We start from the raw sequence: 115,343 nt of genomic DNA, 5'->3' as shown, positions 1-115,343 counted from the left end.
CTTGTGTCGGCAGGACATATTGCTTCTTGGAGGCCCATTACGGAAACGGTCCAGAAACATGGAGCTTTAATGATTGCCCAGCTTATGCATGCCGGGGGGCAATCACAGGGAAACCGCTATACAAATGAAACGGCAGCTCCTTCCGCCATCCCACCGCGTGGAGAGCAGCTCGAATTTTACGGGGGCAAAGGCCCTTATCCGACGCCTAGGGAAATGAGCGATCATGACATCACAAATGTGAAGAGAGGATTTGCAGCAGCTGCAATGAATGCCCGTCAGGCTGGCTTTAACGGAGTTGAAATCCATGGAGCCAACGGCTATTTATTGGATCAGTTTTTAACCCCCGAATTAAATGCGAGAGAAGACTCATACGGGGAGTCCTTGCAAAACCGCTTGCGATTCCTGCTTGAAATCATCTATGACGTTCAGCAGGCAGCAGGCAACGATATGATCATCGGCATTCGGATTTCACAGGCAAAGGTCTCGGATCCCCGCTACAAATGGAAGAACGGTGAAGAAGATGCGGAAGCCATTTTTTCAACTCTCGGAAAAGCACCGCTGGACTATATTCATGTAACGGATGCAGACGGAACCGCCTCATCCTTCGGTGATGGAACAAAATCACTCGCCGCGGCTGCTAAAGCATTCAGCGGATTGCCTGTGATCGCAAATGGACAGCTTCAGGATCCGAGGAAGGCTTCTTCCTTACTTTGTTCGGGGGATGCTGATTTTGTAAGCCTCGGCACTGGTGCATTGGCCAATCCGGATGCTCCCAGGAAGATAGAAAAAGGGAAAGAGCTTGCTCCGTTTCACCCAGAAGAAATCCTGATGCCGCTTGCACATATTAAAGATTCAGAGCTTTAAGCGAAGCAGAACCGCCATCCTTTGATGGCGGTTTCGTATGTCCGCGCCAGATAAATGATATAATATAAGTATTACATAAGAAGGAGGTGAATATGGGTGCTAATGGATCTGGATTTTTTGAATGATGTCAGCCACTTTATTATGCTCATCAGTCTTATTGTTTCAGCCGGCGGAGCATTGGCTCTTACTTTTGCAGCCGGCAAAAACGTTCATGCAGGACTGCCGTTTAAAGACGGCTTTACACCAGCGGTTTCCGATCGAAAACCGCCGCGGTTATTTACCGGCGGACAAGACAAGGTTCACGCGTGGATCATAAACGTGATGAAAATGGCTGCCGCTCCGGATGATGATGGCGACCGCCGCCCCTTCTCGTATATCCCAGTTTATCCAACCATACGAGGAGGGCACACATGCCAAACCAATCACCCATATTCACGTTCCTTAAACGGTCTAGCTTTTTCCTGATCATCATCCTGCTTTTAAGCGGCTGTCAGGCGGATCATACACCGATCAGCAGCGAAACGGCAGGAATCTTTAATCATTTTGTTGTATTCCCTTTGTCCGCATTGATTACCTATACCGCTTCCCTGTTCAGCGGCAGCTATGGAATAGCGATCATCCTTGTCACCTTTTTTGTCCGCCTGCTTTTGATGCCATTTATGATGAAGCAATATAAAAATCAGCAGGAAATGAAAAAGAAGATGGCGGGGCTGCAGCCTGAAATGAAAAAACTTCAGGAAAAATACAAGGATAAGAAAAAAGATGCGGATGCTCAGCGGCTCATGCAGCAGGAAACTTTGCAGCTCTATCAAAAGCACGGGTACAATCCGCTCGCAGCCGGCTGCCTGCCCATTCTTATACAAACTCCGATTCTTTTTGGTTTTTATTTTGCGATTCAAAGGACTCCGGAAATTGCCGCCCATTCTTTTTTATGGTTTGATTTGGGAAGTCCGGACCCAATTATGCCAATCATTGCTGCTGCTGTTTACTTCCTGCAGGCTAAGGTCTCCCAGATGGATCAGCCTGCCGAACAGCAAAAGCAAATGGCGGTCTTTACTTATATCATGCCCATTATGATGGGGGCTGCTTCTTTTGGAGCAGCAGCGTTCCTCCCTCTATATTGGGCCATCGGCGGATTATTCGTTATCCTGCAAACGCTGCTTGCCAGGCAGATCTATAAGGACAAGAACCTGCCCTCTGTCCCGAAGACATTGGAATATTAAATCCCGGAAGCGTCCCCAGGCTGCGGGGACGCTTTTCATTATGGGATTCGACTTCAGGCACAATTACCATTTGGATCATATTCGACAGCATCTGGATCGCATTCGGCAAAATCCCGCTCATATTCGACAGCATCCGGATCGCATTCGGCAAAATCCCGCTCGTATCCGACAGCATCCGGATCACAGCCATCCACATTATCTTGCCCTGACGGCTAAAAAGCAAAAAAACGTGCCCAGAGCATTATGCTCTGGGCACGTTTTTCATGCCTACCTTTTATAGCTTTGGTAATCGTTGCTTTCAAGCAAGTCGATCAATTTGATATCCTTGTTGTTGTCCCGGAAATACCGGTACGTAAAGTCATTTTCAAATAGAACCGCATACTGTCCATAACGGTCTTTGACAAGCAGACTGCGGTTATCAAATTTTTTGCGGTCGACTTTTTCGTCTTCAATCCAGCGGGCGATCCGGTCGCCGAGTGAACTGAGTTCAATTTCCACATTGTACTCAGAGCGCATCCGTTCCTCAAACACTTCAAACTGAAGCTGTCCGACTGCGCCGAGGATAATATCATCGTTCAGCTCCTGGCGGAAAAACTGGATGGCTCCTTCCTGTACGAGCTGATCGATTCCTTTCTTGAATTGCTTCGATTTCATCACGTTTTTCGCACGGACCTTTTTGAACATTTCAGGCGGAAATTGCGGCAATTCCTCGTATTCAAACCGGTCTTTCCCGGCGACGAGTGTATCGCCGATTTGATAGGCGTTTGGATCATAGATGCCGATAATATCCCCTGGATAAGCTGTATCCACTGTCTCCCGGTCTCCTGCCATAAAGGACTGTGACTGGGACAGCTTAATCACTTTATTCGTTCTGCTCAGCGTCACGTTCATTCCGCGTTCGAATGTGCCGGAGCAAATCCGCAGAAATGCGATCCGGTCTCTGTGCTTCGTGTTCATATTGGCTTGTATTTTAAATACGTAGCCCGAAAATTCTTCTTTCTCAGGCTCCACAAAGCCCTCGTTAGTTCTGCGGGGCTGCGGAGAGGCAGCAAACTGAAGGAATGTGTCAAAGAAGGTTTGAACGCCGAAATTAGAAAGGGCGCTTCCAAAGAAAACAGGCGTCAGCTCGCCATTTTTCACACGCTCTGCATCAAATTCGTTGCCCGCCTCATTTAAAAGCTCAAGCTCCCCAAGCGTATCCTGATAAGTCGGATTCTCGTAAACATCCTCCGCTTTTTCTTCCATCTCCCCTGCTTTGTATACCGTTTCTTCTTCGTTTCCGTTAAAGCGGACGAAAGAATCGGAATAGCGGTCATAAATACCGAGGAACCGTTTTCCCATTCCTACCGGCCAGTTCATCGGATAAGATTCAATTCCAAGAACTTCTTCAATCTCCTCCAGCAGTTCAAGCGGATCCCGGCCTTCGCGGTCCAGCTTGTTCATAAATGTAAAAATTGGAATTCCACGCATCCGGCACACTTTAAACAGCTTAATCGTCTGAGGCTCGACCCCTTTAGTCGAGTCAATAATCATGACTACACTGTCTACAGCAGTCAATGTGCGGTACGTATCTTCACTGAAGTCTTCATGTCCGGGGGTATCGAGAATGTTGACGTGAAAATCATGATAAGGGAAGCTCATGACGCTGGAAGTAACGGAAATTCCCCGCTTTTTCTCGATTTCCATCCAGTCGGATGCTGCAAACTTGCCTGATTTTTTTCCTTTAACCGTTCCTGCTGACCGGATCACATTTCCAAAAAGAAGCAATTTTTCTGTGAGCGTTGTTTTCCCGGCATCCGGGTGGGAAATAATCGCAAAGGTTTTGCGTTTATTAATTTCCTGTTTTAAGTTCATGTATATACCTCGTTCTATATCAATTTATTCAGCTCTGACCTGCAGAGCGGCTCTCAAGTTAGATGCACTTCAAAAAATATACCATAAGTGAAGGACAAAAAGCTATTGGCTCCAATGCCCAATTATCTTATTCATTCCATCTGAATTGGTTTCAATCCCCGACTTCTCTTTTGCAGCTTCCTTCTGTGATTGCGGCAGCTCACGGGTCATAGGTCTGCAGCCGGGCACCAAAGCATCTTAAAGACAGGATTTACGAGGAATTTAAAGGATTTCAGCTAAAAATGTCTAAGTTTTCATTATGGAATGGGGGAGTTGTACATGACAGCGTCTTTGAAAGAAGGATTAAGCGTCCGATATCCGATTATCCAGGCTCCTATGGCAGGAGGCATAACCGGGTCGGAGTTAGTTTGTGCGGTGTCACGGGCCGGCTGTCTTGGCTCGATTGGAGCAGGGTATATGAACGCGGAGGATCTTGCTGATTTAATTTCTGACATTAAAAGCAGCATGGAAAGGCCTTTTTCTGTCAACTTGTTCGTTCCTGAACAGACGGATACTTCCGCAAGCGAGATTCAAAATGCATATGAAGCTCTTCGCCCTATCCGCAAAGATTTAGCCGTTCAGGAAAGCCCTCCTGCAAAGCTTGGAGGAAAAGGGCATTATGAGGAGCAGCTGGAAACGGTTTTGAGAGAGAAGGTTTCAGTCTGCTCTTTTACATTTGGGATGCCGGCTAAAGAAGATGTGGCCGAGCTTCAAAAAAACGGTACGTTTGTCATTGGAACGGCCACATCCGTGATGGAAGCCATTCTGCTGGAAGAGCAGGGGGTGGATGCCATTACTGCCCAAGGCAGTGAAGCGGGAGGACACCGGGGTACGTTCTCCGGTCCGCCCGGGCAGCATATGCTTGGGCTGATGTCCCTTGTTCCGCAAATCTGCGATATCGTCAAAGTACCTGTAATCGCTGCAGGCGGCATCATGGATGCAAGGGGTTTTCGGGCGGCATTATGCTTGGGGGCTCAAGGAGTCCAGATGGGAACAGCCTTCCTGACTACCTTTGAAAGCCAGGCCCATCCCCTTTATAAAGAAGCCGTTTTAAACGCAAGGGAGGATCAGATTGTTTTAACCAAAGCTTTTTCCGGCAAAGAAGCACGGGGGATAAAAAACCAGTTTATTTATGATATGGAACAGGAAACAAGAATCCTGCCGTATCCGATGCAGAATGAGTTAACGAAACCACTGCGCAAAGCGGCGTTTGATCAGGACAATCCGGAATATATGTCATTATGGTGCGGACAAAGCCCCCGCTTAAGCCGCAGTCAATCCGCTGAGGAACTCATTCATTCCATTGCAGCCTTTGCGGAAGAAATAACGAAATGATCATTATCGCCGCTCTTTAACAAACCACTCAGTAAATAAAGGGATATATATAATAGTAGAAAACAGGCTCACCTATCCTTGCCAACGGCTCTTTCGGTAATAATGCTGGCGTATAGACTCCTTTTTTCAGACTAGTTAAGTGAGGGCAGTAATACCGGCACCCCATTGCAAAGATTTAATAATCGAGACTATGGAAAAGGCGAGGTGAAACACTTGAAAAGGGACCTCCTGGCAGTCAGCTGCCAGGACAAATATCCAGTACAGAAGGGCATTGTGAAGGGAGTGCAACCGATTTGGCATTTTTCAGCGCTGTCCAAAGGACCATCTATATGAACAGCAAAAAAAGAGATAAAAACCCCGTTTCTCCCAGCAGAGAAATGAGGCGACGGTCTATCAGATTTCCAGGTGCTTTGTACAGTTGTATAAGCCGCAGGACCATTTTTCCTTATCTGCAGTCAAGTGGGTAATGGACGTGTTCTTAAGTGCTTCCTGCTTTTCACCCGACGGCACGAGCTCCTGAAGTACATGCCGCAGAAAGGAGCCGTGGGATACGACTAGGATCTGTTTGTCAGGGTGCTTTTGCACCACATCTTCAATAAAGTGCAAACCTCTCTCTATCACTTGCCTGGAAGTTTCCCGGTCCAGATCAAGCTCTCTCCATCCGCTGCCCCATTTCTCCAGCCGTTCTGCCTCCGTGGTTCCTTCAATCTGCCCGCCGCCCGTTTCACGAAGCCGTTCATCTATTGCCACTTCTATACCGCCAAGCTCTGCACTGATGATGTCTGCAGTTTGCTTTGCTCTTTTAAGCGGGCTCGAATATAGCAAATCCCACCGCTCTTCCCCTATCCTTTGGGCAAGCCTTTTTGCCTCCAATATCCCTTGTTCATGCAAAGGGATATCAGAACTTCCCTGAGCCCTGCCCTCCATATTCCATTCTGTAATTCCATGCCGGATCATCCCAAGCGTCGTCATCGCTTTCACTCTCCTTCAGTATCCTATTTTTCCAGTTTATCATTTCCTGGCAAAACTGCCTTCTTCCATTCTGAATAATGTCTCATTGACAGTTCCTGTCATCCATGCTAATGTGTTTAAAACCAAGTATTCTTATATGATTTAAATAATATTGCACCATCGTTTTCAGCATATATGATAACAGGCAAGGAGGCAGAATGATATGCAAGAATTAAAGCCGGTCCTGGCAGGAGCCCATTCCTTTTCCATACAAAAAAGCACGGAGGAAGTGATTCTTTTATGCCATGGATTCAACGGGACTCCGCAAAGCATGGAATCTCTCGGAGAAAAATTCGCTGAATTTGGATATTCGATCCATGCCCCCCGACTTGCCGGCCATGGCACTAGCCCGTCTGATATGAAGGCTTGCACCGCGCAGGATTGGTATCACTCATTGGAAACAGCTTATCTCCAGCTAAAAAACCGCTACACAAATGTGTATGTGATCGGGCAATCAATGGGCGGAAGCCTGACAATCAAGCTCGCCGGCAAATTCCCGGATATGGATGGAATCGGCTTAATCAATGCCGCTCTTGAAGCTCCCTGCTATGATGCAATCAAAGAACCGACAGGATATGTAAAAGAAGGAAGACCCGATATCAAAAATCAGGCAGCGAAGGAAATTGCTTATGATCAAGTACCTGCTGCAGCTGTTTACGAACTGAAGAAGACAATGGCCGAAGCAGCCGGAATGCTTGAGCAAGTCTCGTGCCCCGCCGCTGTTTTTTATTCTCCTGAAGATCATGTAGTTCCTGCAGCCTGTTCTCAAAACATTATTGCAGCCATTTCTTCCAGCAGGAAAAAGCTAATCCCGCTGCCCAATTCCTATCATGTTGCTTCTATGGACTATGACCAGGATGTAATCGTACAAAATGCCGGCTTATTTTTTTCATATAAAACAAATAATGAGTTCTGCCAAGGCCGCAGCGTCCTGCCGCTCTCCTGAACTGACCCGCGCGCTGCGGGACTCGCATGTTGAGGGACTTAAAGCCTCGAAGGACTAAGCGCTGGAGCCGGGTGAAGATCCTTTTATCATAAAGTCTCATTACATCGTGATCTAAACAGCAAAAAAGCCCATTCAGGAATGAGCTTTGAAGATTAAGCAGCTTCCGCCTTATGTTCAAGCAGTTTTGCCAGCACAAGCCGCTTTCTTACAGCAATTCCAATCCAGCTTGCAAGAAAGGCTTTAATGAGCCCTACAACGATAAACGGTGCAGTACCAGCTGCGAGTGCCTGGTCCCATGAGAATGCCATGACAATTTTAAGCCAGACGGTTCCAAAAAGTAGCGTGACCGCCATACCGATGATATTCGCAGCCAGTGCAAATCCAAATGTAAATTTCGTTTTTTCCAGGAATAGCCCTGTGAGAAAAGCTGCGGCAACGAAACCTGCAATATAGCCGCCGGTTGGTCCCGCCAGGATATGAAGCCCGCCTTTTGCCTCCGCAAAAACAGGAAGCCCAGCCGCTCCAAGCCCCGCATAAACAAGCATAGCCATCGCCCCGTAACGGCTCCCGAGGATGGTTGCCGCAATACCTACAGCCAACGTTTGTCCACTGATCGGAACAAGCGGCAACGGAATTTCAATCTGCGCAAACACCGCGGTAATCGCGGCAAACATTCCGCATAAAATCAGCATGCGGAGTTTCTTTCTTTCATTCTCCACCCTTTTTCCCCCTCTATATGTTAACCTTTGTGTTTATAATGTTAACATATAGAGGCTGTTTAGAAAATATAGTCTCAGACAAAATATGTCCCCCCGAGCCATTTCTTTTCACGGAGCTCTTTCGTTTTTCTTTCACTAAAAGAAACGGCATACATTCCAGGCTGAACGTGCTTTTCCCTTTGCTGAAAAAGCAGGTTTTGATCCCCAAGGCGGAGCTTCGCTTGGCCGCTTTCCGCGGACTGCTTCTCCAGGCCAAACCATTCAGACCATCTGGAGGCAAGTTCTAAAGGATTTTCTGTAAAAAACAGAACCTCTTTAATCGCTTTTATTCCATTAGGATGAGGAGCAAGTGCACCTGTCCGGATCAAGTCTTCCTTCCTGACTTGATCCGGAGTCCCCCATTCAATGAAAAACGGCAGGGAACAGTCCGATTCAGGATGGCCGGCAAACAGCATCCTCCAGGAAATAACGCTCCCATCCTCCCGCTTGCGGCTCCCAGGGAACGGACCTGATACAGTCAAACCCTGATGTAGCAGAAGGTCCGCCAGCTCTTCCATTTCCTCCGTTCGAATCCCCACTTGGCACAGCCCCTGCTCTTTTAAAGAGGCACACATGCTGATAAGCGGATTATCGGACGCTGCTGCTTTTTCCTGGTTTTCTATGGACAGCAGTTCAATGTATTCCAGGCCAAAATAACTTAAGCTATTGGCTGTCCCCCAATCCTCATGGCGTCCCCCTGGAACCGTATGAAACCCAAGCAGCTGAAATTCAGCTCCTGCCTGTCCGGCAGGCTTTTGCACATAATGAACAATATGATCAAGCTTCATCCCTCTTCATCCCCCCTGCTTTTGCTTTAATAGTAGAGTGGATTTATTGAAAAACAAGGAAGACCTAATTTGCGTCTTCTCTTTCCTCCTCTCTTTCTATTAAGAGCTCCCATGCGCTTAAACCGCGCCAGCCCGGTTTCCACCAGGACTTAAGAATCGATACCGTCGCACAGATAAAAAGAAAAGCCGATAACACAAACAAAAATGGAAGCATACGCATCCCCCCTTGTACAAGTTTATGGGGAAAAAGCGCAGCTATAACCCAGAACCAAATGCATATTCATTCATTAAGTGATTATCCTTCTATCAAAACATACAGAAATAATTAAAATTTTATTATCTGACAATACATATTTATAAAATTATATGTATATAAAACTTCTTTTCCTTTCCAGATTGTGTTAATCTTTTTATACGCTTTACCTTTTTGGAAGATTACGAGAAAGGAAGGGGAAACATGTATAAAAAAAGTGTAACGCTGCTGTTTGCTTTTATGCTGTTTATCTCAATGGCGATGCCGCCCGCTCAGGAAGCAAGCGCTGTACCTGAATCCGCCGCCTCACTGAAGGTCGACCAGCCTCTCATTTCAATGACCGAAGCACGGGAGATTGAAGCAACAATGGATCTCGGGTACACCGTGGATCTAAACAAATTGGAATGGACATTTGGCGGAAAACCGCTGAATGAATGGAAGCAATGGGATGCGAAGGCAAAGAGTTACTCAGGCGCCCCATACATCACTTTTTCAGAGAAGCCCTCCTACATAGAAGGAACCACAAAAGTAAAAGCCAAACTGAAATTCAGTCTTCTTTACGGGACTGAAGACGTCTCCCCGAGAAGTCTGCGCACGCTTTACCCTGCTCTGATCGGCAACTATGAATTAGCAGCAGCGGATACCGAAAAAGAGCAAACCGCAAGCGTTCCCCTTAAGCTGAATGTTTATGATGAATATTTAAAATGGGAGGAAATCAAGCCTGCCATTGATCAAATCAGCAAAGAAGCCATTAATGGACGCTTCGTCTCCTATCAAAACCTCGGAAATTCGGTCGAGGGCAGACCGATGCATTTTATGGTCCTGGCTAAGGACAAAGCCTCTGTAGACCAGTATTTGAATGAGATTGCCAGCCAAAAACTTGAAGATCCCATGGACTTAAAAGAACAAATTGAAAAAGGAAAGCTGAAGGATTACAAAGTCCCGATTTGGATTAACAATATTCATCCGGACGAATCTCCGGGTGTAGACGCGATCATCGAGCTGTACCGGATTTTTGCCACTAAAGAGAACAGAGCCTTTAAAACGACCGGAAGCAGCGGGGAAGAAAAAGAAGTCCGCCTCGATATCGATGAGGTTCTCGATAACGCCATTTTCCTTTTCAACTTCACCCAAAATCCGGATGGCCGTGTCCACAACACCCGTCAAAACGCGAACGGATTTGACCTGAATCGGGATAATACGTACCAGACACAAATTGAAACACAGCATCTATCAAAGGCCATGGCTAAATGGTCACCTATATCCATGCTGGACTTTCATGGTTTTTATGACGAATTTGTCATCGAGCCATGTACCCCTCCCCACAATCCAAACTATGAGTATGATTTGCTGATGGATGGAATGCTTGAACAAGCCGAGGAAATGGGAAAAGCAGGGATCGCGAATACGAAATATGACAGCTACCTCATCCCGCTGAATGACTGGCCGAGCGGCTTTGATGATGCGACCCCTTCCTATACGTCGACCTATTCCATGTTTCACGGAGCAATGGGCCATACAGTGGAAATCCCGGACATTAATTCTGAGTCCTATGACGCTCTGGTAAACGCCGGCCTGGGTGCTGCCAAATATGTCTCCGACAACAAGGAGAAACTGTTCAGCAGCCAGCTGGATGTATACGCCCGGGGTGTACAGGGTATTGATGACCGCGCAGTGGATAAGTGGTTTGTCAATCCTGAAGGAGAAGCGATCGGCCGTGACCGCAGGAACAACGAGAGCTTTTTCCCTGATTATTACGTTATTCCCGTGGACCGGAAGCTTCAAAAGAATGTGATGGAAGCGCACAACATGGCCGAGTATTTGATTCGCAACGGCATTGAAGTGAGCCAGTCTGTCAAAAAAATCAAAGTCGGCAAGCAATCGTATCCTGAAGGCTCCTATGTCATTGATATGAAGCAGGCGAAGCGGGGCTTCGTCAATGCCGTCCTTTATGATGGCGAAGATTTATCTGAATGGGACGAAATGTATGCAGAAGTGATCAATAACTTCCACGACCTCCGCGGCTTCACACGGATGGAGGTTAGATCCGAAGATGCCTTCAGCAGCAAACTGAAGCCAGTGAAAAAGGTAAAAGCTCCAAAAACAGAATTAAAGGGCAATACCGAGTATTTTGTTATCAAAAACGTGAACAATGAAGCTGTGAAAGCAGTAAATGAACTGCTGAAAAACAAGAAACCGGTCCAGCAGATACTAGAACCGGAAAAAGGATATGAAACGGGTGACTTTCTCGTTCTCACTAAAGATCTGGATGCAATCAGGAAAAAATATTATTTGGAAACCACTCCTTATACTGGAACAGGCAGCAAAAAACCGCTTAAGCAGCCGAAAGTATTCGCCGCCGGTTCAGCGGCATCCAAATACGTCCTTAGGCAATTAGGTTTTGAGTCTGCAGCAAGCGAAGCGGAAGCGGACGTGATCGTAGACGATGCAGGGCTCGGAAATAAAACACTCATTCAAAATGGAAAACCGTATATCGGAATCGGAAGCAGCTCCTTAAATTTTGTTGAAAAAGAGAACCTTTTACCAGGCTTCGATTATTCAACGACCACCGGGTCCCGCGCTTATCATGAAGGACTGCTCTGGACAGATGTCGCAGCAGGACAGCTGCTCACAAGCGGATACAGCAACAAGGAAAAATTGTACATTGCAAGCGGCTCTTATATGAAAGCTGTACCGGAAGATGCATCCGTGCTTGCCCGGGTTTCAAAACAGGACGACTTTTTCGTAAGCGGCTGGTGGCCGAATCACCACTCGTTAAAGGGGCAGGCTATAGCGATCTCAAAAGACAGCATCACTCTCTTTTCAACGGACCTGACGAACAAAGCACATCCGCAGTATAGCTACCGGCTGCTGGCGAACTCCATTTACGCCGCCGGGAAATAAGCGGCATAACGGACCGGAGTGGTCTCTATCCTCACTCTGATAAAGTGCTAAAGCTCCGGCACTATGCTCCCCCTCAATTGAGGGGTCTGGCCCTCACTCTGATAAAGTGCTAAAGCTCCGGCACTATGCTCCCCCTCCCTTGTGCCGCAAGGCTTTGGGAGCATAGGTCTCCGTCCCGCTATGCGTTAAAGCGGGGCGGGTCTGGCACGGGGCCTGTCCCGCTGTCCACTGCCGTACTAAAGCTCCGGCACCTGATCCTCTAGCCCTTGCTGCATAAGGCTCGAGCGGGGCATGTCTCTGTCCCCCGACCCTTTAGAGCAATAAAGCTCCGGCACCGATGGCTATCTTCATCCTAGAAACTAGGAACATACTAAAAGAACCCTCTGCGAAGGGGGTTCTTTGTATAGATTAAAAGAACAAGTCATAGATCAGGTACATAATCGCTGCGAGCAATGCAGAAATCGGAAGAGTGATGATCCAAGTGATCAGCATCATGCGCGCGGTTCCCCATTTTACCCCTTTAACCCGATGTGCAGATCCTACTCCAAGAATCGATGAGGATATAACATGGGTAGTACTGACCGGGAGGTGAAGGTATGTAGCTCCAAAGATGATGGCCGCTGAGGTTAAATCGGCTGCAACTCCATTCACCGGACGGATTTTCATAATTTTCCCGCCAACTGTTTTGACGATTTTCCAGCCTCCTGCGGAAGTACCGATCCCCATTGCGACCGCGCAGGAGAATTGCACCCATAGCGGGATGGTACCCGGACGGGTATGAAATCCATTGGCAATAAGGGCAAGCGTGATAATCCCCATCGCCTTTTGGGCATCGTTCGTGCCATGCGAATAGGCTTGAAGAGCTGCTGTTGCAATTTGAATGCGGCGGAAGCGGCTGTTGGTTTTGGTCAGCTGATGATTTTTCCTAAAGACGGCCTTGAAGATGCTGTAAACGACAAATCCGATTCCGAAAGCCAATAGCGGTGAGATAATCAGCGCCTGGATAATTTTAATAAAACCTGCCCAGTTTAATGCGCCCAGCCCCGCCGCTGCTATTACAGCGCCGGCGATCGAGCCGATCAGAGCATGGGAAGAACTGCTTGGTATTCCGTAATACCAGGTAATTAAATTCCAGGCTATAGCGGCTGTCAAGGCAGCAAGGATGACGATGGATCCATTTTGAAGCGTGAATGGGTCCACAATATCCTTTGTAATCGTTTTGGCCACTCCCGTAAAAGTCATTGCCCCGATAAAGTTCATGACCGCCGCCAGAATAATTGCGTGGTGGGGTTTTAGAGCTTTTGTGGAAACCGATGTGGCAATGGCGTTTGCTGTGTCATGAAACCCGTTAATAAAATCGAATACCAAGGCTCCGATTACGATAAGGATGGTAATGACTAAGGCCATTTCCAAAGGATCAGCCCGCCCTTACGCGTTTTTTATGATGATGGTTTCAAGTGCGTTGGCAACTTCCTGACAGGTGTCAGCGATTTCCTCCATCGTTTCCAATATCTCTTTATGCTGGATGAGTTTAATCGGATTTTCCCTTTCCACAGCAAATAGATTCTTCACTGAAGTGCGAAGAAGGTTATCACAATTCGACTCTATTTCTTTTATGCGGATGGAGCGCGCGCGTACAAGCTCCAGCTTGCGTTCGGAAAGCAAGTTGATGGCTTTTGAAATTTCTATAACGGCTTCATTCAGCAGGGCGGCAAATTTTCTCATATGATCTGTAGGCTGAGTCACAGAATACATTTCGAATAAAGCTGCGGCCTGCTCAAATCCGTCGATTACATCATCCAGAATCAAAGCCAGCTGGAGGATGTCTTCACGTTCAATCGGTGTTATGAAGGCTTGGTTTAACTCTTTATTGAGGGTATGAACCAGGGTATCCCCTTTAGTTTCATAATCCTTCACAGTTTTAAAAAACTCTTTTAAATCATGGGCATTTGAGATTTTATATGTGACGAAGTATTCAGAAGCTGTTTTCATGTTTTCCGAAATATCAATCAGCATATCTGAAAACTTGTCCTTCTTTTTTGAGAAAACCATTTCTCGATCCCTCCACGGAGCCAGTTATTTATATCTATTAATTTTGCATCCTTAGGCAATAAATAAATTTGCCGAATCACGAAACAGATCCCTTTAACTTTTTTAAACTCGTAATATTAACAATCGTTGGTTTGAATATTTATTTTCTCTAAACGATGTTTCCTCTTTTCTCAGGATTAGCAACCCGATAACTTATTATATTTAACCCCTGTCTAATCTATTCTGGTACCGCTGAAATGCGTTCTTATTCCCTGTTCATGACAAAAACCCCGGACTGCGCTCGGCGATCCGGGGTTTCGATTTTAATCTCTATTCTTTCACAGATCCGGATGTGAGTCCTGAAACAATTCTCCGCTGGAAAAGCAGCACGAGAATGACAAGCGGAATCGTTACAATCACTGTTGCAGCGGAGATCTCACCCCATGGAATCGAGAACTGCCCCTGGAACAATGCAATCCCGACGGGGACGGTTTTGTACGCCTGATCGGTGTTGATGGTCAGAGCGAACAGGAACTCGTTCCAGGCTGCGATAAATACGAGAATGGCCGTCGTAAACAAGCCTGGTGCAGCCAGAGGGAAAATGACTCTCCAAAACGTCTGCATAATGGTTGCTCCATCCATTTTTGCTGCTTCTTCCAGTTCAAAAGGAATTTTTCTAAAGAAGGTAACAAGCAGCCAGATGGAAAGCGGTAAAGCAATCGTTGTGTAAGGGATGATCAATCCAAGGTAGGAGTTGGTCAGCCCTAAATTTTTCAAAATGATATAGATCGGTGATATCGTTGCAATCTGGGGAAACATGGTAACGGATAACACGAGTCCGAGAATGACTGTTTTCCCTTTGAACTTCAGCCTTGCGATCGCATAGGCGGCAAAGGAAGCGACAAAAACGGTGTAAATTGTTGTGCTGATGGCCACCACAAAGCTATTCCACAAATACTTTAAAAACGGAAAATCCACGAATACGGAAACATAGTTTCTAAAGGTTGGATTGTCTGTAAAAGGAGTAAAGGCTTTCTCGCCGAACAATTCCGTTGCCGGTTTTACGGATGCGAGCAGGATCCATAGAAACGGGAACATGACCACAAATACAAACACCGCCAAAAACACGTAGAAAAGGATACCTGGTTTTTTATTCATCTGTTTTTCCCTCCTACTTCCCTGGTCCGTCGTTTAATAAATCTCTTCCGAGGAAACGAATGAATATCATTGAAATAATCGCGACACAGATAAATACTATGACGGAAATCGCGGAGCCTTCTCCAAAGTTCTGCTGGTTAAACATATACTTGTAGGCAAGCAATGAAATTGTTTCAGTGGAGTTCGCCGGTCCTCCCCCGGTCAGAACGAAAATCAAGTCGAATACCCGGAATGCATCCAGCGTACGGAACAGCAGGGCAACGAGAAGACTTGATTTAAGCAAAGGGAGCGTGATGCTCGTAAACTGCTTCCATTTAGATGCTCCGTCAATCGATGCTGCTTCATACAGCGAGCCTGGAATCGTCTGCAATCCTGCGAGGAGCAGCAATGCCATGTAAGGTGTCGTTTTCCACACGTCCGTAAAAATGACCGAAAACATGGCGCCTGTATTCGTTGTAAGCAGGTAGGCCATTTTATCCACTAATCCGACTTCTTCAAAGATTTTCGCGATGATCCCGTTTTGACCATCGTACAGGAATTTCCACATCAGGGCTGATACAGCGGTTGGGATCGCCCACGGAATTAAAATCGTTGCCCGGATGAGTCCTCTTCCGAAGAAGGCTTTGTTGATTAAAAGAGCAATCGCAAGACCGATGACCAGCTCAAACCCGACAGAGACGATGGTAAATACCATTGTATTGCTAAGGGCTTTCCACATTCTTGCATCGGTTAGATTATCGGCGTAATGCTGAAACCCGATAAAATTCGGCTGCCGGATTGGATCCTTCAGTCCATTCGCAAGTCCAGTAATCGTTTTTTCATCTTCCAGTTCAAGGTTTTTCAGCGTTTCTTCCGCTTCCTTGGACTCTTTGAGAATGTCCTTGGCTAGCGCTTCATCTATCTTAACAACTGCTGTATCTTCCTCTACTTTTTCAAAGTTCATCAATTTGTCGTTCACAAGGTCATAGTTCTTTTTAATATCCGGATTATCCTGCAGCCGCTTGTCCAGCGCAGTCAAATCCTCCTTGACAGCCGTCAGCTCTTCCTGGGGATTCGCCCCGATTTCCTTATCGATCCCGCTGATCAGAAAAGGATACGTATCCAAATATCTTGAGAGATCGATTTCATAGCTTAAGTGAGTTTCGGATTTAGCCGGATCACTGAGCTTTAAGTCAAACATACTGTAATAGAATGATTGCAATACAGGCCAGATGGCAATGGCCAGAATGAGAATCAGCGATGGCGCGATCAGCGTATACGCTACAAGCCGTTCGGGATTTTTTTTCTTCCTGTGCTTCGGTTTTTTAGGTGCATGGGCAGAAGTCGATGTTTTCGTTTCCATTCTCTCACTCCCTTATGGTAGATCCGGCGGCCGTACAGCCATAATGTCAATCAGCAGTGCTGCTCTCGATCTGCTGTCTTAGATAAAAAGCGCCATTGCCCTTCATACAGGGCAAAGGCGCGCCTCAAATCCATTAAACGTTATTTTACTTGACCTTTCATATCTGTTTCCATTTTTTGGGCAGCTTCCTCCACCGTCATGTCGCCTGCGATTGCCTTGGAAACGTTGATCTGAATGATTTCAGAGATTTCCTGGTAGTTAGCTGCAACCGGACGCGGTACTGCCGCCATTAAGCCTTCTTGGAAATTTTTATCTCCAAATGTAGGATTTGCTTCAAGCACTTCTTTATCTTCAAAAAGCTTGTTGATGGTTGGAGCGTGTCCGCCATGGATGGCATCGATTTTTTGTCCTTCTTCTCCTGCCATAAACTTAAGGAATTCCCAAGCTTCTTTCGGATGCTCAGAGTTTTTGTTGATTCCTGCCTGCCAGCCGCCAAGTGCTGCTGCAGAGCCTTTATCCCCTGACGGAAGCGGAGCAATTGCTACTTTACCGGCGATTTTTGACTTTTCCTCATCGTTGGCACTTGCGTACTCATATGGCCAGTTGCGCAGGAACGCGGTTTGGCCTTCAATGAACGCCTGGTCGGATTCAATCTCTGTAAATGTAGTCAGGTTCTCCGGTACAAAGTCAGATTTCGCAACTTCTACTAGTTTGGAAAGACCTTTAATGGTTTCAGGGCTGTTAACGACGACTTCGTTCTTTTCGTTAATAAATTCTCCCCCGTAAGCTGCCACGAATTCGATTGCGTTACAAACAAGTCCTTCATATTGCTTCGCCTGCATCACATAACCGAATTTCGTTCCGCCCTCGCCCTTTTTAGCGGCTGCCTGCTCGATCAGCTCATCCCATGTTTCAGGAACTTCTTCTTCACTCACAAGATCCGTGCGGTAAAACAAGAGTCCTGCATCAACGAATTTAGGAAGCGCCCACTGCTTGCCGTTGAATTGAGAGGCAGCAAGTGCTCCTTCGTTGTACTCGCTCAAGTCAATTCCATCCTGCTGGATGTAGCGGTCCAGCGGAAGAACGTAATCGGCTTGTGCAAACTCAGCCGGCCAGACTACATCCATATCAAACACGTCAATTTCAGAGGAGTTTGCATTGAATGCGGTTACATAAGCATCATGCTGGGCTCCTGAATCAGCTGGCATTTCACGGAATTCAACATCAATATTTGGATGTTTCTTTTCAAATGCTTCAACCATCTTCGTGGTACCTTGTGTAACATCCTTACCCCGGGCATACGTAATGGTTACTTTTTCGCCTTTGCTGCCTTCTTTTTCTTTTGAATCCGATTCACCTGAAGATTGATTAGAGGCACAGCCTGTTAATGCCAGTGAAAGAGTAAGGGCTGCAGCAGCAGCAAAACGTGTCTTTTTCATTTTCATCTTCATTACCCCTTTTAATTTTTTTAATAGGATCTTCTTTCGCCGATTCCCCCGTAAGTGTTATTGAGGGGATGAAAACAGATAGTTTGTAAGCCCTTTCATTAATGCGCGCTAGGTAGAAGCTCTTTCCACAATTTCAAGCTGGAGAGGATTTTCCGGAAGATCAGGGGCCTCTTCAGGGGGCAGCAGGAGATTCAGCATCAGCTTCATAGCCCTTTCCCCTATTTCATGAGAGGGCTGGCGGATGGTTGTGAGCTGCGGAAGCGTCATTTCTGCGATCGGCTGGTCATCAAAACCGATAACCGCCAAATCCTCCGGAACTCTGAATCCCAGCTGTTTGGCCTCGTAAACAATCCCGGCCGCGACCTGATCACTCCCTGTGAAAATTGCGCTTGGACGATCTGCCATCGCCGCGATTCTTCTCATCACTTCTTTGCCGTCATGGTAATCCGCCGCTATCCTGAACGCCCATTCATCATGAGCCGGAAGATGGAACTCCTCCATGGCAAGCCTGTATCCTGCTTCCCTTGCTTTTGAGATAAAGCTGTGGAAGCTCCCTTGGCAAAACGCAATTTTTTTGTGGCCTTTTTCAACCAGATGCCTTGTCCCTATATAGCCTCCGTAAACTTGATCAAGACGGACGTTTGGAGTTTTTGATGCATGGTCATACTCGTTGCACATGACAACCGGTCCGTATGACGTATAATCCTGAATAGACTCCCAGGGGTTTTCAAGAGAAGTAAGAATAATTCCATCCACTTGCTTAGACTTTACTAGATTAAAAAACTTCATCTCTGTCTTTCGGTCATATCTGGTCTGGCATACCAGCAGCCGGAACCCGTTCTCAGTTGCCACTGTATCAATACCCTCGAGCAAATACGAAAAAAATGGATTCGTGAGCATTGGAATAAATACAGCAACGGTATCCGTCTTTTGGCTTCTCAGATTTTGAGCAGAAGAGTTTGGATAGTAATTCAGCTTCTTCATCGCTTCCTCTACTAATCTCTTCTTCTCATCCGACACATAGGGATAATTATTCATAACCCTTGATACGGTTGACCGTGATAATCCTGCAAGATTTGCAACATCCGTAATAGTTGCCAATCGAGATCCCCCTTATCCATTCCCCCCTTGTTTCTGAAATCGATCTTTGAAATCGTTTTCAAAAAAATTGTATATGAAACTTCAGAAAATTACAATACAAAATTCGGGAATTTCCCAAGAATTTTATCAAGATTAGCACAAAAGCTGGATGGGTCGGCACCATCCTGCTTTGAAACTTGAAATCGGCGGGGTCTGACCCCACTTTCACTACAGGATGAAAGCTCCGGCACTCTTCCCTTGAACCTCTGGCGGACAGCGGATGGCGGAGTCATGTCTCTGTCCCCCGCTGCGGTGAAGCAGCAGGGGACAGGCACCGTGCCTGGCCCCAATTTCGCTAATGTGTGAAAGCTCCGGCACCTCATTCGCAGCGCCTTGTTACACAAGGCCTTGCCAATCGCTGCCTCTGTCCCTCACCCCTTTACAGCACGAAAGCTCCGGCACCACCTCCTGAACCCCTTTATCAAAAACATCCGACAAAAAAAGACTGGCTCCTATAGAGGAAGCACTTTCCTCATGGGCCAGTCTCTAAACTTTATTCTCCGCCGCCGTTCAGTCCTTCTTCAATAAGAGGCTGAACTTTGCTGCTGTATAGAAAACCGAAGTGATCAATCCCGCTGATTTGGATGTTTTTTGCTCCATCCAGCTTGGATAGTCGGTTGTTTACGATAAAATCTGTTTTGCTGTAGATGGAGGTGTACGAAACCTGTTCCGGGGCTTCACTCGCTGCAAGGCGATTAGGGGCGCCGAGTGTGACGATGTCTTCCACGTTTTCAGCGCCGTCAAGGTTTGCTGCGTAGTGCAGAGCGTTCATGCCGCCTGCACTGTGGCCAACAATGTCCACTTTGCTTTTCCCGGTCTCCTGCTTCACTTTTTCAACAAACTCAGCCAGCTGTTTGCCATTCGTTCGATTGTTTCCTGTTTTATCCTTCATTTCAATGGCATAGAGCTCGTCCCGGTCCCAGCCGTTTTTCACCAGTCTGTTTTCGATTATTGTGAAGCTATGACCGATCCCGCCTGCTCCATGAATAAAAATGACCGGATCGCGTTCCGATGCAGCAGCCTTTGAAGGGGCAGGATTAAGGGCACTTAGAGACAGAATACATGCAGATGTGATGCCGAATGTTACGGCCTTCTTCCAGTTTTTCATGGTGTCCTCCTTTTGAATCGTGGGTAATTGCCTGCTTCTATGGTCATACATTATGGACGTCTGTTCAAGCGGCAATATTTACTAACCCCCGTTCAAGAAAGATCGGACTCCCGGAAAAAGCTACGCTGCCCCTGATTGCTTAACGAGCGCGAACTTTTCCCATTTCCTGCTTTTCCATCTAAAAAACATAATAACCGCGCGGGTCCATTCATCTGCAGCTATCGCCAGCCAAATTCCCGCGAGTCCCATATCCAGCTGGAAGACTAAGAAATAGCCAAGAGGCACGCTCATTCCAACCATTGAAATCATTCCCATCCATACCGGGAATTGGGCATCGCCTGCAGCTCTTAATGAATTGATCAGGACAATGTTCATCGTCCTCCCTGTTTCCAGAACGACACTGAGCAGCAGGACACTTGCACCGAGCTGAATGATCTCTTCGTTATCCGTAAACATCTTCATGAGCGGGTAACGAAGCAGGATGACGACTCCAACCATACCCAGTGTAACGACACTGGCCCATTTAACGCTTTTCCATACCTGCCCGTAAGCGGAGTCATTTTGACCGCCTCCGACAAATCTTCCGACCAATATCGCTGTCCCCATACCGACGGCTATGGCAAAAAGGAATATGAACATCGATAAATTGGTTGCGTATTGCCTCGCTGCAAGGGAGGAGGCTCCGAGAAACGTCGCATAATACAGGAAAACGATTTGGCATGCCTGGTACATGACTTGTTCAAAGGCTGAGGGAAGGCCTATTTTAAATATTTTTAATACATATTCTTTTGAGAATGAAATGTAATCCTGTATTTTAATACGGACGTCCATGATCCTGTACAGGAGCCAGAAAAAGACGGTCAATGCTGCGAACCGGCTGACAGCAGAAGAAATAGCCGCTCCCTCCACTCCCATTTCCGGAAAACCGAAGGTGCCGAAAATCAGCAAATAGTTACCCGCAATGTGAAGCACGTTCATTCCGAGTGAGACGAGCATGGCTTCTTTTGTAAAACCGTGAACTCGGATAATGGCTGCGAGTGAATTGATAATGGCCTGAAGGAAAATAGCCCCGCCGACGATATGCAAATAATTTTGAGCATTGTTCAGTACATCACCTTGCAGATTGAGAGCCTGGAGCATACTGCTGCTGAAAAAGAGAAAGCATGCACTAATGATAAGCCCGGCAGCGAGATTGAGCACAACGGCCAAAGCCGATATTTTTGCAGCCTCTTCAAATCTTTTCGAGCCAAGGTATTGTGCGACTACAATCGAGGCTCCGTTCCCGATGACCTCCAGGATTAGAATGGCAATGTGCAAATACTGGTTAGCGGCACCGACACCTGCAACAGCATCATCCGAGATGGCGCTGAGCATAAAGGTATCCGCGATTCCCATAAGCATAAATAAAAAAACTTCCAGAAAAATCGGCCAAGTCAGGACAAAGAGAGACCATTCCTTCGCCGGCTTTTTGTTCACTCCTGCATCCTTCTGCAAGTTCATGCTGTCACCTTCTTTACCCAATTGGAAATGTTAAACAAACAGTATCGTATCACAGTTTCTTTCTATCCGGCACTTCTTTTTTATCATTTTTTATTTTTGAAGCGAAGGAATCATGTCTGGTAAGGAAAAGACCCGCTGCATGCGGGTCTTTTAGGCCTGTTACTTGTATTCAGAAACCTTTATGCTTTTCACGGTTTTATTGCCGCTCTCATCTATTGCTGTTGCAATGATGATCCGGCCGGTCTTTTGAGGAGGAATCTCTGCTGCAAATTTCCCTCTTTTGTTTACTTGAGCTTTGTATGTTTTTGTTCCGGTGAAAATATAAACAGCTGCACCTGCTTCAGTTCTCCCTTTGACCTGCCTGTCATTTTTACTGATGCTCTTAAGGGTCAGTTCAGGCGCCATTGTATCAGGTACAAATGGAGCAGTTCCCATTTGGTTAACGGCGACCGTTCCGCTGACTTCGTGGCCTGCAAGAATCAGCTGGCGTTTCGTCGGGCAAAGGGAATTTCTAAAATTACCGGATACAGCACCGGTGCTTCAGACGAAGAAGGCGAGATTGGTGAAATTGCAAAATACAGTCCGGACAATCAAAAATTCTACTTAGTAAACGGTAAAACACAAACGGTCGATATTGTAAGCTTAAGCGGTTCTTATACAGTAATTTGTCATTAAGTGTAAGAAGGGAATATGGACATTCAGCCACAAACAGGTTAAAGATTTGTAAACCTTATCAAACAACGAAAAAAAAATGGAAGCGCCCTCGGCACTCCCAATCTTCTAGTTCGCTGTTTCCAGCCCCAGCGGCAGGCCAATCCTTTCAAACCTCTCCACAACAGCGGGAAGATCCTGCCTGGAAATGTAGTTCAGGTGAATATTAAAGGCAGGAAAGCCGGTGCTTTTATTGATCTTTACCGCTCTCTTAAGATTGGGGGGAATCTTTTCCAGCTGCTTCTCTTCATTCTTCAGCACAATCCCGATAAAATTTTGTCCATTAATAGAGTAAGGGATGACCCCGTCGATATCAGCTAAAGAAAAACGCAAATGCTGCTGAGGATATGGAGATATAGTAATGCTCTCCTCATCAAAAATGAGGTACGGCAGCTTGGCGTTTATACGGGAAATAACTTTTACTGACCCCCAAACAACAGCCGCTACAACAAAAATCGAAAGGATAACAATATACAATTCTATCGAGCTTTGATCCATTGCATAAAGGACAATCGGTATCATAAATCCAATAGCCAAAATCACCATTAACGAAAAAAACAACCAAAGCTTTTTCTTATTTTCATAAATCTCCAGCCTATTCATCAGCCATCCCTCACCATTCTAAAATATGATTACCTGCCTTATTTACCCATATAAACTCCAAATCTAACCTTTTTTTAGGTGATTCCCCTTATAATTTCCTCGACGGGGATACTATCAGTTTTTATTAAGACCAGCGGATGAAGTCTTATAGTGGGAGAGGTATAAATGAGTGTAAATACAGAGTGGAAAGAAAATCGAATCGCCTCAGCTCACCGCGGAAAACCCAATGGTTATAACAGAAATGCGCAGCGGTTCTGCAGTGATTGGGGACACTCAGTTTCTGCCGGGTTATTGTGTGCTTTTACCCTTCAAAGAGTTTCACACACTCGTAGAACTTCGTTTCACCCAGCGGAGTGAATACCTGTTAGACTTGAGTTAAGTCTGAGAAGCCATCCAAAAAGTGTGCACTCCAATAAGGGTAAATGATTCTATTTACGGAAATACAGATGCCTATTTGCATGCCCATGTGTTTCCCAGGTATCATTGGGAGCCCGAAGAACGAATTCCTTACCCTGTCTGGCAGTATCCAGCTTAAAAGTCGCGGAATTCCGAATATCACTATTCAAAACAGGAACACGGAGAAATGAAAGAGAAATCACCCTCTTCCATTTACCAGTTAATGGAAATTACAAAAAAGGCCTGCCCAAAGCGTTAGTGGGACAGGCCTTGAATCTTTATGCTGTTTTCTTTTCCAGCTCCTGATGCTTCTTTTTCAGCGGAACCCCGTTAAAGAGGAGACGCAAATATTGGTTTCTGCGGATAATGGCCCCTATCAGCAAGCTGCCGGTCACACCGATTAAAAATGCAACGCCCCAGTTAACCGTAATGGACTGCGGGTACCTCTCATTAAACAGGGTAAGAAAATAAAAGATGAACCCGACGTGGAATAACAGCAGATTAATAGAATTACGGCCAATATAGCTAAGGACGAATGTAATAATTTTGCTTTTAGTAAAGAGACGGGTAATAAAGAAGACGATAAAGGCTCCTGTCACGCCATTTAAATAAAACAAAAAGAGATTGCCGTATTTACGATAGTTCATGTCAGCAAAGTCATTCATTCCGCTTGTAAAAGGATAAATACAAATTGACAGCAGGATCAAAGAATAATAAAGCTTGGGATTTGAAAAGAACTGAACCCGTTTCAGCTCATTTCCGATAAAGAGGAAAAACATCGCAACCATTGCGAGATCCATATTCCAAGGGAGGAATACACTTTTCCCAATCCATGCACCCGCAGCACCTGCAGCTGCAAAAATGACGAACTTAAGGACAAACGGTCTCCCGTGGAGCAGCCTTGCCATCAGCAAATAGAAAAGCTCCGTCATAAAGAGACAGATGAGGAACCAGGCCGGCCCATCAACGACGAGATATTTTCCATTGCCGTTAAAGATACCGAACAGCAGAAAAGATAAATCGGCCCCTTTATCTATTTGATAAAACTTCTCCATCCCAATCCGCATGCCTAAAAGCAAAAAGCACGCAGAGAAATAGGGCAAAACCAGCCTCATCAGCTTATTTTTAAAAAAGAGCTTCACGTCACTTTCATATTTTACAAGGCTGAACAAATACCCTGACACAATAAAAAAGAGCGGCATTCTAAAATGTGAAAAGAAAACATCATATCGATCAGGCATGGCTGTATGGCCAAGCACGACAAGTGAGATCGTAATCCCCCTGATTATATCTAATTCAGCCACACGTTTTTTCTTTTGGCTCATCATAAAGCTCCTATCTATTAAATCGACTGATCACCAAGTATTAGTCTACCAAAGTTAGTGAGGGATTTCATTGTGAATTACAGGATATTTCATGAGCTTTTACTGGAGAGCGAAACGAGCAGGACGAAAGGGACCGCCAAATCAGAAAAACCAAAAAAAAACGGGGAAATGTAACTCCCCGAATAGTTTAAGAATTATACCGCATCCAGACTCTTTATCCGCGGTTGTTCCACAAACAGCAGACCAAGCTCATGGTGATCCCCTTCGTATGTAGCACGCTGTTCGTAGCGGATTTCTCCATTGAGCCCAATCATTTCAAGCTTGCATAACGCTCTGTTTTTTTGCAGCGCCTCATAAAATTCTCCGGTGTTTTTAACAGGTGTTCCGTTCACCTTAATAATGGTCTCACCAACTTTAAGGCCGATTTTGTCAGCTGGAGAGCCTGGCAGAATCCCTAAAATCATCAGTCCTCTGTCTTTTTTTGAGAAAAAGAAGGAGGCAGAGTCATCATTCATTTTCTGGCGGATAATCAGAAATGATCTTCCTGCCACCGCGCACAGGATGGAAACGAATGCGAGCGGCTGCCACCACACCGATGCACAGGCAATCACTAACGTAAGAAGCCCGAGCCAGATAATCCGTTTAGCGGAAACCTGAATGCTTTCTTTCGGAAGAGATCCTCTCACTGATTGGCGGAATCCAATTAAAAACGGCGCGATGATTAGAGAGAAGCTTTGTCCGTTCATTTCAAACACTGGCCACCATGAAAAAACAGAAGTCAGCGCTCCCCCCGGAACAAAAAAGATGACCGGGAGCATCCAGGTGCGGTTGGCGATGTGCCTCCCGATCGGCAGTCCTCTGCTGCTGACCATAATGGCCGGCGAAGTGCGTATATGGCCCGAGCGATATACCAATAAGCCTTCCGCCAACAGGAGAATTCCCGTCAGAATCGTAAGAGCAGAAAGATTCGTCTCTTCTATTCCTTCAAAAAAACGTAAAATGGCATCCGTTGGGAAGCTTGGAAGGATGACAGCGGCAGCAAAAGCAATTCCCATTGTAAAGGCCGCTGACAGCAGCTGAACTTTAAAGAATAGACTTAATCCCGCTGCCGCAATTCCCGCTGCAATCAGCAGGCCGAAGGGGAGTGACAGCCCTGTAAGGATTATGACGGCTGAAACCATCAATCCTATAAACAGTCCCTTCGTAAAAGTAAATTTCAGGTCATCGTAAATATCTTCTACCTTTGTATGAAAGGCTGCACGCTCCCGTTTGACACGAAGGGTCCCTAAAAAGAGGCTGTACAGCACTATGTAATACACAAGCGGATGCAGGAAAAAACGTCCTGCCCCTTTTAGCAATTCTATCGTCCAATCCATATAGGATCCACCATCCCGGCCGGCGGTACACCGGCAGTATTCCGTACACATTCATCCTGAACGTATCTATCTATTCCTTATTCTATCAAATGTTGAATGGAATGAATATGTTACGGAACCGGTTTTTTGAAGCGATTATTTAAGGTTGCCCCAAAGGGATGAATTAGATAGCGAAAAATCCAGCAGCGGCGCTTCAATTTTTATATGTAACGTATCTTCGAGCAGCTGCATAGATCGTTTAATGTCGCTGAGACCGAGAGACAGCCTTTTGTAATTGGCCGTTAAATACTTGAAGTACTCCTCTATGATCTCCTCTTCAATTTCTCTCATTTCTTTCACTTCCGTGTAATTAGCCAGATACATGCAAAAAAGATGCAGCCATTTTGAAATCTTGGCATTTGAAACAAGTGATGGCTGCAGCTGGCCCTTTAACTCTCTCATCAGCTTGCGGTATATTTGTTCTCTCATCACACTAGCCCTTTTCAATGATAAACCCCCAATATCGTGTGTTGTAGAACAGCGTCTCCTTCCATAGTAAATACAAATTCCAGGTTCAACAACTTTCGAAAGATGCATTTTTTATGTAAAAGCGCCTAAAATACGGCATGTAAGGCAATTATAACTAGGAAAAAATGGATTAAACAATTCTTCCCTCTTAAATATGTTTCGTAAGTATGACATATTTTACGATTTTTACATGTTTAACAGGTCTTTTGTTGCCGGCTTCTTTCCAGCTGCTATTCTTTATCCGCCAGAGTAATGTCTTCCATGTGTCAGAATCTGTGACTTGCTTACCGGTCAGCAACTCCCACCTGTACTATGGCCATGCAAAAACGAGCAGGCATCAGCCTGCTCGTTTAAGATTTCATCATTTAGAATAAAACCTTCATTGCTGCTTGAAGCTGTCGGTCCTCTTCTTTGTTTAGACGTTTCAGTGCCGCGGTTTCATTAATTTTTGAAACGGTTTTTTCATCCAATATTCCAGAGGCCGCTAATCCATTCTTTTTCTGGAATAGCTGAACAGCTGCTTTTGTGGAGCTGCTGAAGTACCCATCTGTCCGGCCGGGGTCAAACCCCAGTGCTTTGAGCAGTCCCTGGGCCAATTGAATCTGTTCTCCATTCGTATCCTGAGCAAGCGGTTTATCCGTTTGAATCGGAGCGGCGTAGTAGTATTCAGGCTGTCTGACCTCGACAGTTGGAGCGACACCCTTTTTATGGATCCAGTTTCCGTCCGGCGTAAGCCATTTGTAAAGCGTTAATTTGATATTGCTGCCATCTCCCATCGGCACAGCCTGCTGAACCGTTCCCTTGCCGAAGGACGTTTCACCGACAATTGGATATCCGCCGGCTTCCTTCAGAGCGCCAGCCAGAATCTCCGAAGCAGAAGCACTGCCTTTGTCAATAATTACACTGACAGGATAAGCTTTCTTTTCTTTAAGTGTCGAGAAATACTCCGTTTTTTCTCCAGAGCGTTCAGCAATTTGAATATATGGATGACCCTTTGTCACAAATTGCTTCAGAATCTCCTCAACACTTTGCAGATAGCCGCCTGGATTTCCTCTTACATCTAGGACAAGCCCTTGAATTTGCTTCGCTTCAAGATCCTTTAGCTGCTTAATAAAATCATCTGCTGTTTTCTCTGCAAAAGAGGTGATTTCCATGTAGCCCACTTTTTTGCCTTCATAGGTTTTCACTTCACTAAAAACGGTCTGAACCGGAATGGTGTCTCTTTTTACGGAAAAAGTTAAATTTCCCCTGGTTCCCGGACGGTTCACTTCGATTATGACATTTGTCCCTTTTTTTCCCCGAATCTTAAGCACCGTTTCATTTAAATCAAGATTCCTTATAGAGTCACCGTTAATGCGGATGATTTCATCATTAGGCTGCAGCCCTGCTTTTGCTGCCGGAGAACCTTTGAATGGGGAAACGATAATGATGTGATCATCGCGTTTTCCCACCTCAGCCCCAATCCCTTCAAAGGATGAGTCAAGCGAGTCTGAAAACTGCTTGGCTGTTTCTTTATCCATATAAACGGAATAGGGATCCTCGAGCTTTGAAAGCATGCCTTGAATGGCCCCTTCCATGAGTTCTTCCTGATCGATTTTCTCCACATATTTAGATGAGATCAGCTCGTATGCTTTTTTGATTTTTTCCATGCTCTCTGCAGCATCCGCATTGGTGTCAGCCGCCGGCTCTGCCGAGGCAGGCTCTGCATGAATCTTTTCAATTGCTGATGATTCTGCTTGCTTTTCCCTTTCGAGAAGCTCTATGCCGGCATACATACTTCCAGCTCCAGCCATCATGGCTGCCGCGAGCATTAGAGCGGTTATCTTCTGATTCATCCTGGTCCTCCTTCTGTCTGCCCTTAAACAAACGTTTCATTACATTTCGTACCGGTGCTCCTGATAGTATATGCAGGCTTGTACAAAACATGTAAAAATTGGGAGATGTTTAGAGTGCAGCGAATTGAGGAAATAAAAAACAGACGCCCTGTTAAAGGACGCCTGTCATTCTATCAGACCATTAAGGCAAATATTTTCTTGGGTTATCAGCGCTTCCTTTACCAGAGTATCCTCCTGGATGCACTTCAAAGTGAAGGTGAGTTCCTGTAGAACCTCCCGTTGTTCCCATGATTCCAATCTGCTGCCCCTGGCTGACAGATTGTCCGCTTCTGACATTCATTGAATCCAAGTGAGCATAGACCGTTGTATATATTTTCCCGTTAATGCTGTGAGTGATAAAGACAACATTTCCCCAGCTGCTGGAATAAGCTGCACGGACTACTGTACCTGATGCTGCTGCGCGAATTGGTACATTTCCATTTGCGATATCAATACCGCCATGGAGCTTCTTCTGGCCAGATATCGGATGCACACGCATGCCAAATTCAGAGGAATGTCTTCCCTGTGCGGGCCAAATGAACATACCATTTCCGCTCGGAGTTGGAGCTTGGGATGCTTTTGGAGCGGGTGCACTTGAAGAGCTGCCTGACGACCTGCTGTTTGACTGGCTGCTGCTGGAAGAACTGCTATTTCTTGCTTCCGCTGCTTTCTGTTCTGCTGCTTTTTGTGCGGCTGCTTTTTGTTCAGCTTCTTTTTTAGCTGCTGCTTCAGCTGCCGCTGCTTCGCGTTTGCGTCTCTCTTCTTCTTCTTTCGCACGCTGGATCTCCTGCTTAACAGCTGCTTCCTGATCCTGAAGGAATGCGGACTCATCTTCCAGCTCGTGCATTTCATGTTCAGTTTCTTTGTTTTGTTTTATAACTTCCTGCATCACAGAGTTTTTCTCTGCTGACTTTTTATTCAGTTCATCCTTCAGTCCTTCAAGCTCTGTTAAAGAATTCTCTAAAGATTGAAGGGTCGAATTTAGTTTTGCTTCTGTTTCCTCAAGTTTCTTTTTATCATCTTCATGTGCTTTTAAGATATCATTGTCAGCTCCAATAATCGTGGACACTGCGCCGACTCTTGAAATAAAGTCACCAAAGTCCTGAGCACCCAGAAGCACATCTAAATAGCTTCCCATGCCGCCATTTTCCTGCATTGCACGTGCGCGTTCCCTTACTATTTCATTTCTTTCTTTAATCCGCTGCTTAATTTCCTCAATTTCCGTTTTCAGGTCTTCTATGTCTTTTTTAGCCTGATCAACTTCGGTCTGCTTATCCCGGATTTTTGCGTTAGTTTCAGTCATTTCCGTATCAATTTGCTTGATTTCTGCGTTAAGCTCTTCTTGCTTCTTTGTTAATTCATCTATTTTCTTTTTCTTGCCTGAAAGGTCAGATTCGACCCCGGATTGCTTGTCTTGAATGTTTTTCTGTCTCTCTTCTAAAGTTTCTGCATGGACCCGATCGCTGCTAAGCGGTATTAGAACGCCATTTACCGTGACGATGGCAGCGACCCCAAAAGTTAAAAGCTTTCTTTTCACCTTGTTTTCCTCCCCTGTCTCTATGTAAGGCAGCGGCAGACTGGCCTTTGAAGCCAGTCCGACCCTTTTTGCCTTATACTCTCAAAAACTTTCTTACGGACATCAGACTTCCCCATACTCCTATCAGCGCCCCGATAAGAAGCAGGATGAGGGATACCTGCCATACGAACGGATAGAACGGCAGCAGCTCGGCAAAAGAGTTGGCCAGCTGCGGTGCGGCCCATTCATATAAGCTGCTGTAGGCAAAGACGAGTATAACGATTGGAATGGCTGCTCCAAACGTTCCGAGCATTAGTCCTTCCAGGAAGAACGGCCAGCGGATAAACCAGTTCGTGGCCCCTACCAGTTTCATAATCTCAATTTCCCGCCTGCGGGCAAAGATTGTGATTTTAATAGTATTTGATATTAGGAACATCGCTGTAAAGACTAAGCCGATAATAAGCCCGATCCCAATATTTCTTGCTGTATTCAAACCGCTGAAGAGCTTTTTCACTTCATCCTTGCCGTAATTGACTTTATAGGCGCTGTCAAGTTCTTCGATCTGTTGAGCTATTTTTGCGGTTTCCTGAGGCTCTTCTGCTTTCACAATATAAGCATCTCTGAGCGGATTTCCCTGATCTCTCAGCTCCAGGGCTTCTCCCTGCTCGCCAAAGTTCTGCTGAATTTGGTCAAGCTCCTTTTCTTTTGATGAAAATTCAACACTGGCAATTCCATCTACACCGTTGATATCCGTTTCCAGCTTGGTTCGTTCCTCTTCGGAGGCTGTCTCATCCACCAGCACTTTGATCAGCACATCATTTTCGATGTTATTCGCAAAGTGGTTGAGGTTCATCATAATGACGAGGAAGGTTCCGACCAGTATAAGCGTGACAGCAACTGCACTTATGGATGCAAAGGACATCCATGCATTTCTGCCGAGGGATTTAAGACTTTCGCGGAAGTGACGGCCCAGGGTTTTAATCATAAATACCATACTCCCCTCTGGCCTCATCACGGACAATCTTTCCGTCTTCGACTGCAATGACCCTCTTTTTCATCGTATTGACAATTTCACGGTTGTGCGTCGCCATAACCACTGTCGTGCCGCGGTTATTAATTTCTTCAAACACATTCATTATCTCCCATGATGTATCAGGATCCAAATTTCCTGTAGGCTCATCCGCAATCACCACACCCGGGTTATTGACAATGGACCTTGCCAGAGAAATACGCTGCTGCTCTCCCCCTGAAAGTTCATCAGGAAAACTTCTGGCTTTATGTTTAAGCTGAACTAGATCCAGCACTTCCATTACGCGTTTTTTAATCGTTTTGCTGTTCTCGCCGATTACTTCCATAGCGAACGCAACATTTTCATAAACCGTCAATCTTGGCAAAAGCTTAAAGTCCTGGAAAACGACCCCGATGCTTCTTCGCAGGAAGGGGACCTTGCTTTCCTTCAGCTTTCCGAGATTCACTCCGTTTATGACTATTTTACCAGAGCTTGGCTTTTCCTCACGGTACATCATCTTGATGAAAGTAGATTTTCCGGCTCCACTTGGTCCGACTACATAAACGAATTCACCCTGGTTAATCTTCACATCAATTCCATTGATGGCGACTACACCGTTTGGGTATGTTTTAAATATCTTCTCCATTTCAATCATGCAAATCACCCAAAACTAGTTTTTTTGTGTCATTTATTTCAACTGCGATTATTGTTGCTTATTGTCGATTGTATAAACATAGTCCTATTACCAAATCTTTTCTCACAACGTCCATTATAACACCAACATTCGCCAAAAATAGCCCCAATTATATTACATTTTCATTTCAAGGCTGTAAAAACAGTAATGTTTTTATTGAATTTGGGTATAGGTATTTGGAGGTTTCTACAGAAAGAAAGTTCCATATTTCGACATCCACTCTAAAAAATAAGAGATTCCCGGGTCGGGAATCTCTTATTTTTTTTCAGCAAGCCATTCTGCCACTTTTTTAGCGTCTTCACCCTCCAAAATCCCCCTGGGCATATTGCCCTGGCCGTTTTGAATGATACTTTCAATTTCTGCCGCATCGTATTCTGCTCCGACCTTTACCAGGCTGGGGCCGGAAGATCCTTTAAGATCAGCTCCGTGGCAGCTTGTGCAGTTTTGCTTAAATAACTGCTCGCCATCTGTTGCAGACGGTTCAGAAGCAGATTCTCCGCCTCCACCGCAGGCGGTTAACATGATCGATGTGCCGAATATAAGTGCAAATGCTTTTCTTTTCAATGGAGCAGCCTCCTATCAAGCTGTATATCGTTACCATTATAACCTAGTCACGCCCGCTTGAAACCCTCTCCCAGCACCTCTGAAGCATCCATAACGACTACAAAGGCAGACGGATCAATAGATCGGACCAATTGTTTCAGTTTTGTGAATTCGGTCTGATCCACTACGCACATGAGAATCGGTTTTTCTATATCTGTATATCCTCCGAAAGCTGATACCTTCGTAACTCCTCTGTCAATCTTCTTTAAAATGGCTTGTTTAATTTCTTCTTCATGGCTCGTGATCACCATCGCCATTTTGGAACGGCCGAGCCCGATCTGCACTATGTCGATGGTTTTGCTCGTGACATACAGCCCGATTAAGGCATACAATCCCCCTTCAATGTCAAAAGCAAAGGTAGCGGCCAGCACAATCATTCCGTCAATAATTGCTACACACGTTCCAAGCGTCAGGCCTGTGTATTTATGAATAATTTGAGCAGCCAGATCGGTCCCGCCTGTGGAAGCCTTTCCTCTGAACACAAGGCCTAACCCGAGTCCTACTCCTATTCCTCCAAAGAGTGCTCCAAGCAGCGGGTCTCTCGTTACAGGCTCCATATCCTTTGAAAGATAAACGATGAAAGGCAAAAAGAGCGTACCGATCAGGGTTTTAAAACCGAACTGTCTTCCTAACAGTACAACTCCCGCTACAAACAATGGAATATTAAAGGCCCACTGTACATAAGCAGGCTCAAAGCCGAATGCATCATTTAAAATCGTGCTGATCCCGCTTACACCGCCGGAAGCCACCCGGTTCGGCAGCAGGAATAGGTTAAAGGCAAGCGCTACGGCAGCTGATCCTGCAAGGATATATACATACTCCAGAATTTTTGCTGTGATTGGTTCCTGAGTAAAAGACCGCATCCGCTGTTTCATATTAAATTGTCCCTCCAATGGAATACTTAACCAGACAAGAGTATAGCACCGGTGAAGCGCGGTGTAAATGAAGGCAGAGTAAAGTGATAAAGTGCCAAAGTATTTTCCCCCGGTGATTAAAGAATTATACGGCTTTAGACCTGAAGCTCCTGCCAGGGAGGGGCATGGCTGCGTCGAATTCGGGGCGAGATGATTGAGGGGGCGAGCCGGAATACTTGCTTTACGAGCGGCTGGAGCGACATTTCCAGCGGAGCCTTCCCGGTTGCGAGCCGGACGGGGTTTCCGAAAAGGAATGCTTAGTTTTCGAACGGCTGGAACGTGGTTCCGAGCAGAGCCTCTCTTGCTGAGAGCCGAGAGCCAAACAAAAAACCGGCTTTTGCCGGCTTGTCCAAAAATGGTTTATATTTTTTTCGGTGCTTTTCCTCGAAGGCAGGCTAACAGGGTGAAAACTGCTAGGATCAAAAGACTCGCATCCAGACATAAGAATCCAATTCCCATGGCCCATTCGGAGGCATGAAAGCAGCGGTATACGATGACAGAGAAAAATAGCGTCCCGCTTGTTGCCAAAAAGGTTAATCCCCAGAGATAGACCGTTTTTTTGGCCCAGATCATGAATAGTAAACCGCCTGTCCCGAAAGCAATAGCTACTGCGTAGGAGGACTGTTCTGTATGATCGGCAAGGAAAATCCCCGCTGCGCCAAATAGAAATCCGAAAAACAAGAGCACGGATGCAATCACTTTTATGACAGATTTCAACCTTGTCACCTCCCGGTTCGTTCGTTTGTATAGTCTATTCATACCCACCTGTAACCAGGGTGGAAACATGAAAAAATCTGTTACATGCACCTGCCTCTGTAAGTTTAAAAAAGAAAACACCCGGGCAAGGGTGTTTTCCTGATTATAACTTAGATCGTAAATAGGAATCAATGAAGGGATCAATTTCTCCATCCATAACGGAATGAACATTTCCTATTTCCGTGCTTGTTCTATGGTCTTTCACCATAGAGTAGGGATGGAAGACGTAGGAGCGGATTTGACTTCCCCATCCAATGTCTTTTTGTTCTCCGCGAATTTCAGCAAGCTGTGCTTCCTGCTCCTCAATCTTCTTTTGGTAAAGTTTCGCTTTCAGCATTTTCATGGCATGCTCGCGGTTTTTAATTTGAGATCGCTCGGTTTGGCAGGATACGACCACCCCGGTTGGGAGATGGGTAATCCGGACGGCGGAATCAGTTGTATTGATATGCTGTCCGCCGGCTCCGCTTGCACGGTACGTATCGACCTTTAAGTCTTCCGTGCGGATATCAATTTCGATCTCCTCATTAAATTCCGGCATGATTTCGCATGACACGAATGAAGTATGACGGCGTCCGGATGAGTCGAACGGAGAGATGCGCACGAGGCGGTGGACTCCTTTTTCCGCCTTTAAATAGCCGTATGCATTGTGCCCCTTAATCAAAAGCGTCACAGATTTGATTCCTGCTTCATCTCCGGGAAGGTAATCCATTGTTTCAACTTTAAATCCTTTTTTCTCTCCCCAGCGGGTGTACATGCGAAGCAGCATAGAGCCCCAGTCCTGAGACTCTGTTCCGCCTGCTCCAGGATGCAGTTCCAGGATTGCGTTGTTTTTATCATACGGTTCACTTAGCAGCAATTGCAGTTCGAATTCATTCATTTGGGAAGACAGCTCTTTCAGTTCCGAGACGAGCTCTTCCTGCAATTCTTCATCCGGCTCTTCTTTTAAAAGCTCCAGTGTAACCTGCAGATTTTCGTATGACTCACTCATCTCGTAAAACTGATTCACTACATCCTTTAATCCGTTCGCTTCATTAATAACGACCTGTGCTGCATTCTGGTCATTCCAGAATGCAGGATGAGCCATTTCTTCATCTAGTTCCTGAATGCGGGCTTCCTTTGATTCCAGGTCAAAGAGACCCCCTGAAGTCAGCTAATCGCTTAGCTGTTTTATCTAATTCCTGACGAATTTCTACTAAATCCATTTCAGTCACCTCGGGTATTTTTTTACGCTATTGTTTAACATAAACCACAGAGATTAAAAAGTCCAGCGTAGCTCGTACCTGTTCCCGAACCCATGGTCTTTTCCCTTTGTTCCTATTCAGAGCATTCTTTCAAAAAAGACACGATTCGCTGTTCATATTCCGGTTTGTTCAGACGGTATGCTTCAATATGCCCGCCCATTTCAGGCTGCCAAAGCTCCAGTGAATCATTTGCCTGCTTCATCTTTTCGCTTTCAGTGCAGGAAATAGCCGGATCATTTTTAGCATGAATAATCATAATTTTTTTATCTTTCGCCTCTCTTACCACCTCAATCGGCTTCACCAAGTGAGGCTTAAAGCCAAGGAAATTCAGCTTTGTTACATATGAGGAAACTCTGCCGATAAAACGTGGGAGCTTTGTCCAATATTCGAACGAATCCATTACATACGTATCGAGACTCGCAAATGGACTGTCAGCAATAATCCCTTTAACATCACTGTGCATACATCCCGTCAGCAGTGAAGTACTGGCTCCCATGGACCAGCCGATCAGGACAATATGGTCCATTTCCTTCACATGCTTTACAAAATCAATCGCACCATTTAAATCAAGCTGCTCTTTTAAAGCAATCGTTGTTTCATTCCCATCGGATTCACCGGCATTCCGGAAATCATACATAAGGACATTGTAGCCTTGAGACTGAAAAACCTTTACAAGATCAAATATAGGAAACGGCATATTATAGCGGTTCAGTCCATAGGCATGAGAGAAAATAACTGTTTTCCTGCTATTCTCAACCGGCATCCACCAGCCTTTAAGGGTTAAACCATCCGAGCTTTTAAAATGAATTTCCTCTGTCCGGATTCCAAAATTCTCCGGGTGTTTTTTCAGGGCAATCTTTGGAGGGTGCATGGCTCTCCAAATGATATATGAACTTAAACCATAAAACGCATTCGCTGCAACTAATCCTAAACCCGATCCCAGGTAGGCTGCCCTTCTCCAGCGGTTTGCCTTCTGTTTAATCGGAAGTACTGCTTGCTGTTCCACTTTCACATTATCCTTTCATTATAGTCTTCACGTATTTATCGCCATCATCGATCTACTTATAAGTAATTTCGTAAATTTATTGTAAAGAATACTATTATACAATGAATCCTGTGGTTTTGCCAATCTTCGACATTAAAAAAGACCTATCCGTTTGGACAGGTCTCTATTGTTTTACTGCATTATTTACCGCAGCAATTTTTATATTTTTTTCCGCTTCCGCACGAACACATTTCGTTCCTGCCGATTTCAACTACTTTACGGGCTGGTTTTTTCTTTGGGGCTTCGCCTTCGCCTTCTTTCGGATGAACAGCGGTTTGGCCTTTAGCCACTTCTTCACGCTCAAGGTTGCTTCGGATTTCTGCTTTCATGATGTACTTGGCAACATCCTCTTCAATCGAAGCAATCATCGCTTCAAACATGGCGAAGCCTTCCATTTGATATTCACGGAGTGGATCGTTTTGTCCGTACGCACGCAGGTGGATTCCCTGGCGAAGGTGATCCATTGCATCAATATGGTCCATCCACTTCGAATCAACGGCACGCAAAACGATAACCTTCTCGAATTCGCGCATTTGTTCCGTTCCAAACGCTTCTTCTTTTTGATCGTATTTCTCCTTCGTTTTTGCAAGAATCACTTCTTCAATTTCCTCAGTATCCTTGCCGCGGATCTCATTCAACTCAAGTGCGCCTTCTTCGAGCAGGTTTCCATTCACATATTCCACGAGCGATTCAAGCTCCCACTCTTCCTCAACGACCTCTTTAGGAGTGTAAAGGGCAACTGTCCGCTCAATAGCAGATTTGATCATTTCTTCGACAATACCGCGGAGGTTTTCAGAGTCGAGTACGTCAAAGCGCTGTTTATAAATGACTTCACGCTGCTGGCGAAGAACATCATCATACTGAAGGAGCTGCTTACGGGCATCAAAGTTGTTGCCCTCCACCCGTTTTTGGGCGGATTCTACAGCACGTGAGACCATTTTGCTCTGGATGGGCTGAGTATCGTCCATTCCTAGACGGTCCATCATGTTCATCATATTTTCAGAGCCGAAGCGGCGCATCAGTTCATCTTCCATTGAAAGGTAAAATTGAGTGATACCCGGGTCTCCCTGACGTCCGGAACGTCCCCGGAGCTGGTTATCAATCCGGCGGGATTCATGGCGCTCCGTTCCAACAACGGCTAAACCGCCTAAATCCTTTACACCTTCACCGAGCTTAATATCGGTACCGCGCCCTGCCATATTGGTAGCAATCGTAACGGCTCCTTTTTGACCAGCCTTCTCAATAATCTCCGCTTCACTCTCATGGTTTTTCGCATTCAGCACATAATGCGGCACGCCTTTTTTCTTAAGAAGCTGAGAAATGAGTTCAGACGTTTCAACGGCGACCGTCCCAACCAGAACAGGCTGTCCAACATCGTGGCGCTGCGCAACTTCCTCTACAACTGCCATGAATTTCCCCTTCACGGACCGATACACAAGATCCGCACGGTCATCACGGACGATATCGCGGTTCGTCGGGATCGCGACAACACTCATATTGTAGATGTTGCGGAACTCTTCTTCCTCTGTTTTTGCTGTACCTGTCATCCCGGCAAGCTTTTTGTACATACGGAAATAGTTTTGGAAGGTAATCGTTGCGAGCGTCATGCTTTCATTTTGTATATCAAGGCCTTCTTTTGCCTCAATTGCCTGATGGAGTCCTTCACTGTAGCGGCGGCCTTTCATCAAACGGCCGGTAAAGGAATCAACGATCACGACTTCTCCATCCTCCACAACGTAATCCACATCATTCTGCATGACAACCTGCGCCTTAAGGGCCTGGTTTATATGATGGTTTAACGTAACGTGGGAAATGTCAAAAAGGTTTTCAATTCCGAACGCACGCTCAGCTTTTGTAATCCCGTCCTCTGTCAGCTGAACGCCTTTCGTTTTTACATCAAACGTATAATCGTCTTCTATTTTCAGCATGCGCACAAACGCATTTGCCTGCATATAAAGCTTTGTGGATTTCGCAGCCTGTCCGGAAATAATAAGCGGTGTACGCGCCTCATCGACCAGGATGGAATCCACCTCATCAATGATGGCATAGTTAAGCGGCCGCTGAACCATTTCTTCTTTATAAAGGACCATGTTGTCGCGAAGATAATCAAACCCAAGCTCATTATTCGTTGTGTACGTTACATCGGCGGCATACGCAGCACGTTTTTCATCTTTTGTAAGCTGATTTAAATTCAAGCCGACCGTTAGACCGAGAAACTCAAAGATTTTCCCCATTTCAACGGCATCACGGCTGGCGAGGTATTCATTCACAGTTACAACATGAACACCTTCACCGCTTAACGCGTTTAAATAAACCGGCATCGTGGAAGTGAGAGTTTTACCTTCCCCGGTTTTCATTTCAGAAATATTTCCTTCATGAAGGGCAATCCCCCCCATGAGCTGTACCTTAAATGGATACATGCCGGTTACCCGGCGGGATGCTTCGCGGACTACCGCAAAAGCTTCATTTCTAAGCTTATCAAGTGTTTCCCCTTTTTCAATACGCTGTTTAAATTCTTCTGTTTTAGCCTGAAGCGCCTCATCTGTCAGCTGTTCCATCTGAGTTCCGAGCGCATCTATTTCATTCGCCATTTTCTCATAGCGGCTGACTGTGCGTTTATTTGGATCGAACACTTTATTCAAGATACCAAGCATATATAAAAACGCTCCTCTGCTGTTAAATATCAATTCGTTCTTACAAATTTTGAAAACACATCGAACTATCGTTAATTCTAACACTATTCATTCCCGCGGACAACAATATACAGAGGGATGGAAGATGGCGGGATACAGGCTTTATGGAGAGATTTTAGATTCAGAAGCAGGGCTGTTTGAGAGGATGGAGAGGCACTGCCGGAGATTTCATGCCGCAAAAGCGTGAGGATCGGCACGGTGTAAGACTTTGTAAACGGGGGTACCGAATGAGGTTCCAAAGCTTCCATCCTTTAGCGAAAGCAGAGTCAGACACCTCTTACGCCGAAGTCTCAGTTCAAATATCAGAGTATGGCCGCGCCAAATAAAAACCGGCCCCATTACAGGGCCAGCCATTTTAAATATCTTCACGAACCAGCGGCATACTCATACAGCGCGGACCGCCCCTGCCCCGTGACAATTCAGAGCTTGGAATATCGATGACTTCAATGCCATGCTCCCTCATGATCCGATTCGATACGTAATTCCGGTTATAGGTCACGACTACTCCAGGCGCAATCGCAAGCGTGTTCGAGCCATCGTTCCACTGCTCTCTGGCAGCAACGATCGCATCTCCGCCTCCACAGGGGATCAGCGTTACATCATCAAGGTCAAGCACTTCTTTCAGTGTCGCAATAAGATTGGTGCGTGAGGAAATCGCTACCCGATTTGGATCTTCCTCATGCTTTTCTAAAACGTAAATGTTCATATTGCCACCCGGTCCCAGGATAGCCGGATGAATCGTGAACTTATCATAATCGACCATCGTAAATACAGTATCTAAATGCATAAAGGCACGTGACTTTGGAATTTCGATGGCAACGACCTTTTTCACCCGGTCCTGTTTTTGGAATAAGTTTAAGGCAAGACGTTCAATTCCCCGCGCGGAGGTCCTCGCACTTACCCCGATGGCAATCGTATCCCCGCTCAAAACCAGTTCATCCCCGCCCTCAACCGGGAAGTCGTAGTCGCGGTCAAGCCAGACTGGCACATTGGATGCTGAAAAGCGCGGGTGATAGCGGATAATGTAATCCATGAAGAGGGATTCCCGCCTTCTTGCACCCTCATGCATTTTATTAATCGTAAGCCCGTTTCCGATGACAGCGGCCGGATCCCTTGTAAAATACAGGTTAGGCATCGGGTCTAAATAGAATGGATATTGATCTGCCATAAATTCGTATAAATGCCGTTTCCGTCCCTCATCGATTTCAGACGTCCTGACGCCTGCCATGATTTTGGAGACGAGCTGTCCACCCGGCAAATCCATCAAAAACTCCTTAAGGCTCTCACTTGCTCCATTGATGTTGGACTTGCTCTCCTTTAAAATCCGGTCAATAAAATCTTCTCTTGCATTGCCAAAATGAAGCGCTTCTTCCACCAGCTTTTCAAGATACAGAACCTCTATCCCTTGATCTCTCAGAGTTTCTGAAAATTGATCATGCTCTTCCTGTATGACAGGCAGGTATGGAATATCATCGAACAGCAGTTTATGTAATAGCTCAGGCGTCAAGTTTTCCACTTCTCTGCCAGGCCTGTGCAGCATAACCGTTTTTAGTGTTCCTATTTCAGACGTTACATGTAATGACCCCGTTGCAGCACCTGCGGTTACTGTTTGATTCATCGTGTCCTGCCTCCTTTTTATCTCCTTGTCTGTACCCGGAATCAGCAAAGTGATAACTTTCACAATGAATAATATTCTTCATCAGTAAAAATAGGATATTTATCTATATGTATATGAACAAAAAAACTTTTTCCACCAATCTGTTATTTTTTATTACAAGGGGCTATGAATACCTATGGAATGAAGAAGCATTTCTTCATTCCTGGAAATAAAAAAAGACTCCGGATTGTATCCCGAGCCCTTAACTCTTCACTAAGAGTAATTGATTTGCTTCTTCTAATAACCGCTTATAAACATCCTTCTCAGGAGAATCCACAGATTCAAGCGCATGCTCAATCCGCTCAAAATTATCGATTAAATGCTCACTTTTCATGCCTCTGGAGGTCAAAACGTTGTTCAGCCAGAGAGCATAATCTGTGAAGATTTTCGGCATATCCGCTGTATAGGCAGTTGCCAGATGCTTAAAATGATGCTCATTGTCTTCCCGGCACTTGCGTTTTCCAGCTTCCCCATAACGCTCATGCAGCTCTGGATAGTGCTCATAAATGCCAGCTACAACCTCGTCAATCACTTTATTTTTATGCTCATCCTTCATGTTGCAACCACCTCATACTTTTTTACAATCGGAACAATGGACGCAAGCTCTTGATCAGGATAGTTTTTTTCATGCTCGTGCACCTTTTTAAAGGCGTCACTTTGAACCCATTTCATATAATGATCCTTTGTTTCCCATTCTATTTGAACGGTCAATTCCCCTTTTTTCTTTTCATTTTGAAGCAGCTGGAAGGAACGGAACCCTTCGTACTGATCAACCATTTTAGAACGGGTTTTATAGATGGAAATGACCTCATCTGCTTTATTCTCAGGTACATGGAATGTAGAATGAACGATATACAACAACTTCATCTCCTCTTTTTGTATCCCTTTCAACCTACCATACTTTATAGGGCTTGCCCACAATGATCAGCCTCAAGATTTTTCCATTCTATTCACCATTATAAGGTATGAGATACCAATTTTCTAGTCAAATTGAACCACAAAAAAGAGGCACCTCATGACTCGGCGCCTCTTTTTCGGTTGCATTCAGATCTTATTCGTTCGGCTCAATGACGCCGTATTTGCCATCTTTACGTTTATATACTACATTGGTACGGTTTGTCTCTGGGTTCGTGAAAACGAAAAAGCTGTGGCCGAGCATATTCATTTGAAGAATTGCTTCCTCGCTATCCATCGGTTTCAGGGTGAATCGCTTCGTTCTCACAACCTCCATGCTGTCCTCATCTTCCTCTTGAGTCTGAACAGCGGTTGGCGTCTCGACCGGATTTCCATTAGCGAACATGAATTTAGCAGAATCCTGTTCACGGAACTTGCGGTTCACTTTCGTTTTGTGCTTCCGGATTTGGCGCTCAAGCTTGCTAGTTACAAGATCAATGGCTGCGTACATATCCCCGTTATGCTCTTCGCCGCGAAGGACGAGATTTGTCATCGGGATTGTAACCTCTACTTTGGATTCCATATCGCTGTAGTAGCTCAGATTCACGTGCACGTCAGCATCTACGGACTCCTGAAAGTACCTTTCAAGCTTCCCAATCTTCTTCTCCACGTAATCTCTTAAAGCTGGAGTTACCTCAATATTTTCCCCTCTGACATTGTATCTCATTAAAAACTCCTCCTTTGTAAAGGATATGTAAACTTACTTCTACTTTCCCCTCTAGTATTCCTGCTCAAACGTAAAATTAATGTGAATAAATCGTGAATTTTGTAAAAAAGTGTTGAACAGGCAGGAGGAAGGTCCTTACCGGGTGGGCAGGAAGCTAGAAAGGAAGGAATCACTTAAGAAAAAAACCGCTCACCTGAGATAAGCGGCTAATGCAGAATATACGGCTGCAGTCTTGTCTGAATTCCTTCCCTCCAGGAAATGAAGGCGGGGGCCAGCCGATCCTTTAAATACGTTTCGTACGTGAGGGGCTGAAAATACATAAACTCCAGATGATCCAGTTCATTAATGACTTCATCAAACCTTCGGATTTGAAGGGTTAGCTGAGGATCCTCTTCAGCCGTTTTATCCAGGATCAGCACGTTGGAGCTGTCAATATGATAAAAAGCCCGCATAATATCCGAAAAGACTTTCTCCGCTTCGTTCAATTCTAAACAATGGAAGCTCTCCAGCACATAATCAAGACCTTCCTGAACTGTGTTCAGCAAGTGATAATAGAAATGATAAAGTTCAAATCTCTCGTACTCGTTCAATTTATCCACCCTCGATATAGGTCTCTTATACTATATTTAATATCGGTTCAGGGAGAGAATTGTTGAGAGGAAAGAGCATTCAAAGCTAACATGTTTATCCAGTATTCCCGTTGATTCTATGAACCTTTCGAATCGTTAAGAGCCTTGTACACAAGTTATTGTTAAGCGGGATGCAATGAACTCCTATCATGTCTCACACGAAAGAAAGGAAGAGCAGTGGCGGGCAGTTTGGTCATTGCCTTATGTATTCTTACTTTTTGTGAATGGGATCTTTCTCTTTATGTATACTTTTGCCTTTATGACTCTTATCTAATCTAAGATTCCCGATTTTCATAGGGGACTGTTATGAAGCAGGCGGATTTGTGTTTATTCTGGCGGTTATGATTCTGTTCAATTACGGGCTGTAGCCGCAGATGAAGAGTATGCTACTGAAGAACAGGTTCAAAAAAACATCAATGATTCTCTAAGACACATATAGGAACATCCGATCAGGCTGCTGCACCAATTTTCCTGGAGTCAGGCAGCCTAATTTTTTGAATTTAGAAAAGTTTATCTATCAGCAGATACCCTGCTACAATCGCCTGGGCTGGAAGCGCAATTAATACCATACAGCCATCAAAGCTGCAGCAGCCGTCTCCACAGCCATCCAGTCTATCCTTCTTCTCTTCTTTTTTATTTTTTGGAGGAAAAGGCTGCTTCGGTCCCTGGTTATGGTTGTTTTGATGATTGGTATAGTTCATATTCATCTCTCCCTCTATTTTCATGTAAGCTTTGCGCTACTCATTTCCTATAGGTTAATTCCCAGCGATAAAGGATAAAAAACCTAATTTATCCAACAAATTACACCATAACTCATTATAAGGAAAGAGTCTGAATGCCAGCAGTCCAAAAAGACTCATTTCCCAAAGCTTGTGAAGAAGAACAAATACCTAAAAAGCTCCCGGTTAAACACCCGGGAGCTTTTCTTTCATTTCCGCTTATCATAAAACATGCCATCAGTCTGAACAGATTGATAGGGATTTACATATTTGTTTGCGCCGTCTTTTGTTTTCTTCAGCCGCTGCATGTCTGCTTGGATAAATGTTTTAATGGCGGTCATCTTTTGGATGATTTGTTTATTCCACCTGTTCAGCTCCTGAAGAAGCTCCTGCTCTTTTACTGAGAAAGGGGGAGCCAGCTGTTTCATGATGGCTTCTCTTTCATTCAGCTTTACATCAATCTGCTCAATTAACGGGTCCCGTTCATCTTTTTCTGAGGATTGATCGAGCAGGTTCAGCAGCTGATGTGTAAGGGAGTGGACATCCGCAACCGAGCTCATTAGACAGAGCCGCCTTGCTTATATTGCTGCTGGCGGTTCATTTGGATGACTTGCTTCCATGTATCACGGAATTCTGTAACATAGCCTTCTACCTCATCCAGTATGGATGTGTCGTTCCCCAGGTTGGCTTCCATAAGACGGCGGTTTATATATTCATAGAGTGCCATCATATTTTGAGAGACTTCCTGGTCCATATTTAAGGTAACCATAAGCTCCTGAATAATTTTTTGTGCTTTTTGAAGATTGGTGTTTTTCAGTTCAATTTGCTTTTGGTCCATAGCCGCACGCGCCTGCTTAATGAATTTAAGGCAGCCGTTGTACAGCATAAGGGTCAACTCACCGGGAGAAGCGGTGGTCACGGAATTTTGCTGATAGGCCTGGTATGGATTATTTACTGCCAAGTTGATTCACTCCTCATTAATATCCGCCGTTAAAGTTCATTAGCTGGGCGGATTGCTCGTTGGCGCGCTGGATGGCGGTTTCCATTGCCGTAAACTGGCGCCAGTATCGGTCCTCAATTTGAATGAGGCGGTCTTCAAAACGGTCGATTTGATTGTCCAGATTGTCCAGGTTTTTTCCAATCGAAAATTTCTGTGTTGTCATTAAGCTGTTTCCAGCCTTCGTTTCCACTTTTGTAATCGTATCTTTAATGGTGCTGCGCAGACGCCCCGCTAGACCAGTGGTTTCGGGGGTTGCTCCTTTTGCATTAAAAAGTTCATAGACGGCATTCGGATTCTCTGCTATCTTTTCCCGGAGCTTCGTCTCATCGATGACGAGCTTTCCTTTTTCCATATAGTTCGAGGTCGTTTTGATGCCGATATCAGCTAGCTGGCCAAACCCTGCAATGTTTCCTGTACCATTTACCGGAGAATAAAAATCGGTTCTCATTTTGTTCAGACCGGAAGCAAGAATGGAGTCATTTTTAAGCAAGCCGCTTTTCGCTTTATCCTCCCACTGCTCAACCTGCTTATCGGAAAGCGAATCACGCTCTTCATCGGTTAACGGCTGGTAGCTGCGGTAGCGGTCTTCCGTAATTTCGCCATTGATTTTCCCGATGATTTCATTGTACTTATCAACGAACTTTACAATGGAATCCAAAATTCCATCTGTATCGGTGCTGCTTGATATGCTGACAGGCTTTGTTGTTTCCTGTTTAATTGTGTATTCAACGCCGTTCACATTAAAAGTGTTGGAGGTTTGCTCCATCTCATAGCCATTAATCGTGACAAGGGCATTTTTCCCCTCTTTATCCTTAACCATTGTATTGCTGGCATCAACTGACATTCCGAGACTTTCCAGAAACGCTTTGGTCGTGTCATCGGAGGCCTTAATTGCCCCGCCGGCACCTGCCTTATTATTTGAAAGAATGACACTTTCAAAGCCTTCACCATTTACAGTTGCCTTCATGGCAGAGACACCAAGTGAAGATGAATTAAGCTTCGACAGAACCTGTTCTAGCGTATCGGCTGCACCGATGGATACCTTCACTTCTCTTTCAGCAGTGGTTCCCGGATCGGTTACCTTAAAGACAAGCTCTCTTTCTCCTTGAACATAGGCATGCCCTGTATCGGATTTCCAAGAACCCGATTCTGCCAGGCTCGTCACACCGATGGAAGAAGAAAAATTTGCAGAGGCACTGATCGCTTTTGCACTAACCGCGGCATCATTGGAGCTGCTGACCGATTTTTGATTAAAGGTTGACTGCAGGCTCAAGGAATTTTTGTTAATCGGACTGAGCATATCATCCAATTCCTTCAGCAGTTTATTCATGTCACGGTAGTTATCACGCTGCCATTCCAATGTGGTTTTCTTTTGCTTCAGTTTATCGACGCCCATCCGTTCTGCTTTCATCAAATCGCTTACCATCTGGTCAATATCCATACCGCTTGCCAGACCGCCAATTCTCATTGTCATTATGATTCACCGCCTCATTTAGCTTTTTTCATCTACAAACAGACCGACAAATTCCGTCATGGCTGCATACATATCCAATACCTTTTTGTTCGGAATCTCACGGACTACCTCTCTCGTCACATCATCTACAACGGTCACGTAATACTCATTCAGCTTTTCATGAAGCACAAATTCTGTATGAGTATTGGCCGGTGCCATAAATTCATTCAAACTCGCTACAATTTTTTCAAGCTTTTCTTTTGAAGCCGGTACCGCTTCCTTTACTTGAACTGCCGAATTCATCGCCTGCACAGGATTCACTATCACTGATTCTGCTTCTTGCGTACGTGGCATAGCTTGAGCAGAAATTGAATTAACCGCCATTATGGACACTCCTCAATTTATTCATCTAATGGTTATATCGGAGCGTTCCGGAAGTTGTTTATACGAATACGAAAAAACCTCCTTTTGGATTAGGAGGCTGGTAATGGTTGGATCTATTTAAACCCTGATTTGCTCATGATTCAAGTATGGAAGGATATAATCCCGTTTATAGGAGTTAAATTCCTGATCATTTAAAACATTGTAGGTTGGTATTCTAATTTTTTTATTTTGCTTTGTCAGGATGACCAGGTCATAGTAAAGCCAGGATCGAAGGGTCATTCCCCCATGCTGGACCGTAATATCTTTTATGTCACGAAGAGGCACGGATTGTTTTTTCGACTCTATTCTCCCGTCAGGTCCAGGAATAATTTTGAACAGAACCTTATCTCCAAAAAATACAGGCCCAGAATGGATTAAAAAGTATAAACCTAAAAAGGTTCCTAATACCCCCCCTGCCAGTCCGAGAAGGCTTGTTTTTAATCCTGAATTAAACGCGTCAATCATAAGCCAGCCGCAAACCAGGATGGCCACTGCTATTGCTGCTAATCCAAAGCCCACTAACCTGGGGTTTGCTTTTACTTCAATGGTGTCGGTTTGATTAATCTGCTTCAATAATATTCCCCTCTCAAGCTAACTGAAAGCTTCTATTTTCTGTAATGATACTTTTAAACAAGTCAGGGGTAGCAGAATTAAGCGTGAAAGCATTTCTCGCACTTCCAGTAATGAACCACGTATGATTAACACCTGGAACTATAAATGATAAGTTATGCAGCGCTTGGTCTTCCCCTTTATTAGTTTCAAAACTCATTACACTATCCATTTTTCCATTTCTTAGTTTTAAGTCATTAATAAATTCATGGACTTTTAGATTTTTAATCTCTGCAGAATTAATAAAGTCATTTACTTTTTGCTCATCCTCCTGAATTCCAACTAAAAGAGTTTCGAACAGTTCTCCGGTACATACAAATAGATCCTCTGCTGTGTCTGATGAATGCTTTACATCCATTAAAGCAGTTAAAACATGAACTAATTTATCATGATCTTTAAAATACTCAATCATATGTACCTGTTGATTATCCATGATCGAATGGAGATAGCACTCTGCTCCATTAAAATACCCGTTCCATGAAACCTGGTCTTGTTCATCTGAAAATCTGGAAGCTTTAATGCTATAGGAACTAAAACTTAAAACTTGAATAAATCCCGAATATTCCTTCTTTAGTATATACTTATTTTCAATGTATTCTACCATATCTTTAGAAAGCAAAGACCGGCAGGCCACTTGAAAAATAAGATTTAACTCTTCATCACTAATATTTGGATAATACATTTGTTTCATGGAAATACCCTGTTCAAATAAATTCTCACTATATAAGCAAAATAGCAATTCGTCTGAACTTAATTTAATTTTAGTTGTCATAATATTAGCTCCTTACCCAAATGAGAATGGATTTGATAAAAAGTCTTTTGCTCCATTAACCATAGAGGCTGCTGTATCTTCAACCTTCTTCAGTTCATTTTTTACTTTTTTTCCAGCATCATTGATCCCTTTTTCAACCATATCTATGCCTTTATTTAAGTGTTTATCCACTTCTTCAGTAACCTTGGACGCAACCGCAGAAGCTTTTTCGATCCCTTTCGATACATCTCCACCAAGATTCCTTATTCCAGTTATCCCGCTTTGAATTGTATCATCGTATTTTAGCGCCAAAGACTCTGCAGCACCTGCAGTCGCTTCGGCTATTCTTTCACCTACATAAGCTCCGGCAGCACCTCCTGCTGCTCCTCCTAAAACCGTACCTACAGGTGTACCGAAACTTCCTAGAGCTCCTCCAATTACAGTACCTACACCTGATCCGGCAGTAACCCAAAACGTTTTATTCGCAGCTTTCCCTACAGCTTTTGCATTTTCTCTTTTTAACACCTCTGGATTGTCCCCATATTTATTATAATTATCAGCGATTGTAACTCCTGCTCCAAATGTTTCCGAACCAGCTGTAACCACGGTAGTCAGGAGAAAGTTACCCTTAGCAAACTTTCCACCAGTTTTAACAACATCCATAAAAGATACTTTTTTTCCTAGATCGTCAACGCTCCCGTTAACCCAGTTCCGAACATTATTATTGAAATTTGCAGCATCGTCTGCAAAAAAACCAGTCATTCTCTTAAAGAGAAGTTCAGAAACTGACTTGTTTTTAAATCCCATCATAGTAGGAGATATAAAAGCTTTAATGATAGTTTTATATTTCGATTGATCAACCATTCTTCCGAAATCATCTAAAAATTGCATGTTTTTTACAATGAAATTCCCATCCGCATTGAGCAAAAATTGAGTTACACCTGAAGCCATATATTTGCCTGCCCCTAACATGGAACCGCCAAAAATCATCGCTGTGTTGTATTGATCGTAAAAATCATACAATTTCATTAAAATATCGTCCTGCTCCGCAAGCTTACCCCCGGCATCCCGAATATCCCTTTCGTGCTTATCCAGCCGCTCAATGACCTGATCGCTGGTAGCTGCCGTATTTCCCACACCGCTGAAGCAGTGTAAGTACTCCGGGGAGCAGTATTTAATGATGTTGTCCAGCTCGTCATTCAGTGTATCCGCCTGTTTTTCCAGAAAAGCCAGTTCTTTTACAATGCTGTTAGCAAAAGCCTCCAGTTTATCCGGATTGGCTTCTATTTTGTATCCCACTTTGATTAAGCTCCTTCCCCTTATGCGAATGTATCGTTTAATTTTGCATTGATCATTGCCTGTCTTCTCAATTCTTCCAATCTCTTTTTCTCTTCGTTTACCTTCTCGATTTCCGCCGCTGCACTTTTCAGTTCCTCGCTTGTTTCCCTGCAATCTTCCGCGTGCTTTGTAAAGGCTTGAAGGGTCTCCTCGAATTCTGAAATAAATTCATCTCTTCCTTTGCCGCTCCAGTCTAATGACAGCACATTTAATGCGTTTTTCAGGTTATGAGCGGAACTTTCCACTTCGTCAGCCGCGGCACTATATTTCCCTGCTAATGCTAATACCTGCCCTGTATCCATTTCGTCACCTCTGCAAACTTTTCGTATTTTCCCTATTACCTTTTTACGGGGCATAAAAACCTATTTTTCCAAATTTTTATCTTATTTGATAAATAACCCTAATACATTAATTTTTTCCTTTTATGTAAAAATAGTTTTTAAAGCTTACCAGGCTGATATTCAAAGCTGTATAAAGCTTCCGCACATGGAAATAAAACCTAAATCATCTATATAAAACAGTACCAAAATAGCTTTAGATTCTAAATGATAAAAAAGTCATGTTTTCATCCAATGATTGACAAGTACAAAAAAGCATTTGGCTGCTGACAGTCAAATGCTTTCACTCGTGTTTATGGTCATGCTCCGGATCATGGCCGCACCAGGCTGTAAAAACCCCATTCCGAACATGCCATACGCAAACCGCCCGTCTTCACCCTGCAGGATCGGGGTCCCGTCTATTAAAAAGGTGAATAGCGGTCCAGAGCAGTTAATTTCTATATGATAGGCTCTTCCAAGCTCCCATTCAAACGAAACCGTTTTCAATTTCTCCAGCCCAAAATCGTTTCTGTACAAGGAAACAAAGCCCTTTCCGTCAAAGCCTGCCAGATAGTGGCGCATAATTCCCCGGGCCCTGAACAGCAGGAGGTGGCTCTCTCCTTCGAGGGCGGTCCATTCAGCTGACCAGCTGTAGTTTTTTGCATAATAGTTTCCTGTGTAGGAGGAGCAGTTCCCCTCCGCTCTGCAGAGTAAAGCATCTCCTTTAAGCTCCCAGCTTCCCCGGTGATGCGCAAAGGGGGTGACGGATTGAAATTCTTTGCTTTGCTTGGAAAAGTCGATTGTGCAGCAGGCTGGGCCGAAAATGTGAAACTCATCTAAATACAGTTTTCCGAATGCCCGGTTATAAACAGGAGAGGGACTGCTGATTTTGCAGCCAATCTCGTCAATCAAATCCCCTTCCGTATCAGGAATCCTGAATTCAATCCTGTTCCATGCCTGATTTTCAAGACAGATGACGGGAAGCTCAAGGTCCTTTTGGGCAAAGGTGGTACGAATGTAAGGAGTGAGGTGGAGCGGCTGGCCCCGCCATTGATCCAGGAAGATTTGGAAGGCGGCTGTTTGCCCGCTGACGGCCTTTGGAGAGAAGACGGGCTTGTATTTCTCGTCGTTAAATTCTGCTCTTCGGTAAAAGGGCTTCCAATAAATTTTGCTGCTGTCGCCTGATGTCATCCGGTCAAAGAGCACTTCAAGCGAGCCAGGCTGCTGAAACCCTTTTCCCTGTGTATGCCTTAAGATGGTTTTAAACGGATTGTTTGTTTTGAAGCCATGGGTAGCGCCGGGCAGTGAAAAATCGAAATACACCTCTCCCTGCTTAACCGCTTTTTTCAGGATGACCGGCGGCTGACTTCTCTCCTGCTCGTATTTAAGGAGCGCCAGCTCTTTTACGAAGGTAGGAATATCTACGATATTTAAATAGCCGGATACACTTGAGGCGACGATTACATCGTTGATTGGAGCCCGGTAGCGGCGCGGAATGCCATCGAGGCCACCAAACACTCCGCTGATTGTTCCAACGTTTCCAGCGTTGCAATCCGTATCCCACCCGCACATCACTGCAATTTCCACCGTTTTGGCAAAATCCCCTTCTCCGTAAAGGAGGGCCAGCATACAAATACCTGCATTCGGAATGATGTGGCATTCGCCCGGATATTTATGATAGCCCCAATATTCCTCAACATAGTGATAGCCGATTCGGAAGTTCCCCGGGTTTTTTTCGTAAAAATGCTTAACCGCCTGTACAAGCCTAGCATATTCGCAGTCAACGGGAATTGCAGACAATCCGCTTTCAATGATTTCCTGCATGGAGGACGCGGTAAAGGCACTGGCAATGCAGGCAGCAATAAACCTTGCTCCATAGATTCCATTTCGGTCATGGGAGACACTGGCCGCTTTTCCCGCATAATCGGCGGCCTTCTTTGGCTCCCCTGGAAAAATAAGACCCCACGTATCAATGAAGATCTGGCCGCCAATCTGCTCAGCCAGGATGAGGCCGTTCTGCTCAACTGAACCGGATTCCGGTGCAGGGATTCCCTTTTTCAAGTTGGTGTAAGCACGGTGCTCGGTGCTTACACTTTCTCCGCCCCACCACAGCATTCCGATGCCTTCACGGCAATAATTGAGCCAGGCGTTTCCGACATCCTGCGGCACCAGCGCACGGCCTGTGGCATCATCATAAAGTGCTCGTATAAAAAACACGGGACCGTTCGCATCGTCATCCGCTGAAAAAATCCGGTAGTCCTTTAAATACCCCGTAATTTCTCCGTAAACATCACGGATCTTCTCATAGGTCCATTCGCGCGGCTCAACCGGCGCCCCCAGACGGATTCCAATATTCATTCCGAGAAACCCTGCATATACCTTTTCGAGGTACTGTTCACTCTGCAATCAGACCCCTCCCTTTTTCTAGGTCAGGTGCTTCTTTCTATAGGTATGCAGTTCAAGGTCTTTCCATATTATTTTTTTCGCCGTTTGAGCAAACCTCTCACAGCGGTCTGCTAAATTCAATTGGTTTACGTCCTCAAGCAGCTGCACGTCTTCTGCGCGGATCGCTGTTTCTCCGTACATCGCTCCGAGGATGACGCCGATCATGACTCCAATAGAATCCGTATCTCTGCCTGAATTAATCCCATCGTATATAGAAGGGTAAAAAGCCCCGTCGTTCAACACGATAAAAGCGAGGGCCATCGGCAGTTCTTCTATGGAAAACAAACGGCTCGGCGTATAGTGATTTGAAGGGATCCCTGTTTTCGAATCCATACGGTGGACATCATTTCCCATCGGTGAAAACGGCTCGATTGTTTTCTGCAGGGCGGACACGGCCTCGTCCATACCGGCACCCTTCTCCCTCAGCCGGCCCGCCTCTTCTGTCATGGCTTCAATCGCCTTTTTTGTTCCATCCTTTGCGAGAGCAGCGGCTGTTTTGACGATCTCCTCTACGGTGGCATCCTGATCGAAAGCTCTTGCGACACACGCTGCCAGAACTCCCGCCGCTTCCAGACCATAGCTGTTCTGATGGCCCATCGCAAAAAGAATCGCTTCGTCGTAAGCCCCTTTCGGATCCCCTGCATTCACCATTCCGACCGGAGCGATGTACATGGCTGCTCCGCAATTGACCATATTCCCGATGCCGCCCTCCCTTGGCTCGCAGTTGGCGAGAACGTGCCGTGTAAACAAATATTTCTCCGGGTAAAAAAGGCGCTCCATTAAGAGTGCCTTTCTGCCAAACTCAGGAATATAGGTCTCCCGGAACGCGATCTCCTTCATAAACTCCTTGCCGAGATCATAGGCGTCCAGGTGCCTTTCCTCTTTCTCATAAACCTTCATAAGGGCGCACATCATGAGTGTATCATCGGTGACAATGCCCGAACCCCTCCTTTTTCCTAAAGCGGCGGCTGTCCCTGTTTTATACCAGGGGGTTAAAAGGGACTCTACCCGGCCGTACTGTTCTTTGATTTCCTCATACGACTGCTTCTCAACGGCCGCCCCGAGAGCATCTCCCAGAGCGGCGGCAAAAATCGAGCCTCTAACGCGCGATATAAAGGGAATCATCTATCGAACTCCTTATTTCAGTTTTCCGTTAACAAACTCCGTGATCTCCGCCCCGCCGGCTTTTTCCCAGTCCTCTGCAAACTTCTCAAAATCACTGACCGGCCTTTTTCCCGTGATTACATCCGCTGAAAATTCCTTATACAGGTTCTCGGTTGCATCCCATTTAGCCGATGCCTCTTCATCGAGCATCACTTTGTTATCCTCACTGTAATAGTCCCGGACCAGCTTCGCAGATTCCTCGGCAGGCTCAGATAGAAGCGGGGTTTTCATAGGCTTTTCTGTTTCAAACGCTGCAGGCTCCCAAAATCTCGCATACCACTCGCTGTAATATTTTTCTGTTAGCTCGAGCTGATCACCGGATTGCTGATAATGCTCCCCTTCAAACCCGATCCGGTCAAGCATCTGGCCCTCCGGACTTGCCAGGTAATCCAGCACTTTAAATGCGAGCTCTTTATTTTTTGACTGGGAGGAAATCGCAATTCCCCGTGACTCTTTTGATACATCCGTCGCCCCGTAGCCCTGGAATTCTCCCTTTGACGGCGGAAGGACCGTAAGCGCTGCTTCTTTTCCATTTACCTGTGTCATTTTTCCGTTGTAAATATCAATGACCTTGCCGTTCGTACCGGTGATCACCCCGGCTTCGCCGTCATAAAACGCTTTTTCCTTCGTATCCCATTGCTTTGTTGCAAATTGCGGATCGAGAAGCCCTTCTTTATACAGCTCGCTGTAGAACTCAAGCTTTGCTTTTTCTTTTTCTGAAACCTTTGCGTATTCATAGGTGCCATCGCTTTTTTCAAGCCACGTTTGATTGATGCCGAACGCCATATTAAAGATGGAATCAAGCTCGGCAATATCGCCTGCTGCAGTGATCGCGTATTTCGGATTCCCGCCGCCCGGGGCTTTCTCTACAAGCTCTTTGAAAAACGCTTTATAATTTTCGGGACTTGGGTCAGCCATCAGTGCTTTCGATGAAGAGAGCTGATTGAACCAGTCACTGCGGATGACGGGTGTCTTCAAATCAAGCGGCTTGATCCAAAGCAAGTACGGATAATTTTTCATCCTTTTTTCATTGTATGGCTCCATAATGGATTTTAGATGCTTCGATTTTTCCAGATAAGGGGTTAAATCTTCAAGCAGGTCCTGCCCGGAAATTTGCTGGTCCCCGCCTTGAAAATAAATCATATCCGGGATGTCGCCGCTGTATAAAAGCAGGTTCAGCTTTTCAGCATAGTTGCCCTGAGGCATTTGCACAAGCTCAAACTTCACGTCCAGTTGTTCATCCTCTTTCAGCGCCTTCTCCAGATTGCTGAAATACTTTTTTGTGGCCGGATTGGATGGATCTTCATCCTTCAGCACAAGTTTAATGGTTCCCTTTTTACTGTCGGTCGTTGAAGCTTCCTCACCCGAGCACGCCGCGGCTGTAAGCGTCAGCATCGCGGCTGCAAATAATGCTGCCAGCTTTCTTTTCATTTCCCTTCTCCCCCTTGTTCTTCATTTTTAAGCCCCCGTTTAATCCTTTACACCTCCTTCAAATGCCCCCTTCGCGTAAAATTTTAAAATAAGCGGATAAAGGATGAGAATCGGCACCATGGAAAGAATGATCATTCCCGCTTGAAGGGAGGAAAAATCAAGGCTCGCTACCTGGTCATAGGAGAGAACATTTTGCGTACCGAGCAGCGAAGCATTGTCCTTTTGAACGACAAATTGACGAAGCACGACCTGCAGCGGCCATTTATTCGGATCTGTAATATAAATCGTGGCCCGGAAATATTCATTCCAGTGATAAACCGCGTAAAACAGCCCGAGAGTAGCGAGGCCCGGCTTCGACAGCGGAAGCATGATTTGTGTGAAGATTTTAAAGTGGCCTGCGCCATCCATTCTTGCCGCTTCAAGAATGCTGTCCGGCACGTCCTGGAAAAAGCGGATCAGAATGAACAGATAATACACATTAATGGCTTTATAGAAAATCAGAGACAGATACGTATTTAAAAGCCCCAGATCCTTGACCAGCAAATATTCCGGAATCAGCCCCGGCTCAAAAACCATAATGATAATCAGCAAAACGAGCACCACCCGTTTGCCTGGAAAATACGTTCTCGACAGCACATACGCTGCCATCGCCGTTAAAAGGAGATTGAGCGCCGTGCCTGCAACCGTTAAGAAAATCGTATTAAAAATGCTTCGAACGATAAGCGGGTTGGAAAACAGCACCTGATAATTAATGAGCGAAAATCCCTTCGGCAAAATATCCAGGCCGCCGAGAGCCTGTACCTGCAAGGGGTCCGAAAACGACTTGGCAAGCAGATTCAGAACCGGAATCAATACGGAAACAGACAGCAGCACCAAAAGAATGTATACGGTTACAGAGAATGGCGTGAGCTTCTTCATCCTTACCACACCCCTCTTCCTGTAACCCGTTTCGAAATAAAGTGAGTTCCCAGAATCAGCACCATTCCAATGATGCCTTTAAATAAGCTTGCGGCAGTTGCGTACGAGTACTGTCCGTTTACTAAACCAATCCTGTATACATACGTATCCAATATATCAATGACGGAAATGACAGAGTTGTTCATTAGGTTGAATACCTGATCAAAGCCGGCATTCATGAAAAACCCAAGATTCAGTATAAACACCGTTACAATCGTTCCTGAAAGCTCGGGGATGGTAATATACCGAAGCTGCTGCAGGCTGGATGCCCCATCGATCTTCGCTGCCTCATAAAGCGCAGGACTGATTTTCATGATGGCCGCCAGATAAATAATCGAATCCCACCCGGCACTTCGCCAAATTTCCGAGAAAACCAGCACCCAGCGGATGTGGTCTTTGCTCGTCATAAAATCAATGGACGGCAGCTGAAAAAAGCCGCGGATCAGATTAACTCCTCCGTCTTCCGGGTTAAGCAGGCTGATCCAGACTCCGGCGATGACGACCCAGGACAGAAAATGAGGAAGATAAATAATCGATTGGACGGAATTCCGGAACCTTCCGCTGCGTACCTCGTTAATAAGAATAGACAGAAGAATCGGGACCGGAAAAAAGAGAATCATTTTCATTGTGCTGATGATGACCGTGTTTTTGAGGACGGTTAAAAAAGCGGGAGAGCTGAACAGCACGTCAAAATGCTTCAGCCCCACCCATTCATGTCCGCCGAGGATTCGGTAATCCTGGAAAGCAAGCTTCATGCCAATCAGCGGAAAAATATGAAACGTAATAAAATAGATGAGTGCCGGAATCAGCATCGCATAAAGAACCCAGTCTCTCTTCATCAGCTTCCACTTTTTTTGAAACATCGCCGGCCAGCTCCTTTTCAGGCGGTATAGTATGGTTGGATTTTTCATCATGTTTTGCTCTTTCGTCAACCTGTTAAGGATGGAGAACTAGGGGATGTCAATCTGGAAAAGCAGGGCGTGCTGCTGTGCCCCATACACATCCCGGTCCCCGGCCGTTCCGGAAGAAACCGGCCGCGCCATGGTAATTTTGATGCCGAGTGCCTGATCAAAAAAAACGAGATGATGGATATGCGACTCCTCCATACCATAGAGGCGTGAAAGGGTCTCACAGGTGATCCGCCCGGATTTTTTCACCCGTTCATACAAAGACTCTGATTCAAAAAGGATATCCAGTGTTAACTCAAAGGGACCGGAATTTTTGCTCCGGATGATTTTCGCCAGTTCATATAATGAGGCCATCTGTTACCTCCGATGCTCCGTATAATAGACTTGAAAGTAATCCCTTGGCACTTCCATCAGATGGTAGATGGAAAATTCATAAACGGGTCCAAATTCAATATCGCTGGGTGCAAACGGGAAGGCGAGATTGCCGGCTGTTGATTTTCGATTTTCATAGCCGTAATGCAGAAAAGTGGAACGGACGGTCGCGCATATACTGCTCGCCAGCTCCTGAGTAGACGCCAGCACCTCAAACATAACGCCAACCTCATGCCCCGTGAACGGTTCCGGCTCGCGGTCGCCAAGAACTCCGTTTTTCCCGTAATGGAAGAAACGAATCTCATAATCCTCTGAATCTACCTCTTCATAATACTCTCCCGTCTGCCTCTTCACCTGCTCCTCCACTTCCTCTAATTTCTTAAGGAGGAGCGGGTCCCGGATGCCCGCAAGCACAAAAGTCCGGTAGGCGATCCTTCTCGCTCCCTCAAGCTTAATGAAAAAAGTATCGGACTCCCTGTATTGGCTGTTTTTAACCTCCACAACACCAGGCTCCTTCTCCTCGAACCGGCAATGCTGCAAATCCAGAATAAATCCAGGTCCATGAAGAATATACGGATGCTCCTTCTCATAGAAGGTATGCGCGGCCACACTGACCGGGGTACAGGCCCGGCTTTCATTTAAGGACTGAACCGTAAACGAATCGTCTCCCAAGGTTCCAAGAATGCTATCCTTCGTCGTCCCCGGCTCGGCGCAGAGCGCACCGCATTCCAATATCTTACCAAGATGGTAGCTGAGGCCGGGATCCTTGCCGTAAAAAATTCCGACGGCTGCAAAGGGAGATGGATCGTACGCCCGGCCGCAGACAATAATATCGCTATGATTCTGCAAAGCTTCTAAAATCGGTCCATGCCCCATTTGCGCAACGATGTTCTCCGTTTCAAGAATGGCTTGGGCAGTGAGAGGCGGAATATTCGGCGAAAGCGGCTTCGTCTTACTATTCAGGCATGCTTCCATAACGTAATCCTTGGGAATATCTGCCGGAATCACGGCGATTTTTGCGGCTAATGACTGCTCGCTCAGAACTTCATGAATGATATCCAGCGTCCAATCCAGATGGGGCCTCGCCCCGGCACCTCCGGCAGAACCGATGATAACCGGAATCTTACCCAGAACGCCGTTTACAATCATCAGCTCCAAATCCTTTTTAGCGGCCCGCCTGCTCACGATGCTGACCCCGGCACCAAGCTTATGAGGACCTGCATCGGTTGAACCGGCATCCACAACAATGGCATGAACACCCAGCTCCAGTCCCTTCAAAAATGAAGCAGCTGGAAAACCGTAGCCTAGCATGCCGCACGGGGAAAGAATTTTAATGGGCTCAGACATGGGAGAAAGCCCCCTTATATAGTAATAGACTGCTGTATTACTATACGTTATGTAATCGCTTACAAATAATAGTAGTTCCAATTCTTTTTTCAGTCAAGCAAGACTGAAAATCTGCCGGCATAACCAAACAAACGTTCATGACCCTTTTCTCTCGATCGAATATATTTAATATGGAAGGAAAACGACTGGAGGAAAACGAATATGGAGTCGTACCCATTCTTTTAATCCATTAAATTTAAGGGAGAGTTCGAGATGAAGCATCAAGCTGTTCCTTATTTATCATTTAATGGAAACACAAGAGAAGCATTGAATTACTACAAAGATGTATTCGCAGGAGAAATCAGCGAAATACAAACCTTCGGCCAGGCGGACTTCCCGACACTGCCGGAAGCCGACGAACGAATCATGCATGCGAAATTAACTAAAGGCCCCCTATTCTTTAAGGCGTCCGACTCCTTCCCTGGCGATTCCGTTACGAGCGGCTCTAACAAGCCCTTGTACTGGAGCTTGAAAGCGATGAGGAAATTGAAACCCTCTACGCAAAACTCAAAGAAAAAGGAACCGTCCGTATGGAGCTTGAAGACACGTTCTGGGGTGCAAGATACGCGAAAGTCGAAGACCCGTTTGGGATTACGTGGGATTTGAATTTTGAAAAGGGACAGGGTTGAGGGGAATTTAATTTAATATCTGATAAGTCAGCTTTCCCAAACTGGACAAGCTGACTTTTTTTTTATAAATTTCGTTTTTTATTGTTAAATAAAGGGAAAGTTTACTATGGGTAAAAATAAGAAATAGAACCGGAAGGGAACGAGTTTAAGGTGAAAACAGTAAAACACGCAATTACGGAGATCCGAGCTGACATTAAAGAAAGCTGGCAGCTGCTCTTTTGCTCAGACACACTTGAAAACAAAGCCCGGGGGCTCATGCTTCTGCACCTGAATGTTATTCTTGCCGTCATCCTTTTTACTCTGCTCATAAGTATAATATTTTTAATAGGAGCAGGACTTTTTTATCCGTTAACCTTTTCAGGTCTTATATTTCTTATACCGTTTACTCTTGTATTTCTTAAAATCAGACCCGTTTTTTCAAAAAAGGGGAAAGAACAGCATTTAAATACATCCTATAAATTTCCTAAGGCATTCGAAGCTGATCCCGGTGCACGAACTGCCTTGCTTTCACTATTCCACATTTACCCATACATAGGCAATGAAATCAGGCAGCTGCGTCAGGAACAAATCAGCTCTGATAACAAAAAGGCGTACCGGAACTTAATCTGGATTAACAGAGGGGCCCTTTTGATGTATTCTATCGCCATGCTTTTAATCCCTGTCTCGCTCCTGTTAAATGGATATTTTTTAATCCACTCAAACGGAGGGTATTGGCGTGGATTTATTAAAACGATCTTTCAAGCTGTAATTTTTTTAGTTCCTATGTTGTTTTTTGTAATATTTTACCTCAGTCGGTACCCTGATAAAAAAAACAGCATGTTAAAGAGAAATAATCAGATTATTCTTATAAAGGAAAGGCAGATCTAATCAGGGGACGTTCACCATTGTCCGGGATTCGCCAGTCTGGCCTGTTTACCAAAATATCCCCTGGCAATCCCTGTCCAAACTGTTCACCCCGCAATCAACATTTCAGACCTTTTTTAACATCATTCAACCATATAAGAGTTTGATAAAAACATTGACGCGTGAACGGTATAATTTGTACGATTACTATAGCATCTGTCGACATTGTAAGCGCTTCAATAAAACAGCACAAGAGGAGGGAACATTATTAATACAACAACAGTATGGGAGTCCATGTGGAAGGCTCATGACAGAACGAAGCAATTGATTTCATTCGCCATTCCAAGCAGAAAGGGAAAAACGTTACCGGGCAAGGAAACGAATTCTATTGAATCCAATGATAAGAATCCAGAACACCGGAGTTATAAAAAAGGGCAAATCATCGGATTGATTCTTGGCCCGCTGCTCTTTGTGCTTTCCATTCTTTTCTTCACTCCGTCAGAATTGGGCAATGAAGGGCGAATGGTATTCGCCATCACACTCTGGGTTGCTACATGGTGGATCACCGAGGCAATCCCGATCCCCGCTACCTCTTTATTGCCTATCACTCTTTTACCTGTTACGAATGCCCTCCCAATGGACGATGTCACCGCAAGCTACGGAAATCCCATCGTCTTCTTGTTCCTTGGCGGCTTCATGATTGCCCTTGCCATGGAAAAATGGAACCTTCATAAGCGGATTGCTTTGAATATCATATCGGTTGTCGGAACCAGCACTTCGAATATCATCCTCGGGTTCATGATTGCTACCGGATTCCTTTCCATGTGGGTTTCCAACACAGCGGCCGTTATGATGATGATTCCAATCGGGACGGCCATCACGTACCAAGTATCCCAAGCTTTGAAAGGAAGCAAGGAAGACCTGTCGGCTGAAGAGGAAAAGTTCTCGAAGGTGCTCATCTTTGCTATAGGCTACGCAGGAACGATCGGGGGACTTGGGACTTTGATCGGCACACCGCCGAACATTATTCTGGCCGGTATTGTATCAGAGCTGTACGGGGTGCAGATTTCCTTCGGAAGCTGGATGCTGTTTGCCGTCCCAATCGTCATCCTGCTCTTGTTCTCTACCTGGATTTACTTGATCAAAGTTTCTCATCCAGTGAAGATTAAAAAGATTCCAGGCGGCAAAGAACTCATCAAGAACGAGAAACGTGCCCTTGGCCGCATGAGTTTTGAAGAGAAGGCTGTCAGCGTGATTTTCATCTTCGCGGCCTTCATGTGGATTTCTCAATCATTCCTGTGGAAAGACATTATTCCAGGCATCGATGATACAATGGTTGCCATCACGGCCGGGGTTCTTTTCTTCTTGATTCCTTCGAAGAATAAAAGCGGACGGCTTTTGGACTGGAGTGTCGCTAAGGACATTCCTTGGGGCATCCTTCTTCTATTTGGAGGAGGTCTTGCGATCGCCGGAGGATTCAGCTCCACGGGTCTCGCTGAATGGCTGGGAAATCAATTGAAGGTGCTGGATGGGGTCAACTTCCTCGTCATGATCATCGTCGTGACGATGTTTGTATTATTCCTGACAGAAATCACGTCCAATACAGCAACGGCAACCATGATCCTGCCCGTACTTGCCTCTTTGGCCGTGGCGATCAATGTCCATCCTTATGCGATTATGGTCCCGGCCGCCATGGCAGCGAACTGCGCTTTCATGCTGCCTGTGGGAACCCCGCCGAATGCCATCATCTTTGCGACGGGCAAGCTGAAAATCACCGAAATGGTAAAAAATGGATTCTGGGTCAACATTTTCTGTGTCATTCTCATTGCCGGGGCTGTATATCTGCTGTTGCCTTTACTTTGGGGAGTGGACCTGCATATCTTGCCTGATGCCTTTAAATCATAGGAAAAGAGCGTGACAAAGATGAGAAAAATCGAAATAGCCTCATTACCGGGAGATGGCGTCGGGATCGAAGTCACTGAAGCGGCAAAGGATGTCCTGCACACGCTCACTGATGCCCATGGAGGGCTCCGGTTTTCCTTCTCCTCTTTCCCGTGGAGCTGTGATTATTATAGTGAACATGGAGTTATGATGCCAAAGGACGCGATGACAACCCTTCGCCAGTTTGAGGCGCTATTCTTAGGTGCTGTTGGAAACCCAGCCCTTGTTCCTGATCATATCTCATTATGGGGGATGCTCATCAAGATCCGCCGGGAATTCGAGCTTTCCGTAAATGTCCGTCCTGCCAAAAGGCTGAAGGGCATTGCTTCCCCCCTGGCCAATCCAAAAAGCTTCGATTTTGTCGTCGTCCGGGAAAATAGCGAAGGTGAATACAGTGAAGTTGGAGGACGCATCCATCAGGGCGAGCATGAGGTGGCAATCCAGAACGCGGTCTTCACAAGAAGAGCAACAGAGAAGGTCATACGATATGCGTTTCAGCTGGCAGAAAAGCGGGACAACCGCTTAGTCAGCGCGACCAAATCAAACGGCATCGTCCACTCCATGCCTTTTTGGGATGAAGTGACCAAGTCCGTAGCAGGCGAATACCCCCATGTGGACATGCAGTCCTCTCATATTGCCTTTTTCGTAACGAAACCGGCTGACTTCGATGTCATCGTGGCCAGCAATTTATTTGGGGATGTGCTAACAGACATAGGCTCCGCCATCATGGGAAGCATCGGGATTGCCCCGTCGGCCAACATCAATCTTGAAGGCCGCTATCCATCCATGTTCGAGCCCGTTCATGGATCGGCTCCGGATATTGCAGGAAAAGGAATCGCAAACCCTATCGGTCAGCTCTGGACCGCAAAGATGATGCTCGATCACTTCGGCTATGAAGAGCTCGGCCAGACCCTCATGGATGCCATTGAGAACGTAACAGAAGCAGGTATCAAAACCCGCGATATCGGGGGGACATCCAGTACAAAAGAAGTTACGGAAGCGGTGAAACAGAAGATTCTCCAGTCTGCACGGGGCTAGGACGCCAAAAGGTGTGCCTCTCGTTTTCTTTAGATTTCCCGCTGCCATGAAAACACTTAATCACTCTGGACTTTCACCCAATCGATCTTGATTTTCAGCAAATAAGAGGGCCGCAATAACTGTATAGCCCTTACTGCCCGCTGCAGCTTTATCAACAGCAGCAAAAAACCAGTTTGGATTCCAAACTGGTTTTTCCCCTGTTCTCTACAATGCTTTAAGACTGAAGAAAGCCCACCAAAGCACGGTTAAACTCATCCGCATGTGTTGCATTAAAACCATGAGGCGCACCTTTAATTTGTACAAGCTGGCTTCCCGGAATCATCTCATGCGTCCGCTTGCCGCTTACTTCTAAAGGAACGATCCCATCTGAATCGCCGTGGATAATCATCGTTGGAACAGTGATTTTCTCCAAGTCCCCCCGAAAATCTGTTTTCGCAAAAGCGGTGATGCAGTCAAGCGTTCCCTTAGGAGATGCCATGGCGGCAATGTCACGGTTATAAAGGCGGAACGGCTCACTGACAAGGTCCGTCTTGTCGCCGGCTGCAAAGAAATTTTGTGTGAACGTATCGAGGAACGCAATTCTATCGCCCTTCACACCATTTTGAAATTCTTCAATAGCCCCATCATCTAAGCCGCCCTCAGGATTATCCGCAGCTTTGTAAAGATAAGGAGGAACTGCCGCAGCAAATACCGCTTTGCTCACCCGGTCTGTTCCATATGTGCTGATGTAACGCGCAACCTCCCCGCCGCCCATCGAAAAACCAACAAGCGTCGTTTCCCGAAGATCCAGCCGCTCAAGCAATTGATTCAAATCCGCTGCAAAGGTATCGTAGTCGTATCCGCTATAAGGCTGAGAGGACTTCCCAAACCCTCTGCGGTCATATGTAATCACTCTGTGGCCCGCCTCAACCAAAGCAGGAATCTGTTTCTCCCAAGAGCGCCCGCTCAGTGGCCAGCCGTGAATAAGCACAACCGGTTTCCCCGTTCCATGATCTTCATAATACAGTTCAATTGGAGCATCATTTTCATTGCCAACCTTCAGCATTGCCATTGTAATCCCTCCGGGTAAAAGTAGTATTCAGGAAACTTGCATCCCTTTTAATTCCAGATACCCGGATTTTTGGAAGGGTAATCTTTTGGGTGTTTTTGTTCTTCTTCTGAAACATCTTTTTCTAAGTGTGCAGCCGTTTATGATCACCATTTTCGTGTCCACGAGCGGGCCTTTTACCATTTTATTGTAGGTCCACTTTAGGGCTTTATTGATTTTTGATGGTTCAATACGTTCTTGCCTGTCTGGATGATGTCGGTCATTTTTCCGCTGAGCACTTTTAGCTGAACAGCGGTTTTCATGACTTTTGATTTGCGGTGGTTTTGAGCGTTCCAGTTTTTTTCTTATTTTCAATTTTTTTTAAGGTTACTACCACCTGTTTCCTCAGAAATGTTTTACTAATTCGACTGTCTCCTCTCTCAATACTCCAAGTTGCGGAAAAAAAGCTCTGCAGAAATTAACTCTACAGAGCCTTTCGATCAAATTGATAAGAGACAGACACCAGCATTCTAGATTTAGATGAGATTAGGGTCCTGTTCTCCTAGCCCTTATTTAATTGCCTTAGATAATAATTATTCATTAATGGAAATATGCTTCTCTAAATATTTTTTCCCTGAATTGCTTTTGGGGATAATGCCAAGATTCTCATATTTCCAGATAGTTTTTCTTTCATGAGGATCTCTATTTGAGAGTTCATCATAATTAAAAACAACTTTAAACTTTCCCACCTTATCAAAAATCATAGTGAAATTTGTCCAAGGTTCTTGACCATTTTTATTAAAAGCTTTCCAAAGTTCTTGAATCATACCAATCAAGTTGTGCCATTTTTCTGAGTATTCAAGTTCGGTAACTGTAAATAATTCAGTTATCTCATGACTGTATATAGCGTTATCGCTACCTTCCGGAAGATAATAGAAGTAAGCAGTCTGAGATCCTTCAACGACCTCGCCGTATAAATAAACCTTACACCATTCTTCTGGAATAGTTTCTACGACAATCTCTGCTATCTGTTGATAAAATCGATGAAATTGTTTTTCACTCAACTAGCTTTCTCCCTCCCTTAACATTGTTCCCATTCATCATCACCAATTTTATACTTTATGTCAAAACTTTCTGGACTTTGTGAATTACCTTTGTAATTTGGGGTGATCTTCACCTCTACCTCATCACCAAGCTTGATGTGTTTTGATAAGCAAAACCTTAGGTTTCTATACAGCCGTTGCAACTCTCTATAAAAACTTTAATTGCCTCGTTTCCATCAACAAATATTGGCTGTTCCAAAGTTCCCTTATTAATTCTTTTTATATGATCATTAGCATTAAAGGGATGGTTTTTAAATTTGATATTGTTAGTTACACACTCCCAAAATTCTACTCCCCCGAACTTACAGTCTTCGAACTGAACCTGATTAATTTTACTATTTGAAAAAAAATCATCTATTATACAGCTTGTAAAATTCACATTTTCAAAATAAGTTTCAAAAGAATTTACTTTAATTAGGTCACTTTCATCGAAAGCACAGTCTGCAATATGGCTATAATTCATTTCAGCCTTACCAAAGTTTGCTTTTCTGAAAACGATATGGTTTAACTTACAGCCATATAATTTGGCTCCTCCAAAATTGGTATTCTCAAAGACATGGTTTTTGAAAAAGGAGTCTGTAATGTAAACATCTAAAAAATTCAACTCTGATAGGTTATTGTTTGAGAAATCTATTCCATCTAATATTAACCTATTGCCTTCTAGCTCATTTCTTTGAACGGAATCAATATATTTATTATGGTCGTTTATTAATGAATCAAGCTCGCTTTGTTCAATTTTTTCCATGATCATCACTCCGGCCACCAAAATATCTTCTTCTCTAACCCTAATTTTTTTATTGCTGCTATGTTGGCGTGAAGGGTAAAGAATTCCTTCGCCTTCTGCACGCCGTTTATGATCGCCATTTTGGTGTCCACGAGCGGGCCTTTTACCATTTCATCGTAAGTCCACTTTATGGCTTGGTGGATTTTTTGAGGGTTTAAGACGTTTTTGGCAGTCTGGATGATGTCGGCCATTTTCCCGCTGAGCACTTTCAGCTGAACGGCGGTTTTCATCACCTTGGATTTCACGAGATCTACGGCATGGTCTGTCATCTTGGTGACGTTGCGGACGACGGCTTCTTTCATTTCGTTGAACAGCTGCTCCGCGTTCATGACGTTGTAGGGGATGGCGGTTTTCGGTTTTTTCGCTCCATCCGGATCATCGACGTCGGATACTTTCTTGCCGGCTTTGCCGAGAGAGCCTGCTTTGCTGACCTTGCTGAGGCCTTTCGTTCCGAAAATCGATAGGACTCCATAGGTGACGAATCGTGCCCGGCTTCTGGCGTCTCCGTTAATGAAATCCCGCTCCCAGGCGACGACGAGTGCGTCGACCATGGAGTAGAGCACTTCATCCAGGTTCATCACGGTGGTGATGACTCCGTAGGCAAGCCCAATTGGGTCGGTGAACAGGGCTGCCAGGAGATCGAACAGGCCCACGATAATTTCGGTCAGAATTTGAACGATGGCTTCTCCGATTCCGAGGAAGACATCTCCCAGGATTTCAAGCAGGCTCTTGTCTGTCTCTGCTGCTGTTTCTGTGTTCGCCGGCTTTTCGCAGCTATTCTGCAAATGTGTTGTTGTCAAGCTTAGGCAGTCCGACAAGATGGGATATGCGACCCGAGTTATATTGTTTGTATTAATATGTGGGGGCTTAATCTATTCTATATAGCCTAAAAAGAAGCGTGAGTACCGTCACGACGCTTCCGGTGATTTAATGACTTCAAAAACATTTGATTCAAAAATGTTATTTTTTAAATCATAAAGTTCTTGATGTAAAAAACCTTGAAAGGCATTGAGCCACTTAAGGTCTTTAATTCGCTTAATTTAAGTTACATACTTTTTGGTTAAAAAATCACCATCTATCATCAACAATTATTGTATATTGAGCGACACCGATAAATTTCAATTCACTATTTTTATATTTACTCTTTATTTTTTTAGCATCATATTCCATATTGTAAATCAGTATTGCAGAATTAAATTCTTCACTATAGTTTATAGTATCAAATTGTTCTAAAAATTGATCTGAGTAAGAAAATCCATCTAATAAATCCTTCACACTGTTTGTCGATTTACTAATCCATTTCTTTTCTACTAAATCGCGATCATAATAATCTAAGTTAAAGTCTTTTTCGAAAACTGAAGAAATACTGTCTCCATCTTCTGTATATTCAACATTTGTATAATTCATTAACTCTTCCTTGCTCCCAAAATTCCCAATCCATATTGATACATGATCATTCATAATTTTACTACCTCCCTATATAAATGTTGATCTATCAACGGTTTAAGCCGCTGATGGGGTCTCAAAAAAATATTTTTCGACACAATCCCTAACAGGATTTATAAAATATGTGATTCTAAGACAGGTGCTGGGTACACTTCGTGGTCTCCACTGGGTATATCTGGTTGGTGGAGCTGAACTCAGTATGTGATGCACATTGGATTTCTGCGTTGCTTATGATGATGTACCCTCCCATGTCTCTTAGCATCCGTGTGCCTACATTCCTTCGTTCGGTCTAGTCATAAGGCAGAGGCTGGCGAAGCTCCTATAGGGACCGAGGTCGAATGGATATGCCAGCTTCTCCGTGTCATCCTTGTGATTTAATCGGAAGAAGAAATTAGGCGGCTTGCCTGACCTGGGTGAAGTCCTGGATCATTCGCTGCGCATTAAACACCATGTGCTTCGTACTAAGGGCGTGAAGCACTTTCAACAGCTTTCCGCATAGAACCACAATGGACTGCTTTTTCTTGAGCGGATTCTCCCGCCTTGTCGTGTAATACTTATGCAGCTTCCGAAACGCCTCATTGTGACGAATCATCGGCATCATTACTCGGAAGAGAAGGGCTCGAAGCTTTCGCCTTCCCCGTTTGGAAATGCGCTTTTGTCCTTTGTGAAGACCGGAGGAATTCTCTTTCAGCGTTAACCCCGCGAGTTTGACTAGTTGGCGTGGGTGCTGATAATGCGTGAAACTGCCGATCTCGGACAAAAGCTCTACAATGGTGACATCCCCTAAACCGGGTACCGTTTGGAGAAACTCATACTCCACAGACAATTGGAGCAGGGCTGTTAGCTGCTCGTTTAACTCCTGAATTTCCTTCTCTGAAACGGAGTCATTTCCAGCGCAGCCAGCGCCATTTTCCCGAAGGATGGAAACACCTGTGCAAACTCAGGAAAATACTTGTCAGTCCAGCGAATCATCTTATTCCATGTCATAACTACCCCTGTCATGTAAAATGTCATCTCGCCCATATATCGTTCTTGTTCAGTTCCTCCAAGTGTTAACACGATACTCCATGATGGTACAACCATCATGAGCTTTCGATTCTCAAACAAATCACATTCCTATTGTCTCACTCAAAAATCTTCATATTTTATTATTCACTATCTTTATGTATCCGTATTGTTACCATCTTTAGCATTACGAGCTTTGTCATTGTCTTTAGTTTATGGGTTTTGCAGTATCATAAGTCTTCCTGTCACTTAAAATGTCATCTCGACTGTTTATCGTACTTCTCACAAAATCCAAATATATAAATCAATACTCCATGATGGTACTACCTTCATGAGTTATGAATTTCATACAGTTATTTTGTTGTTGTCCAAAGCAGTGACTCCTTACAAAAAAGCACTCGCTGCCTTTAGTTGACAATCAAGTGCTTGAAGTTCATATATTTTTAAGTAGCATAAATTTGTAAGATTTATATTAACAGTATGACACCTTTGTAGGTCATTACTACTGCATAAACTTAAGAGTTGGTACGGGTCCGTTAATTGATTCATTGATTCATAAGTATCCCCTGGATTAACCTCATTGTTTTTTACCAGTTATCAATTCCTTCTTGAAATATGTCTATTACATAGTCATCAAATGTATTATATCTTGGGTGTAAATTTGTCCCACCCCTTTCCCAACTAAATACTCTGTCATCATTAATATCTGCACAATACATACATCTAGCAAATTCTCCCGAGTCCTCTAAAACAATTAAGTTCATATTCAACCCTAATTTTCTCCATCTCTCTGTTGCATCAACTACAGATGCTCCTAAATTATCCTGAACACCTTCAAGCTCAACTCCACATATCCCCCCCGAACCATATTTTTTTATAAAATCACGATAACTTCGAGGAAATTTAACTCTAAGTTTTTCTTCAGCCTTATTAATATATTCTTCTGATACTTCTCCAAAAAAATCATCTTCTTCACCATAATTTTCGATCATCTTAATAATTCTTTCATCCATAGATTAAACTCACTCCTATTATTCACTAGCACGCATTTTCCAATAGTTACTTCTAAAATTATTATACATTTTTTCAAGTTCTGGATTATTTCTAAAACTATTTCCATTTTCAACCAAACCATGTAACGTCGAATCGTATTTATCATGAGTTAACTCCGCAATTTCGACCATTCCACCAGGTTCTTTTTGAAATGGTGTAATTCAACTTTACTTTCCACTCCATCCTTTACAATATATGGAGATTTCCCCTTTTTCATTAATTCTCCATTCGACTTTCCTAGTGCCTTCGGATTATTAGGTACATAATTTTTATCAATCTCAATTTGGTACACTCTTCTCGATACATCTACTTCCTTTCCACCAATTTTAACTGTTCCTTTTACTTCTACAGCAGTATACTTGTCAGCCAGCCAATCTAATTCAAGTTGTTCAGAAGATAATTTTCGGGATTTAAGCCCCGCAACTTTACCCGTACCCTTACCCCCACCAACCACAATCTCCGAAACATTATCCCCAATCTCCTCCACAACATCCCTAACCCTATTCATCGCAGTCCGGGTCCCGCTGCCAACCCCAACTGCGGCTTCTGCAAGGCGTTCGTTGATGTTGGCGAGAAGGGTAAAGAATTCCTTCGCCTTTTGCACGCCGTTTATGATCACCATTTTGGTGTCCACGAGCGGACCTTTTACCATTTCATCGTAGGTCCACTTTAGGGCTTTATTGATTTTTTGAGGGTTAAGTACGTTCTTGGCAGTCTGGATGATGTCGGCCATTTTTCCGCTGAGCACTTTTAGCTGAACGGCGGTTTTCATGACCTTGGATTTCACGAGATCTACGGCATGGTCTGTCATCTTGGTGACGTTGCGGACGATGGCTTCTTTCATTTCGTTGAACAGCTGCTCCGCGTTCATGACGTTGTAGGGGATGTCGGTTTTTGGTTTTTTCGCTCCATCCGGATCGTCGACATCGGATACTTTTTTGCCGGCTTTGCCGAGAGAGCCTGCTTTGCTGACCTTGCTGAGGCCTTTCGTTCCGAAAATCGATAGGACTCCATAGGTGACGAATCGTGCCCGGCTTCTGGCGTCTCCGTTAATGAAATCCCGCTCCCGGGCGACGACGAGTGCGTCGACCATGGAGGAGAGCACTTCATCCAGGTTCATCACGGTGGTGATGACTCCGTACGCTAGCCCAATTGGATCGGTGAACAGGGCTGCCAGGAGATCGAACAGGCCCACGATAATTTCCGTCAGAATCTGGACGATGGCTTCTCCAATTCCGAGGAAGACATCTCCCAGGATTTCAAGCAGGCTCTTGTCTGTCTCTGCTGCTGTTTCTGTGTTCGCCGGCTTTTCGCAGCTATTCTGCAAATGTGGTGTTGTCAAGCTTAGGCAGTCCGACAAGATGGGAGATGCGGCCCGAGTTATATTGTTTGTATTAAAATCCCAAAAGGAAGCGTGAGTACCGTCCCGACGCTTCCAAATTTCTACTCTAGCAGTTTTATTCTTAACCTAAAATAAAAAGCACTTATTGCCTTCAATCGACAATCAAGTGCTTTAAAGTTCATCTATTCATTTCATGTCTACATAACGGTACAACCATCTTGAAGTTTTGACTTACTAATTAGAACCTTTAAGAGTTCTCTTATTCATAATTTGTAGTAGCAATAAAATCAAAAGCACCAGTTGAACTAATTTCATTGTTATATTCAAAATTATATATTAAAATTACTGCATTATATGATTTCTTTAGGTCTATACTTTTCTGGATTTTCGGGATAACAATTTCTTCATACGAACACCCATATAATAATGCTGAAATATCACTACTATTATACTTATGAACAGCTTTTTCTATAGTATCCTCATCTGTTTCATCCATATCAATATTAAAATCGATAAAGAATTGGGAAGGGACAGACTCGCCATCCTCATCATACGTTAAATCTACATACTCTCCTATAGAGTCCTCATCTTTAATATTCCCTAACCAAATAGAAACCCATCCTTGTTTTTCCATTATAGTATCCTCCTACTTTAATCTTAGACCTTCCGGTAAAGATGAAACCCCACCCTCTAGTCTATAATTAGCCCAATTATTAAGTCGTCTTACAAATGTATTATAGTCGCTAGAAGTATCTATTATTGCTAACAATTCATTATGCGCTTTAGTCGAGCCTAAACCACCATGAACACCGTTTGGATTGACGAATTTAACATCAGATATAGCTGTTCGTAAATCTTTTATCTCTTCAGCACTAATATTCCAATGCTTAAATTGCGGCGCTCTTGAAACTAAGTGCCACTCATGTAAACCTCCAGGTTCTCTAAGCTGACGTTCAATTTTCTTTCTAATCTTTTTATCTTTCCAAAGTTCGTCTAGTTCACTACTTGTAAGGGAATTGAAAAATTTATTAAAGTTTCCACTCTTTGCAGTTGGTATATCATCGACAGTTAATTTGGTTATATCTTTAGCATTATCTATACCCTTACCCCCACCAACCACAATCTCCGAAACATTCTCTCCGATCTCCTCCACAACATCCTTAACCCGATCCATCGCAGTCCGGGTCCCGCTGCCAACCCCAACTGCGGCTTCTGCAAGGCGTTCGTTGATGTTGGCGGGTAGGGTAAAGAATTCCTTCGCCTTCTCCAGGCCGTTTATGATCGCCATTTTGGTGTCCACGAGCGGGCCTTTCACCATTTCATCGTAGGTCCCCTTTAGGGCTTTATTGATTTTTTGAGGGTTAAGTACGTTCTTGGCAGTCTGGATGATGTCGGCCATTTTCCCGCTGAGCACTTTCAGCTGAACGGCGGTTTTCATGACCTTGGATTTCACGAGATCTACGGCATGGTCTGTCATCTTGGTGACGTTGCGGACGACGGCTTCTTTCATTTCGTTGAACAGCTGCTCCGCGTTCATGACGTTGTAGGGGATGTCGGTTTTTGGTTTTTTCGCTCCATCCGGATCGTCGACGTCGGATACTTTCTTACCGACTTTGCTGAGAGAGCCTGCTTTGCTGACCTTGCTGAGGCCTTTCGTTCCGAAAATCGATAGGACTCCATAGGTGACGAATCGTGCCCGGCTTCTGGCGTCTCCGTTAATGAAATCCCGCTCCCAGGCAACGACGAGTGCGTCGACCATGGAGGAGAGCACTTCATCCAGGTTCATCACGGTGGTGATAACTCCGTACGCTAGCCCAATTGGATCGGTGAACAGGGCTGCCAGGAGATCGAACAGGCCCACGATAATTTCGGTCAGAATCTGGACGATGGCTTCTCCGATTCCGAGGAAGACATCTCCCAGGATTTCAAGCAGGCTCTTGTCTGTCTCTGCTGCTGTTTCTGTGTTCGCCGGCTTTTCGCAGCTATTCGTCTGGACCGCTGTTGTTCCCATTATATCAATTCCCGCCGAGCGGAACATGTCCTGCATGGCGTTTACCCGTTTATTTACGTCTTGAAGCTGTTTTTCTAAGGAGGTTAGGGCGGTTGTTTGATCGCGGTCGAATTCTTCCAGCAGCTCGATTGTTGAATTTTTTTCCTGTCTTGCTTTTTCAACCTTATCTGCAAATGTGCTGTCGTCTAGCTTAGGCAGTCCGACAATATCGGAGATGCCGTCAATTGTAGCATTGGTTTCATCGGTCATATCGGAGGTAGTGTCTTTCACAACGGTGAGGTCCTGGTTCAGCTGGAGCTCAAGGAAGCTCTTCCGAATGAACCCGCTCTCGGCAGGCTCCAATGCTTCAAGCGCACTCTTTACTTTTCCGAGCGTTTCCTTATAGCTTTCCAGGAAGGTCGAGTAGCTGGACATAAGCGGCAAGTGATGGTCTTCATAGAACAGCTTAATGCCCTTTCCGCTCTCCCCTTTAAAAGCCTCTCCAAGATTCACAATTCCCTTCGCTGCGCTTTCCAAATCCTTAATCTGCTCTTCCTGAGAGGTCAGTTTCTCCTTCGTTTCCTTAATCCCTGAATGAAAAGCATCTGCGTCTAATAGTTTTCCCATTCAGTCCCTCACCTTCCAGCGGCAATCGACTGCGAAACGGTTTCATCCGCTTCCTTCATCTGATTCGCCGATTCCTGTGCCGCCGCTGCATTGATCATCAGCAGCTCTTTATATGCCTCAATGAGTTTGTGGCAGGCATCATTCAATTCGTTGATCTTCACCATTGAATCCATCTCATTCTGTCCGCCCACATAAGCAGGAAAAGCCGTGTTGAAAGATTGAATCGCTGTATTCATCGTCGCAATCGCCTTCTCGACATCCTCATACTGAATTTTAATCTCTGTCGTCAAAACTCTCACAATCCCTTTCTCGCAAGCCTGGATTCCTCGGCCGCTTTTCTTTGCTCCTCTGCTTCCAGAGAAGCAATGGAAGCCTTCATATCCTTAATCTCCTGCGTCACCTGTTCTATTTTATCCCCCAGCGCCTTAAACACATCGTCAAACTGGTCAATTCCAATTTCCTGATAGGCATCCGTCATTCCGCTCTCTCTCAGCCCGTCAAACTGCTCGGAACGATCCCCAGCCCATGTCGTCTCCGTCAGCTCAGGCTTCATCACAAGCCCTTTATTATCCAGAAACTCCTCCTGATGATCATACAAATCACTCTCACACTTTTGAAGCCTCTTCAAATCCTTCTCTTTTTCCCGGAGTGTTGCTTGAAGACTCGCAATCGACAAAGTTCCTGCACCTCCTCGAAAATTCATGCTGCACCAACAAGCAGCACCTTCCATATTTCGCTAAATTCATACCCTGTAAAATTTTATCATTTATTTCCAATGGGGGTAATTGGCAGAAAGTCCTTGTTTTGGGAGAGGGACGCATTGTATGTAGGAGATATTGACCAATTCTTCGTTCGATCCCACTCTCAATTGGAGGCTATTGTTCCTGCTTTCTATCAAAAAAGGAACGAATGCTCGCAATACTCTTACTAGGGTGGTGAGTAAATGATTGAAAAACAATGATTCTTCTAATTGAAATAGAGAATGAAACTTGGTTCATACTGAAGCATGTTTGAATCAGGGTCACCATTTAAACACATTCAATGACTCATCTTCTTGTTTTGTATCGTTATCCTGTGGGAAAATGTGGTAGTAAGTAAAATTGATTTGTGATATTTTAGGGGGCTTCCGCTTGAAGTTCAATAAATCTATTCCTTTATTTATAAGTTTATCGATTATTGCAGGCTGCGGAATGGACGGAAAACAAGTTCAGGGAAATAATAGTACGCCAAAACCAGCGGCACTGAAAGATCGTTTTACCAAAGGGTATTTAACTTCTAATAAAGTTAAAGAAGGTTATTATGAATTCAAATCTAAAACCAATGGATATACTATGTTATTTCCTAAAGACGCTGTAATATCAGATAACTTCGGCAATGAAAAGCATGGGAATAAATATGAGTCTATTTTATATGGTGCAAAAATAGATGGTGCTGCCATTGATACTCAAGTTACATATGAGAACAACACCAGTACTCAAAAAATCGAACCAAATCTAAGTTTGTTATCATCCTCTATAGGCTATAAAGGCACTTATAATGAAGAAAATAAAGCTGGAGCAACACGATACTTCGCTGAGGAGACCATCGATATAAGAAATGCAGTTTCCTACAGTTATTTAAGTTTTATTAAAGCTGACCATACCAATCAAGCTGTACGGATTGTATATACTGTCACTTGCCAAAAAGATGACAGGAACTGTCTATCAAAAAAAGATACTTTTCAATTAGAAGCTGTAAACGTTATGGACTCTATTTCCTTTACACAGGAATGAGAATATATCAAGATAAAAACGTGGCACTATCCTTCATTTACATTTTATTAGGGGCTGCGGCAGGGCACGTTCTGGGGTGCGAAAAGTACGAAGGTGACAGATCTCCATTTGAAGGAACGCGGGATTTGAACGTCGAAAAGGGGCACATGTAAAAAGCAACGGAAACGCCAGCTGCCCCTACATTGGGGAGCTGGCTTTTTAAAATCGTGGAGGCGTCACCGGGCTCCAAGGTGATCCTCATCTTTATCCGCTATACACACTTGCACACGTTCCGGCTTTCGGTTCGTAATAACAATGTTTTTTGTACTGGCCGGATTTAGGCTGACCATACCAGGTTGGAGGACATGGGGCATAAGGGTTAAAATACCACAGCGCGTACTTGCCCGGGTGCTCCCGCCAATAATCCAAATTTTTCTTTGCGAGTCTCTTTTCCACCGATCTCGCCCGGTTATAAAAAACATTCCCCTTTTGGACAGCTTCAAAAGAAAAATTCCCGCCTTGCACCTGAAAAATGACCTTCCGAACTGTGCGCACATCTTTAAAGTCCAAACAGGCAGCCTTTACACGGTTTACAATTACATTCCCCACATACAGCATTCCCTGCTTGCCTTCTCCTTCTGCCTCCGCTCTCATCATCCTCGCCATCAAGGCAACATCCGCATCCGTGTATTTGACTCTGGGCATTTTCATCACCTCAGAATAGTTTATGAAGGGATGGGGGATTGATGTCACAATGGACATTAGGGAGGGTGTTTGCACAATTTCCGGATTCATCTTTAAACTTCAGATGCTGTCAAAGCAAAGTGAGTTTGAACAGGAAGTTCGTTAAAATAATGAAGTCTGTTGCTTTTAAGGAGTAAGGGGGTAACATTTTGAAGAGTCTCATGAAGGTTGGCATTATTTTTAGTTTATTCATGAACGTTGGCTGCGGTATAAGTAAAAATCCTGATGAAAGAATTGTTCAGGAACGAACAGCAGCTGAAAAAGACCATTTTACAAAAGGCTATCTGTTCTCATCAAAAGAAACGGAAGACGGGTATCACTTATTTAAATCAAAGACTGGCGGCTACACCATGCTGTTTCCTGTTGATGCAATCATATCTAAAGAATTTAATGAACAAAGAGAAACGTCCTATGAAACCATCGTTTATGGAGCAGAACGAAAAGAGACAAAGATTATGGCAGATGCCACCTATGAAAACAAACCGGAAACTCAAGATGTAGAAGCTAATCTGGATTTATTATCAAACACTTCGGGCTATACAGGCGAATATGAAGAACTTAAAGAGGAGGGCAAGAGGATTTACTATGCAAGTGAAGAATCTGAAATTGAAGGAACTATGAGTTATAACTACTTTGGCTTTATTAAGTCTGCGGACAGCAATCAGGCATTAGAGTTCATCTATAATGTCAGCTGTAAAAAAGCAGATAATGCCTGTCAATCTGCTGAAGCAGAGCATGAAAAAACAGCACTCAAAATCATGAAGTCTGTGACTTTCAATAGAGGATAGAATGATTGTAAGATGTCTGCTTTCCCCGCATTGCAATCTCATTTTATATCGTAGGGCAGGGGAAGTTTATTATCTATGGATGCGTGCATTTGAGGGGGTTTTTTATGAAATTAAACAAAAGTATTTTTACACTCATAAGTTTATTAATTATTGGAGGCTGTGGATAAAGCACAGAATCCGCTCAGCAAGAAACACCAGCATTGAAAGATGACTTTACCAAAGGATATTTAACTTCTACTAAAGAAGTGGAAAAGGGTTTTTATGAGTTCAAATCAAAAACAGGCGGTTACACCATGCTTCTCCCCGTTGAAGCTGTTATTTCAAAAGACTTCGGAAACCAATTAGATGAAAATATTTACGAAGCTATCATCTATGTTGCTGAAATTGACCATGCCAGCATAGATACTCAGATTACCTATGAAAACAACCCAATTACAAAAAATCTAGAAGAAAACTTAGAATTGTTATCAAGTTCATCAGGCTATAAAGATTCCTATAGTAAATCTAAGGAAGACTCTAAAACAATCTACTATGGAAAAGAGACGATGGAGTCAGAAGAGTATACTACGTACAAGTATATAAGTTATATAAAAGGAAACGAATCGGATCAGGGTGTTCGTTTCATCTATGGAGCATCATGTAAGAAAAGCGATGAGAGCTGCCTAGGGAATGCGGAGGAACAAGAAAGAATAGCAAAAAAAATCATACATTCCATCGCTTTTAATAGGAAGTGAATAACGTACTGCAAAACCGGAATACGTTCAGACCAATCCTTATCTTTAAAAAGATCGAGGTCTAAATTAATTGTGACATTTGAGGGGGCAAAATCTTGAATCGGCTCATTAAATATGGCATTATCCTTCATTTACTTATTCTTGGGGGCTGCGGCATGACTGAGAATCCTGAGAAGAAAGCTGTTCAAGGGGAAGGCACTTTAAGCGAAACCCCTGCATCAGCAGCCTTGCAAGATGAGTTTACAAGAGGTTATTTAACTTCCACTAAGGAAAAGGAAAAAGGATTTTATGAATTCAAGTCTAAAACCGGCGGCTACTCCATGCTTTTTCCAGCTGATGCAGTCCTATCCAATGGATTTGGCAATGAGAGAAAGGGAAATAACATGGAAGCCGTCATGTTTACCGGAACTCTGGAAAAGGCCGATATGATCACTCAAAGCATTTACGAGAACCTTCCCATCACAAAAGATATCGAAGCCAATTTGGATTTATTATCAACTTCAGTAAGTTATGATGGAAAATATGAAGAAGTAAACAAACAGAACCGAAGCATTTACTATGGCAAAAAAACCACTGACCTGGATGATGCAATTGCCTATAACTACTTTAGTTTTATAAAAGCCAAGGAGGGCAATCAAGGTGTACGCTTCATGTATAGTGCAACTTGCAAGAAAGCGGACAAGTCATGTGTTTCGAGTATGGAAAAGCATGAACAAATTGCTGAAAAAATAGTGGAATCTATTGCGTTTGAGTAGGTGCAGTAAATGGACTGGGCCATTCACTCGGGGGAAATCTGATTTAAATGCTATTTCTTCAAAATGGGGGTTTAAAAAGGGCCTCCAAGCGCCTATTAACTTGCTTATATTGGCCACGCTTTCCTGCTGAATGGTAAGAAGAAACTTGCTATTATAAATCCTAATGACAGCTACTTCACCCCAAGCACCAACCTCGAAAAATTCGCTACCGATTATTATGAAGAATACTATCAGCTGTTAATCAGCTTAGACAAGCCACGGAAAAACTGCTATGAAAATAATAAAGACTGCGAGTTTTATGAAACGCACTCATTTACTTCATGTCCCTCTTGACCAACCCCCGACTAAAATCCTAGACCGCATTAAAATTTATGTATAAATACCTGAGATAAAAGAAGTGAAAATAATGCAAATATCCGTTTTGTATTGTGAGCCAGTGGGAATACGTGGTAATAATTAAATGACGTGATTCGTGGCATTTGAGGGGGCAAAATCTTGAATCGGCTCATTAAACTTGGTATTATCCTTAATTTACTGATTATTGGGGGCTGCGACATGAATAAGAATCCTGAAGAGAGAACTGTTCAAGGGGAAGGCACTCCCAGTGAAGCCTCTAAAGCAGCAGCAGTACAAGATGAGTTTACAAAAAGCTACTTAACTTCATTGGAAGAGAGTGATAAGGGGTATTTCACCTTTAAATCTAAAACAGATGGTTATACGATGTTCCTTCCTTCGGATGCTGTGATTTCTGAAGATTTCGGTAATGAAAAACGAGACAATGCGTTCGAGGCTATTATGTATGGCTATGAATCAAATGGAGCATCCATAACCACACGAATAACCTACGAGAATAAACCAAGCACACAAGACATTGAAGAAAAACAAAGACTGCTATCTGTTTCAGTAGGATACGAAGGAACATTTGAAGAGATAAAGGCTAAAGGAAAAACAATGTATTTCGCAAAAAAAACCTCTGAATTAAAAAATTCGAATGCCTTTGTTTATTTCAGTTTTATAAAAGCAGAAAACAGTGATCAAGCGGTTGAATTTATTTTTAACACAAGATGCAAAAAAGAGGATAAAACTTGCAATGCCAACGTAAAGAATTTGGAGAATACAGCAATTAAAATCATGAAATCTGTCCAGTTTAAACAGGAGCAATGACAATGGTAAACAGTGAAAATTCCCATGAAGTTCTCTCCACCGAAATGCTGCGGGCCAGGATTGCTAAACTTGAATACAGTATTCCCAAAGATCCTTCTAAGGAAGAAATTAAAGAATTTCAGGACAAAATCAGGCAAATATACCTTGAAGAAACAGGATCTCCTCCCCCTATACATATTACTATTTACCATTCAGGATCCAAGGGGTACAGCGAAGGCAAGGATACGGGCTTTGATGGCACTGTTATTCACTTTTTTGATCCTGAAAAAGGAATCAATCAGTCTTATACAATAACTAGAGGCAGTGAAATGGGAGAAGATAGCGGTACAGGGGAGCCATTAGACTGGCTGTATAATACGTTTGGAATATATACAGGCAGGAATCGGGAACAGTATGAAGCTGCATCAAGCTTTCAAAACAAGGTGAACAAAGAGATAGAAAGAAAGATTGCGAAGGAAATTGAAACTGGAAAAAACAATGGTCACTCTTACGATGATCTTGAACTATCCCGCTACGGAATTGGACATTCTCTTGGAGGGAATTTAATACAAATGCTGCAGCTGCAAGAAGGCCACTTTAAGGAAGTATACGCATTTAATGATGCCCCTCCAAGTGCCTATCAGCTTGCATATATCGATCAGGAGTTTTGGTTACAGCTTAGTGATTACTTCAGCATCCCTGTAAACAATTTCGACGACATCTACTCCATCCCAAGCGCCGATCTCGAAAAATTCGCTACCGATTATTACAAGGAACGCGGCAAAAACATCCACCACACTACATCCGCTGATGAAATTCTCTATGCTATTTCCGGCTTTCGCGGCTTTCTGTTTTTCGGGGACCGGAATATTATTGAGACGAATCCTGATTTTGATGGACTGAAAGGCGTACTCGATAATGTGTCGGATGAGGACCTCGCGGTGATACAAAAGAAGCTGGCCGAGATTGCGCCTTATTATGAAAAGGACGGGATTGACGGGATTGTTTTTGGGGTAACCGGCTATGATAAAAAGTTCTGGGATGATTCTTTTGAAACGCTTAAGGATCTGAACCTCACTACTTTGAATCCTGTTGAGCGGGCGGAGAATGCCATTACTGCCGCGAAAACGATAAATTCCATGAAGGACCATGTTGTTCTCATGATTACAAGGGTGACAAGCCTGAAGGATGAGCTGCCAGCTTTGTTGTCCATCGTTGGCACCGTATCCTCTGAGGAAAGAGAAAAAATCGAGTCGGTCATAGATGGGATGGTAGAGAACCTGGAAACGATAAAGGACGCCATTGGAAACATTGGGGATGTCGCCTCTTTAGAGAAGCTTCTCCACGGGGATCTTATCGGGTTTTTACAGCAAGTCGACATGCTGATGAACACCTCCGACATTATCAAAACCGAGTTCAACGAATTTAAGGCTGGCTTTGGCTCCATTAAAACGATCTTAGAAGAACTGCTGGACAAATTTGGGATGGCGACAGAAGCACACCTCCTGGACGCTGTCATCAGTGCACTTTCGATAGATGGCTTCTCCTATGAGGGCGATGATATGTACAAGGCTAAAGTCGTGAACGGCAAGCCAATCATTATCAATCTTTCTTCAGCCCTCCGGCTTTTTAAAAAAGGGCTGGCCATTTATGAAGAAAAAGAAAGCATCCTCAAACAAATAAAAGAAACGTATCAAAGAGAATATCATGACGATTACATCTTTAGAAAAGACACATTAATGAGAGCGATTGCCACAACAGAATCGGATATCAGCTGGGCCCAGAGCAAGCTCGGATATAGCACGACCGCATACAAAGTAACCAAAATCGATGTACAGGAAAGCATTTATCCGATTCCTCCCGCCAACACCGCAGCTTTCCAGGAGCTATTCCACTACCACGAGAACGAACAGGAAGCAGGAGTAAAACAAATCCAGCAAATTAAGTCCTCCCTAGAAGACTTTTTCGATGAAGACAAAAAAATCGCTCAAATGTTTAAGCTAATCTAAGAAAAGAGGGATCACCATGCCAAAGCAGTCCTTCCTGCACCAGCTCGTACCGGAGCAGGACCTGACCAATAAAGCCAGCACCTTCCAAAACCTGCTGGATGAACTAAACGCAGCCGGAATGAAACTCACCCAAACCGTCCAAACGGAAATGGAAGCCCAATCCGGCGAACTCATCGACCAAATCAGCGACAAAATCCAAAAAAATCAAACCCAACAGCAGGAAGCCATCACCCAGCAAAAAGCCTCCATGACCGCCCTCGCAAACCAATACAGCAGCTTCGTCAGCAGCATGAACCGGCAGATGACGACGATTTATTATGAGGAGGATGAGGAGGCGGTGGTGTTGGTTTAATAGACCGTTCACCACTAAAAAGAGTGGTGAACCATGGTATGTTAGCCTGCTATTTCTGCAGATTCAAAGGTTCCATCGATATTACCGGCTACAATGATTGTATGACCTAAAAATAAATCTCCATCCTCAAAGAATATTGTGAAATCCCCACCAGGATAGACTGAGATATTGGTAATGCAGATCCGGTCTGTGAACATATCAGATGTAATCTCTTCATTGATGTTATCCAGCCAATCATTCGCCAATTCAAGAAGTTCACAAGAGGCAAACTTTTTCATTCTCGTATCCCAGTTATTTTGATCTGAAAAAAGAAGCTGTGCCGTACGCAATGCAGAAGCCATATTTTCTTTGTTTTCGTCATAATCAAATGTTAAATGACACCTGTAATTTCCCCAGATTTTCTCTGCGTCAAAACTCTTCACCCTTTTATCTAATTCAAACCGGCCCAGCAACTCATCATCATAATAAACCGGTTTTTGGGCCTCCCCCAAAATTGTCTCAAGCTCCTGTTCCTTAAAGTGTGCTTCTACAATTTCAACCAGCATCATGGAGGTTTGGGATTGGCGAACCTTTACTTTGATAATGGAATAAGGGTCCAATAATTTTTTCGATTGCTCCCATTCCTCATCCGTCACGAGCCATTGCAACCGGACTTCTTCTCTTACAGCAGGTTCAGATGAATTTATATCTTTCCAGGCAATCAATTCAATTGATGCTGTCCATAGCTGATCATCACCTGCTCTGCCCGCACCGATGCCAGATGGGCCAGTAACCGCTGCAATTTCAACTAGTGTATTAGAAAAATTGTTTTCAAATTTCACTTTTTCATCCATAATTGCCATAATCGGTTCACCCCTTCAGTTATTTTTCTTTACTCTACATCCTCTTCTTCTATCACTGCCTACGCACGATTTAGGTAGGTGCGAGCTGATTCATGACTAGAGCGGATTGTTTTTTTAGCTTTTAATAAATTTTATGAGACATCATGGTGTATCAATGGGTTCAATCTCGTTTGGGAGGCACACCTGCGTTATATGATTTGTACCTTTACTGATTCTATTATATTTAGTATACCAACCTCTGGGAATTTCTTCATTTTTTTAGCCGACTTTTATTTCTTTTTTGTCATCGGAGCTATATTGAAGGGTGTGTTAGAAAAAATAATATATACTATAAGAACAAACGTTCTTTAGGTGGTGATTGTTTTCAAACAATGGATTTCTGAAAAGTCTATGGAATTTATTACTGGAAAGCTTTTAGGAGACGCCAATATTTCTATACAGCCAGGGAGAAAACCCCGGTTTCGGTTCTCTCATTCAGCTAAAGATAAGGAGTGGTGTACTTATTGCTATGAGATGCTGAAAAATGAACTGCCTTTGAATAAGCCGGTCTATAGAAAAGTCCCAGACCCGAGAGTTAACTCCGGGTTTACAGAAGTATTTTACGTACAAAGCAGGACTTCACAATCTGTTGAGTGGCTTAAGGAGAAGTGGTATCCAAGTGGAAAGAAAATTTTACCCTGTTCATTATTGGAACAATACTTGAGCCCGCTTGCCTTAGCGCGATTTGGTATCAAGATGACGGCAGTTTAAAACTTAATAGAAATATTCCTCAGAAAATCATACTATCTACAGAGTCCTTCACAGAAATAGAGATCCAATTCCTGCAATCTCTTTTGAAGGAAAAATTCTCTTTATCCTTTTCTGTAGATTCGAAGAAAAGGATGCTGCTGTACGACCAGCCGCAAATCTATCATTTTATGAAATACACGGCTCCTTACCTGCATCATAGTATGAAGAGGAAGCAGCTTACTCCTTTTGTTATTAAAAAGAGCACTTCAGCTAGACGAACCTCCATTTACCTACCTGCAAAAATTAAGCTGGTTAAACCTACATTTCAAATTCATCAAGCTTTAAATAACCTTCAACTAGTCAGGAAACAGTTGTTGTCCGTTTCAATGTATTACCAAAGAGAGACAGAGGAAGCGAAGAAGTCTTATCAAATCGTACTGCTGCCGCACCACCTGGATGAGCTGCTGGAAATCCAAGCGATGACGGGATTGAGGATAAGCAAGGTGATTCAATTTTGTTTTGAAATAGAAAAGAAGCTCTCGGATTGAGAGCTTCTCTTTGTTATTAACGAAGAAGTTGAAGTACACCTTGTGGTTGTTGGTTGGCTTGAGCCAGCATTGCTTGTGCTGCTTGAGAAAGAATAGAATTCTTTGTTTGGTTCATCATTTCTTTCGCCATCGTGCGAACATTTACTTTCATAAATGACCAGACTATATCTTCACCCTCTAGCATTCCAGTAGGGGTCGGGCACTTCGGATTCGCAATGCTGATGACCATTGCTTCACCTACGGATTTCATCACCATAGCTTTTGCCTTAGATGGTATATCCTAGTCGTTGAACCTTCTCCAGAGTTTCCTCACAGGAGCTTGGCTGCTGATTGCCCAATCTCTTCTTTTTTTAAAGCCCTCACGTCTGCCGTTTCCAGCTGCGTTGTGGCAAGAAAAGCTTAAGGGGTTTCCAGCAATTCACCCGATTATGATCTCTAGCCGTTACCAGCTAGGACGACTGTGCTTCTCACTGCTTATGCAGCTAAAGCATAATCTACGTCGCGAATACGAGATTCTGCGGCAGTTAGGTTTTCGGCAGATGTGTCAACATTATTAATAGCGTACTCTAATCTGTTTTGGTAAGCACCTAAGTTTGAACGCTCACCTGAAATTTTCGTGATAGCAGCATCAATTGTAGTAATTGCACCAGTTGCAGTAGCAGCATCACTTGAAATATCAATTGCACCATCAGCTTCAGTATCTCCAGCCGCAATTGACAATCCCGTGCCACCGGTCATATCTCCAACAGTTAACGTAATTTGTTGGCTTTCGTTTGCACCAACTTGAAATGCAAATGTTCCGTCTCCATTTGGTCCACCTGCACCTGTCAGTAAAGATTGACCGTTAAATTGTGTGTCTTTTGCAATTCGGTTTATGTCTTTTGCTAGCTGGTCAGCTTCCTTTTGAATAGCTCCTCTGTCATCAGTAGTATTCGTATCATTCGAAGCCTGCACTGCTAATTCACGCATACGCTGAAGCATTGCATGTGATTCATTTAAAGCGCCTTCAGCTGTTTGGATTAATGAAATACCATCTTGCGCATTTCTTGAAGATTGCTCTAGCCCACGAATCTGTCCACGCATTTTTTCGGAAATTGAAAGACCTGCAGCGTCATCTCCAGCCCGGTTAATACGAAGACCTGAAGATAATTTTTCCATAGATTTACTTTGAGCGTTGGTTGCACTACCCAACTGACGGTAAGTGTTAAGCGCAGCAATATTATGATTAATTCTCATTTTATTATTTCCTCCCTGATTTTCGGTTCCACATCCATGTGGTTATTTGCAAGCAGTGCTTTCAAGTCGGCCGCCTTTAGGTACTGCTTGTTACATAGTTTATATCGGATTTTTTGGTGGGGGTTTAATAGGTTTTTGGAAAAAAAATAAAAACCTTGAGTGTTTGGCTCAAGGCTTGGGGTTCTTCAAATGTTTAAGCAGGTCTGCTGATAGGGAAGCAGCGCTGCTGTTTTCTTCCTGGATGGATAAGTAGATTTCTTTGCGGTGGATGTCGACGTGCTTCGGGGCGCTGATGCCGAGCTTGATTTGGCCGTCCTGGATGCCGACGACGGTGATTTCGATGTCTTCGCCGATCTGAATGGTTTCATTGAGTTTTCTTGTCAGTACGAGCATAGTCCTGCCTCCCTATTGCACGATGCTGTGCTTGGTTTTGTAGGATGGGTGGTTCAGGATGACTTGTTTTGCCTGCTTGGTCACTTCGTTGACGACAATCGGTGCCTGCAGGTTGGCGGTTGTTTTGTCAAATGGGTCCTGAACGGTGAGGATGACCATAATTTGCACTTGCTGGGCGTCTTCGATGCTCAGGGCTTCCACCGTGTTTTCGTCTAAATCAAATTCATAGTCTTTGAAGAAAAGAAATGGGCTTGTGACGACGAAGGCGAGCTCCGGTGTCGCGGCTGACTGGAGAATCAGAAAGGGCGAGTTCTCTTCTAGCGGGAGAACGGCGAATTCTTTTTCCTCCACAAACCCGGGAATGCCCCCTTCAAACTTCAGGATTTGCGCTTCGTTGATATCCACTTCACCGTGATATTTCGTTTTGAGCATGATGTCCCACCTTTTTGTTATTCATTATACCTTGATGTCGATGCTGACAAAATCAATCTTGAGGCTTGGATACTGCAGCATGCCGACTTGAACTTCCCCGGGAGTATAGTCAAGAACTGGTTTGTTTAGCTGGACGTCGATTTCCGGCTTGCGGGGCTCGGCATCGATTTTCACTTTTGCCGGTTCGTACTGGACCTTCACGCTGCTGGCTCTTGGTACAAAGCCGATATTGAAGTCGTAGACTTGCGGCTCGCTGTTTTGCCTGGCCTGCTCTGGAATGGGGTTTCCTCCCGCTTCAATCCGCATCAGCTCATCCCCCTGGGCCGCTACTCTTGCCATGCCATCCAGCCACCCCTGGTACCCCTGCTGGGCGAATTCCTGAACTCTTCTTGAAAGATGCTTCAAATCGACGTCTGCCCGGGCTTCTGTTGTATCAATGGTCAAAATGCCTGGAAGCGTTTCAATTGACAGGTCGGCCTTTGGCTGACGAATGGAGAGATCAGCCTTTGGCTGCTGCTGCTCCATTTTTCCTTGGATAGTCGTTAAACTGATTTTCCCGTGTGTGCTCTCAAGCCGGATTTGCGGAATCTGCATGTAGATCAGCTCCTAAATGAAAAGCTGCCTTCTAAGAAAGACAGCTTTTGGTTTTATCTGAGAAAGTCCATTAAAGTAGGCTGAATGATTCTGGAGCTCACACTGAGTGCAGCACGGTGGACGCTTTCCTGCATTTTTAACTCCGTGATCACCCGTTCGATATCCGCATCTTCATTGTCGGAAAGAACACGGTTTGCTGTTACTTCCTGCTGTCCGATGCGGTCGTCAATTAATTCAAGGCGGTTGTATCTGGCTCCGAGAACCGCCCGTTCAGCGTTCAATGTATCAAAATGCTGATCCATTTTGCCAAGCAGCTCATCGGAGTTCGACATATCCGCATTGTTGATGGCGTCTTCAATGCTCTTAAAAGTCGCAAACAGGTTGTCCCCGCTTACTTCTCCACCGAAGGCTTTTAATGGGTTGGTGTTCACTTCGAGCTGAACCCCGTTGGAAATCGCGATCTTAACCTGATTCGTATTCGGAGCAAAGGTGACCGTTCCATCCGGATTGACCGTTGCCGGCGGCTTGTTCGTTGCATCCCCGTTAAAGATGTAGCGTCCCGCTACCTGGGTATTGACGACACTCGCCAAGTCTTCCTTCAGCTGCCCAATTTCCGCACCGATCGCTTTTAAATCCTCGTCACTGTTTGTTCCATTCTTCGCCTGTAAAAAGAGCTCCCGGGCGCGCTGGAACACCTGGGTTGCGTGTTCAATCCCGCCTTCTGAGTTTTCCATCCACTGATACGCTTCGGAAAGATTCCGCTTGTATTGCTCAACCTCTGTCAGCCCGGTCCGGTACTGCATGCCCTTCATCGCGATAACAGGGTCATCAGAGGGCTTGGTGATTTTTTTGCCTGTCGAAAGCTGATCCTGCAGGTTTCCCATGCGATCATAGCTCGAGCTAAGGTGGCGGAGTGAATTATTGGCTAGCATTCCTTGTGTTACGCGCATGTTCGTTCACCTACAATCCCATTTTATTGATAATCGTATCCAGCAGCTCATCCTGCATCGAAATCATGCGGGCAGATGCGTTATACGCATGCTGGAACTGAATCATATTCGTCATTTCCTCATCCAGAGAGACTGCGCTGACCGATTGGCGACGGAGCTCGACGGAATCTTTAAGGATGGTGCTGTTGCTCAGCATCCGGTTTGCTTCCTGAGCCTGTACGGCCATATTTCCGATCATGCCCTCGTAGTAATTCTGGATGGTCGTGCTCTTCCCGTTGATAGAAATCGTCCCGTTTTTCACTTCGCCTAATGCAATCGCGTTGTCCCCGTTTCCAATCTGTCCGGAAGCCTTGCTGGAAGCAGCAATGTAATCAGGAGATTCCATAATCTTAGCTGAAAGCTGCAGGCTTTCGGCTGCCCCTTTGCCGCCCGTGTAAGTGAAGAAGTCCACTCCCGTTCCATCTGCTTTTGGAGGGGTTTCAAAATGCTTCAGGTTATATCCATCGCTGTGGACCTTATTAAACTCCGCAGCAAACGATTCCGCGAGGCTGTCAAGGTCGTTCAGCATCTCTGTGTAGACCCCTTTTTCGGCTCCATTATCGATGTAGCCATGGGTGTTGGCGAGACCCTGAATTTTTCCAGTGTTTTGAAGCTCCGTCAAATTAATAGCCGCCCCGTTCAGGCTGATGCCGGACACTAGACCATCCTGGTAGTTCACAGCCACTGTGGAAGCGGAGGTCCCGTCGACAAGCTTGCCGAGTGAAGCTCCATCCTTGCCGACGATTTCGATGACAGCCATTCCTTCGGCGATCGGCAGGGCATTTCCACCGCTTTTCTTCGGCTCGCCTACTTTGATCGGAACTAAAGTGGAGAGCTCATCGATAATACGGTCCCGCTCATCATACAGATCGTTTGGAAGATAGCCGTGCGGTTCAATTTCTGAAATCTGCTTATTGATATTGCCGAGCTGGGCGGCAAGAGACTGAACCTGCTTCGCGGACAGATCCAGCTCGCTTTTCATGTCTTCCTGCACTTGTTTTAAGGAGGTTGATAAATATTTAAAGGTTTCAGCTACAGCCGTTCCCCGTTCCTTTACTACAGAACGGGCACCTGAATTGGTGGGATTCGCTGCAAGATCCTGAAGCGATTGCCAGAACCGGTCCAGTGTTTTCGATAAGCCGGTCTCAGAAGGCTCGTTCATGATCTCTTCCATTTTTTCAAGTGCCTGGGCTCGCGCATTGTAATAGCCCGTCTTTGTATTCTCGCCTCTAAACTGAACGTCCAAAAAGCTGTCGCGCACCCGTTCAACGGTAGCCGCTTCCACTCCTGTTCCAAGCTGTCCAGCGATGGCTGGATTTTCAAGGCCGGGATACGGGAAAGGCTGGGTGGCTTCAAATGATACACGCTGGCGCGTATAGCCTGGTGTATTCGCATTGGAAATGTTGTGTCCGGTCGTGTAAAGAGCGGATTGCTGTGCGGACATGCCGCGTTTTGATATTTCGAGCCCTGCAAAGGTTGAACCCATCTTTGATCTCCTCCGTGATTATGCTTTCGAATCAAAGAGGGATCTTCGATTCGGTTCCGTTTTTTTCATTGCATCTGGCCGCTGATAGTTCGGGGTCTGTTCTCTCGGCAGCAGCATGTCGAGGGACATCGTGACAAACTGAAGGGCCTGCTGGGTCATTTGCTGGTTCAGCTGGTTCGCTGCCTTCAGCTTGTCCAGGACTTCGGTAAAATCATCCTTTAACCCGGTCAGGCGCTCCTTATCCGTTCCTTCTGCTTTTTCCGCGCATGCACGAAGCGTCAGATCTGTGTGCCTTCCGAGAAACAGGGAAGCCTCGGTGATCCGTTCTGCTTCCGTCTGTTTAATGGCCTGCACCAGAAGCTGTTCCTGCTGCAATACTTTCTTGAGCTCTTCCGTTTGATTGTGCTTCAGATGCTCTGTTTTATCCAGAGCTGTCTGATATAAGTCCAGATGCTGCTCAAGGAGCCTCTCTAGTGCCAGTATGAGCTTGCCTGCATGCATGGCGGTTCCTCCCTCTTAGTGCTGTTTATAATAGTCCGCAAATTTGCGGGCAATTTCCTTCGGATTGATTTCATACGTGCCATTTTCGATTTTCGCCTTCAGCTGGTCCACTTTCTCCTGTCTTGCTTCAGCGATCTTATTTGTTGATTGAAGCTCCTTTGCTGCGCTGGAGATTTCAATTTTGTCCTGCTTTGCCTGAACCTGGCCTGCCTTCTCCACCTGACTGTCCTTGCGCTTGTAAGGATTGATTCCGTTGACACTATAGTTATTGATTTTCATGCTTACCGCCTCCATCCATTAGAGTTAACGTGCTTTCTACCGTTCTTATCGTCTATTCTATCCGGTAGTTTATAGTATTTTCAATTTTTGGGAGTAAAGGAGTAGAACGTTTTTTGACTGTTCTGGGCCATTTGACGCTGATGCTCCTCCTCACGTTGGAGCCTGCCCAGCTGATCATGCAGGTCTTTCGTACAGGATTGGCAAATCTTCCCTTCCCGGATTGCCCCTCCGCATTTGTCACATGGGTAGCCGAGATTTGGAAAATTTGAGAGCTGCAGCCTTCCGAGCCGGATGAACTTTAAGATCATCTCTTCCGGTACACCTGTTCCTTCCACAACCTCTTCAAGCTTCGCCTTCCGGTTTTCCCGCTTTCTTAAAAAGCTGTACACCGTTTCAAACTGCTTTTCTTCTATTTTATAGCAATCCGCGCATACTGTGCGAAATTGTGTCTGGACATAGAGAGCATTGCATTTCGGGCAATTCGCTAACTCATTCATTGTACATTCTCCTCATGATCTTACTCTACCTGTAATATCGGAAGAAGGAGAAAAACCTTTAGCCCCTGATTAACGTAAGAGAGGAAATGTCTTGAGCACCGGCTTTTTTAAGTAGCTTTGCAGCCTGGTAAACAGTGTTTCCTGTTGTATAGATGTCATCGATGATCACGATGCAGAGGTTCTTTACGGTCGCTTCCGGATTTAAAGTAAATAGCGGGGCACCGGCCAGCCGTTCCTTTCTCGATTTTTTCGACTGCTTTTCCGATGTGAGCCTGTTGAATGGCTGAACGATGGGACGTCGAATGCAGCCTGCGATTAACTCGGCCTGGTTAAACCCTCTTTCCTGCAGCCGTTCTGCTGAGAGCGGAATGGGAACAAGCACGGCCTTGCGGGGAATTTTTTTTGCCGCTGTGCGGATGTCCTGTTCGAAAAGACGGATGATCTCTGCATCACCTCTGAATTTGAAGCGGTTCATCACTTCCTTCACGGTTGCTGTATAAGAGTAGATAGACCGGTTCTCCTTTAAAATACCCTCTTCCCTTTCGTTCCAGCTGACGCAGTCTGTACAAAGGCTCGCACTATCCATCGGCCGGCCGCATTTCGCACACACCGGCCCCGTTATTTTCGTCATTTTTTCCAGGCAGGGAGAGCACGCCACAGGATCGGGATCTGTTCCAAGCAGCATCCCCCACGTGACCTGCTCCTGCATTTTACTGTGGCAGAGGATACACCAGCTCATCGGGCTGCTTCGCGATTCATGCTGAGTATATGCATTCTCGCTTCAAGCATCGCGTTTGTTTTCCCGTGATGAAAAAAGACGACGTCTCCATCCGGAAAGTCTTTATGCCGGCCCACCCTGCCGGCTATTTGCACGAGGGCGCTATCGGTGAAAATCTCCTCCTCCGCTCCGAGAACCCCAGCATCCGCTTTCGGAACCGTCACTCCCCTTTCGAGAATAGTGGTCGTGACAATGATCGGAGAAATTCCATCCCGGAACCGCTGGACTTTTTCTTTGCGGGCGGGATCCTCAGAGTGGACCCCTTCAATCGAGGGGTGCAGCGTTTGAAGAATGGAGGTCACTTGCGTAAGAACCTGGATACTCGGTACAAAAAGAAAAGCCTGCTTTTCATTGTCCAAACGATTTGTGATCCATTTTAATAGAGGCTTCGGAAGCTTATTTTTTTGAAGCGTCCCCTTCCACCTCCCAATCCATTGAAAACGGGGAACCGGCAGAGGATGGCCATGGTATCTGGCGGGGATCCTAACAGAGGGGAGTTTTTTGGAATGGGCCCGTTTTTGCATGTCCCGGGATGGGGTAGCCGTCAGATAAATGAGCGCACTCTCCGGCTTGCGCGCTTTCTGAACAGCGGCATTCAGCGTCTCGTCCATCGAGAAAGGAAAGGCATCCACCTCATCAATAATGATGCAATCAAACGTTTGTTTAAACCGGAAAAGCTGATGGGCCGTGGATAGAAGGAGGAGGGAGGATTTGCAGCGGTCATCACTTCCTCCGTACAACGCAGCAGCATCGGCATTCGGAAAAGCCTTTTTAAAACGCGGATATAACTCGAGCACCACATCCGTTCTCGGAGTGGCAAGGCAAATCCGCTTGTTTTGCTTCAGCGCTTCTTCAATGCCCTGGAATAGAATTTCCGTTTTCCCCGCTCCGCACACGGCCCAGACGAGGAGCTCTGACCGATTCTCCATCGCCTCCATAATACGATTCGATGCATTGCTTTGAAGAGGAGAAAGCGTGCCGGTCCAGTCTAGTCCCGAGTCAGACTCGATAACCGGAGGATCCCCAATCCAGCTATAAAGCGTTTCACACTCACTGACCCGCCCCATCATGATGCAGGACCGGCAGTAGGTGCAAAGCCTGCCGCATTTGGCGCAGTGGAAGGAAGCGAATAAATGACGCTGGTTATTGAGGCAGCGTGCGCATTGGAATCTACCTTTTGTTCCTGTGAGGCCTTTCTCTTTTTGGATGTTTTCGTTATCGGGCATTTCTAAGGGGAATGGAATTTCGGAGGCAAGAAGGTGGCGGCCGAAGAGATGGTGCTGTAGTGAGGACATTGTTTTACTCCTTTTTCTTTTTATTATGAACAGAAGGAGAGACCATTGTCTAACCTGTAAAAAGATATTATTAGGCAGTAAATTAAATTTTCTAGTGTACTAATTGGTGTATTAATCTTTAGTTGTGACATAAAATAAAGTACAAAATAAAGTACTCTTTGGAGTTGACGAAAATGAAAAAACTAATGCCCATGATTGATCCTAGAAGCTTGGATATGATGATCGATGCTGAAGCGGATGCTAGCAAGCAGCGAAATGAAAGTGCTCTTCAAAAATCAAAAGAGTTACTAAAAAAATTAAAGGCTAGGAGTGGCCGCTCCTAGCCTTGATCATTCATAGGTTTTCTATTATTTGTTATCGATAGTTTGCTTTTTCTCATTTTAACCGCTCGTGCAAGAATTTCTTCATTTCTTTTTTTACTAATTGTTTGTTCTTCTAAGATTAATTCCTCTAGAGTTTTATTCCATTCCAAGGCAGCTTTTAATTTACTCAACATTTTCAGCCCCTTTTAATCGATTTTTTATCTCGTCAACAGAATGTTGGATTAGCAAACAAGTCCAAAATAAATTAATTGTGGATTCTATCTTAATTTTAGCCGTTTTATTTAACTCATGCAATTCGTTGTTCAGTATTTCAATGTCTTCATCCGATAAATGAAGCTGAACCACTATTTTTTTATTCAAAGAAATAGGAATTAACTTTGCTACTGTACTTTCTCCAAAAGCAGTTTTCCCTTTATAGGTATGCGCTCTATTGATCACATTACTTTTTTCTTTCATTATAATCTGTTTTTCCATTAAATGTTCATTAACTCCACTTGAAGTTAAGTATTCATATTCATTTTTTCTATTCAATTGATAAACAGAGTAATCATAATCGAAATTCATTTCCCTTAATACATCAGAATGGAAATCTTTATCCACAAACATTTGCATGTTGCGCTGCGAATTTCGAACGATACTGCTATAAACCTCTTTTTCTTTTTGAGTAACCTTTAGGGCCTGTTCCAGCTCTTCCATTACAGTTTTCACAGCCGAATCATCCTGCTGGTTCTTTTGAAGCTCGTCCCTTAGCATATCCAACTGGTTTTTCAGATCTTGAATATCCTCATTTTTCGAATCAATTGTTTGTTCTAACCCGTATATGTAAGTTTTATGTTCATTTATACGCGATTCGGTGGATGTATAATATTTCTCCGTAATATTTGGAATTTTTAATTCCTCTTTCAATTTTTTGAAAGAGGAATTAAAAATTGGTCATTACTTAGATTAATGAAGGCCTCAAACTCTTCTTTTCTATATTTTTCAAATGCTCCTAAATTAAAAAACTCATTCCCGGGAATCGTCATTATTTTTAAAGTCTCTCTCCTCCAATACAATACCGCTGAAACAGACATGCAAAATAGGAAGAAAACCTTTGCCTCACTATTGAAAGCATTGAAAGGATAGTATGGAATCCATAGGGAGCCACTTGTAATAAATGGGAGGAAAAACTTCCCCCAGAAAATATAATTCCTCATGTTTCGGACTAAGTATTTTCCCATGTTTTTGATGGTTAAGGATGTGCTTAACTTTTTTTCAGTAGACTGGAAGCCTTTTTGTAGATTGCTTATATAGGGATCAGCATCTTTTACTAGCAATTCTAAATAATCATCTGGCTTTCTCATGCTCTAATCCACCCCGAGTTTGAATTGTCAAGGTAATTATACAATATACGGAAAATAATAAACATTTTTTTACACAAAAACAAAAAACAACCAGCCAAAGACTGATTGTTTTCGTTATTCCATATACCATCCCAGCCCAAGTGCACCTTCCCCTAAATGGGTTCCGATTACAGCGCCAAAATAGCTGAGGTAAAACTTGACGTGCGGGTATTTCGCTTCAAGCTCTGCCTTCATTGCCTGTGCTTCTTCCGGGCGGTTGGCATGAATAACAGCGGCCCTCATTGGAAGGCCAAGCTTGGCGTCCTCTTCAAAAAGCTCATAAATCCGGTTGACCGCTCTTTTGCGCGTTCGGATTTTTTCGTACGGGACAATGACTTTATCTACAAAGTGAAGCAGCGGTTTGACCTGAAGAAGGCTTCCAATCAATGCCTGCGCTCCATTTAAGCGGCCGCCGCGCTGAAGGTTGGACAGATCATCGACCATAAAGTAAGCACGAACCGTTTGCTTCATCGCATCAAGCCGCTTCATAATCTCTTCCGGATCCTTTCCTTCCCGCGCCATTTCGGCCGCTTCAATCACATAAAACCCCTGCACCATGCAGCTGATTTCGGAATCGAACGAGAAGACTTGAATGTTGTCCGTCATATTCCCCGCTGCGATCGAACCGTTGTACGTGCCGCTGATTCCGGAGGACAAGTGAACACAGATAACCGCATCGTACTGTTTGGAAAACTCCTCGAATAAATCGAGGAACCTTCCAACTGGAGGCTGTGAGGTCGTTGGAAGCTGATTGCGGCTTTTTACCTCTGTGTAAAAAGCTTCTGCACTCAGCTCCAGCTCCTCCTGGTATGTTTCATTACCGAAAATGACACTGAGCGGAATCAGATGAATATCCAGTTCCTTCAGCAGTTCCTGTGGTATGTATGCTGTACTATCGGTTAAAATTGCCGTTTTCATCGTCAAAAGAAACCTTCCTTATTACGTATTTAAAGTATGAGTTCGAATGATTACTCTCTATTCTATAGAACTTTACGTAAAATTTCATTAAATGTTTCATTTATTTTGGGTGGATTGGATAGGTTGGGTGGGGGAAACGGAGTTTTTGGGGAAGGGTGGGTGGTATTTGGTGTGGTGGTGGTACTTGGGGTGGTGGTACTCGGTGTGGCGGTGGTGATACTAGGTGTGGCGGTCGTACCGGGTCTGGTGGTTCAACTCCGTGGTGCCTGACCCCGACTTCTCTAAAGCACTAAAGCTCCGGCACCGGCTTCTCTACTCGTTGGGGCTCTAAGAGCAAAACAATGCTGCCCCTGTCCCCACTTGCACTAAAGCACAGCGGGCCAGGCACGGTGCCTGGCCCCACTTTCTCTACCAAACTAAAGCTCCGGCACCATCCTTCTTGTCCATTGGGGTTCTAAGCCTGATCGGGATCTGCCTCCGTCCCCACTTACGATGAAGCGGTGCGGGTCAGACCCCAAAATCTTGTGCCACCCGATCAAACCCTAATTTCACCCTGCCAACGCCAAACGCCGTCCTGGTACAGCCCCTTGCCTCCGTCCCGCACTCCGCTAAAGCACTAAACCTCCGTCCCCATCCTGATTGACACTATACGGCACAAGGGTTAACAGAAGTTCTGCTCCATTCCTTATTTGACGGGAATATGGGGACGGAGGCTGCCTCCGTCCCCAATTACGTCAACTAATCGACCTCTGTCCCCTCTCCTTCAAAAGCCTTGCAGGAGTAGGGATGAGAGATATCTGCCTCTGGCCCCTAGTACTTTACCGTAACGGGGGACGGAGGAACCGGTGTCTGGAGGTTGAACCCGTGTCTGCAGGTTAAACCCGTGTCTGCAGGTTGAACCCGTGTCTGCAGGTTGAACCGGTGTCTGCAGGTTGAACCTGTGTTTACAGGCTGAACCAATGTTTCGAGCCGGATTTGAAGTTGCCGATGGATCCGGATTCTTCGATGCACCTCCGTGGTGCCTGGCCCCGACTTCTCTAAAGCACTAAAGCTCCGGCACCGGCTTCTCTACTCGTTGGGGCTCTAAGGGCAAAACAATGCTGCCTCTGTCCCCACTTGCACTAAAGGACAGCGGGCCAGGCACGGTGCCTGGCCCCACTTTCTCTACCAAACTAAAGCTCCGGCACCATCCTTCTTATCCATTGGGGCTCTAGCCCTGAGCAGACTCAGCCTCCGTCCCCACCTGCGGTGAAGCGGTGCGGGCCAGACCCCGCCAATGCCTCACTCCACCAGACCAGGTCCGCTCATCCCGCCAATGCCTCCACCACACCAGCTCCGCTCATTCCACCGCTGATCCCGCCAAACTTGTCCCGGTGGTTCTATCAGTGGTTTCCCAAGAGACCCCGCCGCTAGTCCCGCCCGGTACCACAAAGTGCTGCCCGTTCCCAACAGAACAAGGCACAACTCACTCCCCCACTGACTCCAATCCGCTTTTACCCGCCATCCATTGCGGTCCCCCGCACTCTATCCAGCCTCACAGCACAAAAAAAGCTGAACACCTAGGGAACTGGACCCGGGTCTTCAGCTTTTTGTTATGGTTCATATGCTGATGAAGCTTAGCGCACTTCCACCCATCCGTTTTTGATGGCCACAACGACGGCTTGGGTACGGTCGTTTACATTCATCTTTTGAAGGATGTTGGAAACGTGGTTTTTGACGGTTTTTTCACTGATGAAAAGAGCTTCTCCGATTCCGCGGTTGCTTTTTCCGTCAGCGAGCATTTGAAGAACTTCACATTCGCGTCTGGTCAGGATATGTAAAGGTCTGCGAATTTCCGGCTGCAGCTGCTGTCCGCCGCCGCCTGCTCCTGATGTTGCCAGTCTGCGGAATTCGTTTACGAGGTTATGGGTAACCTTCGGATGCAGGTAAGATCCGCCTTCCGCTACAACTTTAACCGCTTCAATCAGGGTGTCTGCGTCCATCTCTTTGAGAAGGTAGCCGCGGGCACCTGTTTTAAGGGCACGGGTCACGTAGTTTTCGTCGTCATGGATGGATAGGATGATAACCTTTGTGTCCGGGTTGGCTTCGACGAGCTGTTTTGTCGCTTCCACACCGTTTACGTTTGGCATATTTATATCCATGATGACTGTGTCGGGCTTATGCTCTTCTACAATGCGCATGGCCTCGTCACCGTCGTCGCCTTCTGCTACTACTTCAAATGATGGTTCAAAATCAAGAATCCGTTTTACGCCTTCTCTGAATAACTGGTGATCGTCAATAATTACAATTCTTGTTTTCATGGTCACTAATACGCCTCCCCACTCACTTCATTCTAGTCCTATCCTCATACCTTCCGTCAATGAGACTTTCGTCGCTAGTTTCCTGCTTTGACGCAGCGAAGAAACCCCGCAATTTCATGACGTTTTTCTTATCTTTTGCTAAAAGATTTCCTGTCCTTATGGTAAAACAGGACGGCCCGGAAGCATACATCTAAAATATGGAAGGAACCTTGATCATAATACTTGTTCCTTTTCCAATGACAGAATCGATGTTCATGGTCCCGTCGAGAAGTTCAACACGCTCTTTCATTCCGACCAGTCCGAATGATTTGTTCTTCTTTTCTTTCATCTCGCTTAAATCAAAGCCGCTGCCGTCATCCTTGATCAAAAGGTTCACGTACTCGGGCGACACTTCGACTTTTACGGAAATTTCTGATGCCTGGGCATGCTTCAGTGCATTTGTAACGGCTTCCTGGGCAAGACGGAAAAGCGCCACTTCGAAACGGGGAGGAAGTCTTCTTTCCTCCGCTTCCCCAAAGCTTTGGAAGTGCATTTTTGTTTTTCCGTTGTATTCCTCGATTGTATGTAAGTATTTCCTTAAAGTCGGAATTAATCCAAGATCATCCAAAGCCATAGGCCTAAGATCGTAGATAATTCTCCTCACCTCATATAAAGCATTGCGGACATTCTGGCGAAGATTGCGGATTTCATTGAACCCTTCTTCGGTTCCCCGATCACGGAATATGCGTTCAAGCAATTCCGAGCGCATCATGACGTTTGCGAGCATTTGCGCAGGTCCGTCGTGGATTTCCCTCGAAACTCTCTTGCGCTCCTCCTCCTGCGCTTCGATGATCCGGAGTCCGAAGTCCTGTTTGGCCTGGGCATCCTCTAAGAGAATTCCTACCTGACGCAGGTCCTGGCTCAAGTAATTCAGCACGACACTGATTTGGGTGACAAGCGCTTCTGAGCGTTCAATAATTTCCTGCAATCCGAGCAGTCTGCGTTCAAGCTCGTCCCGCCGGTCACGGAGCTGTTTTTCCCGGTGCTGCATCGTGGTTAGCTCCACTTGCAGGGAATGAGCTCTTTCGTAAGCTTCCCGAATCTCATCCTCTGTAAACCGGTTAAAATTTTTGCTGACCTCAGACAGCCTTTTCCGTGCATGCCTTGACTGAACTTCAAGCTTATCACCGGCTTCAATGACATCGTTCACCTGTGTTTTTATAATGCTGAGCTCTTCAACAAGCGTTTCATATTGAGTGCGGGATTGTTCACCGATGGCAAAAATTTCACCCTTGCTCCCGTCCACCGTTGAGATCATCTTATTCAGAATTTCATCGAGCAGGACGCTGTCGATCTTCTTGGGATTCACCAGAAATTACCTCCATTGCTTTAAATATCATGATTATATTATGAGATTGTAATTGAAGTCGTAAAACAGGCGCTATATAATGGAATAATGCAGATTAAAAAACACTGAATATTTTTTCTTCCCTTTATGGTTTGATGATATGTATAAAGATACCGGTTTTCCCCGTTATGGAACCAGGAGGTGTACAAACGTGCTTACTGCTTATTATACAGCAAAAGGAAGCGGAGAGCATGAGATAATCATCCAGAAATCGCGATTTATCTGCCATATCCGCCGGGTTACATCCGAAGAGGAAGCCCAAGCTTTTATACAGGAGATCAAAAAACTCCATCACAATGCCAACCACAACTGTTCCGCCTATTTAATAGGAGAAAGAGATGAAATCCAAAAGGCAAATGACGACGGCGAGCCGAGCGGAACAGCGGGTGTGCCGATGCTTGAGGTGCTGAAGAAACGCCAGCTTAAGGATACCGCTGCTGTTGTTACGAGGTACTTCGGCGGGATTAAACTGGGAGCCGGAGGCTTAATCCGCGCTTACGGACAGTCTGTTTCAGAGGGCCTGAACCAAACAGGTATAGTAGAGCGTAAATTAATGAAAATTTTGCATACTAAAGTTGACTATACCTGGCTTGGAAAACTTGAAAATGAACTCCGGTCATCAGAGTACCTGATTAAAGATATTCATTATTTACATGATGTAGAGATCGAAACGTATGTGGCTTCAGAACAAACGGAAACCTTTACCAATTGGATGACAGAGCTGACCAACGGCCAGAGCGAAATTACGCAAGGAGATGTCACATATTTGGAAGAAGAGGTAAGTTAGGAGAAGATGGTATGGCTGAATATAGACGAGTAGTCAGAAAGAAAAAAAAGAAAAAATCGGTTTTTAAGCGAATTTTGTTTTTTTTGCTCCTTTTGCTGCTGATTGGCGGAGGATACCTGGCCTTTATCGGGGTTTCGGCATGGCAGGCAGCTGACAGGTCCTATGAAGGACTTGAGCGGGGAGAAAAATCAGCACTCCGGGAGCAGGCGGTTGAATTAGCCAAAGACCCTGTATCCATTCTGATTATGGGGGTTGAAGATTATTCATCCGGCGGGGAAGGCGGACGCAGTGATACCCTGATTGTCGTCACACTGAACCCAAAGGAAAAATCTATGAAAATGCTGAGCATCCCGCGGGATACTTTAGTGGATGTAGAAGGACACGGCGAAACCAAAATAACCCATGCCTACTCGTATGGCGGCAAGGAACTGGCTGTCCAGACGGTAGAGGACTTTTTAGATATCCCAATCGACTATTACGCAACCGTTAATTTTGAAGCGTTCAAAAAAGTCATTGATGAACTGAATGGCGTAGAAGTGGATGTTCCGTTCGATTTTTATGAAAAAAGCGATGAAACCGGAAAGCGCATTTACTTTACAGAAGGCAAGCAAACCCTAGACGGTGAAGAAGCACTTGCGTATGCCCGGATGAGGAAACAGGATCCGCGGGGTGATTTTGGACGAAACGACCGTCAGAAGGAAATCATAACGGCCATTATCAAAAAAGCGACAGCACCTCAGAACATCATGAAGGTAGATGATATCGCCAATCAAATTGCCGAAAATGTGGAAACCAATCTTCGTATTTCAGAGGCACTCGGCTTCCAGCAATCGTACAGTGGATTTAAAACAGATCAGATCGACCAGCTAAAGATCGAAGGAGAAGATTTAAACTTAAACAGCGGCTATTATTACCAGCCGATTGAAGAAAAGATGGAAGAAGTCAGAGAAGAACTTCAAAGTCATCTTGAGCACAAGAAAATCAGCATTCGCGAAGAGCAAAATGAGGACACGATGAAGGAATCCAGCTTAGACCCGGCAGAATAATCTGCAAGGCCCCCTGTGGAAAGGGGGCCTTTTTCTTATTTCCCGCACCTCTTTTCATATAACCTTACATTTTTCCTAAACAATTGACATTTTTAGCCGAAGTTATAAGTGGCACATTACGTCTTTATACATTGGCTTTCATAAAGTAGCCGTTATTTTAAAGGAGGAAATGAAGAATATGAAAAAGATGAAAATCGCTCTAGTGTTTGGTGCAGGAATCGTAGCTGGCGGTGTATTTATGCCAATCGCCTCTTCATCCGCAAGCAGCAATCTTGTATTAGCAAGTGTTGAATGGGTGACTTCTCAGCTAACGCCTCTGAATAACCGCGTTGCAAACCTTGAGAAAGAAATCAAAAACCTTGAAAACTCCAATGTAAAGCCTTCTCTTCCTTCTACTATTTACGTAAAAACACCAGTTGGGGATATCCTGCGCGGAGCGATGGAGCATTATTCCACCTTAACAAGCGCTCCAATGGGACAAGCTTTAACCGTTAAGGATCAATTCATCTCCAGCGACGGCCGTTACTTCCTCGTAACGTACAATGGAAAAACGGGATACATCGCGGACTGGGAAGTAAGCACATCCGCTGTTAAAAAGCCGACATCCTTTGTTGCATCAAAAACTGCGCCAGTATTGAGAGGTGCCGATTCTTCCTACAGACAAAAAGGAATCGTTAATGCAGGCCAAACCGTACAATACTTGAACACGTTCAAAAATTCTTCTACAGGCGAAGTCTGGATTCACGTTAAGCTCCCTAACGGCGTTGACGGATGCGTAAAGCTCTCAAACGGCGAGGTGAGATAATCCAATGAAAGGAAGAGCCTTTGCCGGAGGAGCGCTCTTAACAGCCGCCCTTCTATTTGGATTCAGCCCGGCCAGTATGGCCTATGAAAAAGCGTTCTATACTCAGGAGACTAAGGTCAAGCTGGCCACAAAAACCTCCCTTCAGGTTCAGCTTAACGGATTATTTGAACTTGAAAATTTAAGCACACGTGAAAAAACCCTTCTTCTGCCGGAATCAACATTAACGATTACGGCCGGAAGCGGAAGCTCCAAAATTACTGCAGGGACGGATTCTTATTCTGCAGCTAATGGTTTTAGAGTTTCAGAGCTTACCAATCTGCCAGAAAAGATCGTCAAGTTTACCAGCCCGACGACGGTAAGATCTGCAGCCGATGACAAAGCAGCTTCCGTAGCTTCTGTTAAAAAAATTGAAGCTGCTGAATATACAGGAGAAGCGACTGTATCAGGAGTCAAATGGTATAATGTCAAGCTTGCGAACGGACTGCAAGGCTGGGTTTCATCCAAAACAGCAGCCGTTCAATCATCTCCAACGGCCTTATCGCTATTTAAGTACGGCAGCCTACAGTACAGAGGAGGCTTTGAGACGAAAGCAGACGGTTCCCTCCGTAATGTTCTCGGACTCGAAGAATATTTAAAAGGGGTCGTGCCGAACGAAATGCCGGCTAGCTGGCACATGGAAGCTCTAAAGGCCCAAGCCATCGTAGCAAGAAGCTATGCTGTGAACACGATGAACCTGACCAACACCCCTTCAAGCCAGGCTTATAACGGCTACACGAAGGAACACAGCCGCAGCAATAAAGCGGTTGATGAAACCGCTGGCGTGATGGTCAAGCATAACGGGAAACCGATTCAGTCCTTCTTTTACTCCACAAGCGGCGGACAAACCGCCAATGCCTGGGACGTTTGGGGATCAAGCAAAACGACCTTCCCGTACCTGAAAAGCGTAGAGGATCCTTATGAAACCTCATCTCACAGCAACTGGACGGATCAGTTCGCATCAGGTACGATCCTGCAAAAATTCGGCTACAACACAGCCAATACCGTTCTTTATGACCTGAAAGCCAATCCTAAAGGAGAAAACGGTGAAATCGGAAGCGTAACCGCCGTAACCTCTGCAGGAACCAAAACCGTTTCCGGTAACGAAAGCGTCATCCGCAAACTGTTCCCTGTTGATCGCTATTACGGAATGCTGCGCTCCAACTGGTTCACACTGAACCCTGTAAAATCCTTTACCGTTCAAGGTTCCGGGAATACGGTCCAACAGCAATTCTCCGTTAAAGGTGCATCTATCATGGGCGCAGACGGCAAACCGGTCAGTGTTCAAAACAGCACCGTTCAGATCCAAACCGTCTCCGGTCCCGTTTCAAAAGAAGCTGACCCTGCCACAATTGCCGTCAACGGCAAAGGCTGGGGCCACCGAATCGGCATGAGCCAATACGGTGCAAACGGCTTTGCCAATAAAGGCTCCAGTGCAGAAGACATTGTCAAACACTACTTCCCGGGTACGGTTGTAGGAAAATAACGTATTTCGGAAACCTCCGTCCATGGCTTTGGGCGGGGGTTTTTTTGGAGTGCGTCAGGCTGCACGTTAAGGAGAAACCCCGTTTGCATAGCTGTGCCCCCACCCTCCACGTAAACGTAGGAGGCACGGCTACAAATCCGCATAACACTTCTATATTCACACCGCAAGAAGCCACTTATTTGGGTCTATCTTTCGTTTTTTTTTGAAATTTTTTAGCACGGATGATCTCATCCTGCCCTCTAGTTGAGGTTTTCAATGCTTTTCTGGTGCCAACATGATCGTGATACTACCTGATTTGATCAATTATTGGCTGTTTTTTAAATTTATTGTCCGTACTTTTGATTTATTGTCCGTACTTTCGTTTTATTGTCCGTATTCTGGATATATTGTCCGTATTCTCAATATAAAGACTTTTCGACAAAATTCGCCGCTGTTGCTGTCGCTGCCGCTCGGTCCGCGAAAAAAAGACCAGCTCCCAGAGACTACTCTTCTCTAACCAGCTTAAAACAGAATGAAAAGCCTCAATTTTTGCTTCTCATGCTGAATATTTGGCCCGTAAGATGCGGTTTTCTATGATTCACGGGTACCTAAATGATCCTCATACCAGCAGATTAGGCTGTCAACTTAATTTATTGTCCGAACTTTCGTTTTATTGTCCGTATTTTCGTTTTATTGTCCATACTCTCCATTTTATTGTCCGTACTTTTGATTTATTGTCCGTATTCTTAATATAAAGACTTTTCGACAAAATTCGCCGCTGTCGCTGCCGCTCGGTCCGCGAAAAAAAGACCAGCTCCCAGAGATTAGTCTTCTCTAACCAGCTTAAAACAGAATGAAAAGCCTCAATTTTTGCTTCTCATGCTGAATATTTGGCCCGTAAGATGCGGTTTTCTATGATTCACGGGTACCTAAATGATCCTCATACCAGTCAATTAAGCTGTCAACTTAATTTATTGTCCGTACTTTGGATTTATTGTCCGTACTTTCGTTTTATTGTCCATACTCTCCATTTTATTGTCCGTATTCTGGATATATTGTCCGTATTCTCAATATAAAGACTTTTCGACAAAATTCGCCACTGTCACTGTTGCTGTTGCTGTCGCTGTCACTGCCGCTGCCGCCGTTGCTTCGGCCCCGTTCGCCAAAAAAAAGACCAGCCAGTTAAAGGCCAATCTTCATTCGATCAGGATAATTGTCCGTTCATGCTGTTTTTTCTGAATTTCTTTACCAGTCTGTACAGGTAAAACAGTACGTATGGGGTCAGAAGAATGACGAGTACGGCGATCCACATCGGGTTGAATAGGAAGTCGGCAAAGCCTCCGATTACGATTCTTGGAATGTTCACGGTGAAGTAGATGAACAGGGCCAGGAATAATGGAGTTTTCGGCAATCTGATGAAGAGCATGTAAATGATTTGAATGACGGCTCCTACATAGATGGTTCCGAGCAAAATCCCTGCGTAGCCGAAGTTTGCATACGCTTCAGCAGCGAAGATCGTGTTGAGTACGCCGGCTGTTCCTTCTTCCACTTTTTGCGGGTAGAAGACTTCCATTGCGAGTCTTGCAGAGCGCACCTGTTCCATATCGTACAGGCCGAGGATAGAGGATGGCAGACTTTGCCCATACAGCAGGTCCATCCGGTCTGTGAACAGATCCAGGTGAAGATAAAAGGGTCCTACCTGTGACAGCAGGATGCGACCGATTGGTCCGCTGTTGTAGGATAAAAAGCTTGATGGTTCTGTTACACCTTGAATAAATACGTACATCACGACGAGCAGAATGACTCCGAATCCACCAAGGATGGCGAGGCGAAGCCAGGTGAGCTTAATGATCCGCAGGTAGATAAGCAGCAGCAGGACGGTGATGGCGTAAAAAAAGATAGGTGCTTTGGACAAGTCATAGACGGCCATAAAGAGTGCTCCGCCTGTTGTCAGGGCAAAAAGGACGAACCAGCGGAGCTCTTTCCGCTGATAAAAATAGATGAACGTGACCATCGACAGGATTGGAGCGAGAGCAACGCCGAAGATGTTCCGGATGACGGTGCTTCCTCCGAAGTTATGGGAGGCATCGATCCGCAATTCTGCCAGGTTGTCCGAGCCTTTAAGGAGCTGGAGGATCGGGATGGCATCGATTTTTAAGATAGTGTAGCCGATTGCCCCGAGGGACATCGCTGTAAAAAAGCAGTACAGATAAAACAGCTGGCTGCCGTTTTCTTCTTTGTATACAGGCGCTGCTATGTAGCTTTTAAATTCTTTTTCCCCGTTAAAGCCTGCGAGCTTGTTCAGCAGAAACATCGTAAGCGGCATCACGAGCATGATAAAGCAAATGAAGAAGAAGCCCAGATAACGGTAATAATCGTCTGACAGAGATTTAATCATGTAGTGATCATCAATCTCCAGCACAATGAGGAGTGACCCGATAAAGGTGGAGGCGAGCAGAGAATAGTAAAAGGTTATGGATAATAGGTTTGGGGTAAGCAGGGACATGGAACCTGATACTTTCTTGAACAGATTAAAGGAAATAACTAGTACCGCAGCCCAAATTAAAAAATAAACCATAATACGACCGAAGCTCCTTTATGTAAAGAATAAGCGGGCGAAACAAGAACCCGCTTTTTGTTTGTTGAGATGCTCGACTTATTGCGTGTCTCCGGCGTCTGTTTTTCCTCTTTTTCTTAGTGTCAGCAATATTCCGCCATTCGTTAATAAGAAAAATGCCCAAGGGATCAGGACAAGCCAAATACTTAAATTTGAGAAGTCCAAAATATATTGAACAGCTGCAATAGACAGCAAACTTGTGATGAACATGAAAATCAGTTTTCCGACTGGTGCCGGTACGTGGTATGTTTTCTGGCTACGGATAAAGATGGCTACCGTTGCATAGCCGTAGGAAATCGTAATGGCCATGGCTGCTCCCCATAAGGAGTACAGCGGGATCAGAATGATATTTAGTATGATGCTAATGGCAGCCGCTATACCAAACTGAATGGAAATCGGCTTTGTTTCTTTTTTTATAAAGAGACCGACCGATATGATCAGGTAATAGAAATTGAGAAAGGCTCCCAGACTCAGCAAGGGGATATACACACTTGCCGGGTGGAACTCTTCGTTTGTCATCACTGCTTCAAAAATGAACGGGATGAACGTGGCAATTCCCATTAATCCAAACATTCCAATCGCGAAGATTAGCACATAGACGCTGGCAAAAATGCTTTTGGCATTCGGCTTGTCTTTAATGGACATCGAGTAAGGACGCCATGCCATCTGCACTCCGGAAGTAAGCAGGGTTATGACCGTTGCAAACTTCATGGCTGCTCCGAAAAGACCGTTTGCTTCCAGGCCCTCAAAACCATTAATGAAAAAGCGGTTTGCCTGGGCGATGAGCCAGAAGGATAATGAAGCCGGAACGAGCGGAGCTCCGTAGATCAGCAGCTCTTTCATGATGGTCTTATCGAATCGGATCGTAAAGAAATTTTTAAATTGCGGAAGGAGAAACAGAATAATGACTCCGGCAGCCACAATCCGGCCATAGAAGATCATGTCGATTTCCTGTGCAAAAATAAGCAAAAACAGGTAGGAAAAGACAGCAACCATAGCAAGCCTTGCGACAGTTGGAATGACTACCTTCAAGGTTAAAAATTCAAACCTGAAAAAGGTCAAAATGACAGTGATCATCGCTTCCATAAGCAAAACGATAAAGGCCAGCTGAATGACGTATTCATGTCCCGGTTCCCCGGTAAGCCAGACAGAAAGCCATGGGCCCAGGATAAAGGACAGCACCACAAGGCCAAGAGCAATCAGAAAACGGAATAGGAAGACGTTTCTGACGTAATCCATTTTCCTTTCCGCATGCTTTTTTTCAAAGTAAAAATAGGCAAGGGCAGAGTCCGTTCCAAAAATAATAAGGAACGTCAGCAGGTTGGTCGTAGACTCGACCAGATCAAAAATCCCGTACTCTGAGCTGCCTACAAAGCTTGTATAAATCGGAAGCATTAAAAATGCAATTAGCTTGGTTCCTACATTCATAAGCGCGTAGAGGAGGGAATCCCCTCCAAAACGCTTGAGCTGGTTCAGCAACTTACAGCAGCTCCCTCTTATCTACCGGTCTGAGGTATTTAGCAGGGATTCCTTTGACAACCGTTTCGGCTTCTGTGTCTTTCGTGACAAGGGCGCCGGCTGCGACAAAGGTTTCTTCTGCGACTGTAATGCCTGGCAGGATGATGGAGGCCCCGCCTACACGGGCGCCTTTTTTTACAGTGGCGCCTTTGATTTTATCAAAGCGCTCTTCTGTACGGCCCATGAAGTTGTCGTTTGTCGTCGTCACACATGGTGCGATAAAAACAAAGTCTTCGAGCTCGGTATAGGCTGTGATGTAGGAGTTTGATTGAATTTTGACCCGCATGCCGATTTTTACATGGTTTTCGACGGTTACGCCGCGGCCGACGATGCATTCGTCTCCAATTTCTACATTTTCCCGGACGCTTGCAAGGTCTGCGATCAGCGTAGACTGGCCGATTTTAGCTCCAGCGTAAAGGACGGCATTGCTGCCGATCGTTACGTGAGCGCCAAGCTCCAGCGGCTGCATGGAGCCTGAAAGCTTCACCGTGCTCGTTTTCCCCGGAGTCGGCTGCTTGCCGATCACAGCGCCATCTCCAATGCGGACGCCGTCTCCAACGATGGTTCCCGCGCAAATCGTAACGTGATGGCCGATTGAAACATTTTTCCCCATTTGGACGCCTTCTTCAATCACATTGAAGTGGCCCATTACAACGGATTCATCCAGTTGCACCGAGTTGTTGATTACATTCATCGAACAACGCTCCCTCTTACAGTTTTGTATAGTTAGCAGGCTTGTTCTCAGTGTTTTTCATCGCATTGCGAGTGTCAAACAGGGAACGGCTGTGTTTTCCGATCATTTCATAGTCAAATGTGCTGTGGTCTGTTGTCAGTAGCACAAGGTCGGAATCCTCAAGCAGCCCTTCAGTCAATGGAACGGTTTCTACTTTTTCGCCGCGCAGCTTGAAGGAAGTAACGAAAGGATCTACTACACTTACCGATGCCCCTTCCTCGACAAGAGAATCTAAGATGTGAAGAACCGGAGATTCTCGAACATCGTCAATGTCTTTCTTGTAAGCTACACCAAGAACGGTAATGTTTGCACCGCGCATCGCTTTTCCGTCTTTGTTCAACAGACGCATGCTGCGTTCTACAACGTGCTCAGGCATCGCATTGTTGATTTCGCCGGCAAGCTCGATCAGGCGTGTATGGTAATTGTACTCGCGTGCTTTCCATGTCAGGTAGAATGGATCGATTGGAATACAATGTCCGCCAAGACCCGGTCCCGGATAGAATGCCATAAAACCGTACGGCTTCGTTTTCGCGGCATCAATTACTTCCCAAACATCAATTCCCATTCGTTCGCAAAGGATCGCCATTTCATTTGCCAGCGCAATGTTAATGTGGCGGAACGTGTTTTCGAAGATTTTTTCCATTTCTGCTACCGCCGGGCTGGATACCTCGAACACTTCTCCTTCTAAAACGTGGCGATAAAGGGAAGAAGCGACTTTTGTACAATTAGCTGTAATTCCGCCAACAACTTTCGGGGTGTTTTTTGTTTTGAATTCCTTGTTGCCGGGGTCAACGCGCTCAGGAGAGTACGCTACGAAAATATCTTCCCCGATCACAAAGCCCTGTTTTTCAAACGCAGGCACGACAATCTCTTCTGTAGTGCCTGGGTAGGTTGTGGATTCAAGGACAACGAGCATGCCTTTGTGGGCGTACTTGGCAATTTGCTTAGAAGAGCTTTCCACATACGATGTATCCGGCTGCTGATGATGGTCAAGCGGTGTCGGAACACAAATCGCAACCGCATCCACATCCTGAATTTTTGAATAGTCGGTAGTCGCCAGAAGAAGACCGTTATCGATGATTTCCTTCAGGTCCTCGTTCACGACATCCCCGATGTAGTTCGTGCCTTCGTTAACCATATCCACACGGGACTGCTGTACATCAAAGCCAATTACTTTATAGCCTGCTTTTGCTTTTTCTACTGCAAGCGGAAGTCCTACATATCCTAAACCTACAACACCAATTGTTGCGTTTTTCGACTCTATCTTTGAAAGCAACTCATCAATATGAGCTCCCATAAACGTTCATCTCCTTAAAATATCTCACTCTTAGTTCGTAACAGCCGGTTTTGAAAGATAGACTTTCTTTCCGGTTTCAGCCGACTCCAGGATGGCATTGATCAGCTGGATCGGGGCATAGCCATCAAGACCTGTGACAACCGGATCGCGGTCTTCTTTTACCGCCGCTGCCATATCTTCAATGATCCACTGATGACCAGGCTTTCCGAACGGATCCGCCTCAATTTCTTTCATCGCTGCTTCACGGTCTTCATCGGTCTCGCCTTCAAAATCCCACGTCTCAATAAAGTTCGCATTGCGTCCGCTAATTTTGGCGCTCCCTGTCTCTCCAAATATCGCCAGTGATTCCTCGAGGTTTTTTGGATAGATCGTCGTTGCCGCTTCAATCACACCGAGTGCTCCGGACTCAAATTCCACAACACTAACAGCCAGGTCTTCGGTTTCAATATCACGGAAGCGTGTAGTGGCCATGGCCTGTACACTTTTAACAGGGCCCATGAACCATAGAAGCAGATCCAGATTATGAATAGCCTGATTCATCAGGACACCGCCGTCAAACTTCTTCGTACCGCGCCATGGAGCCTGGTCATAATAAGCCTGGCCGCGGTTCCAGCGCACTGTCGCATTCGCGTGGCTGAATTTGCCGAACTTGCCGGCATCCATTTGCCCGCGCAGCTTGCGGATTGCCGGTCGGAAACGGTTTGGATGAACAACGGAGAGCTTTACCCCGTTCTTCGCGGCAGCCTCCATAATCTTTTCGCTGTCATCATTTAGAAGAGCCATCGGTTTCTCAACAATAATATGCTTCCCATAGGAAGCCGTCAGCTCGGCAAGCGGCTTGTGAAGGCCGGATGGTGTGCAAATATTAACAACGTCCAGATCTTCCTGTTCCTTCAGCATTTGCTCAAGGTCTGTATACGTGTTCACTTTTCCCTCATATTCAGCAAGACGCTCTGCATTTGTATCGCAAACAGCGACCAGGTTCGCACCTTCCGCATCCTCGATTGCCTGAATATGCTTTTTCGCAATAAATCCCATTCCTACTACCGCAAAATTAGTCATCGATTCTCGCCTTCCTTGCTTCTTGTAAGTATTTCGCCAGCATTAAGCCGAGTAGCGTAAGGAACAAGCCCATAATAAACCCGACAAGTGCGTTTGCTTTTGAATTTGAATCTTCTTTAGAAACGGTTTGGCTCAGAATGTCGGGCTCTTCATAAAAATTCAGATCCTTTTCAGTGCCCAGAACCGTGTCAGTATAGAGACCAATCTGTTTATCCAGCTTCGCGATCGCATCACTCATGATCGCCATTTGTTCACTGTCCAGGTTTTCTGAGTCATTTTGTAGTCTTTCAGACATAACTTCATAGGATTTCTCTGCCGTTTCAAGCAGTTCCTGATTCCGTGCCCTTTTTTCTTCTGTACCGCTTTTAATAATTTCAGCTTCATCTTCTAATGATTGGAAGTATTCAGCAGATGCCTCATTCAGTACCTTTTCAACCGACGCTTTCTCTTCCCCTGATACGGAAAATTCCACCTTGTATTGGCCGAGAACGTCAACTTGTACTTTATCATCATATTTCCCGCCGTACTCTTTTTGAAGAAGCTCTGGATCTGTTAAATAATCTGAAATCATTTCAGAAGTATAAAACTTTGCACTTCCTTCATATCCGCTGCTTGACACAATGGATAACCCGTAGGCGAGAAGAGCGGCCGCAAGCGGAATTCCGACGATGAGCCATTTCTTTTTCCAAAAATACACGAGGTATTCGTATAAATAGTCACGTTTTTCCATGCGTAAACTCCTTGTTAAATAGTAAAAGCCCGCCTATACAAATAAACAAGCCCCTTTTACCGGTAGAATTCCCCAGTAAAAGGCGACTGATTACGTTTAGTTATAGAATTTTTCGATGCATTCCACGACATAGCTTTGCTGTTCTTCCGTAAGCTCAGGGAACATTGGCAAGGAAATCGCTTCTCTGGCAGCCTTGTCAGACTCAGGGAAGTCTCCGTCTTTGTAGCCTAGCTCAGCGAATACAGGCTGTACATTTAATGGAAGCGGGTAATAAATCATCGTTGCCACACCTTGCTCCTTCAGGAACTGCTGAAGCTCATCCCGGCGTTCCACACGAATGGTGTACTGATGGAACACATGATAGCGGTCACTTACTTCTACAGGTGTTACCACTTTATCCATTAGCTTATTCTTAAGCAGGGCCGTATAAATATCTGCGCGTGCACGGCGCTTTTCGCTCCACTCCTTCAGGTGAGGGAACTTTACATTCAAAACTGCTGCCTGCATTTCGTCCAGCCGGCTGTTGTACCCAAGAACGTGGTGATAATACTTCGGCTTGCTTCCGTGAACGCGGATCACGCTCATTTTTTCAGCCAGATCCTCATCCTTTGTCACGATCATCCCGGCATCGCCGTAAGCGCCAAGGTTTTTTGTCGGGAAGAAGCTGTACGTAGCCGTGTGGCCGTATTCTCCCGTTTTCTTTCCTTTATATGTAGCGCCGATTGCCTGTGCAGCATCTTCCACTACATAAATGCCATGCTTGTCCGCAATCTCCATGATGCGGTCCATCTCAGCCATTTGTCCGTATAGATGAACAGGAATGATCGCTTTAGTTTTAGGAGTGATTTTTTCTTCAATCAGCTCAGGGTTAATATTGAAGGTTACCGGATCAATATCAACGAATACAGGAGTTGCTCCGCAGCGCGCAATCGCACCCGCAGTAGCAAAGAACGTAAATGGAGTAGTAATGACCTCGTCTCCAGCTGTTACGCCGCAAGCCTGCAAAGAAATATGTATAGCGTCACTGCCGTTGGCCACGCCTACAGCATATGGAACATTACTGAATTCAGCTACGTCAGTCTCCAATTTTTTCACATTGCTTCCAAGGATAAAACGTGTTGAAGTCATCACGTCATCCAGTGCTTTCAGCATTTCATCCCGCAAGTTGGAATATTGTTCGGAAAGATCTAACATAGGCACTTTCATACAGTATCTTCTCCTTAACATAATCTAATTTAAGTACCGGCAGCAGCCGGCCCAGCATTTACTCATACTTACCTATTTTAGCATAATCAAGGTGTGTTTTGTCAGAGCCAAACGAACGTCATACAATTGTTAGGACTGTATTCTGTTTAACATGTTTTCCTGCTGACTGCGCAACTCGGTTATGATATAGGAGACCTATCAGAATGATAAATTTCCACCTAATACACAATATCACAAGTACCCGCAAAATAAAACAGATGACCCGGGACTTGTAAACCTTTCCAATCATCTTTTATGTAAATTTCCAGCAAAAAGCTGAATCCGATCAGACACACTATAGAAAATCCAGGCAAAAAAGTACTCAGAGCCATGCTCTGAGTACTTTTTGTTAAACTCGGGGTTCCTTTTAACCGTTCATCAAAATGTTTAATCGCCGTTTTTATTTGTACGTATCGCGGATTACTTTTGCTTTAGAAATAAAGCGGTCATTGAACATTTTGCGGGAAGTGGCTCCGTACATGTTGCCAATGGAGGCTTCTGTGTACTTAAGCTTCGAAATAAACTCACTGTACAGCTTTTTGCCTGCAGCCGTACGGTGCTGGCCTTTTAGAGCCATAGCCTTATAGTCACTGCCAAGTTTATCAAGAGCAAGGCCTTTTTTTACGGAGTCCAGCACATAAGCGGAACGAAGCATGTTTGTATTAAAGCTCGCTGATGTACTTTTTCCTTTCAACCTATTGTATTCCCCTAATAGAGAGGAATCTAAACTATTAATTTTCGAAACAGAAGAGTACCTGGATTTTAGGTTTTTAAATAGTCTTTCAGAAGATGCTGTATAGTTTTCAACGGATGCGGCTTTAACCGTTGATAGACGGGAATGTCTTTTCGTTCCGACGTAAGCACTCTTCCAGTAGCTGTTGCTGAGTGAGCTGATCATGACACCCCTGGATGAAGAAGCGTGAATAAAGCTGTTGTTGCCAACGTAGATTCCTACATGGGATACTGTCGGTTTGCTTGTTGTCTTGAAAAATACGAGATCTCCTGCTGCTTTAGAAGTCACTTTTTTTGAATCGCTGGAATTGTACAGACCATCTGCTGTACGCGGAAGCGAAATTCCCGCTTTTTTGAATACATAGCCTACAAACCCGGAGCAATCAAACCCTGAAGGTGTTGTTCCGCCCCATTTGTATGGGACACCTATGTATTGTTTGCTTATATTAACGATATTATTTTCGATAGAAACAGAGGCAGCTTCGGCTTTAGTGGCGGGCAGATACGAACTGAATAAAAGGGACGTTGCTAGTCCAAATGCAATAATCGGTTTTTTCATGTTCTTCCTCCTTTAGCACAAGATTAGTATACAGGACGGAGGAAGGAAGTAGTATAACAGTTCTATTACATTATGCCCTTATATTACAAAAAGATTGCAATAAAGTGATATTACGATTAATTATGCTATTATTCTCCAAAAATCTCATACTTTATTCGCCCGATCCTAAAATTACATAAAAAAGAAGAAGGCCAAAAGACCTCCTTCTTTCCATAGTTATCTAATCTGGCTCTCTAATTGTTGCAGCACTGTTTCAAATCCCAGTATATCCGGGTACTGTCCTGGATATTTCTGGTTCCATTCCTTTTTAGAGGAAATACCTCTTGCCTTAAGGCGGTCATAAACCGCAATCTTTTCATTTATCACAGTTTGAGAGGCGCCGGACTGCTTTAATCCTATGATCGACTTAAGCAATTTATATTGGGACATCTCAAATTGAATGGTATCTCTCGTGATTTTAGCCGGCAGCAAATACTTTTCGCCGAAGAGATCCCGGACTTTTCGGGTATACACTTTACCAATTGCAATCTCTTCTTTTCTTAGCAGGTCAAGCATTTTATGGTACTCATTCACAGCGGCATCGTTAAGCGTTCCCTTTTTCATAAACGACTCAACGTTCCAGCGCTGAATGGTGAGATCATCGCCTGATCTGACTGCTTCCATAAACGCTCCCGTTTTAGAATGAATCTGCTTCGCATCATTGATTTTACGCTGTGCGGTTTCACGGTAATACGAAGGCAGGGATGCTGCCAGCTGCTCCGCCTTTTTCAAGCCGGCGGCTGATGCAGAATAACGGTTTTCTAAAGTAGACATGATATACAGGTTCGCTGTTGATTGAATATTGGAAGAGTAGTACGGTCTCAGTTTATAGGTGGAGCTCAAATAAGAACTGACCTGGGCCACTTTCGCATCATAGGTCTTGCCTTCCCTCTGCTGATAAAGATTGTACCCTTCCTTCGCTATGTAAAGGCCCACATCTTTATTCTCTTCCCAAATGCTATTGAAATTTTTTAGCGGTACATGTGTGTTCCCTGCATACGGTGAGATCTCCAGGGTAAAGGCAGGACGTTTTTTCACATGAAGGAACCAATCCGTGAAGCCCCCGCCTGAAGGATTAGGGCCTGGGTAAACGAGACGGTAGCCCGTCATTCTGCCAAGCTGCTTCGCATAATTTTGATCTCTCGTATAGCGTGATCCCGTCTGGTAAAAATTCCAAAAAAGGATTTCCCCGCTGGAATGATAGCTGACAGACATCTCCGCATCAATCGTTTTCAGGAAATTAAGAACAACCTTCACTTCAGCTGCGGATGCAGGACTGTTGCCTTTATAGTTTTGCCAATACGGCTTTCCTGGATTACTAACGATAGTGGACCATTTCGCATCATATTGGCGATTCAGGTCAACCCCTTTTCCATTCGCTTTCCAGCGTTTGAAATCATAGCTGCCTTCATTCATTTTCAGGACTGCCGAACGATCACCAGCAGGAATCGAGTTAATGCCTGATTGCTGGAGCGTTACCCCGTCAGGATTGACCATCGGAATAAACCACATCGTCGTCTTATCAAGGATGGATCTCGCAGGCAAGCCATTAATGGATTTGTTGCCGTAATAAGCTTTTGCATACTGGTCAATCATGACCATATTGACACTGGTCGTCATCCATTCCCTTGCATGATGTGACCCATTTACAAAAACCTCAGCAGGCCCTTTCCCAATGGCAACCGCATAAATATCGCGTCCATACTCAGACTTTCCAACTGACTTATACCGGATTAATTCCGGATAAGAAGCCGCTAAAGCCTGAATGTCTCTTTTCATGATCTCGTACGTGTATGTCTGATTTCCATTCACAGAAAAAGAAGCAGCCGATGCTTTTCCGTCTTGAAAAAACACTCCCAAACAGCAAATAAAAAGGATCAATGATACAGCTAATTTTCTCACATTCACATTCCTCTCAGCTTTTTCTATCTCTCTAATAATCTACCATTAAACCAATACATTTCCAGACTTGACTTCATCTGTGAAACGTTGTAAACGGTTAGAAAGTTGCAGAGGATTGCCGGGGGGGGGGGGCGGCGGTGACAGATGGCGAGGGCGTGGTTGGCGCGGGCGGGGGGAATAGCGGGGCGGGGGGGATAGCTAGGCGGGGTCTGGCCCGCTCCGCTTCACCGTAAGTGGGGACAGAGACCGGGATCCGCCATGCCTTGGGCGGGAAGGGGTTTGACTGCCGGTGCCGGAGCTTTAGCCTGCTAATGGACTGCGGGCCAGGCACGGTGCCTGACCCCACTTGCTTCACCGCATGTGGGGTCAGAGACAGCGTGCCGTAAACCCTGGGCGCTGTAAGAGTCGTAGAGACGGTGCCGGAGCTTTCGTGCTTTAGCAGAGCGGGGGTCGGAGGCAGCCAGGCCGCAGGTTCAATATTTAAAGGGTCTGGCCCGCTCCGCTTCACCGTAAGTGGGGACAGAGACCGGGATCCGCCATGCCTTGGGCGGGAAGGGGTTTGACTGCCGGTGCCGGAGCTTTAGCCTGCTAATGGACTGCGGGCCAGGCACG

Annotated in this window: 113 protein-coding genes and 3 pseudogenes (1 of these 116 running past the window's edge); 23 read left to right on the top strand and 93 right to left on the bottom strand. The window is 44.9% G+C overall.

The window, feature by feature from the left end:
* The 3 genes from ACQCVE_RS08825 to yidC form a co-directional block, all read left to right on the top strand.
* Positions 1-864, top strand: the 3' portion of a protein-coding gene (locus ACQCVE_RS08825; protein WP_426842820.1) for an NADH:flavin oxidoreductase. It extends 231 nt beyond the left edge of the window; 864 of the gene's 1,095 nt are visible here — the last part of the coding sequence; its start codon lies off the left edge, out of view; the stop codon is at positions 862-864.
* A gap of 96 nt (positions 865-960) precedes the next feature.
* Positions 961-1,329, top strand: coding sequence for a hypothetical protein (locus ACQCVE_RS08820; RefSeq protein WP_426842821.1), 369 nt, complete (start codon positions 961-963; stop codon positions 1,327-1,329).
* The gene (yidC, locus tag ACQCVE_RS08815; RefSeq protein WP_426842822.1) at positions 1,275-2,087 is read left to right on the top strand and encodes a membrane protein insertase YidC; all 813 of its coding nucleotides are present in this window, start codon (positions 1,275-1,277) and stop codon (positions 2,085-2,087) included. Before ACQCVE_RS08820 ends, yidC begins: the two co-directional genes overlap by 55 nt.
* Positions 2,088-2,140: 53 nt before the next feature.
* Here the strand turns inward: yidC and ACQCVE_RS08810 are convergent, their stop codons facing one another.
* Positions 2,141-2,281 carry a hypothetical protein gene (locus tag ACQCVE_RS08810; protein WP_426842823.1) on the bottom strand — a complete coding sequence of 47 codons (141 nt, stop codon included), beginning with the start codon at positions 2,279-2,281 and terminating at the stop codon, positions 2,141-2,143.
* 73 nt (positions 2,282-2,354) lie between these two features.
* Positions 2,355-3,941, bottom strand: a complete 1,587-nt coding sequence (locus ACQCVE_RS08805) for a peptide chain release factor 3 (protein ID WP_426862506.1) — start codon at positions 3,939-3,941, stop codon at positions 2,355-2,357.
* A 318-nt stretch (positions 3,942-4,259) separates the two neighbouring features.
* Between ACQCVE_RS08805 and ACQCVE_RS08800 the strand changes: the two genes are divergently transcribed.
* On the top strand, positions 4,260-5,315 hold the full coding sequence (locus tag ACQCVE_RS08800) for an NAD(P)H-dependent flavin oxidoreductase (RefSeq protein ID WP_426862504.1): 1,056 nt from the start codon (positions 4,260-4,262) through the stop codon (positions 5,313-5,315).
* 393 nt (positions 5,316-5,708) lie between these two features.
* Here the strand turns inward: ACQCVE_RS08800 and ACQCVE_RS08795 are convergent, their stop codons facing one another.
* Positions 5,709-6,287: a histidine phosphatase family protein gene (locus tag ACQCVE_RS08795; protein WP_426862502.1), complete on the bottom strand. Its 579-nt coding sequence runs from the start codon at positions 6,285-6,287 to the stop codon at positions 5,709-5,711.
* Between the two features lie 202 nt (positions 6,288-6,489).
* Between ACQCVE_RS08795 and ACQCVE_RS08790 the strand changes: the two genes are divergently transcribed.
* A complete protein-coding gene (locus ACQCVE_RS08790; protein ID WP_426862500.1) occupies positions 6,490-7,272 on the top strand; it encodes an alpha/beta hydrolase in 783 nt (260 codons plus the stop codon).
* Between the two features lie 152 nt (positions 7,273-7,424).
* Here the strand turns inward: ACQCVE_RS08790 and ACQCVE_RS08785 are convergent, their stop codons facing one another.
* From ACQCVE_RS08785 to ACQCVE_RS08775, 3 genes are all read right to left on the bottom strand, one after another.
* Positions 7,425-7,991 (bottom strand): biotin transporter BioY, encoded by a 567-nt coding sequence (locus tag ACQCVE_RS08785; protein WP_426862498.1) that lies wholly within the window; start codon positions 7,989-7,991, stop codon positions 7,425-7,427.
* A gap of 74 nt (positions 7,992-8,065) precedes the next feature.
* The gene (locus ACQCVE_RS08780; protein ID WP_426842829.1) at positions 8,066-8,818 is read right to left on the bottom strand and encodes a VOC family protein; all 753 of its coding nucleotides are present in this window, start codon (positions 8,816-8,818) and stop codon (positions 8,066-8,068) included.
* 64 nt (positions 8,819-8,882) lie between these two features.
* Complete coding sequence (locus ACQCVE_RS08775) at positions 8,883-9,032, bottom strand: hypothetical protein (protein WP_426842830.1); 150 nt, start codon at positions 9,030-9,032, stop codon at positions 8,883-8,885.
* Positions 9,033-9,275: 243 nt separating this feature from the next.
* On the opposite strand from ACQCVE_RS08775, the gene ACQCVE_RS08770 reads away from it, so the two are divergent.
* Complete coding sequence (locus tag ACQCVE_RS08770; RefSeq protein WP_426862497.1) at positions 9,276-11,975, top strand: M14 family metallopeptidase; 2,700 nt, start codon at positions 9,276-9,278, stop codon at positions 11,973-11,975.
* A gap of 408 nt (positions 11,976-12,383) precedes the next feature.
* Here ACQCVE_RS08770 and ACQCVE_RS08765 read toward each other — a convergent pair whose 3' ends face one another.
* From ACQCVE_RS08765 to ACQCVE_RS08725, 9 genes are all read right to left on the bottom strand, one after another.
* Positions 12,384-13,382, bottom strand: a complete 999-nt coding sequence (locus ACQCVE_RS08765) for an anion permease (protein ID WP_426862655.1) — start codon at positions 13,380-13,382, stop codon at positions 12,384-12,386.
* Positions 13,383-13,403: 21 nt separating this feature from the next.
* A complete protein-coding gene (locus tag ACQCVE_RS08760) occupies positions 13,404-14,027 on the bottom strand; it encodes a DUF47 domain-containing protein (protein WP_426862495.1) in 624 nt (207 codons plus the stop codon).
* Positions 14,028-14,336: 309 nt separating this feature from the next.
* Positions 14,337-15,164, bottom strand: a complete 828-nt coding sequence (locus ACQCVE_RS08755; protein ID WP_426842833.1) for a carbohydrate ABC transporter permease — start codon at positions 15,162-15,164, stop codon at positions 14,337-14,339.
* Positions 15,165-15,177: 13 nt separating this feature from the next.
* Positions 15,178-16,506: a carbohydrate ABC transporter permease gene (locus ACQCVE_RS08750; protein ID WP_426842834.1), complete on the bottom strand. Its 1,329-nt coding sequence runs from the start codon at positions 16,504-16,506 to the stop codon at positions 15,178-15,180.
* 140 nt (positions 16,507-16,646) lie between these two features.
* On the bottom strand, positions 16,647-17,951 hold the full coding sequence (locus ACQCVE_RS08745; protein ID WP_426842835.1) for an ABC transporter substrate-binding protein: 1,305 nt from the start codon (positions 17,949-17,951) through the stop codon (positions 16,647-16,649).
* 111 nt (positions 17,952-18,062) lie between these two features.
* A complete protein-coding gene (locus ACQCVE_RS08740; protein ID WP_426862493.1) occupies positions 18,063-19,055 on the bottom strand; it encodes a LacI family DNA-binding transcriptional regulator in 993 nt (330 codons plus the stop codon).
* A gap of 532 nt (positions 19,056-19,587) precedes the next feature.
* Positions 19,588-20,202, bottom strand: a complete 615-nt coding sequence (locus ACQCVE_RS08735; protein WP_426842837.1) for an esterase/lipase family protein — start codon at positions 20,200-20,202, stop codon at positions 19,588-19,590.
* Positions 20,203-20,322: 120 nt separating this feature from the next.
* Positions 20,323-21,702, bottom strand: coding sequence for an MATE family efflux transporter (locus ACQCVE_RS08730; RefSeq protein ID WP_426842838.1), 1,380 nt, complete (start codon positions 21,700-21,702; stop codon positions 20,323-20,325).
* A 159-nt stretch (positions 21,703-21,861) separates the two neighbouring features.
* Positions 21,862-22,137 (bottom strand): Ig-like domain-containing protein, encoded by a 276-nt coding sequence (locus tag ACQCVE_RS08725; RefSeq protein ID WP_426862491.1) that lies wholly within the window; start codon positions 22,135-22,137, stop codon positions 21,862-21,864.
* Here ACQCVE_RS08725 and ACQCVE_RS08720 point away from each other — a divergent pair, their 5' ends adjacent.
* Complete coding sequence (locus ACQCVE_RS08720) at positions 22,138-22,377, top strand: hypothetical protein (protein ID WP_426862490.1); 240 nt, start codon at positions 22,138-22,140, stop codon at positions 22,375-22,377. It begins immediately after the preceding gene.
* Between the two features lie 105 nt (positions 22,378-22,482).
* On the opposite strand, the gene ACQCVE_RS08715 is transcribed toward ACQCVE_RS08720, so the two are convergent.
* The 35 genes from ACQCVE_RS08715 to ACQCVE_RS08545 form a co-directional block, all read right to left on the bottom strand.
* Entirely contained in the window at positions 22,483-23,016 is a 534-nt protein-coding gene (locus ACQCVE_RS08715; RefSeq protein WP_426862488.1) for an STM3941 family protein, read from the bottom strand.
* A gap of 674 nt (positions 23,017-23,690) precedes the next feature.
* Positions 23,691-24,737, bottom strand: a complete 1,047-nt coding sequence (locus tag ACQCVE_RS08710; RefSeq protein ID WP_426862486.1) for an acyltransferase family protein — start codon at positions 24,735-24,737, stop codon at positions 23,691-23,693.
* A gap of 194 nt (positions 24,738-24,931) precedes the next feature.
* Entirely contained in the window at positions 24,932-26,113 is a 1,182-nt protein-coding gene (locus ACQCVE_RS08705; RefSeq protein ID WP_426842843.1) for a PDZ domain-containing protein, read from the bottom strand.
* A 135-nt stretch (positions 26,114-26,248) separates the two neighbouring features.
* On the bottom strand, positions 26,249-26,599 hold the full coding sequence (locus ACQCVE_RS08700; protein WP_426862484.1) for a swarming motility protein SwrAA: 351 nt from the start codon (positions 26,597-26,599) through the stop codon (positions 26,249-26,251).
* A 386-nt stretch (positions 26,600-26,985) separates the two neighbouring features.
* A complete protein-coding gene (locus ACQCVE_RS08695; protein WP_426842845.1) occupies positions 26,986-28,455 on the bottom strand; it encodes a S41 family peptidase in 1,470 nt (489 codons plus the stop codon).
* Positions 28,456-28,636: 181 nt separating this feature from the next.
* Entirely contained in the window at positions 28,637-30,031 is a 1,395-nt protein-coding gene (locus ACQCVE_RS08690; RefSeq protein ID WP_426842846.1) for a murein hydrolase activator EnvC family protein, read from the bottom strand.
* A gap of 73 nt (positions 30,032-30,104) precedes the next feature.
* Positions 30,105-30,995 (bottom strand): permease-like cell division protein FtsX, encoded by an 891-nt coding sequence (gene ftsX, locus ACQCVE_RS08685; protein ID WP_426842847.1) that lies wholly within the window; start codon positions 30,993-30,995, stop codon positions 30,105-30,107.
* The gene (gene ftsE, locus ACQCVE_RS08680) at positions 30,988-31,674 is read right to left on the bottom strand and encodes a cell division ATP-binding protein FtsE (protein WP_426842848.1); all 687 of its coding nucleotides are present in this window, start codon (positions 31,672-31,674) and stop codon (positions 30,988-30,990) included. Before ftsE ends, ftsX begins: the two co-directional genes overlap by 8 nt.
* A 294-nt stretch (positions 31,675-31,968) precedes the next feature.
* The gene (cccB, locus tag ACQCVE_RS08675) at positions 31,969-32,277 is read right to left on the bottom strand and encodes a cytochrome c551 (protein WP_426862482.1); all 309 of its coding nucleotides are present in this window, start codon (positions 32,275-32,277) and stop codon (positions 31,969-31,971) included.
* A 47-nt stretch (positions 32,278-32,324) separates the two neighbouring features.
* Positions 32,325-33,191, bottom strand: coding sequence for a YitT family protein (locus tag ACQCVE_RS08670; protein WP_426842850.1), 867 nt, complete (start codon positions 33,189-33,191; stop codon positions 32,325-32,327).
* A 399-nt stretch (positions 33,192-33,590) separates the two neighbouring features.
* Positions 33,591-33,947 (bottom strand): hypothetical protein, encoded by a 357-nt coding sequence (locus ACQCVE_RS08665; RefSeq protein ID WP_426842851.1) that lies wholly within the window; start codon positions 33,945-33,947, stop codon positions 33,591-33,593.
* Between the two features lie 142 nt (positions 33,948-34,089).
* Positions 34,090-35,188, bottom strand: a protein-coding gene (gene prfB, locus ACQCVE_RS08660; protein ID WP_426842852.1) for a peptide chain release factor 2 whose coding sequence is annotated in 2 segments (ribosomal slippage) — positions 34,090-35,124 and positions 35,126-35,188 — 1,098 coding nt in all. Because the reading frame shifts where the segments join, the coding sequence is not laid out codon by codon here.
* 112 nt (positions 35,189-35,300) lie between these two features.
* Complete coding sequence (locus ACQCVE_RS08655; protein ID WP_426842853.1) at positions 35,301-36,233, bottom strand: alpha/beta hydrolase; 933 nt, start codon at positions 36,231-36,233, stop codon at positions 35,301-35,303.
* Positions 36,234-36,412: 179 nt separating this feature from the next.
* The gene (gene secA, locus ACQCVE_RS08650) at positions 36,413-38,926 is read right to left on the bottom strand and encodes a preprotein translocase subunit SecA (protein ID WP_426842854.1); all 2,514 of its coding nucleotides are present in this window, start codon (positions 38,924-38,926) and stop codon (positions 36,413-36,415) included.
* Positions 38,927-39,320: 394 nt separating this feature from the next.
* The gene (gene arcA / locus ACQCVE_RS08645; protein WP_426862480.1) at positions 39,321-40,583 is read right to left on the bottom strand and encodes an arginine deiminase; all 1,263 of its coding nucleotides are present in this window, start codon (positions 40,581-40,583) and stop codon (positions 39,321-39,323) included.
* Positions 40,584-40,824: 241 nt separating this feature from the next.
* The gene (locus ACQCVE_RS08640; protein ID WP_426842856.1) at positions 40,825-41,178 is read right to left on the bottom strand and encodes a hypothetical protein; all 354 of its coding nucleotides are present in this window, start codon (positions 41,176-41,178) and stop codon (positions 40,825-40,827) included.
* Complete coding sequence (locus ACQCVE_RS08635) at positions 41,175-41,480, bottom strand: antibiotic biosynthesis monooxygenase family protein (protein WP_426842857.1); 306 nt, start codon at positions 41,478-41,480, stop codon at positions 41,175-41,177. The genes ACQCVE_RS08640 and ACQCVE_RS08635 overlap by 4 nt, the downstream gene beginning before the upstream one ends.
* 193 nt (positions 41,481-41,673) lie before the next feature.
* The gene (gene hpf, locus ACQCVE_RS08630; protein ID WP_426862479.1) at positions 41,674-42,243 is read right to left on the bottom strand and encodes a ribosome hibernation-promoting factor, HPF/YfiA family; all 570 of its coding nucleotides are present in this window, start codon (positions 42,241-42,243) and stop codon (positions 41,674-41,676) included.
* Between the two features lie 206 nt (positions 42,244-42,449).
* The gene (locus ACQCVE_RS08625; RefSeq protein ID WP_426862477.1) at positions 42,450-42,833 is read right to left on the bottom strand and encodes a hypothetical protein; all 384 of its coding nucleotides are present in this window, start codon (positions 42,831-42,833) and stop codon (positions 42,450-42,452) included.
* A gap of 539 nt (positions 42,834-43,372) precedes the next feature.
* Positions 43,373-43,573 (bottom strand): hypothetical protein, encoded by a 201-nt coding sequence (locus tag ACQCVE_RS08620; RefSeq protein ID WP_426842860.1) that lies wholly within the window; start codon positions 43,571-43,573, stop codon positions 43,373-43,375.
* A 227-nt stretch (positions 43,574-43,800) separates the two neighbouring features.
* Entirely contained in the window at positions 43,801-44,151 is a 351-nt protein-coding gene (locus ACQCVE_RS08615; protein ID WP_426862475.1) for a flagellar protein FliT, read from the bottom strand.
* On the bottom strand, positions 44,151-44,552 hold the full coding sequence (fliS, locus tag ACQCVE_RS08610) for a flagellar export chaperone FliS (RefSeq protein WP_426842862.1): 402 nt from the start codon (positions 44,550-44,552) through the stop codon (positions 44,151-44,153). Before fliS ends, ACQCVE_RS08615 begins: the two co-directional genes overlap by 1 nt.
* Before the next feature lie 16 nt (positions 44,553-44,568).
* The gene (locus ACQCVE_RS08605; RefSeq protein ID WP_426862473.1) at positions 44,569-46,065 is read right to left on the bottom strand and encodes a flagellar hook-associated protein 2; all 1,497 of its coding nucleotides are present in this window, start codon (positions 46,063-46,065) and stop codon (positions 44,569-44,571) included.
* A gap of 18 nt (positions 46,066-46,083) precedes the next feature.
* A complete protein-coding gene (gene flaG, locus ACQCVE_RS08600; RefSeq protein ID WP_426862471.1) occupies positions 46,084-46,428 on the bottom strand; it encodes a flagellar protein FlaG in 345 nt (114 codons plus the stop codon).
* 117 nt (positions 46,429-46,545) lie between these two features.
* Entirely contained in the window at positions 46,546-47,040 is a 495-nt protein-coding gene (locus ACQCVE_RS08595) for a DUF5381 family protein (protein WP_426842865.1), read from the bottom strand.
* 13 nt (positions 47,041-47,053) lie between these two features.
* A complete protein-coding gene (locus ACQCVE_RS08590; protein ID WP_426842866.1) occupies positions 47,054-47,848 on the bottom strand; it encodes a hypothetical protein in 795 nt (264 codons plus the stop codon).
* A gap of 12 nt (positions 47,849-47,860) precedes the next feature.
* The gene (locus ACQCVE_RS08585; RefSeq protein ID WP_426862469.1) at positions 47,861-49,126 is read right to left on the bottom strand and encodes a hypothetical protein; all 1,266 of its coding nucleotides are present in this window, start codon (positions 49,124-49,126) and stop codon (positions 47,861-47,863) included.
* Positions 49,127-49,146: 20 nt separating this feature from the next.
* Positions 49,147-49,467 (bottom strand): WXG100 family type VII secretion target, encoded by a 321-nt coding sequence (locus tag ACQCVE_RS08580; RefSeq protein WP_426862467.1) that lies wholly within the window; start codon positions 49,465-49,467, stop codon positions 49,147-49,149.
* Positions 49,468-49,776: 309 nt separating this feature from the next.
* A complete protein-coding gene (locus ACQCVE_RS08575) occupies positions 49,777-51,888 on the bottom strand; it encodes an ADP-ribosylglycohydrolase family protein (protein WP_426862466.1) in 2,112 nt (703 codons plus the stop codon).
* 18 nt (positions 51,889-51,906) lie between these two features.
* Positions 51,907-53,052, bottom strand: a complete 1,146-nt coding sequence (locus ACQCVE_RS08570; RefSeq protein ID WP_426862464.1) for an ADP-ribosylglycohydrolase family protein — start codon at positions 53,050-53,052, stop codon at positions 51,907-51,909.
* A gap of 12 nt (positions 53,053-53,064) precedes the next feature.
* Positions 53,065-54,522: an extracellular solute-binding protein gene (locus ACQCVE_RS08565; RefSeq protein ID WP_426862462.1), complete on the bottom strand. Its 1,458-nt coding sequence runs from the start codon at positions 54,520-54,522 to the stop codon at positions 53,065-53,067.
* Positions 54,523-54,561: 39 nt separating this feature from the next.
* Positions 54,562-55,440 carry a carbohydrate ABC transporter permease gene (locus ACQCVE_RS08560; protein WP_426862460.1) on the bottom strand — a complete coding sequence of 293 codons (879 nt, stop codon included), beginning with the start codon at positions 55,438-55,440 and terminating at the stop codon, positions 54,562-54,564.
* 2 nt (positions 55,441-55,442) lie between these two features.
* On the bottom strand, positions 55,443-56,342 hold the full coding sequence (locus ACQCVE_RS08555) for an ABC transporter permease (RefSeq protein ID WP_426862458.1): 900 nt from the start codon (positions 56,340-56,342) through the stop codon (positions 55,443-55,445).
* 87 nt (positions 56,343-56,429) lie between these two features.
* On the bottom strand, positions 56,430-56,741 hold the full coding sequence (locus ACQCVE_RS08550; protein WP_426842874.1) for a DUF4387 domain-containing protein: 312 nt from the start codon (positions 56,739-56,741) through the stop codon (positions 56,430-56,432).
* Positions 56,742-56,744: 3 nt separating this feature from the next.
* On the bottom strand, positions 56,745-58,106 hold the full coding sequence (locus ACQCVE_RS08545) for an acyclic terpene utilization AtuA family protein (RefSeq protein ID WP_426862456.1): 1,362 nt from the start codon (positions 58,104-58,106) through the stop codon (positions 56,745-56,747).
* Between the two features lie 500 nt (positions 58,107-58,606).
* On the opposite strand from ACQCVE_RS08545, the gene ACQCVE_RS08540 reads away from it, so the two are divergent.
* The 3 genes from ACQCVE_RS08540 to ACQCVE_RS08530 all read left to right on the top strand — a co-directional run bounded on the left by ACQCVE_RS08540 (position 58,607) and on the right by ACQCVE_RS08530 (position 62,596).
* Positions 58,607-58,774, top strand: coding sequence for a VOC family protein (locus ACQCVE_RS08540; protein ID WP_426862653.1), 168 nt, complete (start codon positions 58,607-58,609; stop codon positions 58,772-58,774).
* A 1,137-nt stretch (positions 58,775-59,911) separates the two neighbouring features.
* Positions 59,912-61,522 carry an SLC13 family permease gene (locus ACQCVE_RS08535; protein WP_426862454.1) on the top strand — a complete coding sequence of 537 codons (1,611 nt, stop codon included), beginning with the start codon at positions 59,912-59,914 and terminating at the stop codon, positions 61,520-61,522.
* An 18-nt stretch (positions 61,523-61,540) separates the two neighbouring features.
* Complete coding sequence (locus ACQCVE_RS08530; RefSeq protein WP_426862452.1) at positions 61,541-62,596, top strand: tartrate dehydrogenase; 1,056 nt, start codon at positions 61,541-61,543, stop codon at positions 62,594-62,596.
* 214 nt (positions 62,597-62,810) lie between these two features.
* Here ACQCVE_RS08530 and ACQCVE_RS08525 read toward each other — a convergent pair whose 3' ends face one another.
* From ACQCVE_RS08525 to ACQCVE_RS08460, 14 genes and pseudogenes are all read right to left on the bottom strand, one after another.
* Positions 62,811-63,647 (bottom strand): alpha/beta fold hydrolase, encoded by an 837-nt coding sequence (locus ACQCVE_RS08525; protein WP_426862450.1) that lies wholly within the window; start codon positions 63,645-63,647, stop codon positions 62,811-62,813.
* A gap of 569 nt (positions 63,648-64,216) precedes the next feature.
* Positions 64,217-64,687 (bottom strand): antitoxin YezG family protein, encoded by a 471-nt coding sequence (locus ACQCVE_RS08520; RefSeq protein WP_426842880.1) that lies wholly within the window; start codon positions 64,685-64,687, stop codon positions 64,217-64,219.
* Between the two features lie 17 nt (positions 64,688-64,704).
* A complete protein-coding gene (locus ACQCVE_RS08515) occupies positions 64,705-64,869 on the bottom strand; it encodes a DNA/RNA non-specific endonuclease (RefSeq protein WP_426842881.1) in 165 nt (54 codons plus the stop codon).
* On the bottom strand, positions 64,845-65,471 hold the full coding sequence (locus ACQCVE_RS08510; protein ID WP_426862448.1) for a pentapeptide repeat-containing protein: 627 nt from the start codon (positions 65,469-65,471) through the stop codon (positions 64,845-64,847). Before ACQCVE_RS08510 ends, ACQCVE_RS08515 begins: the two co-directional genes overlap by 25 nt.
* 5 nt (positions 65,472-65,476) lie before the next feature.
* Positions 65,477-66,310, bottom strand: coding sequence for a hypothetical protein (locus ACQCVE_RS08505; protein ID WP_426862446.1), 834 nt, complete (start codon positions 66,308-66,310; stop codon positions 65,477-65,479).
* 268 nt (positions 66,311-66,578) lie between these two features.
* Positions 66,579-66,971 carry an immunity 22 family protein gene (locus ACQCVE_RS08500; protein WP_426842884.1) on the bottom strand — a complete coding sequence of 131 codons (393 nt, stop codon included), beginning with the start codon at positions 66,969-66,971 and terminating at the stop codon, positions 66,579-66,581.
* A gap of 376 nt (positions 66,972-67,347) precedes the next feature.
* Positions 67,348-67,934: pseudogene (locus tag ACQCVE_RS08495) on the bottom strand (transposase); the annotation flags it as partial.
* Positions 67,935-68,548: 614 nt separating this feature from the next.
* Positions 68,549-68,974 carry an SMI1/KNR4 family protein gene (locus ACQCVE_RS08490; protein ID WP_426862444.1) on the bottom strand — a complete coding sequence of 142 codons (426 nt, stop codon included), beginning with the start codon at positions 68,972-68,974 and terminating at the stop codon, positions 68,549-68,551.
* Between the two features lie 18 nt (positions 68,975-68,992).
* A complete protein-coding gene (locus tag ACQCVE_RS08485; RefSeq protein WP_426862442.1) occupies positions 68,993-69,145 on the bottom strand; it encodes an HNH/ENDO VII family nuclease in 153 nt (50 codons plus the stop codon).
* Positions 69,124-70,356, bottom strand: coding sequence for a hypothetical protein (locus tag ACQCVE_RS08480; protein ID WP_426862441.1), 1,233 nt, complete (start codon positions 70,354-70,356; stop codon positions 69,124-69,126). The genes ACQCVE_RS08485 and ACQCVE_RS08480 overlap by 22 nt, the downstream gene beginning before the upstream one ends.
* A gap of 259 nt (positions 70,357-70,615) precedes the next feature.
* Positions 70,616-70,990 (bottom strand): immunity 22 family protein, encoded by a 375-nt coding sequence (locus tag ACQCVE_RS08475; RefSeq protein ID WP_426862439.1) that lies wholly within the window; start codon positions 70,988-70,990, stop codon positions 70,616-70,618.
* Between the two features lie 12 nt (positions 70,991-71,002).
* Complete coding sequence (locus ACQCVE_RS08470) at positions 71,003-72,973, bottom strand: T7SS effector LXG polymorphic toxin (RefSeq protein WP_426862437.1); 1,971 nt, start codon at positions 72,971-72,973, stop codon at positions 71,003-71,005.
* A gap of 8 nt (positions 72,974-72,981) precedes the next feature.
* Complete coding sequence (locus ACQCVE_RS08465; protein WP_426862435.1) at positions 72,982-73,272, bottom strand: YwqI/YxiC family protein; 291 nt, start codon at positions 73,270-73,272, stop codon at positions 72,982-72,984.
* On the bottom strand, positions 73,269-73,649 hold the full coding sequence (locus ACQCVE_RS08460; protein ID WP_426862434.1) for a YwqH-like family protein: 381 nt from the start codon (positions 73,647-73,649) through the stop codon (positions 73,269-73,271). The genes ACQCVE_RS08465 and ACQCVE_RS08460 overlap by 4 nt, the downstream gene beginning before the upstream one ends.
* A gap of 454 nt (positions 73,650-74,103) precedes the next feature.
* Between ACQCVE_RS08460 and ACQCVE_RS08455 the strand changes: the two genes are divergently transcribed.
* Complete coding sequence (locus tag ACQCVE_RS08455) at positions 74,104-74,745, top strand: hypothetical protein (protein ID WP_426862432.1); 642 nt, start codon at positions 74,104-74,106, stop codon at positions 74,743-74,745.
* 243 nt (positions 74,746-74,988) lie between these two features.
* Here the strand turns inward: ACQCVE_RS08455 and ACQCVE_RS08450 are convergent, their stop codons facing one another.
* Positions 74,989-75,429, bottom strand: a complete 441-nt coding sequence (locus ACQCVE_RS08450) for a cell wall hydrolase (protein ID WP_426862430.1) — start codon at positions 75,427-75,429, stop codon at positions 74,989-74,991.
* A 188-nt stretch (positions 75,430-75,617) separates the two neighbouring features.
* Between ACQCVE_RS08450 and ACQCVE_RS08445 the strand changes: the two genes are divergently transcribed.
* From ACQCVE_RS08445 to ACQCVE_RS08420, 6 genes are all read left to right on the top strand, one after another.
* Positions 75,618-76,256 carry a hypothetical protein gene (locus tag ACQCVE_RS08445; protein ID WP_426862428.1) on the top strand — a complete coding sequence of 213 codons (639 nt, stop codon included), beginning with the start codon at positions 75,618-75,620 and terminating at the stop codon, positions 76,254-76,256.
* 200 nt (positions 76,257-76,456) lie between these two features.
* Entirely contained in the window at positions 76,457-76,990 is a 534-nt protein-coding gene (locus ACQCVE_RS08440) for a hypothetical protein (RefSeq protein WP_426862426.1), read from the top strand.
* 95 nt (positions 76,991-77,085) lie between these two features.
* Positions 77,086-77,745, top strand: a complete 660-nt coding sequence (locus tag ACQCVE_RS08435) for a hypothetical protein (RefSeq protein WP_426862424.1) — start codon at positions 77,086-77,088, stop codon at positions 77,743-77,745.
* A gap of 555 nt (positions 77,746-78,300) precedes the next feature.
* Positions 78,301-78,909 carry a hypothetical protein gene (locus ACQCVE_RS08430; protein ID WP_426842893.1) on the top strand — a complete coding sequence of 203 codons (609 nt, stop codon included), beginning with the start codon at positions 78,301-78,303 and terminating at the stop codon, positions 78,907-78,909.
* A gap of 2 nt (positions 78,910-78,911) precedes the next feature.
* On the top strand, positions 78,912-80,897 hold the full coding sequence (locus ACQCVE_RS08425; protein ID WP_426862422.1) for a DUF6792 domain-containing protein: 1,986 nt from the start codon (positions 78,912-78,914) through the stop codon (positions 80,895-80,897).
* A gap of 16 nt (positions 80,898-80,913) precedes the next feature.
* Positions 80,914-81,249: a hypothetical protein gene (locus ACQCVE_RS08420; RefSeq protein WP_426862420.1), complete on the top strand. Its 336-nt coding sequence runs from the start codon at positions 80,914-80,916 to the stop codon at positions 81,247-81,249.
* Between the two features lie 41 nt (positions 81,250-81,290).
* On the opposite strand, the gene ACQCVE_RS08415 is transcribed toward ACQCVE_RS08420, so the two are convergent.
* On the bottom strand, positions 81,291-82,091 hold the full coding sequence (locus tag ACQCVE_RS08415) for a DUF2262 domain-containing protein (protein WP_426862418.1): 801 nt from the start codon (positions 82,089-82,091) through the stop codon (positions 81,291-81,293).
* Positions 82,092-82,481: 390 nt separating this feature from the next.
* On the opposite strand from ACQCVE_RS08415, the pseudogene ACQCVE_RS08410 reads away from it, so the two are divergent.
* Positions 82,482-83,368: pseudogene (locus ACQCVE_RS08410) on the top strand (endonuclease).
* Between the two features lie 16 nt (positions 83,369-83,384).
* On the opposite strand, the pseudogene ACQCVE_RS08405 reads toward ACQCVE_RS08410, so the two are convergent.
* From ACQCVE_RS08405 to ACQCVE_RS08350, 12 genes and pseudogenes are all read right to left on the bottom strand, one after another.
* Positions 83,385-83,501: pseudogene (locus ACQCVE_RS08405) on the bottom strand (flagellin); the annotation flags it as partial.
* Positions 83,502-83,842: 341 nt separating this feature from the next.
* Positions 83,843-84,604, bottom strand: coding sequence for a flagellin (locus ACQCVE_RS08400; protein ID WP_426862416.1), 762 nt, complete (start codon positions 84,602-84,604; stop codon positions 83,843-83,845).
* A gap of 168 nt (positions 84,605-84,772) precedes the next feature.
* Entirely contained in the window at positions 84,773-84,997 is a 225-nt protein-coding gene (gene csrA, locus ACQCVE_RS08395; RefSeq protein WP_426862414.1) for a carbon storage regulator CsrA, read from the bottom strand.
* A 12-nt stretch (positions 84,998-85,009) separates the two neighbouring features.
* Positions 85,010-85,432 (bottom strand): flagellar assembly protein FliW, encoded by a 423-nt coding sequence (fliW, locus tag ACQCVE_RS08390; RefSeq protein WP_426862651.1) that lies wholly within the window; start codon positions 85,430-85,432, stop codon positions 85,010-85,012.
* A 21-nt stretch (positions 85,433-85,453) separates the two neighbouring features.
* Positions 85,454-86,023, bottom strand: a complete 570-nt coding sequence (locus ACQCVE_RS08385; protein ID WP_426862412.1) for a DUF6470 family protein — start codon at positions 86,021-86,023, stop codon at positions 85,454-85,456.
* 53 nt (positions 86,024-86,076) lie between these two features.
* Complete coding sequence (flgL, locus tag ACQCVE_RS08380; RefSeq protein WP_426862410.1) at positions 86,077-86,973, bottom strand: flagellar hook-associated protein FlgL; 897 nt, start codon at positions 86,971-86,973, stop codon at positions 86,077-86,079.
* Between the two features lie 10 nt (positions 86,974-86,983).
* Positions 86,984-88,498, bottom strand: coding sequence for a flagellar hook-associated protein FlgK (gene flgK / locus ACQCVE_RS08375; RefSeq protein ID WP_426862408.1), 1,515 nt, complete (start codon positions 88,496-88,498; stop codon positions 86,984-86,986).
* A gap of 18 nt (positions 88,499-88,516) precedes the next feature.
* Entirely contained in the window at positions 88,517-88,999 is a 483-nt protein-coding gene (locus ACQCVE_RS08370) for a flagellar protein FlgN (protein WP_426862406.1), read from the bottom strand.
* A 15-nt stretch (positions 89,000-89,014) separates the two neighbouring features.
* The gene (flgM, locus tag ACQCVE_RS08365; protein ID WP_426862405.1) at positions 89,015-89,278 is read right to left on the bottom strand and encodes a flagellar biosynthesis anti-sigma factor FlgM; all 264 of its coding nucleotides are present in this window, start codon (positions 89,276-89,278) and stop codon (positions 89,015-89,017) included.
* 80 nt (positions 89,279-89,358) lie between these two features.
* Complete coding sequence (locus tag ACQCVE_RS08360) at positions 89,359-89,775, bottom strand: TIGR03826 family flagellar region protein (protein WP_426842909.1); 417 nt, start codon at positions 89,773-89,775, stop codon at positions 89,359-89,361.
* Positions 89,776-89,833: 58 nt separating this feature from the next.
* Positions 89,834-90,514 carry a ComF family protein gene (locus ACQCVE_RS08355; RefSeq protein ID WP_426862403.1) on the bottom strand — a complete coding sequence of 227 codons (681 nt, stop codon included), beginning with the start codon at positions 90,512-90,514 and terminating at the stop codon, positions 89,834-89,836.
* Positions 90,511-91,848 (bottom strand): DEAD/DEAH box helicase, encoded by a 1,338-nt coding sequence (locus ACQCVE_RS08350; RefSeq protein WP_426862401.1) that lies wholly within the window; start codon positions 91,846-91,848, stop codon positions 90,511-90,513. The genes ACQCVE_RS08355 and ACQCVE_RS08350 overlap by 4 nt, the downstream gene beginning before the upstream one ends.
* A 173-nt stretch (positions 91,849-92,021) precedes the next feature.
* On the opposite strand from ACQCVE_RS08350, the gene ACQCVE_RS08345 reads away from it, so the two are divergent.
* Positions 92,022-92,171, top strand: coding sequence for a hypothetical protein (locus ACQCVE_RS08345; RefSeq protein WP_426862399.1), 150 nt, complete (start codon positions 92,022-92,024; stop codon positions 92,169-92,171).
* Here ACQCVE_RS08345 and ACQCVE_RS08340 read toward each other — a convergent pair.
* The 6 genes from ACQCVE_RS08340 to ACQCVE_RS08315 all read right to left on the bottom strand — a co-directional run bounded on the left by ACQCVE_RS08340 (position 92,168) and on the right by ACQCVE_RS08315 (position 98,119).
* On the bottom strand, positions 92,168-92,341 hold the full coding sequence (locus tag ACQCVE_RS08340) for a hypothetical protein (RefSeq protein WP_426862398.1): 174 nt from the start codon (positions 92,339-92,341) through the stop codon (positions 92,168-92,170). The two genes, ACQCVE_RS08345 and ACQCVE_RS08340, sit on opposite strands and share 4 nt — an antisense overlap.
* Positions 92,334-92,879 (bottom strand): hypothetical protein, encoded by a 546-nt coding sequence (locus ACQCVE_RS08335; protein ID WP_426862396.1) that lies wholly within the window; start codon positions 92,877-92,879, stop codon positions 92,334-92,336. The genes ACQCVE_RS08340 and ACQCVE_RS08335 overlap by 8 nt, the downstream gene beginning before the upstream one ends.
* Positions 92,880-93,073: 194 nt before the next feature.
* Positions 93,074-93,514: a hypothetical protein gene (locus ACQCVE_RS08330; protein ID WP_426862394.1), complete on the bottom strand. Its 441-nt coding sequence runs from the start codon at positions 93,512-93,514 to the stop codon at positions 93,074-93,076.
* Positions 93,515-93,628: 114 nt separating this feature from the next.
* Complete coding sequence (locus ACQCVE_RS08325; protein WP_426843352.1) at positions 93,629-94,471, bottom strand: DegV family protein; 843 nt, start codon at positions 94,469-94,471, stop codon at positions 93,629-93,631.
* Positions 94,472-96,087: 1,616 nt separating this feature from the next.
* Positions 96,088-96,771 (bottom strand): response regulator, encoded by a 684-nt coding sequence (locus ACQCVE_RS08320; protein ID WP_426843353.1) that lies wholly within the window; start codon positions 96,769-96,771, stop codon positions 96,088-96,090.
* A 190-nt stretch (positions 96,772-96,961) separates the two neighbouring features.
* Complete coding sequence (locus ACQCVE_RS08315; RefSeq protein WP_426862393.1) at positions 96,962-98,119, bottom strand: sensor histidine kinase; 1,158 nt, start codon at positions 98,117-98,119, stop codon at positions 96,962-96,964.
* Between the two features lie 190 nt (positions 98,120-98,309).
* Here ACQCVE_RS08315 and ACQCVE_RS08310 point away from each other — a divergent pair, with 190 nt between their 5' ends.
* From ACQCVE_RS08310 to ACQCVE_RS08295, 4 genes are all read left to right on the top strand, one after another.
* Complete coding sequence (locus ACQCVE_RS08310) at positions 98,310-98,945, top strand: YigZ family protein (RefSeq protein WP_426842916.1); 636 nt, start codon at positions 98,310-98,312, stop codon at positions 98,943-98,945.
* An 11-nt stretch (positions 98,946-98,956) separates the two neighbouring features.
* The gene (locus ACQCVE_RS08305; RefSeq protein WP_426862391.1) at positions 98,957-99,991 is read left to right on the top strand and encodes an LCP family protein; all 1,035 of its coding nucleotides are present in this window, start codon (positions 98,957-98,959) and stop codon (positions 99,989-99,991) included.
* A 178-nt stretch (positions 99,992-100,169) separates the two neighbouring features.
* Positions 100,170-100,796: a hypothetical protein gene (locus ACQCVE_RS08300; RefSeq protein ID WP_426862389.1), complete on the top strand. Its 627-nt coding sequence runs from the start codon at positions 100,170-100,172 to the stop codon at positions 100,794-100,796.
* Positions 100,797-100,800: 4 nt separating this feature from the next.
* Entirely contained in the window at positions 100,801-102,318 is a 1,518-nt protein-coding gene (locus tag ACQCVE_RS08295; protein WP_426862387.1) for a SpoIID/LytB domain-containing protein, read from the top strand.
* A 1,183-nt stretch (positions 102,319-103,501) separates the two neighbouring features.
* On the opposite strand, the gene ACQCVE_RS08290 is transcribed toward ACQCVE_RS08295, so the two are convergent.
* From ACQCVE_RS08290 to ACQCVE_RS08250, 9 genes are all read right to left on the bottom strand, one after another.
* Positions 103,502-104,875: an O-antigen polymerase gene (locus ACQCVE_RS08290; RefSeq protein ID WP_426862385.1), complete on the bottom strand. Its 1,374-nt coding sequence runs from the start codon at positions 104,873-104,875 to the stop codon at positions 103,502-103,504.
* 78 nt (positions 104,876-104,953) lie between these two features.
* The gene (locus tag ACQCVE_RS08285) at positions 104,954-106,393 is read right to left on the bottom strand and encodes a lipopolysaccharide biosynthesis protein (RefSeq protein ID WP_426862384.1); all 1,440 of its coding nucleotides are present in this window, start codon (positions 106,391-106,393) and stop codon (positions 104,954-104,956) included.
* Between the two features lies 1 nt (position 106,394).
* On the bottom strand, positions 106,395-107,126 hold the full coding sequence (locus ACQCVE_RS08280) for a DapH/DapD/GlmU-related protein (protein WP_426862383.1): 732 nt from the start codon (positions 107,124-107,126) through the stop codon (positions 106,395-106,397).
* Positions 107,127-107,142: 16 nt separating this feature from the next.
* On the bottom strand, positions 107,143-108,462 hold the full coding sequence (locus tag ACQCVE_RS08275) for a nucleotide sugar dehydrogenase (RefSeq protein ID WP_426862382.1): 1,320 nt from the start codon (positions 108,460-108,462) through the stop codon (positions 107,143-107,145).
* A gap of 30 nt (positions 108,463-108,492) precedes the next feature.
* Positions 108,493-109,524, bottom strand: a complete 1,032-nt coding sequence (locus ACQCVE_RS08270; RefSeq protein WP_426842925.1) for a Gfo/Idh/MocA family protein — start codon at positions 109,522-109,524, stop codon at positions 108,493-108,495.
* A complete protein-coding gene (locus ACQCVE_RS08265) occupies positions 109,517-110,254 on the bottom strand; it encodes a hypothetical protein (RefSeq protein ID WP_426862380.1) in 738 nt (245 codons plus the stop codon). The genes ACQCVE_RS08270 and ACQCVE_RS08265 overlap by 8 nt, the downstream gene beginning before the upstream one ends.
* 96 nt (positions 110,255-110,350) lie before the next feature.
* Positions 110,351-111,460 (bottom strand): DegT/DnrJ/EryC1/StrS family aminotransferase, encoded by a 1,110-nt coding sequence (locus tag ACQCVE_RS08260; protein ID WP_426862378.1) that lies wholly within the window; start codon positions 111,458-111,460, stop codon positions 110,351-110,353.
* 439 nt (positions 111,461-111,899) lie between these two features.
* The gene (locus ACQCVE_RS08255; RefSeq protein ID WP_426862377.1) at positions 111,900-112,790 is read right to left on the bottom strand and encodes an NlpC/P60 family protein; all 891 of its coding nucleotides are present in this window, start codon (positions 112,788-112,790) and stop codon (positions 111,900-111,902) included.
* A gap of 216 nt (positions 112,791-113,006) precedes the next feature.
* Complete coding sequence (locus tag ACQCVE_RS08250) at positions 113,007-114,731, bottom strand: M14 family zinc carboxypeptidase (RefSeq protein WP_426862376.1); 1,725 nt, start codon at positions 114,729-114,731, stop codon at positions 113,007-113,009.
* Between the last annotated feature and the right edge of the window lie 612 nt (positions 114,732-115,343).

The organism is Metabacillus sp. 113a, from assembly GCF_050107635.1.
GTDB lineage: Bacteria > Bacillota > Bacilli > Bacillales > Bacillaceae > Metabacillus_B.
This window is presented reverse-complemented; position numbering and strand designations above follow the sequence as displayed.

Excerpts from the sequence above, each read along its gene's own strand:
- ACQCVE_RS08475 (WP_426862439.1), bottom strand. The coding sequence starts at position 70,990 with ATGGAAAAACAAGGATGGGTTTCTATTTGGTTAGGGAATATTAAAGAT.
- ACQCVE_RS08640 (WP_426842856.1), bottom strand. The coding sequence starts at position 41,178 with ATGAAGGATGAGCATAAAAATAAAGTGATTGACGAGGTTGTAGCTGGC.
- ACQCVE_RS08805 (WP_426862506.1), bottom strand. The coding sequence starts at position 3,941 with ATGAACTTAAAACAGGAAATTAATAAACGCAAAACCTTTGCGATTATT.
- flgM (WP_426862405.1), bottom strand. The coding sequence starts at position 89,278 with ATGAAAATCAATAACTATAGTGTCAACGGAATCAATCCTTACAAGCGC.
- ACQCVE_RS08280 (WP_426862383.1), bottom strand. The coding sequence starts at position 107,126 with ATGAATGTAATCAACAACTCGGTGCAACTGGATGAATCCGTTGTAATG.
- ACQCVE_RS08330 (WP_426862394.1), bottom strand. The coding sequence starts at position 93,514 with ATGAGAAAGCCAGATGATTATTTAGAATTGCTAGTAAAAGATGCTGAT.
- ACQCVE_RS08670 (WP_426842850.1), bottom strand. The coding sequence starts at position 33,191 with ATGAAACAGCGGATGCGGTCTTTTACTCAGGAACCAATCACAGCAAAA.
- ACQCVE_RS08305 (WP_426862391.1), top strand. The coding sequence starts at position 98,957 with ATGGCTGAATATAGACGAGTAGTCAGAAAGAAAAAAAAGAAAAAATCG.
- ACQCVE_RS08550 (WP_426842874.1), bottom strand. The coding sequence starts at position 56,741 with ATGGCCTCATTATATGAACTGGCGAAAATCATCCGGAGCAAAAATTCC.
- ACQCVE_RS08300 (WP_426862389.1), top strand. The coding sequence starts at position 100,170 with ATGAAAAAGATGAAAATCGCTCTAGTGTTTGGTGCAGGAATCGTAGCT.
- ACQCVE_RS08360 (WP_426842909.1), bottom strand. The coding sequence starts at position 89,775 with ATGAATGAGTTAGCGAATTGCCCGAAATGCAATGCTCTCTATGTCCAG.
- ACQCVE_RS08525 (WP_426862450.1), bottom strand. The coding sequence starts at position 63,647 with ATGGCAATGCTGAAGGTTGGCAATGAAAATGATGCTCCAATTGAACTG.
- ACQCVE_RS08735 (WP_426842837.1), bottom strand. The coding sequence starts at position 20,202 with ATGAAAAACTGGAAGAAGGCCGTAACATTCGGCATCACATCTGCATGT.
- ACQCVE_RS08725 (WP_426862491.1), bottom strand. The coding sequence starts at position 22,137 with ATGGGAACTGCTCCATTTGTACCTGATACAATGGCGCCTGAACTGACC.
- ACQCVE_RS08565 (WP_426862462.1), bottom strand. The coding sequence starts at position 54,522 with ATGAAAAGAAAGCTGGCAGCATTATTTGCAGCCGCGATGCTGACGCTT.
- ACQCVE_RS08325 (WP_426843352.1), bottom strand. The coding sequence starts at position 94,471 with ATGAAAACGGCAATTTTAACCGATAGTACAGCATACATACCACAGGAA.
- ACQCVE_RS08800 (WP_426862504.1), top strand. The coding sequence starts at position 4,260 with ATGACAGCGTCTTTGAAAGAAGGATTAAGCGTCCGATATCCGATTATC.
- ACQCVE_RS08750 (WP_426842834.1), bottom strand. The coding sequence starts at position 16,506 with ATGGAAACGAAAACATCGACTTCTGCCCATGCACCTAAAAAACCGAAG.
- ACQCVE_RS08510 (WP_426862448.1), bottom strand. The coding sequence starts at position 65,471 with ATGGAAAAAATTGAACAAAGCGAGCTTGATTCATTAATAAACGACCAT.
- ACQCVE_RS08470 (WP_426862437.1), bottom strand. The coding sequence starts at position 72,973 with ATGGGAAAACTATTAGACGCAGATGCTTTTCATTCAGGGATTAAGGAA.
- ACQCVE_RS08745 (WP_426842835.1), bottom strand. The coding sequence starts at position 17,951 with ATGAAAATGAAAAAGACACGTTTTGCTGCTGCTGCAGCCCTTACTCTT.
- flgK (WP_426862408.1), bottom strand. The coding sequence starts at position 88,498 with ATGGGTTCAACCTTTGCAGGGCTCGAAATATCAAAACGCGGCATGTCC.
- ACQCVE_RS08260 (WP_426862378.1), bottom strand. The coding sequence starts at position 111,460 with ATGAAAGTGCCTATGTTAGATCTTTCCGAACAATATTCCAACTTGCGG.
- flaG (WP_426862471.1), bottom strand. The coding sequence starts at position 46,428 with ATGGCGGTTAATTCAATTTCTGCTCAAGCTATGCCACGTACGCAAGAA.
- ACQCVE_RS08425 (WP_426862422.1), top strand. The coding sequence starts at position 78,912 with ATGGTAAACAGTGAAAATTCCCATGAAGTTCTCTCCACCGAAATGCTG.
- ACQCVE_RS08615 (WP_426862475.1), bottom strand. The coding sequence starts at position 44,151 with ATGAGCTCGGTTGCGGATGTCCACTCCCTTACACATCAGCTGCTGAAC.
- ACQCVE_RS08580 (WP_426862467.1), bottom strand. The coding sequence starts at position 49,467 with ATGGATACAGGGCAGGTATTAGCATTAGCAGGGAAATATAGTGCCGCG.
- ACQCVE_RS08530 (WP_426862452.1), top strand. The coding sequence starts at position 61,541 with ATGAGAAAAATCGAAATAGCCTCATTACCGGGAGATGGCGTCGGGATC.
- secA (WP_426842854.1), bottom strand. The coding sequence starts at position 38,926 with ATGCTTGGTATCTTGAATAAAGTGTTCGATCCAAATAAACGCACAGTC.
- ACQCVE_RS08350 (WP_426862401.1), bottom strand. The coding sequence starts at position 91,848 with ATGTCCTCACTACAGCACCATCTCTTCGGCCGCCACCTTCTTGCCTCC.
- ACQCVE_RS08430 (WP_426842893.1), top strand. The coding sequence starts at position 78,301 with ATGAATAAGAATCCTGAAGAGAGAACTGTTCAAGGGGAAGGCACTCCC.
- ACQCVE_RS08755 (WP_426842833.1), bottom strand. The coding sequence starts at position 15,164 with ATGAATAAAAAACCAGGTATCCTTTTCTACGTGTTTTTGGCGGTGTTT.
- ACQCVE_RS08730 (WP_426842838.1), bottom strand. The coding sequence starts at position 21,702 with ATGAACTTGCAGAAGGATGCAGGAGTGAACAAAAAGCCGGCGAAGGAA.
- ACQCVE_RS08370 (WP_426862406.1), bottom strand. The coding sequence starts at position 88,999 with ATGCATGCAGGCAAGCTCATACTGGCACTAGAGAGGCTCCTTGAGCAG.
- ACQCVE_RS08270 (WP_426842925.1), bottom strand. The coding sequence starts at position 109,524 with ATGACTAATTTTGCGGTAGTAGGAATGGGATTTATTGCGAAAAAGCAT.
- ACQCVE_RS08770 (WP_426862497.1), top strand. The coding sequence starts at position 9,276 with ATGTATAAAAAAAGTGTAACGCTGCTGTTTGCTTTTATGCTGTTTATC.
- ACQCVE_RS08450 (WP_426862430.1), bottom strand. The coding sequence starts at position 75,429 with ATGCCCAGAGTCAAATACACGGATGCGGATGTTGCCTTGATGGCGAGG.
- ACQCVE_RS08765 (WP_426862655.1), bottom strand. The coding sequence starts at position 13,382 with ATGGCCTTAGTCATTACCATCCTTATCGTAATCGGAGCCTTGGTATTC.
- ACQCVE_RS08545 (WP_426862456.1), bottom strand. The coding sequence starts at position 58,106 with ATGTCTGAGCCCATTAAAATTCTTTCCCCGTGCGGCATGCTAGGCTAC.
- ACQCVE_RS08400 (WP_426862416.1), bottom strand. The coding sequence starts at position 84,604 with ATGAGAATTAATCATAATATTGCTGCGCTTAACACTTACCGTCAGTTG.
- ACQCVE_RS08560 (WP_426862460.1), bottom strand. The coding sequence starts at position 55,440 with ATGAAGAAGCTCACGCCATTCTCTGTAACCGTATACATTCTTTTGGTG.
- ACQCVE_RS08415 (WP_426862418.1), bottom strand. The coding sequence starts at position 82,091 with ATGGCAATTATGGATGAAAAAGTGAAATTTGAAAACAATTTTTCTAAT.
- ACQCVE_RS08790 (WP_426862500.1), top strand. The coding sequence starts at position 6,490 with ATGCAAGAATTAAAGCCGGTCCTGGCAGGAGCCCATTCCTTTTCCATA.
- ACQCVE_RS08255 (WP_426862377.1), bottom strand. The coding sequence starts at position 112,790 with ATGAAAAAACCGATTATTGCATTTGGACTAGCAACGTCCCTTTTATTC.
- ACQCVE_RS08345 (WP_426862399.1), top strand. The coding sequence starts at position 92,022 with ATGAAAAAACTAATGCCCATGATTGATCCTAGAAGCTTGGATATGATG.
- ACQCVE_RS08355 (WP_426862403.1), bottom strand. The coding sequence starts at position 90,514 with ATGAGCTGGTGTATCCTCTGCCACAGTAAAATGCAGGAGCAGGTCACG.
- ACQCVE_RS08570 (WP_426862464.1), bottom strand. The coding sequence starts at position 53,052 with ATGATTCCCTTTATATCGCGCGTTAGAGGCTCGATTTTTGCCGCCGCT.
- hpf (WP_426862479.1), bottom strand. The coding sequence starts at position 42,243 with ATGAGATACAATGTCAGAGGGGAAAATATTGAGGTAACTCCAGCTTTA.
- ACQCVE_RS08605 (WP_426862473.1), bottom strand. The coding sequence starts at position 46,065 with ATGACAATGAGAATTGGCGGTCTGGCAAGCGGTATGGATATTGACCAG.
- csrA (WP_426862414.1), bottom strand. The coding sequence starts at position 84,997 with ATGCTCGTACTGACAAGAAAACTCAATGAAACCATTCAGATCGGCGAA.
- yidC (WP_426842822.1), top strand. The coding sequence starts at position 1,275 with ATGCCAAACCAATCACCCATATTCACGTTCCTTAAACGGTCTAGCTTT.
- ACQCVE_RS08320 (WP_426843353.1), bottom strand. The coding sequence starts at position 96,771 with ATGAAAACAAGAATTGTAATTATTGACGATCACCAGTTATTCAGAGAA.
- flgL (WP_426862410.1), bottom strand. The coding sequence starts at position 86,973 with ATGCGCGTAACACAAGGAATGCTAGCCAATAATTCACTCCGCCACCTT.
- ACQCVE_RS08715 (WP_426862488.1), bottom strand. The coding sequence starts at position 23,016 with ATGAATAGGCTGGAGATTTATGAAAATAAGAAAAAGCTTTGGTTGTTT.
- ACQCVE_RS08295 (WP_426862387.1), top strand. The coding sequence starts at position 100,801 with ATGAAAGGAAGAGCCTTTGCCGGAGGAGCGCTCTTAACAGCCGCCCTT.
- ACQCVE_RS08420 (WP_426862420.1), top strand. The coding sequence starts at position 80,914 with ATGCCAAAGCAGTCCTTCCTGCACCAGCTCGTACCGGAGCAGGACCTG.
- ACQCVE_RS08775 (WP_426842830.1), bottom strand. The coding sequence starts at position 9,032 with ATGCTTCCATTTTTGTTTGTGTTATCGGCTTTTCTTTTTATCTGTGCG.
- ACQCVE_RS08385 (WP_426862412.1), bottom strand. The coding sequence starts at position 86,023 with ATGCAGATTCCGCAAATCCGGCTTGAGAGCACACACGGGAAAATCAGT.
- ACQCVE_RS08490 (WP_426862444.1), bottom strand. The coding sequence starts at position 68,974 with ATGGATGAAAGAATTATTAAGATGATCGAAAATTATGGTGAAGAAGAT.
- ACQCVE_RS08760 (WP_426862495.1), bottom strand. The coding sequence starts at position 14,027 with ATGGTTTTCTCAAAAAAGAAGGACAAGTTTTCAGATATGCTGATTGAT.
- ACQCVE_RS08620 (WP_426842860.1), bottom strand. The coding sequence starts at position 43,573 with ATGAACTATACCAATCATCAAAACAACCATAACCAGGGACCGAAGCAG.
- ACQCVE_RS08265 (WP_426862380.1), bottom strand. The coding sequence starts at position 110,254 with ATGGAAAAACGTGACTATTTATACGAATACCTCGTGTATTTTTGGAAA.
- ACQCVE_RS08780 (WP_426842829.1), bottom strand. The coding sequence starts at position 8,818 with ATGAAGCTTGATCATATTGTTCATTATGTGCAAAAGCCTGCCGGACAG.
- ACQCVE_RS08485 (WP_426862442.1), bottom strand. The coding sequence starts at position 69,145 with ATGGTCGAAATTGCGGAGTTAACTCATGATAAATACGATTCGACGTTA.
- ftsX (WP_426842847.1), bottom strand. The coding sequence starts at position 30,995 with ATGATTAAAACCCTGGGCCGTCACTTCCGCGAAAGTCTTAAATCCCTC.
- ACQCVE_RS08500 (WP_426842884.1), bottom strand. The coding sequence starts at position 66,971 with ATGAATGATCATGTATCAATATGGATTGGGAATTTTGGGAGCAAGGAA.
- ACQCVE_RS08705 (WP_426842843.1), bottom strand. The coding sequence starts at position 26,113 with ATGGATTGGACGATAGAATTGCTAAAAGGGGCAGGACGTTTTTTCCTG.
- arcA (WP_426862480.1), bottom strand. The coding sequence starts at position 40,583 with ATGAATCAAACAGTAACCGCAGGTGCTGCAACGGGGTCATTACATGTA.
- ACQCVE_RS08275 (WP_426862382.1), bottom strand. The coding sequence starts at position 108,462 with ATGGGAGCTCATATTGATGAGTTGCTTTCAAAGATAGAGTCGAAAAAC.
- ACQCVE_RS08290 (WP_426862385.1), bottom strand. The coding sequence starts at position 104,875 with ATGGTTTATTTTTTAATTTGGGCTGCGGTACTAGTTATTTCCTTTAAT.
- ACQCVE_RS08535 (WP_426862454.1), top strand. The coding sequence starts at position 59,912 with ATGTGGAAGGCTCATGACAGAACGAAGCAATTGATTTCATTCGCCATT.
- ftsE (WP_426842848.1), bottom strand. The coding sequence starts at position 31,674 with ATGATTGAAATGGAGAAGATATTTAAAACATACCCAAACGGTGTAGTC.
- ACQCVE_RS08555 (WP_426862458.1), bottom strand. The coding sequence starts at position 56,342 with ATGTTTCAAAAAAAGTGGAAGCTGATGAAGAGAGACTGGGTTCTTTAT.
- ACQCVE_RS08590 (WP_426842866.1), bottom strand. The coding sequence starts at position 47,848 with ATGACAACTAAAATTAAATTAAGTTCAGACGAATTGCTATTTTGCTTA.
- ACQCVE_RS08695 (WP_426842845.1), bottom strand. The coding sequence starts at position 28,455 with ATGAATCAGAAGATAACCGCTCTAATGCTCGCGGCAGCCATGATGGCT.
- ACQCVE_RS08795 (WP_426862502.1), bottom strand. The coding sequence starts at position 6,287 with ATGACGACGCTTGGGATGATCCGGCATGGAATTACAGAATGGAATATG.
- ACQCVE_RS08710 (WP_426862486.1), bottom strand. The coding sequence starts at position 24,737 with ATGAGCCAAAAGAAAAAACGTGTGGCTGAATTAGATATAATCAGGGGG.